General features: G+C 72.7%; 105 protein-coding genes (2 of these 105 only partly in view). 72 read left to right on the forward strand and 33 right to left on the reverse strand.

All coding sequences use genetic code 11. The features are described 5' to 3' along the window. Both ACIP93_RS11330 and ACIP93_RS11335 read left to right on the forward strand, forming a co-directional pair. On the forward strand, positions 1 to 468 hold the 3' portion of the coding sequence (locus ACIP93_RS11330; protein ID WP_401757552.1) for a class I SAM-dependent methyltransferase. It extends 303 nt beyond the left edge of the window; the window shows 468 of its 771 coding nt (coding positions 304-771); its start codon lies beyond the left edge, outside the window; its stop codon occupies positions 466 to 468. Between the two features lie 362 nt (positions 469 to 830). Then, a complete protein-coding gene (locus ACIP93_RS11335) occupies positions 831 to 1,226 on the forward strand; it encodes a DUF3040 domain-containing protein (RefSeq protein WP_345223753.1) in 396 nt (131 codons plus the stop codon). Between the two features lie 346 nt (positions 1,227 to 1,572). Here ACIP93_RS11335 and ACIP93_RS11340 read toward each other — a convergent pair whose 3' ends face one another. The 4 genes from ACIP93_RS11340 to ACIP93_RS11355 form a co-directional block, all read right to left on the reverse strand. Next, positions 1,573 to 3,996, reverse strand: coding sequence for a DUF3488 and DUF4129 domain-containing transglutaminase family protein (locus ACIP93_RS11340; protein WP_401757555.1), 2,424 nt, complete (start codon positions 3,994 to 3,996; stop codon positions 1,573 to 1,575). A gap of 34 nt (positions 3,997 to 4,030) precedes the next feature. Then, entirely contained in the window at positions 4,031 to 5,443 is a 1,413-nt protein-coding gene (locus ACIP93_RS11345) for a DUF58 domain-containing protein (protein ID WP_401757557.1), read from the reverse strand. Further along, a complete protein-coding gene (locus ACIP93_RS11350) occupies positions 5,443 to 6,456 on the reverse strand; it encodes a MoxR family ATPase (protein WP_345223760.1) in 1,014 nt (337 codons plus the stop codon). The genes ACIP93_RS11345 and ACIP93_RS11350 overlap by 1 nt, the downstream gene beginning before the upstream one ends. Before the next feature lie 208 nt (positions 6,457 to 6,664). After that, the gene (locus tag ACIP93_RS11355; protein WP_345223762.1) at positions 6,665 to 7,219 is read right to left on the reverse strand and encodes a carbonic anhydrase; all 555 of its coding nucleotides are present in this window, start codon (positions 7,217 to 7,219) and stop codon (positions 6,665 to 6,667) included. Positions 7,220 to 7,604: 385 nt separating this feature from the next. Between ACIP93_RS11355 and rsmH the strand changes: the two genes are divergently transcribed. The 16 genes from rsmH (at position 7,605) to ACIP93_RS11435 (ending at position 25,400) form a co-directional block, all read left to right on the forward strand. Beyond that, positions 7,605 to 8,564, forward strand: coding sequence for a 16S rRNA (cytosine(1402)-N(4))-methyltransferase RsmH (gene rsmH, locus ACIP93_RS11360; RefSeq protein WP_345223764.1), 960 nt, complete (start codon positions 7,605 to 7,607; stop codon positions 8,562 to 8,564). Then, complete coding sequence (locus tag ACIP93_RS11365; RefSeq protein ID WP_401757559.1) at positions 8,561 to 9,067, forward strand: septum formation initiator family protein; 507 nt, start codon at positions 8,561 to 8,563, stop codon at positions 9,065 to 9,067. Before rsmH ends, ACIP93_RS11365 begins: the two co-directional genes overlap by 4 nt. A 19-nt stretch (positions 9,068 to 9,086) precedes the next feature. Beyond that, a complete protein-coding gene (locus ACIP93_RS11370; RefSeq protein ID WP_345226542.1) occupies positions 9,087 to 11,024 on the forward strand; it encodes a penicillin-binding protein 2 in 1,938 nt (645 codons plus the stop codon). A gap of 54 nt (positions 11,025 to 11,078) precedes the next feature. Next, the gene (locus tag ACIP93_RS11375) at positions 11,079 to 12,785 is read left to right on the forward strand and encodes a UDP-N-acetylmuramoyl-L-alanyl-D-glutamate--2,6-diaminopimelate ligase (RefSeq protein WP_380836952.1); all 1,707 of its coding nucleotides are present in this window, start codon (positions 11,079 to 11,081) and stop codon (positions 12,783 to 12,785) included. A gap of 6 nt (positions 12,786 to 12,791) precedes the next feature. Then, complete coding sequence (gene murF / locus ACIP93_RS11380) at positions 12,792 to 14,213, forward strand: UDP-N-acetylmuramoyl-tripeptide--D-alanyl-D-alanine ligase (RefSeq protein ID WP_345223768.1); 1,422 nt, start codon at positions 12,792 to 12,794, stop codon at positions 14,211 to 14,213. Beyond that, the gene (gene mraY / locus ACIP93_RS11385) at positions 14,210 to 15,280 is read left to right on the forward strand and encodes a phospho-N-acetylmuramoyl-pentapeptide-transferase (RefSeq protein ID WP_401757562.1); all 1,071 of its coding nucleotides are present in this window, start codon (positions 14,210 to 14,212) and stop codon (positions 15,278 to 15,280) included. Before murF ends, mraY begins: the two co-directional genes overlap by 4 nt. Then, positions 15,262 to 16,689 (forward strand): UDP-N-acetylmuramoyl-L-alanine--D-glutamate ligase, encoded by a 1,428-nt coding sequence (gene murD / locus ACIP93_RS11390; protein ID WP_401757564.1) that lies wholly within the window; start codon positions 15,262 to 15,264, stop codon positions 16,687 to 16,689. Before mraY ends, murD begins: the two co-directional genes overlap by 19 nt. A 65-nt stretch (positions 16,690 to 16,754) precedes the next feature. Further along, on the forward strand, positions 16,755 to 18,071 hold the full coding sequence (ftsW, locus tag ACIP93_RS11395) for a putative lipid II flippase FtsW (RefSeq protein WP_345223777.1): 1,317 nt from the start codon (positions 16,755 to 16,757) through the stop codon (positions 18,069 to 18,071). 6 nt (positions 18,072 to 18,077) lie between these two features. Then, complete coding sequence (gene murG, locus ACIP93_RS11400) at positions 18,078 to 19,172, forward strand: undecaprenyldiphospho-muramoylpentapeptide beta-N-acetylglucosaminyltransferase (RefSeq protein ID WP_345223779.1); 1,095 nt, start codon at positions 18,078 to 18,080, stop codon at positions 19,170 to 19,172. 31 nt (positions 19,173 to 19,203) lie between these two features. After that, complete coding sequence (locus ACIP93_RS11405) at positions 19,204 to 20,037, forward strand: cell division protein FtsQ/DivIB (RefSeq protein ID WP_401757566.1); 834 nt, start codon at positions 19,204 to 19,206, stop codon at positions 20,035 to 20,037. A 276-nt stretch (positions 20,038 to 20,313) separates the two neighbouring features. Continuing rightward, on the forward strand, positions 20,314 to 21,528 hold the full coding sequence (gene ftsZ / locus ACIP93_RS11410) for a cell division protein FtsZ (protein ID WP_401757568.1): 1,215 nt from the start codon (positions 20,314 to 20,316) through the stop codon (positions 21,526 to 21,528). Positions 21,529 to 21,542: 14 nt separating this feature from the next. Beyond that, positions 21,543 to 22,283 (forward strand): peptidoglycan editing factor PgeF, encoded by a 741-nt coding sequence (gene pgeF / locus ACIP93_RS11415; protein WP_401757570.1) that lies wholly within the window; start codon positions 21,543 to 21,545, stop codon positions 22,281 to 22,283. Next, the gene (locus ACIP93_RS11420) at positions 22,283 to 23,029 is read left to right on the forward strand and encodes a YggS family pyridoxal phosphate-dependent enzyme (RefSeq protein ID WP_401757572.1); all 747 of its coding nucleotides are present in this window, start codon (positions 22,283 to 22,285) and stop codon (positions 23,027 to 23,029) included. The genes pgeF and ACIP93_RS11420 overlap by 1 nt, the downstream gene beginning before the upstream one ends. Positions 23,030 to 23,150: 121 nt before the next feature. Next, positions 23,151 to 23,762, forward strand: a complete 612-nt coding sequence (locus ACIP93_RS11425; RefSeq protein ID WP_345223790.1) for a cell division protein SepF — start codon at positions 23,151 to 23,153, stop codon at positions 23,760 to 23,762. Between the two features lie 83 nt (positions 23,763 to 23,845). Then, positions 23,846 to 24,142, forward strand: coding sequence for a YggT family protein (locus tag ACIP93_RS11430; RefSeq protein ID WP_345223792.1), 297 nt, complete (start codon positions 23,846 to 23,848; stop codon positions 24,140 to 24,142). Between the two features lie 49 nt (positions 24,143 to 24,191). Continuing rightward, positions 24,192 to 25,400 carry a DivIVA domain-containing protein gene (locus ACIP93_RS11435; RefSeq protein WP_345223795.1) on the forward strand — a complete coding sequence of 403 codons (1,209 nt, stop codon included), beginning with the start codon at positions 24,192 to 24,194 and terminating at the stop codon, positions 25,398 to 25,400. A 231-nt stretch (positions 25,401 to 25,631) separates the two neighbouring features. Here ACIP93_RS11435 and ileS read toward each other — a convergent pair whose 3' ends face one another. Next, on the reverse strand, positions 25,632 to 28,793 hold the full coding sequence (gene ileS / locus ACIP93_RS11440; protein ID WP_401757574.1) for an isoleucine--tRNA ligase: 3,162 nt from the start codon (positions 28,791 to 28,793) through the stop codon (positions 25,632 to 25,634). Positions 28,794 to 29,372: 579 nt separating this feature from the next. Here ileS and ACIP93_RS11445 point away from each other — a divergent pair. The 5 genes from ACIP93_RS11445 (at position 29,373) to ACIP93_RS11465 (ending at position 34,212) form a co-directional block, all read left to right on the forward strand. Next, positions 29,373 to 30,287, forward strand: coding sequence for a TraR/DksA family transcriptional regulator (locus ACIP93_RS11445; protein ID WP_401757576.1), 915 nt, complete (start codon positions 29,373 to 29,375; stop codon positions 30,285 to 30,287). Positions 30,288 to 30,449: 162 nt separating this feature from the next. Further along, positions 30,450 to 31,034 (forward strand): signal peptidase II, encoded by a 585-nt coding sequence (lspA, locus tag ACIP93_RS11450; protein WP_401757578.1) that lies wholly within the window; start codon positions 30,450 to 30,452, stop codon positions 31,032 to 31,034. Positions 31,035 to 31,086: 52 nt separating this feature from the next. After that, on the forward strand, positions 31,087 to 32,028 hold the full coding sequence (locus ACIP93_RS11455) for an RluA family pseudouridine synthase (protein ID WP_345223807.1): 942 nt from the start codon (positions 31,087 to 31,089) through the stop codon (positions 32,026 to 32,028). Beyond that, positions 32,025 to 32,513: a GNAT family N-acetyltransferase gene (locus ACIP93_RS11460; RefSeq protein WP_401757581.1), complete on the forward strand. Its 489-nt coding sequence runs from the start codon at positions 32,025 to 32,027 to the stop codon at positions 32,511 to 32,513. The genes ACIP93_RS11455 and ACIP93_RS11460 overlap by 4 nt, the downstream gene beginning before the upstream one ends. A 112-nt stretch (positions 32,514 to 32,625) precedes the next feature. Further along, positions 32,626 to 34,212, forward strand: coding sequence for a Na+/H+ antiporter (locus ACIP93_RS11465; protein WP_345223812.1), 1,587 nt, complete (start codon positions 32,626 to 32,628; stop codon positions 34,210 to 34,212). Between the two features lie 231 nt (positions 34,213 to 34,443). Here ACIP93_RS11465 and ACIP93_RS11470 read toward each other — a convergent pair whose 3' ends face one another. Continuing rightward, positions 34,444 to 35,679, reverse strand: a complete 1,236-nt coding sequence (locus ACIP93_RS11470; protein WP_345223817.1) for a mechanosensitive ion channel domain-containing protein — start codon at positions 35,677 to 35,679, stop codon at positions 34,444 to 34,446. 29 nt (positions 35,680 to 35,708) lie between these two features. Between ACIP93_RS11470 and ACIP93_RS11475 the strand changes: the two genes are divergently transcribed. Beyond that, positions 35,709 to 36,287 carry a dienelactone hydrolase family protein gene (locus tag ACIP93_RS11475; protein ID WP_401757583.1) on the forward strand — a complete coding sequence of 193 codons (579 nt, stop codon included), beginning with the start codon at positions 35,709 to 35,711 and terminating at the stop codon, positions 36,285 to 36,287. Between the two features lie 7 nt (positions 36,288 to 36,294). On the opposite strand, the gene ACIP93_RS11480 is transcribed toward ACIP93_RS11475, so the two are convergent. The 5 genes from ACIP93_RS11480 to ACIP93_RS11500 all read right to left on the reverse strand — a co-directional run bounded on the left by ACIP93_RS11480 (position 36,295) and on the right by ACIP93_RS11500 (position 42,776). Continuing rightward, on the reverse strand, positions 36,295 to 38,031 hold the full coding sequence (locus tag ACIP93_RS11480) for a serine/threonine-protein kinase (RefSeq protein WP_401757585.1): 1,737 nt from the start codon (positions 38,029 to 38,031) through the stop codon (positions 36,295 to 36,297). 5 nt (positions 38,032 to 38,036) lie between these two features. Then, positions 38,037 to 39,704: an alkaline phosphatase D family protein gene (locus ACIP93_RS11485; RefSeq protein ID WP_401757587.1), complete on the reverse strand. Its 1,668-nt coding sequence runs from the start codon at positions 39,702 to 39,704 to the stop codon at positions 38,037 to 38,039. Positions 39,705 to 39,824: 120 nt separating this feature from the next. Beyond that, a complete protein-coding gene (locus ACIP93_RS11490; RefSeq protein ID WP_345223824.1) occupies positions 39,825 to 40,649 on the reverse strand; it encodes a thioredoxin domain-containing protein in 825 nt (274 codons plus the stop codon). 61 nt (positions 40,650 to 40,710) lie between these two features. Further along, the gene (locus ACIP93_RS11495; protein WP_401757589.1) at positions 40,711 to 41,406 is read right to left on the reverse strand and encodes a hypothetical protein; all 696 of its coding nucleotides are present in this window, start codon (positions 41,404 to 41,406) and stop codon (positions 40,711 to 40,713) included. Positions 41,407 to 41,450: 44 nt separating this feature from the next. Beyond that, positions 41,451 to 42,776 (reverse strand): DUF2252 domain-containing protein, encoded by a 1,326-nt coding sequence (locus ACIP93_RS11500; RefSeq protein ID WP_345223826.1) that lies wholly within the window; start codon positions 42,774 to 42,776, stop codon positions 41,451 to 41,453. Positions 42,777 to 43,010: 234 nt separating this feature from the next. On the opposite strand from ACIP93_RS11500, the gene dnaE reads away from it, so the two are divergent. Beyond that, on the forward strand, positions 43,011 to 46,547 hold the full coding sequence (gene dnaE / locus ACIP93_RS11505; RefSeq protein WP_345223828.1) for a DNA polymerase III subunit alpha: 3,537 nt from the start codon (positions 43,011 to 43,013) through the stop codon (positions 46,545 to 46,547). A gap of 120 nt (positions 46,548 to 46,667) precedes the next feature. Here the strand turns inward: dnaE and ACIP93_RS11510 are convergent, their stop codons facing one another. Then, positions 46,668 to 46,829, reverse strand: coding sequence for a hypothetical protein (locus tag ACIP93_RS11510; RefSeq protein WP_345223830.1), 162 nt, complete (start codon positions 46,827 to 46,829; stop codon positions 46,668 to 46,670). Positions 46,830 to 47,106: 277 nt separating this feature from the next. Here ACIP93_RS11510 and ACIP93_RS11515 point away from each other — a divergent pair, with 277 nt between their 5' ends. The 4 genes from ACIP93_RS11515 (at position 47,107) to ACIP93_RS11530 (ending at position 51,235) form a co-directional block, all read left to right on the forward strand. Then, the gene (locus ACIP93_RS11515) at positions 47,107 to 48,396 is read left to right on the forward strand and encodes an NYN domain-containing protein (RefSeq protein WP_401757592.1); all 1,290 of its coding nucleotides are present in this window, start codon (positions 47,107 to 47,109) and stop codon (positions 48,394 to 48,396) included. Positions 48,397 to 48,611: 215 nt separating this feature from the next. After that, entirely contained in the window at positions 48,612 to 49,634 is a 1,023-nt protein-coding gene (locus ACIP93_RS11520) for an ABC transporter ATP-binding protein (RefSeq protein WP_401757594.1), read from the forward strand. Then, the gene (locus ACIP93_RS11525; RefSeq protein WP_401757596.1) at positions 49,631 to 50,473 is read left to right on the forward strand and encodes an ABC transporter permease; all 843 of its coding nucleotides are present in this window, start codon (positions 49,631 to 49,633) and stop codon (positions 50,471 to 50,473) included. Before ACIP93_RS11520 ends, ACIP93_RS11525 begins: the two co-directional genes overlap by 4 nt. A gap of 78 nt (positions 50,474 to 50,551) precedes the next feature. Then, a complete protein-coding gene (locus ACIP93_RS11530) occupies positions 50,552 to 51,235 on the forward strand; it encodes an ABC transporter permease (protein ID WP_345223834.1) in 684 nt (227 codons plus the stop codon). A gap of 189 nt (positions 51,236 to 51,424) precedes the next feature. On the opposite strand, the gene ybaK is transcribed toward ACIP93_RS11530, so the two are convergent. From ybaK to ACIP93_RS11550, 4 genes are all read right to left on the reverse strand, one after another. Further along, entirely contained in the window at positions 51,425 to 51,925 is a 501-nt protein-coding gene (ybaK, locus tag ACIP93_RS11535; RefSeq protein WP_401757599.1) for a Cys-tRNA(Pro) deacylase, read from the reverse strand. 18 nt (positions 51,926 to 51,943) lie between these two features. After that, positions 51,944 to 52,735 carry an LON peptidase substrate-binding domain-containing protein gene (locus ACIP93_RS11540; RefSeq protein WP_345223838.1) on the reverse strand — a complete coding sequence of 264 codons (792 nt, stop codon included), beginning with the start codon at positions 52,733 to 52,735 and terminating at the stop codon, positions 51,944 to 51,946. A gap of 5 nt (positions 52,736 to 52,740) precedes the next feature. After that, a complete protein-coding gene (locus tag ACIP93_RS11545; protein WP_345223840.1) occupies positions 52,741 to 53,811 on the reverse strand; it encodes a hypothetical protein in 1,071 nt (356 codons plus the stop codon). Positions 53,812 to 54,073: 262 nt separating this feature from the next. Beyond that, complete coding sequence (locus tag ACIP93_RS11550) at positions 54,074 to 55,621, reverse strand: oxidoreductase (RefSeq protein WP_345226551.1); 1,548 nt, start codon at positions 55,619 to 55,621, stop codon at positions 54,074 to 54,076. 199 nt (positions 55,622 to 55,820) lie between these two features. Here ACIP93_RS11550 and hisD point away from each other — a divergent pair, with 199 nt between their 5' ends. The 11 genes from hisD (at position 55,821) to ACIP93_RS11605 (ending at position 64,827) form a co-directional block, all read left to right on the forward strand. Next, positions 55,821 to 57,143 carry a histidinol dehydrogenase gene (gene hisD / locus ACIP93_RS11555; protein WP_401757601.1) on the forward strand — a complete coding sequence of 441 codons (1,323 nt, stop codon included), beginning with the start codon at positions 55,821 to 55,823 and terminating at the stop codon, positions 57,141 to 57,143. Continuing rightward, positions 57,122 to 58,246: a histidinol-phosphate transaminase gene (locus tag ACIP93_RS11560; protein ID WP_401757603.1), complete on the forward strand. Its 1,125-nt coding sequence runs from the start codon at positions 57,122 to 57,124 to the stop codon at positions 58,244 to 58,246. The genes hisD and ACIP93_RS11560 overlap by 22 nt, the downstream gene beginning before the upstream one ends. After that, positions 58,243 to 58,836, forward strand: a complete 594-nt coding sequence (hisB, locus tag ACIP93_RS11565; RefSeq protein WP_345223847.1) for an imidazoleglycerol-phosphate dehydratase HisB — start codon at positions 58,243 to 58,245, stop codon at positions 58,834 to 58,836. Before ACIP93_RS11560 ends, hisB begins: the two co-directional genes overlap by 4 nt. A 4-nt stretch (positions 58,837 to 58,840) precedes the next feature. Further along, entirely contained in the window at positions 58,841 to 59,008 is a 168-nt protein-coding gene (locus ACIP93_RS11570; protein WP_345223849.1) for a hypothetical protein, read from the forward strand. Then, the gene (hisH, locus tag ACIP93_RS11575) at positions 59,005 to 59,646 is read left to right on the forward strand and encodes an imidazole glycerol phosphate synthase subunit HisH (protein ID WP_345223852.1); all 642 of its coding nucleotides are present in this window, start codon (positions 59,005 to 59,007) and stop codon (positions 59,644 to 59,646) included. The genes ACIP93_RS11570 and hisH overlap by 4 nt, the downstream gene beginning before the upstream one ends. Then, positions 59,646 to 60,374, forward strand: coding sequence for a bifunctional 1-(5-phosphoribosyl)-5-((5-phosphoribosylamino)methylideneamino)imidazole-4-carboxamide isomerase/phosphoribosylanthranilate isomerase PriA (gene priA, locus ACIP93_RS11580; protein ID WP_345223854.1), 729 nt, complete (start codon positions 59,646 to 59,648; stop codon positions 60,372 to 60,374). The genes hisH and priA overlap by 1 nt, the downstream gene beginning before the upstream one ends. Next, on the forward strand, positions 60,371 to 60,772 hold the full coding sequence (locus tag ACIP93_RS11585; protein ID WP_345223857.1) for a RidA family protein: 402 nt from the start codon (positions 60,371 to 60,373) through the stop codon (positions 60,770 to 60,772). The genes priA and ACIP93_RS11585 overlap by 4 nt, the downstream gene beginning before the upstream one ends. After that, positions 60,769 to 61,524, forward strand: coding sequence for an imidazole glycerol phosphate synthase subunit HisF (gene hisF / locus ACIP93_RS11590; RefSeq protein WP_345223859.1), 756 nt, complete (start codon positions 60,769 to 60,771; stop codon positions 61,522 to 61,524). Before ACIP93_RS11585 ends, hisF begins: the two co-directional genes overlap by 4 nt. A gap of 96 nt (positions 61,525 to 61,620) precedes the next feature. After that, positions 61,621 to 62,832: a cytochrome P450 gene (locus ACIP93_RS11595; protein ID WP_345223861.1), complete on the forward strand. Its 1,212-nt coding sequence runs from the start codon at positions 61,621 to 61,623 to the stop codon at positions 62,830 to 62,832. Between the two features lie 93 nt (positions 62,833 to 62,925). Further along, a complete protein-coding gene (locus tag ACIP93_RS11600; RefSeq protein ID WP_401757607.1) occupies positions 62,926 to 63,525 on the forward strand; it encodes a winged helix-turn-helix domain-containing protein in 600 nt (199 codons plus the stop codon). A gap of 15 nt (positions 63,526 to 63,540) precedes the next feature. Continuing rightward, entirely contained in the window at positions 63,541 to 64,827 is a 1,287-nt protein-coding gene (locus ACIP93_RS11605) for an MFS transporter (RefSeq protein ID WP_401757609.1), read from the forward strand. 55 nt (positions 64,828 to 64,882) lie between these two features. On the opposite strand, the gene ACIP93_RS11610 is transcribed toward ACIP93_RS11605, so the two are convergent. Then, positions 64,883 to 65,515: a TIGR03085 family metal-binding protein gene (locus ACIP93_RS11610; RefSeq protein ID WP_345223867.1), complete on the reverse strand. Its 633-nt coding sequence runs from the start codon at positions 65,513 to 65,515 to the stop codon at positions 64,883 to 64,885. Positions 65,516 to 65,598: 83 nt separating this feature from the next. Here ACIP93_RS11610 and hisI point away from each other — a divergent pair, with 83 nt between their 5' ends. The 14 genes from hisI to ACIP93_RS11680 all read left to right on the forward strand — a co-directional run bounded on the left by hisI (position 65,599) and on the right by ACIP93_RS11680 (position 82,499). After that, positions 65,599 to 66,036: a phosphoribosyl-AMP cyclohydrolase gene (gene hisI / locus ACIP93_RS11615; protein ID WP_401757612.1), complete on the forward strand. Its 438-nt coding sequence runs from the start codon at positions 65,599 to 65,601 to the stop codon at positions 66,034 to 66,036. 11 nt (positions 66,037 to 66,047) lie between these two features. Next, positions 66,048 to 67,532, forward strand: a complete 1,485-nt coding sequence (locus tag ACIP93_RS11620; protein WP_401757614.1) for an anthranilate synthase component I — start codon at positions 66,048 to 66,050, stop codon at positions 67,530 to 67,532. Between the two features lie 72 nt (positions 67,533 to 67,604). Further along, positions 67,605 to 68,258 (forward strand): TIGR02234 family membrane protein, encoded by a 654-nt coding sequence (locus tag ACIP93_RS11625; RefSeq protein ID WP_345223875.1) that lies wholly within the window; start codon positions 67,605 to 67,607, stop codon positions 68,256 to 68,258. A 79-nt stretch (positions 68,259 to 68,337) separates the two neighbouring features. Further along, entirely contained in the window at positions 68,338 to 68,595 is a 258-nt protein-coding gene (locus ACIP93_RS11630) for an HGxxPAAW family protein (protein WP_345223877.1), read from the forward strand. Positions 68,596 to 68,738: 143 nt separating this feature from the next. Then, positions 68,739 to 69,173 carry a DUF2752 domain-containing protein gene (locus tag ACIP93_RS11635; protein ID WP_401757616.1) on the forward strand — a complete coding sequence of 145 codons (435 nt, stop codon included), beginning with the start codon at positions 68,739 to 68,741 and terminating at the stop codon, positions 69,171 to 69,173. 149 nt (positions 69,174 to 69,322) lie between these two features. Continuing rightward, a complete protein-coding gene (gene trpC, locus ACIP93_RS11640) occupies positions 69,323 to 70,132 on the forward strand; it encodes an indole-3-glycerol phosphate synthase TrpC (protein WP_345223880.1) in 810 nt (269 codons plus the stop codon). Positions 70,133 to 70,142: 10 nt separating this feature from the next. After that, the gene (gene trpM, locus ACIP93_RS11645) at positions 70,143 to 70,283 is read left to right on the forward strand and encodes a tryptophan biosynthesis modulator TrpM (RefSeq protein WP_380836942.1); all 141 of its coding nucleotides are present in this window, start codon (positions 70,143 to 70,145) and stop codon (positions 70,281 to 70,283) included. A gap of 86 nt (positions 70,284 to 70,369) precedes the next feature. Continuing rightward, entirely contained in the window at positions 70,370 to 71,653 is a 1,284-nt protein-coding gene (gene trpB, locus ACIP93_RS11650; protein WP_345223883.1) for a tryptophan synthase subunit beta, read from the forward strand. Next, a complete protein-coding gene (gene trpA / locus ACIP93_RS11655; RefSeq protein WP_401757619.1) occupies positions 71,650 to 72,474 on the forward strand; it encodes a tryptophan synthase subunit alpha in 825 nt (274 codons plus the stop codon). Before trpB ends, trpA begins: the two co-directional genes overlap by 4 nt. Positions 72,475 to 72,576: 102 nt before the next feature. After that, positions 72,577 to 73,395, forward strand: coding sequence for a thioredoxin domain-containing protein (locus ACIP93_RS11660; protein ID WP_345223887.1), 819 nt, complete (start codon positions 72,577 to 72,579; stop codon positions 73,393 to 73,395). A gap of 109 nt (positions 73,396 to 73,504) precedes the next feature. Further along, entirely contained in the window at positions 73,505 to 74,491 is a 987-nt protein-coding gene (lgt, locus tag ACIP93_RS11665) for a prolipoprotein diacylglyceryl transferase (RefSeq protein ID WP_401757621.1), read from the forward strand. 714 nt (positions 74,492 to 75,205) lie between these two features. Continuing rightward, a complete protein-coding gene (locus ACIP93_RS11670; RefSeq protein WP_345223891.1) occupies positions 75,206 to 75,937 on the forward strand; it encodes a VIT1/CCC1 transporter family protein in 732 nt (243 codons plus the stop codon). 543 nt (positions 75,938 to 76,480) lie between these two features. Further along, a complete protein-coding gene (gene gltB / locus ACIP93_RS11675; RefSeq protein WP_401757623.1) occupies positions 76,481 to 81,046 on the forward strand; it encodes a glutamate synthase large subunit in 4,566 nt (1,521 codons plus the stop codon). Beyond that, entirely contained in the window at positions 81,039 to 82,499 is a 1,461-nt protein-coding gene (locus ACIP93_RS11680; RefSeq protein WP_345223895.1) for a glutamate synthase subunit beta, read from the forward strand. Before gltB ends, ACIP93_RS11680 begins: the two co-directional genes overlap by 8 nt. 168 nt (positions 82,500 to 82,667) lie before the next feature. On the opposite strand, the gene ACIP93_RS11685 is transcribed toward ACIP93_RS11680, so the two are convergent. The 3 genes from ACIP93_RS11685 to ACIP93_RS11695 form a co-directional block, all read right to left on the reverse strand. After that, entirely contained in the window at positions 82,668 to 83,858 is a 1,191-nt protein-coding gene (locus ACIP93_RS11685) for an SLC13 family permease (RefSeq protein WP_401757626.1), read from the reverse strand. A 240-nt stretch (positions 83,859 to 84,098) separates the two neighbouring features. After that, a complete protein-coding gene (locus ACIP93_RS11690; RefSeq protein WP_401757628.1) occupies positions 84,099 to 84,833 on the reverse strand; it encodes an SDR family NAD(P)-dependent oxidoreductase in 735 nt (244 codons plus the stop codon). Continuing rightward, a complete protein-coding gene (locus ACIP93_RS11695; protein WP_401757630.1) occupies positions 84,830 to 85,954 on the reverse strand; it encodes an LLM class flavin-dependent oxidoreductase in 1,125 nt (374 codons plus the stop codon). The genes ACIP93_RS11690 and ACIP93_RS11695 overlap by 4 nt, the downstream gene beginning before the upstream one ends. Positions 85,955 to 86,134: 180 nt before the next feature. Between ACIP93_RS11695 and ACIP93_RS11700 the strand changes: the two genes are divergently transcribed. Beyond that, entirely contained in the window at positions 86,135 to 86,689 is a 555-nt protein-coding gene (locus tag ACIP93_RS11700) for a helix-turn-helix transcriptional regulator (RefSeq protein WP_401757949.1), read from the forward strand. 156 nt (positions 86,690 to 86,845) lie between these two features. Here the strand turns inward: ACIP93_RS11700 and ACIP93_RS11705 are convergent, their stop codons facing one another. Beyond that, the gene (locus tag ACIP93_RS11705; RefSeq protein ID WP_401757632.1) at positions 86,846 to 87,376 is read right to left on the reverse strand and encodes a flavin reductase family protein; all 531 of its coding nucleotides are present in this window, start codon (positions 87,374 to 87,376) and stop codon (positions 86,846 to 86,848) included. A 284-nt stretch (positions 87,377 to 87,660) separates the two neighbouring features. Here ACIP93_RS11705 and ACIP93_RS11710 point away from each other — a divergent pair, with 284 nt between their 5' ends. Both ACIP93_RS11710 and ACIP93_RS11715 read left to right on the forward strand, forming a co-directional pair. Continuing rightward, a complete protein-coding gene (locus ACIP93_RS11710; protein WP_401757634.1) occupies positions 87,661 to 88,791 on the forward strand; it encodes an acyl-CoA dehydrogenase family protein in 1,131 nt (376 codons plus the stop codon). Between the two features lie 30 nt (positions 88,792 to 88,821). Beyond that, a complete protein-coding gene (locus ACIP93_RS11715; protein ID WP_401757636.1) occupies positions 88,822 to 89,406 on the forward strand; it encodes a HutD family protein in 585 nt (194 codons plus the stop codon). Between the two features lie 135 nt (positions 89,407 to 89,541). Here the strand turns inward: ACIP93_RS11715 and ACIP93_RS11720 are convergent, their stop codons facing one another. The 4 genes from ACIP93_RS11720 to ACIP93_RS11735 form a co-directional block, all read right to left on the reverse strand. Continuing rightward, positions 89,542 to 89,760: a hypothetical protein gene (locus ACIP93_RS11720; RefSeq protein WP_345223909.1), complete on the reverse strand. Its 219-nt coding sequence runs from the start codon at positions 89,758 to 89,760 to the stop codon at positions 89,542 to 89,544. Between the two features lie 202 nt (positions 89,761 to 89,962). After that, positions 89,963 to 90,910, reverse strand: a complete 948-nt coding sequence (locus ACIP93_RS11725; protein ID WP_401757638.1) for an acyl-CoA dehydrogenase family protein — start codon at positions 90,908 to 90,910, stop codon at positions 89,963 to 89,965. After that, on the reverse strand, positions 90,910 to 92,055 hold the full coding sequence (locus ACIP93_RS11730) for an acyl-CoA dehydrogenase family protein (RefSeq protein WP_345223913.1): 1,146 nt from the start codon (positions 92,053 to 92,055) through the stop codon (positions 90,910 to 90,912). Before ACIP93_RS11730 ends, ACIP93_RS11725 begins: the two co-directional genes overlap by 1 nt. Before the next feature lies 1 nt (position 92,056). Then, the gene (locus ACIP93_RS11735; RefSeq protein ID WP_401757641.1) at positions 92,057 to 92,995 is read right to left on the reverse strand and encodes an enoyl-CoA hydratase; all 939 of its coding nucleotides are present in this window, start codon (positions 92,993 to 92,995) and stop codon (positions 92,057 to 92,059) included. A gap of 49 nt (positions 92,996 to 93,044) precedes the next feature. Here ACIP93_RS11735 and ACIP93_RS11740 point away from each other — a divergent pair, with 49 nt between their 5' ends. The 6 genes from ACIP93_RS11740 to ACIP93_RS11765 all read left to right on the forward strand — a co-directional run bounded on the left by ACIP93_RS11740 (position 93,045) and on the right by ACIP93_RS11765 (position 99,254). After that, positions 93,045 to 94,199, forward strand: coding sequence for an acyl-CoA dehydrogenase family protein (locus ACIP93_RS11740; protein WP_401757642.1), 1,155 nt, complete (start codon positions 93,045 to 93,047; stop codon positions 94,197 to 94,199). After that, positions 94,196 to 94,981 (forward strand): SDR family oxidoreductase, encoded by a 786-nt coding sequence (locus ACIP93_RS11745; RefSeq protein ID WP_401757644.1) that lies wholly within the window; start codon positions 94,196 to 94,198, stop codon positions 94,979 to 94,981. The genes ACIP93_RS11740 and ACIP93_RS11745 overlap by 4 nt, the downstream gene beginning before the upstream one ends. A gap of 21 nt (positions 94,982 to 95,002) precedes the next feature. Beyond that, complete coding sequence (locus tag ACIP93_RS11750; RefSeq protein WP_345223922.1) at positions 95,003 to 95,617, forward strand: TetR/AcrR family transcriptional regulator; 615 nt, start codon at positions 95,003 to 95,005, stop codon at positions 95,615 to 95,617. 31 nt (positions 95,618 to 95,648) lie between these two features. After that, positions 95,649 to 96,806 (forward strand): acetyl-CoA C-acetyltransferase, encoded by a 1,158-nt coding sequence (locus tag ACIP93_RS11755; protein ID WP_401757646.1) that lies wholly within the window; start codon positions 95,649 to 95,651, stop codon positions 96,804 to 96,806. A 439-nt stretch (positions 96,807 to 97,245) separates the two neighbouring features. Continuing rightward, positions 97,246 to 97,449, forward strand: a complete 204-nt coding sequence (locus ACIP93_RS11760) for a cold-shock protein (RefSeq protein WP_003969786.1) — start codon at positions 97,246 to 97,248, stop codon at positions 97,447 to 97,449. Positions 97,450 to 97,604: 155 nt separating this feature from the next. Then, on the forward strand, positions 97,605 to 99,254 hold the full coding sequence (locus tag ACIP93_RS11765; RefSeq protein WP_345223928.1) for a DEAD/DEAH box helicase: 1,650 nt from the start codon (positions 97,605 to 97,607) through the stop codon (positions 99,252 to 99,254). A gap of 524 nt (positions 99,255 to 99,778) precedes the next feature. Here the strand turns inward: ACIP93_RS11765 and ACIP93_RS11770 are convergent. From ACIP93_RS11770 to ACIP93_RS11790, 5 genes are read right to left on the reverse strand one after another with little or no spacing between them, the layout of a single operon-like run. Then, complete coding sequence (locus tag ACIP93_RS11770) at positions 99,779 to 100,780, reverse strand: tyrosine-protein phosphatase (RefSeq protein ID WP_401757648.1); 1,002 nt, start codon at positions 100,778 to 100,780, stop codon at positions 99,779 to 99,781. Positions 100,781 to 100,810: 30 nt separating this feature from the next. After that, a complete protein-coding gene (locus ACIP93_RS11775; protein WP_401757951.1) occupies positions 100,811 to 101,878 on the reverse strand; it encodes an NAD(P)H-dependent flavin oxidoreductase in 1,068 nt (355 codons plus the stop codon). Positions 101,879 to 101,898: 20 nt separating this feature from the next. Next, on the reverse strand, positions 101,899 to 102,654 hold the full coding sequence (locus tag ACIP93_RS11780) for a CoA-transferase subunit beta (protein WP_401757650.1): 756 nt from the start codon (positions 102,652 to 102,654) through the stop codon (positions 101,899 to 101,901). Then, a complete protein-coding gene (locus tag ACIP93_RS11785) occupies positions 102,651 to 103,505 on the reverse strand; it encodes a CoA transferase subunit A (protein ID WP_401757652.1) in 855 nt (284 codons plus the stop codon). The genes ACIP93_RS11780 and ACIP93_RS11785 overlap by 4 nt, the downstream gene beginning before the upstream one ends. Further along, the gene (locus ACIP93_RS11790) at positions 103,502 to 104,284 is read right to left on the reverse strand and encodes an enoyl-CoA hydratase family protein (RefSeq protein WP_401757654.1); all 783 of its coding nucleotides are present in this window, start codon (positions 104,282 to 104,284) and stop codon (positions 103,502 to 103,504) included. Before ACIP93_RS11790 ends, ACIP93_RS11785 begins: the two co-directional genes overlap by 4 nt. A gap of 68 nt (positions 104,285 to 104,352) precedes the next feature. On the opposite strand from ACIP93_RS11790, the gene ACIP93_RS11795 reads away from it, so the two are divergent. Further along, positions 104,353 to 105,129, forward strand: coding sequence for an SDR family oxidoreductase (locus ACIP93_RS11795; RefSeq protein ID WP_401757656.1), 777 nt, complete (start codon positions 104,353 to 104,355; stop codon positions 105,127 to 105,129). Between the two features lies 1 nt (position 105,130). Further along, positions 105,131 to 106,039 carry an SDR family oxidoreductase gene (locus tag ACIP93_RS11800; RefSeq protein ID WP_401757658.1) on the forward strand — a complete coding sequence of 303 codons (909 nt, stop codon included), beginning with the start codon at positions 105,131 to 105,133 and terminating at the stop codon, positions 106,037 to 106,039. Positions 106,040 to 106,315: 276 nt separating this feature from the next. Here the strand turns inward: ACIP93_RS11800 and ACIP93_RS11805 are convergent, their stop codons facing one another. Then, positions 106,316 to 106,528: a hypothetical protein gene (locus tag ACIP93_RS11805; protein ID WP_401757660.1), complete on the reverse strand. Its 213-nt coding sequence runs from the start codon at positions 106,526 to 106,528 to the stop codon at positions 106,316 to 106,318. 107 nt (positions 106,529 to 106,635) lie between these two features. Here ACIP93_RS11805 and ACIP93_RS11810 point away from each other — a divergent pair, with 107 nt between their 5' ends. The 3 genes from ACIP93_RS11810 to ACIP93_RS11820 all read left to right on the forward strand — a co-directional run bounded on the left by ACIP93_RS11810 (position 106,636) and on the right by ACIP93_RS11820 (position 108,013). Next, positions 106,636 to 107,463 (forward strand): helix-turn-helix domain-containing protein, encoded by an 828-nt coding sequence (locus ACIP93_RS11810; RefSeq protein WP_401757662.1) that lies wholly within the window; start codon positions 106,636 to 106,638, stop codon positions 107,461 to 107,463. Then, on the forward strand, positions 107,460 to 107,669 hold the full coding sequence (locus tag ACIP93_RS11815; RefSeq protein ID WP_401757663.1) for a DUF397 domain-containing protein: 210 nt from the start codon (positions 107,460 to 107,462) through the stop codon (positions 107,667 to 107,669). Before ACIP93_RS11810 ends, ACIP93_RS11815 begins: the two co-directional genes overlap by 4 nt. A 122-nt stretch (positions 107,670 to 107,791) precedes the next feature. Next, positions 107,792 to 108,013, forward strand: coding sequence for a DUF397 domain-containing protein (locus ACIP93_RS11820; RefSeq protein WP_401757665.1), 222 nt, complete (start codon positions 107,792 to 107,794; stop codon positions 108,011 to 108,013). On the opposite strand, the gene ACIP93_RS11825 is transcribed toward ACIP93_RS11820, so the two are convergent. Together ACIP93_RS11825 and ACIP93_RS11830 are read right to left on the reverse strand one after the other, a co-directional pair. Continuing rightward, positions 108,000 to 108,659 carry a hypothetical protein gene (locus tag ACIP93_RS11825; protein WP_401757667.1) on the reverse strand — a complete coding sequence of 220 codons (660 nt, stop codon included), beginning with the start codon at positions 108,657 to 108,659 and terminating at the stop codon, positions 108,000 to 108,002. The genes ACIP93_RS11820 and ACIP93_RS11825 overlap by 14 nt on opposite strands. Positions 108,660 to 108,719: 60 nt before the next feature. After that, entirely contained in the window at positions 108,720 to 109,421 is a 702-nt protein-coding gene (locus tag ACIP93_RS11830) for a DUF6585 family protein (RefSeq protein WP_401757669.1), read from the reverse strand. A gap of 162 nt (positions 109,422 to 109,583) precedes the next feature. Between ACIP93_RS11830 and ACIP93_RS11835 the strand changes: the two genes are divergently transcribed. From ACIP93_RS11835 to dmpG, 4 genes are all read left to right on the forward strand, one after another. Then, positions 109,584 to 110,594, forward strand: coding sequence for an aminoglycoside phosphotransferase family protein (locus ACIP93_RS11835; RefSeq protein ID WP_401757671.1), 1,011 nt, complete (start codon positions 109,584 to 109,586; stop codon positions 110,592 to 110,594). A gap of 184 nt (positions 110,595 to 110,778) precedes the next feature. Next, positions 110,779 to 111,567: a 2-keto-4-pentenoate hydratase gene (locus tag ACIP93_RS11840; RefSeq protein ID WP_401757673.1), complete on the forward strand. Its 789-nt coding sequence runs from the start codon at positions 110,779 to 110,781 to the stop codon at positions 111,565 to 111,567. Positions 111,568 to 111,579: 12 nt separating this feature from the next. After that, the gene (locus tag ACIP93_RS11845; RefSeq protein WP_401757675.1) at positions 111,580 to 112,521 is read left to right on the forward strand and encodes an acetaldehyde dehydrogenase (acetylating); all 942 of its coding nucleotides are present in this window, start codon (positions 111,580 to 111,582) and stop codon (positions 112,519 to 112,521) included. Continuing rightward, positions 112,518 to 113,292 carry the 5' portion of a 4-hydroxy-2-oxovalerate aldolase gene (dmpG, locus tag ACIP93_RS11850; protein ID WP_401757676.1) on the forward strand. The gene runs 308 nt beyond the window's last position, so 775 of the gene's 1,083 nt are visible here — the first part of the coding sequence; its start codon is at positions 112,518 to 112,520; its stop codon lies beyond the right edge, outside the window. The genes ACIP93_RS11845 and dmpG overlap by 4 nt, the downstream gene beginning before the upstream one ends.

Consider the following 113,292-nt stretch of genomic DNA (forward strand, 5'->3'; position numbering starts at 1 on the left):
GACGGCTACGACGCCGTCCTGTGCCACGGGGTCCTGGAGTACGTGGACGACCCCGCCGAGGGTCTGCGCAACGCCGTCGAGGCGCTCCGCCCGTCCGGCACGCTCAGCCTGCTCGCCGCGGGCAGCGGCGGCGCCGTCCTGGCCCGCGCCCTGGCCGGACACTTCAACGAGGCCCGTCAGGCGCTCACCGACCCGGCGGGCCGCTGGGGCGAGGGCGACCCGGTGCCCCGCCGCTTCACCGCCGGGCAGCTCCGCGAGCTGGCCGGCGGCGCGGGCGTCGAGGTCGCCGCCATACACGGCGTACGGGTCTTCGCCGACCTGGTCCCCGGGGTCCTGGTCGACACCGAACCCGGCGCGACGGAGGCCCTGCTGAAGCTGGAGGCCGCGGCGGCCGAGCTCGACGCCTTCCACGCCGTCGCCACCCAACTGCACGTCTTGGGCGCCAAGGCCGCCCCGCGGGACGCCTGACCAGCACGTCCGCCGGGGGGCCGCGCGGACCGCGCGCACGGCCCGGGCGCCCGTCCGGAGCAACGGGGCCCGTCCTTGCGCACATCCCCGCCACGGGGGCTGATCAGGGACGAGTCGGGGTACCAGGGAAGTACGGAGTCCGCCGCGGGCCCCCCGATCAGCGCCCGGGCCCCGTATGATCGGGGGACACCGTCGGCATGACGGGTCGGCCGTTGGGGAATGCACGCTTCAACAGCCAAGCCGGCACGGCGGCCCGGATTGGCGAATTGGCGTAGAGGGCGGGTTTCACGGGGGCGATTCCCTGCCTATTCTGAAAGGGCCGCATCCGGTCGCCCCCCGCGACCGACGAGTAGGAGGACTCCGTGCCGCTCTCGGAGCACGAGCAGCGAATGCTCGAGCAGATGGAGCGAGCGCTGTACGCCGAAGATCCCAAATTCGCGACAGCGCTTGAGGGAAGCGGGCTGCGTACGTACACCCGGCGACGGGTCTACCAGGCGGTCGCAGGCTTTCTGGTGGGTATCGCGCTCCTCATGGCCGGCATGGTCGCCCAGATGATCTGGGTGAGCGTGGTCGGTTTCCTTGTCATGCTCGGTTGTGCCGTACTCGCGGTCACCGGATGGCGCAAGGCGCCCAAACCGGGTGAACAGCCCGTTCCGGGAATGGCGCCCGCGGGCCGTCAGTCCCGGCAGCGCCGCTCGGTCATGAACCGCATAGAACAACGCTGGCAGCGCCGCCGCGACGAGCAGCAGGGCAGCTAGCGGGACCCCGCGCCGCACGGGACCGACGACATGTACGGGTGAGGGGCGGACACCTTCGGGTGCCCGCCCCTCACCCGTCCGCACCCACGGGCCACGCCTTCACCCGTTCACCGCGTACACCGCCCGGGCCGCCCGCCACCTCAGCCGTTCACGGCATGCGCCGCCCGGGCCGCCCGCCGCCCCACCCGTTCACCGCGTACGCACCGCCCGGGCCGCTCACCGCCCCAGCCGTCCACGGCATGCGCCGCCCGGGCCGCGTACACCTGCCTCAGTCGCGCCCCGGCCGTGCCCCGCCCCCGCCCGGCGGGGTCCGTGCCGGAATCCGGCCCCGCCGGCCGTCCCGCGCTCAGCCCCGCAGGCGGGCCGTCCGCCGCACCGCCGCCGACCACCGGTCCAGGCGCCCGTCGCCCCGCCACCGGGCCGCCAGGGCGTTCCAGCGCGCGGACAGCGCCCACACCACCCGCACGGTCGAACGCGGCAGCAGCAGCGCCCGCAGCCGGGCCCGCCGGCCCGCCCGCTCCCGCAGCCCCTCCCGCACCCGGTGCACGTCGTCCACCAGACCGCTGCTCGCCCGCGGCACGGGCGCGTACAGCACCTGCTCCACCGCACCCGCCGCCCGGTGCACCGCCTCCGCCGCCGGGCCCTCCAGCGACCCCAGCCGGACGATCCGGGCCGCCGTCCTGCGCGGCGTCTGCGACTCGTCCGGGGCCGTCCCGAAGTCCCAGGCCGAGTCGACGATCTCCCGCCAGGCAGCGAGCGTGCGCGCCGCCGCGTCCGCCGGGGTGCGGCCGCCCGAGCGCAGCCGTCCGACCCGCACCCGGGTCCGCCACAGCAACGGCAGCAGCAGGAGGAACACCAGGGCCAGTACGCCCAGCGCGACCCCCACGACGGTGCCGACCGGCACGCCCGGGTCGGTCGGCGGAGCCGCGCCCGCCTGTGCGCCGCCGCCGCAGTCGCCCAGCCGCCGCTCGGCCGCCGGACAGCTGTCGGACGGCCTGGGGGCCGCGCTCTGCGAGGTGCCGGCGCCGGCCGACGGCTGCGCGGGGCTGCTCGTGTCGTCGGACGGGGTGTCCCGCACCGTGTACTGCGGGGCGGTGCCGCGGGTGGGCGTCGGCTCGAACCGGGTCCAGCCCGGCCCCTCGAAGTACAGCTCGGGCCACGCGTGCGCGTCCCGCAGCCCCACCGACACCTCGCCGCCCGACTTCGCCGTGCCGGGAGTGAAGCCCACCGCGACCCGGGCCGGGATGCCCAGCGTGCGCGCCATCGCCGCCATCGAGAAGGCGAAGTGGATGCAGAAGCCCTCCTTCTGCTTCAGGAAGCGCGTGATGGCCTCCGCCCCGCTGCCCGACTGCACCTGCGTGTCATACGTGAAGCCGCCCTCGGAGGCGAACCAGTTCTGCAGCGCGACCGCGCGCTCGTAGTCGTTCGCCGCGCCCCGGGTGACCTGGAGGGCGGTCTGCCCGACCGAGGCGGGCAGCGCCCCGGGGACCCGCGTGTACTCCTTGCGCAGGGCGGCCGGGGGCGCGGGCGCGTTGGCGAGCTGCTCCTTGGTCGGCTGCACAGCCAGGCTCCGTACCTTGTACGACACCCCGCCCGTGGTCTGCCCCCGGTCGCCCACCAGGGTCCGGCCCTCCGGCTCGTACCGCCAGCGTCCGCCGATCTCGACCTTCGTCGCCACCAGCGGCAGCGGCAGCCAGTTCTGGGTGTACGACTGCGAGGCCGAGATGTTGGTGTTGATCTCCGCCGTGGGCACGTCGGCGCCCAGGCCCTGGGGCCTGGGCAGCGGGTCCGGCACGTCCTGGATCTTGCGCTCGGACGACCTCCACTGCGTGCCGTCGAACTGGTCGAGGGCGACGATCCGCAGGTACATGTCCTGCGTCTGCTGCGCCGTCGTGCGGTAGCGCAGCACCTCCCGGTCGGTCGGCTGGTTCAGGCTCTCCTGGAGGGAGACCAGCGGGTTCACCGCGGAGATGGTGCCGCCGCCGCCCGCCCCGCCGCCGCCCGGGCCCCGCCCGCCGAGCAGGCCGCCGTCGAGGGCCGGCAGCAGCGCGGGGATCACCAGCGCGATGCCGAGGGTGAGCGCGCCGATCCGGCGGCCGGTGCGCACCGGGGCCAGCGGCGTACCGCTGCCCGACTCCAGCCCGCCCGCGCTCCTGCGCCGCTCGCCGCCTCCCGCGCCGCCGAACACCCGGCCCCACTGCGCCAGCCGGTCCCGGCTCTCCGCCAGCAGAAGCAGCAGATAGCCCGACGCGGCCAGCAGGAACCACAGCCAGCTCGCCCCGCCGCCGGTCAGCCCGGCGGCCACCGAGTACAGCGCGAGCAGCGGCAGCCCCGCCGGGGCCGCGCTGCGGAACGTCACCGCGAGGGCGTCGACGGCCAGCCCTATCAGCAGCACCCCGCCGACCAGCATCAGCCGGATGCCCTCGTTGGTCGGCGCCGGAATGGCGTACCGGTTGACGTCGGCGAGGCCCGTGTTCAGCAGCCGCCCGAACTCCGCGACCGCGTCGGGGCCCGGCAGGACCCCGAGCACCGCCTTGTCGGCCACGAAGAACAGCGTCACCAGCAGCATCGACGCCACCAGTTGCACCGCCACCGTCAGCGTCCTGGCCAGCGGCACCCGCCGGGCCAGCGCGCCCACGCCCGCCTGCACGGCCACCAGCAGCGCCGCTTCCAGGAACCAGCCCGCGTCCGTGACCAGCGGAATCAACGCACCGGACGCCATCAGCGTGGCGGCCAGCGCGCACAGCGTCATCCGCCCGCGCCCGCTCACCGCCGCCCCCCGCGGGCCCTTGCCCGGTCCCCGTTCATGACCAGCCCCCCGAGATCCCCGACATCCCCGATGTTCCCGTCTTCATGCTCTTGCTCTGCGCCGCGCCCGCGCGCTGCGCGTCGGCCTGCTGCCACAGCGTCTCCAAGGGCGTGCCCGGCGCGACCGCGACCGCCGTCCACCCCGCCTCGCGCAGCAGCCGCAGCCGGTCCTCCGCCTGCTCCCGCAGCGCCGCCGCCCGGTCCGGCTCGGCGGTCCACACCGCGGAGTCCGTGACGAAGGCGACCGCCCCGCCGGCGCGCCGGCGCATCTGGGCGGCGATCGCCGCCTGTTCGTCGTCCAGATCGCCGAAGAAGGCGATCAGCAGCCCGTCGCTGCCGCCGCGCAGCACTTCGTACGAAGGCGACAGGCCGCCGCCCCCGTCGAGGCCGGAGTGCCCCACGACCGCGAGGGTGTCCATCATCAGCCCGGCCGAGTCCGCCGACTCCTGCGTGGAACCGGCGAATCCGCCCGACCCCTCGCCCGGCACACACGTGCCGGTGTCGGTCAACAGCCTCACCGAGAAACCCCGTTCGAGCATGTGCACCAGCACCGAGGCGGCCCCCGACACCGCCCACTCGAAGGCCGAGTCGGGCCCCGCCCCGGCGTACGCGCCGCGCCGGGTGTCGAGCAGCACCGTGCAGCGGGCCCGCTGCGGCTGCTCCTCGCGGCGCACCATCAGCTCGCCGTGGCGCGCGGTGGAGCGCCAGTGCACCCGGCGCAGGTCGTCGCCGTGCCGGTAGCCGCGCGGAATGATGTCGTCCTCGCCGGCCAGCGCGAGCGACCGCAGCCGCCCGTCGCCGTACCCGTTGGCCTCGCCCGTCAGCCGCACCGCGGGCAGCGCCTCCACGCGCGGGACCACCGTCAGGGTGTCGTGCGCGCTGAACGACCGGCTCAGCTCGCACATCCCGAACGGATCGGTCAGCCGGAGCTGGAGCGGCCCCAGCGGATACCGTCCGCGCAGGTCGGAGCGCACCCGGTAGGACACCTCGCGTCGGCCGCCCGCCTCCACCTTGTCCAGGACGAAGCGGGGCCGGGGCCCGAGCACGTACGGCACCCGGTCCTGGAGCATGAGCAGCCCGGTCGGCAGCCGCGAGACGTTCTCCATCCGCAGGTGCACCCGCGCCTCGGACCCGGCGGGCACCCGGGCGGGCGTCAGCCGGCGGCTGCCCGCGACCCGGTAGCGGGTGCGGTAGAGCACGACCACGCACAGCAGCGGCAGCACGGCCAGCAGCACGCCCACCCGCAGCAGGTCGCCCTGCCCGAGCACGAAAGCGCAGACGGCGGCGGCCACCCCGGCGGCCAGGAACGACCGGCCGCGCGTGGTCAGCCCGGACAGCGCCGCCCGGCCGCCGCTCCTCTCCAGGGCGCCCTGCTCCCCGGGCTCGGCCTCCGGGACCCGGCCGGACATCACAGCGACCGGAGGCCGGGCGCGCCGTACGGCGGTGCGGGGGCGCCGGAACCGGTCGGCACGGGGACGCGCTGGAGGATGTCCAGCACCACCTGTTCGGCGGTGCGCCGGTTCAGCTGGGCCTGCGCGGTCGGCAGCAGCCGGTGCGCGAGCACGGCGGCGGCCAGCGCCTGCACGTCGTCGGGCAGCGCGTAGTCCCGGCCGCTGAGCGCGGCGGAGGCCTTGGCGGCCCGCAGCAGGTGCAGGGTGGCCCGCGGGGAGGCGCCCAGGCGCAGGTCGGGATGGGTGCGGGTGGCGCCGACCAGGTCGACCGCGTAGCGCCGTACCGCCTCCGCGACGTGCACCGTGCGCACCGCGTCGATCAGCTTGACCACGTCGTGGGCGTGCGCCACCGGCTGGAGGTCGTCCAGCGGCGAGACGCCGCCGTGCACGTCCAGCATCTGCAGCTCCGCCTCGGGGGAGGGGTAGCCGATGGAGACCCGGGCCATGAAGCGGTCGCGCTGGGCCTCGGGGAGGGGGTAGGTGCCCTCCATCTCGACCGGGTTCTGCGTCGCCACCACCATGAACGGGTTCGGCAGCTCGTACGTCTGCCCGTCGATGGTGACCTGCCGCTCCTCCATGGACTCCAGGAGCGCGGACTGCGTCTTGGGCGAGGCGCGGTTGATCTCGTCGCCGATGACGATCTGCGCGAAGATCGCACCCGGCTTGAACTCGAAGTCGCGCCGCTGCTGGTCGTAGATCGACACACCCGTGATGTCCGAGGGCAGCAGGTCCGGCGTGAACTGGATCCGGCGCACCGAGCAGTCGATGGATCTCGCCAGCGCCTTGGCGAGCATGGTCTTGCCCACGCCCGGCACGTCCTCGATGAGCAGGTGCCCCTCGGCGAGGAGCACGGTCAGCGAGAGCCGTACGACCTCCGGCTTGCCCTCGATCACAGCCTCCACCGACCTGCGCACCTGCTCCGCTGTGGTGGTCAGATCTGTGAGGCTCGCTCGATCGTCATAGGTCGTCACCCGGCCCTCCTCGGCCCTTACGGGCCGGCGTCACGACGACGCGAACGGCCCACCCCGAAAACACGGACACCGCGGTCGCGCCGGAAGGGGCCCGACCGGGTGTCTCGTACGCATTCTTGTTGCCGTTACCGCTTCGTGTCACTCGCCTGTGGACAAGTGTGTGCGAAATGCCGGAGTCGGGGCTTTTCTGCACGGGTTCCGGGCAGGCTCAGGCGGGATCGATCTCCCGCAGCAGGCCCGTGGTCACGTCGAAGACGAAACCGCGCACACTGCCCGTGTGCAGCAGGAACGGCGAGGTCCGCACGCGCTGCATCGACTGCCGTACGTCCTGGTCCACGTCGCGGAAGGCCTCGACCGCCCAGGACGGGCGCTGGCCGACCTCGTCCTCGATCTCGTGCCGGAAGTCCTCGGTGAGGGACTCCAGGCCGCAGTTCGTGTGGTGGATCAGGATGACGCTCCGGGTGCCCAGCGCCCGCTGGCTGATGGTCAGCGAGCGGATCACGTCGTCGGTGACCACGCCGCCCGCGTTGCGGATGGTGTGGCAGTCGCCGAGCGAGAGGCCGAGCGCGTCGTGCAGGTCGAGCCGGGCGTCCATGCAGGCGACCACGGCGACCTTCAGGACGGGGCGGGCGTCCATGCCCGGGTCGCTGAAACCGGAGGCGTACTCCTGGTTGGCCTTGACGAGGCGGTCGATGACCGTCGGGTCGGTGTCCGGGCCCTGGGCGGCCGCGGAACCCTCGGGAAGAGATGCGGAAGTCGACATGGCTATGACGGTAATGGCCGACGCGGGCCGGGACCCGCCGGGGGAGGGGAAAAGGAGGTCAATGCGTCCCGTTGTGAGCTAACCCACAAGGCCCCCCGGGGGCGGTCCGTCCTTCCCTCGTACGAGTGAAACGGCGGCCGGAGGGACTGTCGCGGGCACGCCGCACGGCCCGTCGCCCGTTGATTGACCGTGCGGGCCGGTGGACTAAAGTGACGCGTTGTACGAAATCCAGTGAGTTCCCCGCGCGCGGCAGTTACGTACGGCCCGGCCTCCGCCCGCTCGTCGGCCGGACGCCCTCCACCGGGCCCGGCTCCCCTTCCCGAGCGGGTGGGGACCGGGCCGTACGTACACCTGCACGCCGCGCGCTGTTGTTCTGAGAGGGCGCATGAGCCAGACCCGACACGTCCCGGTGATGCTCCAGCGGTGCCTGGACATGTTGGCCCCGGCCATCTCCGAGCCCGGCGCGGTCGTCGTCGACTGCACCCTCGGGCTCGGCGGCCACAGCGAAGCCCTCCTCACCCAGTTCCCGGGTGTGCGCCTGATCGGCCTCGACCGGGACAAGGAGGCCCTGCGCCTCTCCGGCGAGCGCCTGGCCCCCTTCGGCGAGCGCGCCACCCTGGTGCACGCGGTCTACGACGAGCTGCCCGAGGTCCTGGCGGGGCTCGGCGTCCCGCGCGTCCAGGGCGTCCTGTTCGACCTGGGCGTCTCCTCCATGCAGCTCGACGAGGCCGACCGGGGCTTCGCGTACGCCCAGGACGCGCCGCTCGACATGCGCATGGACCAGTCGGCCGGGGTCAGCGCCGCCGAGGTCCTCAACACCTACGCGCCCGGCGAGCTGGTCCGCATCCTGCGCCAGTACGGCGAGGAGAAGCAGGCCAAGCGGATCGTCTCGGCGATCGTGCGCGAGCGCGCGAAGGAGCCCTTCAGCAACAGCGCCCGCCTGGTCGAGCTGATCCGCGACGCCCTTCCGCAGGCCGCCAAGCGCACCGGCGGCAACCCCGCCAAGCGCACCTTCCAGGCGCTGCGCATCGAGGTCAACGGCGAGCTGGACAGCGTGGAGGCCGCCATCCCGGCCGCCGTGCGGGCCGTCTCGGTCGGCGGCCGCGTCGTCGTCATGTCGTACCAGTCGCTGGAGGACCGCATCGTCAAGCAGGTCTTCGCGGCGGGCGCGGCCAACACCGCCCCGCCGGGCCTGCCCGTGGTCCCCGAGCGCTACCAGCCGCGCCTGAAGCTGCTCACCCGCGGCGCGGAGCTGCCCACCGAGGAAGAGGTCGCCGAGAACCGCAGGGCGGCCCCCGCCCGGCTGCGCGGCGCCCAGCGCATCCGGGAGGAAGAAGCCGAGTGACCAAAGCGGCCAAGCAGGTACGGGGGAGAGCGGCGCGGCTCTCCGAACTGATGCCGTCGGGCCCCGCCCAGGCGGCCCGCACTCCCTTCGTGCTGCTGGTCGTGGTGCTGCTCGGCGGCGGACTGATCTGCCTGCTGATGCTGAACTCGGCGCTGAACGAGGGCTCGTTCCGGCTGAACGACCTCAAGAAGCAGACCACCGAGCTCACCGACGAGGAGCAGGCCCTCCAGCACGACGTCGACGACCGCTCCGCCCCCGGCGCCCTGGAGCGCCGGGCCCGCGAGCTCGGCATGGTCCCGGGCGGCTCCCCGGTCTTCCTCGACCCCGACGGCACGGTCCGCGGCACTCCGAGCCGGGCCCCCGAGCCCGAACCCGCCCTGGAGCCGGTGCGCCCGCAGCACGCTCCCGCAGTCCCTCCCGGGAGCGCGGACCGGACCCCGCCCCCGGCCCCGCCCGCCTCCGGGCCGCAGACGCAGCCGCCCCCGACGACCCCCGGCAGGTGACGCAGTGCCCCCGAAGGCCGTGCCCCCGAACGACGGACCGCGCCGCCGGGTCCCGGCCCCCGGCCGGCCGCCCGCGCGCAGGCCCGCCCCCGCCCGCCGCCCCGCCGCGAAGGCCAAGACCCTCCGGCTGGGCAGTCCCAAGCCCCGGCTCCGGCTGGTCGGCCTCGGTCTGACGCTGGTGATGCTGGCCTTCGTCGTACGCCTGTTCCAGGTGCAGGCCGTCGACGCGGCGACGTACACCGACAAGGCGGAACGCCAGCGGCAGGCGCGGCACACCCTCACCGCCGAGCGCGGCGAGATCACCGACCGCAGCGGCATCGCGCTCGCCGCCAGCGTCGACGCGCACGACATCACCGCCGACCCGCACCTCTTCACCCCCGGGGAGGCCAAGGTCCCCGACGCGCCACAGCAGGCCGCCGCGATCCTCGCGCCGATCCTCGGCAAGGCCCCCGCCGACCTGGCGAAGAAACTCGCCACTCCCAAGTCGCGCTACGTCGTGCTGGCCCGCCGGCAGACCCCGCAGGTCTGGAAGCAGATCAAGGACCTCAAGAGCGTGTACGGCGACAAGGCCGCCGCCGCCAACCTGCGCAGGCCGAACTCCGCCGCCAACCTCCTCGGCGGCATCCTCCAGGAGCCCAGCAGCACCCGCGTCTACCCCAACGGCGACCTCGCCGCCGGAATACTGGGTTACGTCAACGCCGCCGGCCGCGGCGCGGGCGGCCTGGAGGTCAAGCTCGACAAGGAGCTCGCCGGCCAGGACGGCGAGGTCACCTTCGCCCAGGCGGGCGGGCGCCGGGTGCCCACCGCCGGGGCCAACGAGACCCCCGCGGTGCCCGGCTCCGACATGGAGCTCACCATCGACCGCGACATCCAGTGGGCCGCGCAGAACGCCATCGAACAACAGGTCAGGAAGTCCAAGGCGGACCGCGGTTACGTCATCGTCCAGGACACCCGCACCGGCGAGGTCCTCGCCATGGCCAACGCCCCCGGCTTCGACCCCAACGACCTCTCCCAGGCGAACGCCGCCGCCATGGGCAACGCCGCCCTCCAGGACGCGTACGAGCCCGGCTCCACCTCGAAGATCATGTCCCTGGCGGCCGTGCTGGAGGAGAAGGTGGCCCACCCGGGCACCCATGTCGTCGTCCCCAACCGGCTCAAGCGCGGCGACCGCCTCTTCAAGGACGACATCGACCACCCCACCTGGTACCTCACCCTCAACGGGGTCCTCGCCAAGTCCTCCAACATCGGCACCATCCTGGCCACCGGCGAACTCGGCGACACCCAGGCCGAGGCCAACAAGGTGCTGCACTCCTACCTGACCAAGTTCGGCATCGGCCGGCGCAGCGGCCTCGACTTCCCCGGCGAGACACCCGGCATCCTGGCCCCGCCGGAGAAGTGGTCCACCTCGCAGCAGTACACGATCCCCTTCGGCCAGGGCCTGTCGGTCAACGCCCTCCAGGCCGCCTCCGTCTACTCCACCATCGCCAACGGCGGGGTGCGGATCGAGCCCACCCTCGTACGGGGGAGCAAGGGCCCGGACGGTCGCTTCACGCCCGCTCCCGCCCCGCCGAAGACCCGGGTCGTCAGCGAGCGGACCGCCACCACCCTGGCCAAGATGCTGGAGTCCGTCGTCGACGACGAGGAGGGCACCGGCACCAAGGCGCGCATCCCCGGCTACCGGGTCGGCGGCAAGACCGGCACGTCCAACCGGGTGGACCCGGAGACCGGCCGGTACAAGGGCTACACGGCCTCCTTCGCCGGGTTCGCGCCCGCCGACGCACCCCGCATCACCGTCTACTGCGCCATCCAGAACCCCACCACCGGCAGCTACTTCGGCGGCCAGATCTGCGGACCCGTCTACAAGCAGGTCATGGAGTTCGCCCTGAAGACCCGCCAGGTCGCCCCCACCGGCGGCAAGCCGGCCCGGCTCCCGGTCTCCTTCGAACCCGGCCGGTGACACACCCGGGCGGACGGCGGAGCGGCATCCCGAGTACCGAAGTGGAAACCCTCAGTGACAACGCTCACCAACGACCACCGAAAACGGGTTGCGGAACCCCCCTGCTTTCGCCCGCAGCCCGGTCCGGCGGGTACGCTCACCGCCGTGCCACACGCTGATCAGTCCCAAACCACCCAGAAGGACGCCCCGGTGAACTACCCCGGAGCGCCCAGGCCGGACCGGGTCCGCCCGACGACCCTCGGGGAGCTGGCCGAACGGCTGGGCATCGAGTCCCCAGGACCTGGAGAGACCACAGGAATCACGCACGACTCCCGCGCGGTGCGCCCCGGCGACGTCTACGCCGCCCTCCCCGGAGCCCGCCTGCACGGCGCGGACTTCGTCGCCCAGGCCGCCGAACTGGGCGCCGCCGCCGTCCTCACCGACCCGACGGGCGCCGAACGCGCCGCCGCGACCGGGCTGCCCGTCCTCGCCGTGGAGAACCCGCGCGCCCACATGGGCCAGCTCGCCGCCGACATCTACGGAAACCCCGGCCGCGACCTGCTCCAGATCGGCATCACCGGGACCTCCGGCAAGACCACCACCGCCTACCTCGTGGAGGGCGGCCTCAAGCAGGCCGGCGACCTCCCCGGGCTCATCGGCACGGTCGAGATGCGCATCGGCGACGAGCGCGTCAAGTCGGAGCGGACCACCCCCGAGGCCACCGACCTCCAGGCCCTGTTCGCGGTGATGCGCGAACGCGGCGTGCGGTCGGTCGCCATGGAGGTCTCCAGCCACGCCCTGGTGCTCGGCCGGGTCGACGCCTGCGTCTTCGACGTGGCCGTCTTCAACAACCTGAGCCCGGAGCACATGGAGTTCCACTCCGACATGGAGGACTACTTCCAGGCGAAGGCGCAGCTCTTCACCCCGAAGCGGTCCAGGCTGGGCGTCCTCAACTTCGACGACGAGTACGGCCGCCGCCTGGTCACCGAGGCCACCGTCCCGGTGATCACGTTCTCCGCCGAGGGCCATCCGGACGCCGACTGGCGCGCCGAGAAGGTGGACGTGGGCCCGCAGTCCAGCACCTTCACGGTGGTGGGCCCGAACGGCGAGCACGTGCACGCCACCGCGCCGCTGCCCGGCCCCTTCAACGTCGCCAACACCCTCGCCGCGATCGTCACCCTGGCCGCTGCCGGGTACGACCCGCAGACCGCCGCCGACGGCATCGCCGCCGTCCCCGGCGTCCCGGGCCGCCTGGAACGCGTCGACGCCGGACAGGACTTCCTCGCCGTCGTCGACTACGCGCACAAGACGGACGCCGTCGAGTCGGTCCTGCGCGCCCTGCGCAAGGTCACCGAGGGGCAGTTGCACATCGTGCTCGGCTGCGGCGGCGACCGCGACACGCACAAGCGCGGCCCGATGGGCGCCGCCGCCGCACGGCTCGCCGACACCGCCGTGCTGACCAGCGACAACCCCCGCTCCGAGGACCCCCTCGCGATCCTGGCGACCATGCTCGCCGGCGCCGCCGAGGTGCCCGCCCACGAGCGCGGCGACGTCGCCGTGTTCGAGGACCGGGCCGCCGCCATCGCCGAGGCCGTCGCCCGCGCGCGGAGCGGCGACACCGTCCTCGTCGCGGGCAAGGGCCACGAACAGGGCCAGGACATCAACGGCGTGGTCCGTCCCTTCGACGACCGCACCGTGCTGCGTGCGGCGGTCGAGCGCCGCCTGAAGGACACGCGCCCGCAGGACACGCGCCCGCAGGACACGGAAGACAAGAGGGGCTGACCGGAAATGATCCCCCTTACCCTCGCCGAGATCGCCGCGCTCGTGGGCGGACAGACCCACGACATACCGGACACCGGCGTCACGGTCACCGGCCCGGTCGTCATCGACTCCCGCAAGGTCGGCCCCGGCAGCCTGTTCGCCGCGTACGCCGGCGCGCGCGTCGACGGCCACGATTTCGCGGCGCGCGCGCACGAGGCGGGCGCGGCGGCCGTGCTGGCCACCCGGCCCGTCGGCGTGCCCGCCATCGTCGTGCCGGACGTGACCGAGGCGCTCAGCGCGCTCGCCCGCAGCGTCGTCTCCCGGCTGGGCGCCGACGTCGTCGCGCTCACCGGGTCCGCGGGCAAGACGTCCACCAAGGACCTCATCGCCCAGCTCCTGGAGCGCAAGGCGCCCACGGTCTACACCGAGGGCAGCCTCAACAACGAGATCGGCCTGCCGCTCACCGCGCTGCGCACCGTCGAGGACACCCGGCACCTGGTCCTGGAGATGGGCGCCCGGGGCATCGGCCACATCCGCCACCTCACCGAACTGGTCCCGCCGCGCATCGGCCTCGTCCTGAACGTCGGCAGCGCGCACGTCGGCGAGTTCGGCAGCCGCGAGAACATCGCGCTGGCCAAGGGCGAGATGGTCGAGTCCCTCCCGGCCGACGGCGTCGCCGTGCTCAACGCGGACGACCAGTTCGTACGGGAGATGGCATCGCGCACCAGGGCCCGCGTCCTGTACTTCGGCGAGGCCGAGAACGCCGACGTACGCGCCACCGACGTGCACCTCACCGAGGACGGCCGGCCCGTCTTCACGCTCCACACACCCTCCGGGTGCAGTGACGTGACCATGCGGCTGTACGGTGAGCACCACGTGTCGAACGCGCTCGCCGCGGCCGCCGTCGCCCATGAGCTGGGTCTGTCCGTCGACGAGATCGCCGTGGCGCTCTCCGAGGCGGGTACCCTCTCCCGCTGGCGCATGGAGGTCACCGAGCGGCCCGACGGCGTGACGGTTGTCAACGACGCCTACAACGCGAACCCCGAATCCATGCGAGCCGCCCTGCGCGCGCTCGCGTCCATGGGCAAGGCCTCACAGGCACGGGGGGGACGCACGTGGGCGGTGCTCGGACACATGGCCGAGCTCGGTGACACCTCACTCGTCGAGCACGACGCGGTCGGACGGCTGGCCGTCCGGCTCAACGTCAGCAGGCTGGTGGCAGTCGGGGGCCGGGAAGCGTCCTGGCTGCAACTGGGCGCCTATAACGAGGGTTCGTGGGGTGAGGAGTCGGTGCACGTGTCCGACACGCAGGCGGCGATCGACCTGTTGCGCAAGGAACTGCGCCCGGGGGACGTCGTGCTGGTGAAGGCATCCAGGTCGGTCGGCCTCGAAGCGGTCGCCCAGGCACTGCTGACGCCCGCCACCGAGGGTGAGGTCGCCGGCGCATGAGCCAGATCCTCTTCGCGGGGGCCATCGGCCTCTTCCTGACGCTCATCGGCACCCCGCTGCTGATCAAGCTGCTCGCCCGCAAGGGCTACGGCCAGTTCATCCGTGACGACGGCCCCCGCGGCCACCACGGCAAGCGCGGCACCCCGACCATGGGCGGCATCGCCTTCATCCTGGCCACGCTCGTCGCGTACGCCCTGACGAAGGTGCTCACCGGCAGCCCGCCCTCCGTCTCCGGTGTGCTGGTGCTGTTCCTGATGGCGGGCATGGGCCTCGTCGGCTTCCTCGACGACTACATCAAGATCGTCAAGCAGCGCTCGCTGGGTCTGCGGGCCAAGGCGAAGATGCTCGGGCAGTTGATCGTCGGCATCGCCTTCGCGGTGCTCTCGCTCAACTTCTCCGACAGCCGCGGCCAGACCCCGGCCTCCGACAAGCTGTCGTTCGTCACCGACTTCGGCTGGTCCATCACCCCGGTGCTGTTCGTGGTGTGGGCGCTGTTCATGATCCTCGCGATGTCGAACGGCGTGAACCTCACCGACGGCCTCGACGGACTCGCCACCGGCGCCTCCGTGATGGTCTTCGGCGCGTACACCTTCATCGGCCTGTGGCAGTTCCAGGAGGCCTGCGCCAACGCCACCAGCCTCACCAATCCCAACGCCTGCTTCGAGGTCCGCGACCCGCTCGACCTCGCGGTCGTCGCCTCCGCCCTGATGGGCTCCTGCTTCGGCTTCCTGTGGTGGAACACCTCGCCCGCCAAGATCTTCATGGGCGACACCGGCTCGCTGGCCCTCGGCGGCGCGCTCGCGGGCCTCGCCATCTGCTCGCGCACCGAGCTGCTGCTCGCCATCCTCGGCGGCCTCTTCGTACTGATCACCATGTCGGTGGTCATCCAGGTCGGCTCGTTCAAGATGACCGGCAAGCGGGTCTTCCGGATGGCACCGCTCCAGCACCACTTCGAACTCAAGGGGTGGTCCGAAGTCCTCGTCGTGGTCCGCTTCTGGATCATCCAGGGCATGTGCGTGATCGTCGGACTCGGTCTCTTCTACGCAGGATGGGCAGCCGGAAAGTGACCAGCTGGCAGGACAAGAACATCACCGTGGCCGGTCTCGGCGTGAGCGGCCTCAGCGCCGCCCGCGCCCTGGCCGGCCTCGGCGCCCGCATCACCGTCGTGGACGGCGGCGACAGCGCCACGCACCGGGCCCGCGCAGCGGAGCTCGAAAGCGAAGGCATCGCCGTACGGCTCGGGGACGCGGACACCCTCCCGGACCGCACCGAACTGGTCGTCACCTCGCCCGGCTGGAAGCCCTCCAGCCCCCTGTTCCAGGCGGCGGCCGAGGCGGGCGTCGACGTCGTCGGCGACGTCGAGATCGCCTGGCGGCTGCGTGGCCCGGACGCTCCCCCCTGGCTCGCGATCACCGGCACCAACGGCAAGACCACCACCACCCGGATGCTCGCGTCGATCCTGACCGCGGCGGGCAGGCGCACCGCCGCCGTGGGCAACATCGGTACCCCGATCGTCGACGTGGTCCTCCAGGGCGCCGCCTATGACGTCCTCGCCGTCGAGCTCTCCTCGTACCAGCTCCACTGGGCCCCCTCCCTGCGCGCCCACTCCGCCGCCGTCCTCAACCTGGCCCCCGACCACCTCGACTGGCACGGCTCCATGGACGCCTACGCCGCCGACAAGGGCCGCGTCTACGAGGGCAACACCGTCGCCTGCGTCTACAACGCCGCCGACCCCGCCACCGAGGACCTGGTCCGCGCGGCCGACGTCGAGGAGGGCTGCCGCGCCATCGGCTTCACCCTCGGCACCCCGGGGCCCTCCCAGCTCGGCATCGTCGACGGCATCCTGGTCGACCGCGCCTTCGTGGCCAACCGGCAGAAGAACGCCCAGGAGCTGGCCGAGGTCTCCGACGTGACCCCCGCCGCCCCGCACAACCTCGCCAACGCCCTCGCGGCCGCCGCGCTGGCCCGTGCGTACGGCGTGGAGCCCGCGGCGGTACGGGACGGCCTGCGCGCCTTCCGCCCCGACGCACACCGCATCGAGCACGTCGCGGAGGTCGGGGGCGTCACGTACGTCGACGACTCCAAGGCCACCAACACGCACGCCGCCGAGGCCTCGCTGGCGGCCTACGAGTCCGTCGTGTGGATCGCGGGCGGCCTCGCCAAGGGCGCCACCTTCGACGACCTGGTGAAGAAGTCCGCGCAGCACCTGCGTGGCGTCGTGCTGATCGGCGCCGACCGTGCTCTCATCCGCGAAGCCCTCGCGCGACACGCGCCCGAGGTGCCGGTGGTCGACCTCGACCGCACCGACACTGGGGCGATGGAGGCGGCGGTCCGCGAGGCGGCTGCGCTCGCCTCGGCGGGGGACACGGTGCTCATGGCCCCGGCCTGCGCGTCGATGGACATGTTCGCCGACTACACCCGGCGCGGCGAGGCCTTCGCCGCCGCCGTGCGCGAACTGGCCGACGGCCGGGCCTGACACCGCCCGCGGCCACCGCACCCCCGGCTTCATCGGCGCACGAGTTGTTGGAGGGGACCACCGAGATGCCGGTCACGGCCAGAAGAACACCCGGAGCCCGCTCCGCCGCCCCGCGCGGCGCGGCGGCCCCGGGGCGCCCGCGCGGCCTCGACGGGCCCCGCAGGCTGTACGAGCAGCTCCGCCGGGCCTGGGACCGGCCGCTGACGGCCTATTACGTCATCCTCGGCAGTGCCCTGCTGATCACCGGCCTCGGCCTGGTGATGGTCTACTCCGCGTCGATGATCCAGGCCCTCCGCTTCGACCTGCCCGGCTCGTACTTCTTCCGCAAGCAGCTCCTCGCGGCGGCCATCGGCGGCGTCCTGCTCCTCGTCGCCACCCGGATGCCCGTCAAGCTGCACCGGGCGCTCTCCTACCCGCTGCTCGCCGGCACGGTCTTCCTGATGGCCCTGGTCCAGGTCCCCGGGATAGGGCACGCGGTCAACGGCAACCAGAACTGGATCTCCGTCGGCGGCCCCTTCCAGCTCCAGCCCAGCGAGTTCGGCAAGCTGGCGCTGATCCTGTGGGGCGCGGACCTGCTGGCCCGCAAGCAGGACAAGCACCTACTCGCCCAGTGGAAGCACATGCTGGTGCCGCTGGTCCCGGTCGCCTTCATGCTGCTCGGGCTGATCATGCTCGGCGGCGACATGGGCACCGCGATCATCCTCACCGCGATCCTCTTCGGCCTGCTCTGGCTGGCCGGGGCCCCGACCCGGCTGTTCGCGGGCGTGCTCGCCTTCGCCGGGTTCCTCGGCTTCGTCCTCGTCAAGACCAGCTCCAACCGGATGGCCCGGCTGGACTGCGTACTGAGCACCGAGATGGGCCCGCAGGGGGAGTGCCAGCAGGCGGTGCACGGAATCTACGCGCTCGCGTCCGGCGGCTGGTTCGGATCGGGACTCGGTGCGAGCGTGGAAAAATGGGGTCAACTCCCGGAACCCCACAACGACTTCATCTTCGCCATCACAGGTGAGGAACTCGGTCTGGCGGGCACGCTGTCGGTACTCGCCCTGTTCGCGGCCCTAGGCTATGCGGGTATCCGCGTGGCCGGACGCACGGAGGACCCCTTCGTGAGGTACGCCGCGGGAGGCGTGACGACCTGGATCATGGCGCAGGCCACGATCAACATCGGTGCGGTGCTCGGCCTGTTGCCGATCGCCGGTGTCCCGCTCCCGCTGTTCTCGTACGGGGGCTCGGCGCTGCTGCCGACCATGTTCGCCGTAGGGTTGCTGATCGCCTTCGCGCGTCAGGACCCGGCGGCACGGGCCGCACTGGCCATGAGGCGGCCCGGGACGAGATGGAAAACGATGAGACGGCGCGTCACCAGGCGTCCGTCCGGAGAGCGGTGAATTTCGGTGCATGTCGTACTCGCCGGTGGGGGGACCGCCGGCCACATCGAGCCCGCGCTCGCCCTCGCGGACGCCCTGCGCAGGCAGGACCCCACCGTGGGGATCACGGCCCTCGGCACGGAACGCGGCCTGGAGACCAGACTCGTTCCGGAACGCGGTTACGAACTCGGGCTGATCCCCGCGGTTCCGCTGCCCCGCAAGCCCACCCCCGAGCTGATCACCGTCCCCGGACGGCTGCGCGGCACCATCAAGGCCGCCGAGCAGATCCTGGAGCGCACCAAGGCCGACTGCGTGGTCGGCTTCGGCGGTTACGTGGCGCTGCCCGGCTACCTCGCGGCCAAGCGCCTCGGGGTGCCGATCATCGTGCACGAGGCCAACGCCCGGCCGGGCCTGGCCAACAAGATCGGCTCCCGGTACGCGGCCGCCGTCGCGGTCTCCACGCCCGACAGCAAGCTGCGCGGCGCCCGCTACATCGGCATCCCGCTGCGCCGCACCATCGCGACCCTCGACCGCGGGGCCGTGCGCCCCGAGGCGCGGGCCGCGTTCGGGCTCGACCCGAACCTGCCGACGCTGCTGGTCTCCGGCGGCTCGCAGGGCGCCCGCCGGCTCAACGAGGTGGTCCAGCAGGCCGCTCCGTACCTCCAGCGGGCCGGAATCCAGATCCTGCACGCGGTCGGCCCGAAGAACGAACTGCCGCGCGTGGACAACATGCCCGGAATGCCGCCCTACATCCCGGTACCGTACGTGGACCGGATGGACCTGGCGTACGCCGCGGCCGACATGATGCTCTGCCGCGCCGGCGCCATGACGGTGGCCGAACTCTCCGCCGTCGGGCTTCCGGCCGCCTACGTCCCGCTGCCCATCGGCAACGGCGAACAGCGGCTCAACGCCCAGCCGGTGGTCAACGCGGGCGGCGGCCTGCTGGTCGACGACGCGGCGCTCACCCCCGAGTGGGTGCAGGGCAACGTTCTGCCGGTGCTCGCCGATCCGCACCGGCTGTACGAGATGTCCCGCGCGGCCGCCGAGTTCGGCCGCCGGGACGCCGACGAGCTGCTCGTCGGCATGGTCTACCAGGCGATCGCCGCACGCAGGGCCGGCTGACCGGCCCCCGGACGAGGAGGACGACGGGCACGTGGCCGGACCCAGCACCCGCGAACGCGGCGGCAGAGCGCAGACGGATCCGGTCACGCCCCGGGCGCCCCGCGAGGGACGCCCGGGCGGGCGGCTGAAGCTGCTGCGGCGGCTGCGGATTCCGGTGAGCCGGCCGGTCGTCCTCCTCCTCGCCGCCGCCGTCCTGCTCTCCGGCGGCATCGTCTGGGCGCTGTACGGCTCCACCTGGCTGCGCGTCGAACAGGTCCGGGCCACCGGGACCCGGGTGCTCAGCCCCCAGCAGGTGCTGGACGCGGCGGCCGTGCCCACCGGCATCCCGATGATCTCCGTGGACACCGGTGCCACGGAGGACCGGCTGCGCAGGAAACTGCCCCGAATCGACACGATCGACGTGGTCCGGTCGTGGCCGCACGGAATCGGGCTGAAAGTGACGGAGCGCAAACCGGTTCTGCTTCTGGCGGAAGGCCCTGCCGCCGCGCGCACCTTCACCGAAGTGGACAGGAACGGTGTGCGGTTCGCCACGGTGACAAAGCCGACAGCCGGGGTACCGCGCCTGGAGATGGCGGCCGGCCGCTCCCCGAGCCTGCGCCGGTTCGGCCAACAGAGGCTGCTGGCCGAGGCGGTGCGGGTCGCCGGGGGGCTGCCGCCCGTCGTGGCCCGTAACCTGACGGTGGTGAAGGTGACGTCGTACGACTCGATCACACTGGAACTGGGGCGTGACCGCAGCGTTTTCTGGGGCAGTGGTGAGAGTGGCGAGGTCAAGTCCCGGGCCCTTCTCGCCCTGATGAAGGCGTCCCCCGACGCGAAGCACTTCGATGTGAGCGCCCCCACCGCGCCTGCCGCATCGGGAAGTTGACGGCTCTTCGGGCCGGTCAGCCCCCTGGTTGGTCAGCGATCCGGGTGATCACATAGGGTGAAAAGAAAAACGGGAGGTTCGGCGTGTTCGTTGAACGCGCACCACTTGTCGACTTAGTGTCCTGTCCGGAAGAGTCCAAGGGACAGGCACACTGGTAACCCTAAACTTCAGCGTTAGGGTTCGGGTCGGCATTCGAACCGCCCCAAATTCGGCATCAGTCGTCGCGGCGCGGCAAACTCCGTGGCGGCACGTAAATCGAGGCGAGAGGCCTTCGACGTGGCAGCACCGCAGAACTACCTCGCAGTCATCAAGGTCATCGGTGTCGGCGGCGGTGGTGTCAATGCCATCAACCGGATGATCGAGGTCGGTCTGAAGGGCGTCGAGTTCATCGCCATCAACACCGACGCGCAAGCGCTGTTGATGAGCGACGCCGACGTCAAGCTGGACGTCGGCCGTGAACTCACCCGAGGACTTGGCGCAGGCGCCAACCCCGACGTCGGCCGCAAGGCGGCCGAGGACCACCGCGAGGAGATCGAGGAGGTCCTCAAGGGGGCCGACATGGTCTTCGTGACGGCAGGCGAAGGCGGCGGCACCGGAACCGGTGGCGCACCCGTCGTCGCCAACATCGCCCGCTCGCTGGGCGCCCTGACGATCGGCGTGGTCACCCGCCCGTTCACCTTCGAGGGTCGCCGTCGGGCGAACCAGGCGGAGGACGGCATCGCCCAGCTCCGCGAAGAGGTCGACACCCTCATCGTCATCCCCAACGACCGGCTCCTGTCGATCTCCGACCGCCAGGTCTCGGTCCTGGACGCCTTCAAGTCGGCCGACCAGGTCCTGCTCTCGGGTGTCCAGGGCATCACCGACCTGATCACCACCCCGGGCCTGATCAACCTCGACTTCGCCGACGTCAAGTCGGTCATGTCCGAGGCCGGTTCGGCGCTCATGGGCATCGGCTCGGCGCGCGGCGACGACCGCGCGGTGGCGGCGGCCGAGATGGCGATCTCCTCGCCGCTCCTGGAAGCCTCCATCGACGGCGCCCGTGGTGTGCTGCTCTCCATCTCCGGCGGCTCCGACCTCGGTCTCTTCGAGATCAACGAGGCCGCGCAACTGGTCAGCGAGGCCGCCCACCCCGAGGCGAACATCATCTTCGGCGCCGTCATCGACGACGCCCTGGGCGACGAGGTGCGGGTCACCGTCATCGCCGCCGGATTCGACGGCGGCCAGCCGCCGGCCCGGCGCGAGAACGTCCTGGGCGCCGGGGCGCAGAAGCGCGAGGAGAGCGCGCCGCCGACGCGTCCCGCGCCGGAGCCGACCCGGCCGACCGGCATCGGCTCCGTGCCGGTGCGCGAGGAGGCCCCGGCCCCGGTCGAGGTGCCCGCGCCGGTCAGCGAGGTCCCCGTGCAGACGAGTCCCCCCCACGTCCCGCCGGCCCGCCCGTCCTACGCGGACGCCTCGGCCGAGGAGCTGGACGTACCGGACTTCCTGAAGTGATCCGGACCGTCTAGGTGATACAGCGGTACGACGACGAGAACGGCGCGCACTTCGCCTTCACCGACCGGTGGGGCGGGGTGAGCGCCGTTCCGTACGAGCAGCTCAACCTGGGCGGGGCGGTCGGCGACGACCCCGAGGCCGTACGGGCCAACCGCACGCTGGCGGCCGGGTCCCTGGGGCTCGACCCGGCGCGGGTGGTCTGGATGAACCAGGTGCACGGGCGGGACGTCGCCGTGGTCGAGGGGCCCTGGGCCCCGGACGCGGACATCCCCTCGGTGGACGCCCTGGTGACCGCCCGTCGGGGCCTCGCCCTCGCGGTGCTCACCGCGGACTGCGTCCCCGTCCTGCTGGCCGACCCCGTCGCCGGGGTGGCCGGGGCGGCGCACGCCGGACGCCCCGGAATGCTGGCGGGGGTGGTTCCCGCGGCGGTGGAGGCGATGGTCGCGCTGGGTGCCGAGCCCTCCCGGATGCACGCGTGGACCGGGCCGGCCGTGTGCGGCACCTGCTACGAAGTGCCCGAGCGGATGCGGGCGGAGGCCGCCGCGACCGAACCGGCCTGCTGGGCCGAGACCGGCTGGGGCACCCCGGCGGTCGACGTCGGCGCCGGAGTGCACGCCCAACTGGCGGCGCTCGGGGTGCGCGAGCGGTCGCGGTCGCCGGTGTGCACGCGGGAGTCGGCCGATCACTTCTCTTACCGCAGGGACCGCACCACGGGGCGGCTCGCCGGATATGTCTGGTTGGACGGGCAGGACTGATGGACCGTACGGAAGACACCGCCGCGCTCGCGGCGCGCAAGGACGAACTCGCCGCGAACCTGGCACGAGTGGAGGAACGTATCTCCTCCGCTTGTGCGTCTGTCGGGCGCGCCCGTGAAGAAGTGACCCTGATCGTGGTCACCAAGACCTACCCGGCGAGCGACGTGCGGCTGCTGGCCGGGCTGGGGGTGCGCCATGTCGCCGAGAACCGCGACCAGGACGCCGCCCCCAAGGCCGCGGCATCCGCTGACCTGCCGCTGACCTGGCACTTCGTCGGGCAGTTGCAGACCAACAAGGTGCGCTCGGTGGTCGGTTACGCGGACGTGGTGCAGTCCGTGGACCGGCTGAAGCTGGTCGGCTCGCTGTCGTCCGCGGCGGTACGGGCCGGGCGCGAGGTCGGCTGTCTGCTCCAGGTGGCGCTGGACGCGGAAGTGGGCGCGAGGGGGGAGCGGGGCGGCGTCTCACCGGACGGCGTCGAGGAGCTGGCGGCCGCGGTGGCGGCCGCGCCCGGACTCCGGCTCGACGGCCTGATGACGGTCGCTCCCCTCGCCGGTGCGTACGCGGGCCGCCAACGGGCGGCTTTCGACCGGCTGGTGGAAATCTCGACCCGCCTGCGCACGGCACATCCGGCTGCCACCATGGTGTCCGCGGGCATGAGCGCGGACCTCGACGAGGCGGTGGCCGCCGGGGCGACACATGTGCGCGTCGGCACTGCGGTACTCGGTGCGCGCCCTCGCCTCGGGTAACGTCGCGAAGCAGTCGGACCACAGCAGAAAATATGGTCATCCCCACTATCCGGGGCAGGCCCAGTGGATCGCCGGCACTTGGTGACGAGGCCGATCCACCACAGAGCGGAGGACTCAGGAAATGGCCGGCGCGATGCGCAAGATGGCGGTCTACCTCGGCCTCGTGGAGGACGATGGATACGACGGCCGGGGCTTCGACCCCGACGACGACTTCGAACCCGAGCCGGAGCCGGAGCGCGACCACCGTCGCCACCAGCCCCCGCACCAGGTGGAACGGGAACGGGAGGAACCGGTGCGAGCGGTACAGCCGCCGGCCCCCCGCGAGCCCGTTCAGCTTCCGGCGGAAAGCACACGACCTGCACGAATCGCCCCCGTGGCGTCCATCACACCTGAACGTCCGAGCCTGGAGAAGAACGCACCGGTGATCATGCCCAAGGTCGTGTCCGAGCGGGAGCCGTACCGCATCACCACGTTGCACCCCCGGACCTACAACGAGGCCCGTACCATCGGGGAACACTTCCGCGAGGGCACTCCGGTGATCATGAATCTCACGGAGATGGACGACACCGACGCAAAGCGACTTGTCGACTTTGCCGCAGGTCTTGTCTTCGGTCTGCATGGCAGCATTGAGCGAGTGACGCAGAAGGTCTTCCTGTTGTCGCCTGCTAACGTCGATGTCACGGCGGAGGACAAGGCCCGTATCGCAGAGGGCGGTTTCTTCAACCAGAGCTGACAGAGCCGAGAGCAGGACCACCGGGAACAACCGGCCACCGGGGCCGGACCGAGGCGTGAGCCAGGGGAGAGGGAAGCACGGGAATGGGCATCGCACTGGACGTGATCTACATCGCGTTGATGTGTTTCCTCGTCGTGCTGATCTTCCGGCTCGTCATGGACTACGTCTTCCAGTTTGCCCGTTCGTGGCAACCCGGCAAGGCGATGGTGGTCGTTCTGGAGGCCACCTACACTGTCACCGATCCACCGCTCAAGCTTCTGCGGCGGTTCATTCCGCCGCTGCGTCTCGGGGGCGTGGCACTCGACCTGTCCTTCTTCGTTCTGATGATCATCGTCTACATCCTGATCAGCATTGTTAACAGCTTTGCGAGCAGGGTGTGAGCGATACGGTCCTGCCGACTGCCGACGACTACGTAGAGGTGAAGAAGAGATGCCGCTGACCCCCGAGGACGTGCGGAACAAGCAGTTCACGACCGTCCGCCTCCGAGAAGGCTATGACGAGGACGAGGTTGACGCCTTCCTCGACGAGGTCGAGTCCGAACTGACCCGCCTGCTCCGTGAAAACGAGGACCTGCGCGCCAAGCTGGCCGCGGCGACCCGTGCGGCAGCGCAGAACCAGCAGCAGCAGGGCATGCGCAAGCCGGAACCGCAGGACAACCGCCCCGGTGGCCCGGGCGCACCCGTCCCCGCGGCCATATCCGGACCGCCTCAGCAGCAGCAGCAACCCCCGCAGCAGCAGCAGATGCAGCAGCAGGGCGGCCAGCTCCAGCTCCCCGCGGGCCCCGGCGGGCAGCAGCAGGGCCCCGGTCCGATGCAGGGCCAGCACGGCCCCGGCCCGATGGGCCAGGGTCCCGGTCCGATGCAGGGCCAGCACGGTCCCGGCCCGATGGGCCAGAACCCCATGCAGCAGCAGGGCGGCCCCATGGGCCAGCCGCAGGGCATGGGCCAGGGCCCGATGGGCGGCCCCATGGGCCAGCCCCCGATGCAGCAGCAGCCGCCGATGCCGCAGCCCGGTGGCGACAGCGCCGCCCGGGTGCTCTCGCTCGCGCAGCAGACCGCCGACCAGGCGATCGCGGAGGCCCGTTCCGAGGCCAACAAGATCGTCGGCGAGGCCCGTTCGCGCGCCGAGGGCCTGGAGCGGGACGCCCGTGCCAAGGCCGACGCGCTGGAGCGGGACGCGCAGGAGAAGCACCGCGTCGCGATGGGCTCGCTGGAGTCCGCCCGCGCCACGCTGGAGCGCAAGGTCGAGGACCTGCGCGGCTTCGAGCGCGAGTACCGCACGCGTCTGAAGTCCTACCTGGAGTCCCAGCTCCGTCAGCTGGAGACCCAGGCCGACGACTCGCTCGCTCCGCCGCGGACCCCGGCGACGGCCTCGCTGCCGCCGGCTCCGCAGATGAGCAGCTCGATGGCTCCGGCCGGGGCGTCCTCCATGGGCCACTCCATGGGCGGCAACCCGTCGATGGGCGCTCCGTCCCCCATGGGCGGCCAGTCGAACGGTGCTCCGTCCTACGGCGGTCAGCAGCAGATGGCTCCGGCCATGACGCAGCCGATGGCACCGGTGCGGCCGCAGGGCCAGCCGCCGATGCAGCAGGCGCCGTCGCCGATGCGGGGCTTCCTGATCGACGAGGACGACAACTGAGGCCGGAGTTGCGCGTGATGAACGCGTAGCCGTCGGCAGGCTGAGGGGCGGGCCCCGGGACCTTGATGGTCCTGGGGCCCGCCCCTTTGGCATGGGCGGTACGGAGGCGGGGCAGGCCCGCCGGACGGCGCGGCCGGCGCCGGGGCGGGCAAGGGGGCTGGGGACAAAGGGAAAGGGGGGCGGGCCGGGAGCGTGTGCTTCCGGCCCGCCCCCCTCGGGGCGCCGTGCGGATCAGACCTTGCGGAGGTGGAAGGTCAGGGCGAGCGGCTCGTCCGTGAACGCGGAGCCGTAGGAGGAGTCGGGGGAGCCCTCCGCGTAGTCCGTGGCGAGGACCTCGTCGGCGATGAGCGGGGCGTGGTGGGCCAGCGCCTCCGCCGTCTCCGGCGAGGTGGACGTCCAGCGGACGGCGATGCGGTCGGCCACGTCCAGCCCCGAGTTCTTGCGGGCCTCCTGGATCAGCCGGATCGCGTCACGGGCGAGGCCCGCGCGCCGCAGCTCCGGAGTGATCTCCAGGTCCAGGGCGACGGTCGCACCGGAGTCGGAGGCCACCGACCAGCCCTCGCGGGGGGTTTCGGTGATGATGACCTCTTCGGGGGTGAGCAGAATCGTCTCGCCGTTCACCTCCAGCGGGGCCTCGCCGTCGCGCAGGGCGAGGGAGAGCGCGGCGGCGTCGGCGGCGGCGACCGCCTTGGCCACGTCCTGCACGCCCTTGCCGAACCGCTTGCCCAGGGCCCGGAAGTTGGCCTTGGCGGTGGTGTCGACCAGCGAACCGCCGCCCCGCTCATCTGTGGGGTCGGCGGAGAGGGAGGCGAGGGAGCTGACGTTCAGCTCCTCGGTGATCTGCGCCTGGAGTTCGGGGGAGAGCCCCGAGAAACCGGAAGCCGCCACCAGGGCGCGGGACAGCGGCTGGCGGGTCTTGACGCCCGACTCGGCGCGCGTGGCCCGGCCCAGCTCGACCAGCCGGCGTACCAGCGCCATCTGCGTGGAGAGCGTCGGGTCGATGGCGGCGAGGTCGGCCTTCGGCCAGGAGGAGAGGTGGACGGACTCCGGGGCGTCCGGGGTCACCGGCACGACCATGTCCTGCCAGACCCGCTCGGTGATGAAGGGGGTCAGCGGGGCCATGAGCCGCGTGACGGTCTCCACGACCTCGTGCAGCGTGCGCAGCGCGGCCTTGTCGCCCTGCCAGAAGCGGCGCCGCGAGCGGCGGACGTACCAGTTGGACAGGTCGTCCACGAAGGCCGACAGGAGCTTGCCCGCGCGCTGGGTGTCGTACGACTCCATGGCCTGCGTGACCTGGTCGACCAGCGCGTTCAGCTCGGACAGGAGCCAGCGGTCGAGGACCGTGCGCTCGGCGGGGGCCGGGTCGGCGGCGCTGGGCGCCCAGGCGGACGTACGGGCGTACAGGGCCTGGAAGGCGACCGTGTTCCAGTACGTCAGGAGCGTCTTGCGGACGACTTCCTGGATGGTGCCGTGGCCGACCCGGCGGGCCGCCCACGGGGAGCCGCCGGCCGCCATGAACCACCGCACGGCGTCCGCGCCGTGCTGGTCCATCAGCGGGATGGGCTGGAGGATGTTGCCCAGGTGCTTGGACATCTTGCGGCCGTCTTCGGCGAGGATGTGGCCGAGGCAGACGACGTTCTCATAACTCGACTTGTCGAAGACCAGCGTGCCGATCGCCATCAGCGTGTAGAACCAGCCGCGCGTCTGGTCGATGGCCTCGGAGATGAACTGCGCCGGGTAGCGCTTCTCGAAGATCTCCTTGTTCTTGTACGGGTAGCCCCACTGCGCGAACGGCATGGAGCCCGAGTCGTACCAGGCGTCGATGACCTCGGGCACGCGGGTGGCCGTCAGGGCGCAACCCTCGTGCGTGCAGGGGAAGGTGACGTCGTCGATGTACGGGCGGTGCGGGTCCAGGGCGGACTGGTCCCGGCCGGACAGCTCGGAGAGTTCGGCGCGGGAGCCGACGCAGGTGAGGTGGTCGTCCTCGCAGCGCCAGATGGGCAGCGGGGTGCCCCAGTAGCGGTTGCGGGACAGGGCCCAGTCGATGTTGTTGTTCAGCCAGTCGCCGAAGCGGCCGTGCTTGACGGTGTCCGGGTACCAGTTGGTCTTCTCGTTCTCTTCGAGGAGACGGTCCTTGACGGCGGTGGTGCGGACGTACCAGGACGGCTGCGCGTAGTAGAGGAGAGCCGTGTGGCAGCGCCAGCAGTGCGGGTAGCTGTGCTCGTACGGCACGTGGCGGAAGAGCAGGCCGCGGGCGGCCAGGTCCTCGGTGAGCTTCTCGTCGGCCTTCTTGAAGAAGACGCCGCCGACGAACGGGACGTCCTCCTCGAAGGTGCCGTCGGGGCGGACCGGGTTCACGACCGGCAGTCCGTACGCCTTGCAGACCAGGAGGTCGTCGGCGCCGAAGGCGGGGGACTGGTGGACGAGGCCGGTGCCGTCCTCGGTGGTGACGTAGTCGGCGTTGACGATGTAGTGGGCCTCGGAGGGGAACTCGACCAGGTCGAAGGGGCGCTGGTAGGTCCAGCGCTCCATCTCGGCGCCGGTGAAGGACTCGCCGGTCGTCGTCCAGCCCTCGCCGAGGGCCTTCTCGAGCAGCGGCTCGGCGACGACGAGCTTCTCCTCGCCGTCGGTGGCGACGACGTAACGGACGCTCGGGTGCGCGGCGACGGCCGTGTTGGAGACCAGCGTCCAGGGGGTGGTCGTCCAGACCAGCAGCGCGGCCTCGCCCGCGAGGGGGCCGCCGGTCAGGGGGAAGCGGACGAAGACCGAGGGGTCGACGACCGTCTCGTACCCCTGCGCCAGCTCGTGGTCGGAGAGGCCGGTGCCGCAGCGGGGGCACCAGGGGGCGACCCGGTAGTCCTGGGTGAGGAGGCCCTTGTTGAAGATCTCCTTCAGGGACCACCAGACGGACTCGACGTACTCGGGGTCCATCGTGCGGTACGCGTCGTCCAGGTCCACCCAGTAGCCCATGCGCCGGGTCAGCTCGGCGAAGGCGTCGGTGTGGCGGGTGACGGACTCGCGGCACTTGTCGTTGAACGCGGCGATGCCGTAGTTCTCGATGTCCTGCTTGCCGCTGAAGCCGAGTTCCTTCTCGACCGCCAGCTCGACCGGGAGGCCGTGGCAGTCCCAGCCGGCCTTGCGGCCGACGTGGTAGCCCTGCATGGTGCGGAAGCGGGGGAAGACGTCCTTGAAGACGCGGGCCTCGATGTGGTGGGCGCCGGGCATGCCGTTGGCGGTCGGCGGGCCCTCGTAGAAGACCCACTCGGGGCGGCCGTCGGACGCTTCGAGGGACTTGGTGAAGACCTTGGCCTGCTCCCAGAACTCCAGCACGGCGTGCTCGAGGGCGGGCAGGTCGACCTGCGCGGGGACCGGGTTGTACTGCGGCGGTGTCATCGGGCGCTCTTCCTCCGGCGGACTGGTGGCTTCCGTCGGAGGGACGAGAGCGATCGTGCTGCTCCCGCGGTACCACCCTCCTTGGCCCCGGACGGCGTGCGTCCGCGGCCCCCTCATTAGGGGCGCGATGCCGGGTCTACTCGCCCGCCGTTCGTGCGCGGGATTTCTTCCGGCGGCTCCGGGGTGATGCTTCACGCCGTGCTCGCCCCCGGGCTCTCACCGTCCCCGGGTCGCTCATCGCTGCGTGCGGCGCTACTCGGCCCCATCCATGCCTTTCGCTGGGGCCAGTGTACGGGGCGGGGTGCGGGGCGGCTCACCGGTTTCCTACGGGCAGGCGGACGGGGTCCGCGCCGGGGGCCGGGGTGACCCGAATGGGCATACAGGGGCGAACGGGCTCGGGGGCCGGTTCCCAGGGGCGATTACCCGGCGGAGAGCTGGGCACAACGGTTGCAGGTTCGTCGGGGAGCGGTGGGGGGAGGGCGAAATCGGCGGCGTGCCCCGTTGCCGCGGCGTTGGGGTCGATTTATCGTCCCAGCACGATGCGCGTGCAAGATCACAAAATGTGAAGGGGCCGCGGCCATGGTGGCTGACAAGACCCGGGGTGCCGAGAGTGCCGCGAAGAAGGCTCCGGCCCAGAAGGCGGCTGCCAAGAAGGCCTCGGCACCGGTGAAGAAGGCGGCGGCGAAGAAGGCGGCGGTGAAGAAGGCGGCGGCGAAGGAGGCCGCGGCCGAGGTGGCTGCCGCCGGGGAGCCCGGCGCTGAGGAGGCGCCCGCCAAGGAGGCGGCGCCGAAGAAGGGCACGGCGAAGAAGAGTGCGGTGAAGCAGAGCACGGCGAAGAAGAGCGCGGTGACGAAGACGGCGGCGAGGAAAGCGGCCGGGAAGAAGGCGGCGGCCGGCCCGGCCGCCGCCGACGGGCCGGAGACCGCGGAGCTGGCCGCGGTCTCCGGGAAGCAGGCCGCGTCCGCGGCCGAGGGGGCGGCGCAGGCCGCACAGACAGGAGCCGAGACGGTGGTAGCGAAGAAGAGCCCGGGCTCAGCGGCGACGGCCGGCATCAAGGCGGTGCCGCAGGCCCGCGCCACGACGGCCGTGGTGCCGGGGCAACTGGCCGTCCGGCCGGGGGAGGACCCCTGGACGCCGGACGAGATCGCCGAGGCGCGGGCCGAACTGGACGGCGAGGTCCTGCGGCTGCGGGCCGAGATCGTCTCCGCGGAGGAGGCGCTGAGCGGGCTGATGCGCGACTCCGCGGCGGACAGCGCGGGGGACGACGACGCGGACACCGGTACGAAGAACATGACCCGTGAGCACGAGATGTCCCTGGCGGCGAACGCCCGGGAGATGCTGGAGCAGACGGAACGGGCCCGCGACCGGCTGGACGCGGGGACGTACGGGGTCTGCGAGAACTGCGGGAAGCCGATCGGCAAGGCGCGGGTGCAGGCGTTTCCCCGGGCGACGTTGTGCGTCGAGTGCAAGCAGAAGCAGGAGCGCCGGTACTAGGCGGAGGCGCGCGGACGGGCCCGGACCCCCTCGGACGGGCGTCCGGCGCCCCGGGGGCGCACGGGGGAGCGCGGAAGGCGGCCCGCGGTGTCCCGAGGCAGTGGGGGGCGTACGGCTGTGCCGTAGTCTCGTGGCAATCGGGTACGAGGGCGAGGGACTGACGTGGCAGAGGCGGAACGCATCATCGGTACGCCGGACGACGAAGAGGCCGGTGTGAGCGAGGAGTCGGCCGAGGGCGGGGCCACCGTTGTCGGCCGGATCAAGCGGAAGCTGCCGATGCTCCTGGTCATCGCGCTGATCGCGTACGCGCTCGACCTCGGCAGCAAGCTCCTCGTCGTGGCGGAGCTGGAGCCCAGCGGCAGGACGATCAACGTGATCGGCGAGCTGTTGCAGTTCCGGGCGATCCGCAACCCGGGGGCCGCGTTCGGCATCGGCGAGGCGTACACGATCGTCTTCACCGTCATCGCGGCCTCGGTGATCGTGGTGATCGCCCGGCTCGCCCGCAAGCTCTACAGCACGCCGTGGGCCATCGCGCTCGGGCTGCTGCTCGGCGGTGCGCTCGGCAATCTCACCGACCGGATCTTCCGTACGCCCGGATTCCTGGAGGGGGCGGTCGTCGACTTCATCGCGCCCGCGCACTTCGCGGTGTTCAATCTGGCCGACTCCGCCGTCGTGTGCGGCGGGATCCTGATCGTGATCCTGTCGTTCAAGGGCCTGGACCCGGACGGGACCGTCCACAAGAGCTGAGGCGGGGCCCGTGCGGTAAGGGCTTGCCGGTGCGGTCCTGCATACTCGACGGGTGAGTACGATTCCCGAGATCCGCACCCTGCCCGTTCCCGATGGCCTTGAGGGCGAGCGCGTCGACGCCGCCATTTCCCGGATGTTCGGGTTCTCCCGGACCAAGGCGGCCGAGCTCGCCGCTGCCGGAAAGGTCCAGGTCGACGGCTCGGTGGTCGGGAAGTCCGAGCGCGTGCACGGCGGGGCCTGGCTGGAGGTCGAGATGCCCGCCCCCGCCTCCCCCGTCCAGATCGTCGCCGAGCCCGTCGAGGGCATGGAGATCATCCATGACGACGACGACGTGCTCGTGATCGTGAAGCCGGTCGGGGTCGCCGCGCACCCCAGCCCCGGCTGGACCGGTACGACCGTGATCGGCGGGCTGGCCGCCGCCGGGTACCGGATCTCGACCTCGGGCGCCGCCGAGCGCCAGGGCATCGTGCACCGGCTCGACGTCGGTACGTCGGGGCTGATGGCCGTCGCCAAGTCGGAGCGCGCGTACACCTCGCTCAAGCAGCAGTTCCGCGAGCGGACCGTGGACAAGCGTTACCACGCGCTGGTGCAGGGACACCCGGACCCGATGAGCGGGACGATCGACGCGCCGATCGGCCGGCACCCGAACCACGACTACAAGTGGGCCGTCGTCGCCGAGGGCAAGCCGTCGGTGACGCACTACGACCTCATCGAGGCCTTCCGCGCCGCCTCGCTGCTGGACATCAAGCTGGAGACGGGGCGCACCCACCAGATCCGGGTGCACATGTCCGCCCACCGCCACCCCTGCGTCGGCGACACGACGTACGGTGCGGACCCCACGATCGCCAAGCGGCTCGGCCTGACCCGGCAGTGGCTGCACGCCGTGCGGCTCGGGTTCACGCACCCGGGCAGCGGCGACTGGGTCGAGTTCGAGAGCGCGTACCCGGCGGACCTCCAGCACGCGCTGGATGTGATCCGGGCGGAGAGCGAGTGAGCTCCCAGGACGGGCCGCGCGTGCCGTTCGCGGTGCGGGTGGTCGAGGGGCCCGAGGACCTGGAGGCGTGCTTCGCGGTGCGCAAGGAGGTCTTCGTGGTCGAGCAGGAGGTGCCCGCGGAGCTGGAGTACGACGCGTACGACGCCACCGCGGTGCACGTCCTGGCGGTCGGCCGGGACGGCACTGCGCTGGGGACCGGACGGCTGCTGTACGGGGCGGACGCGGCCGGGAAGACCGGCGCGGGCCCCGAGGTGGGCTCGCTGGGCCGCCTCGCGGTGAGTGCGGCCGCCCGGGGGCTCGGGGTCGGGGCGGCGCTCGTGCGGGGGATCGAGGCGGCGGCGCGGGAGCTCGGGCTGACCGCGGTCGATCTGCACGCGCAGACGCAGGCGCTCGGGTTCTACGAACGGCTGGGGTACACGGCCTACGGGCCGGTGTTCCCGGACGCGGGGATCGACCACCGCGGGATGCGGCGCGCGCTGCCGTAGGGGAGCCCGCGCCGGCCGGAGGTTCTGCTGTGCCGCGCGGGGGTCGTCTGTGCCGGTTTGAGGGGTTCGTGGCACGCTGGGGGTCTTGATCGTTCACTCCGGAGGCGTACCCGTGGATCAGCTGGCCCTGTTGTTCGTGCTGCTGCTCGGGGCCGTGGTCTCCGTACCGCTGGGGGAGCGGCTGGGACTGCCCGCGCCGGTGCTGATGACGCTGGCGGGCGTCGTGCTGGCGCTGATCCCGTTCGTCCCCAATCCGGACATCCCGCCGGAGTACATCCTTCCGCTGGTGCTGCCGCCGCTGTTGTACGCCGCCGTGCAGCGGACGTCCTGGCGGCAGTTCACCGCCAACTTCCGGCCCATCCTGCTGCTGGCCGTGGCCCTGGTGTTCGTGACGACGGCGGCCGTGGCGGCCGTCGCGCACGCGGTCGTGCCGGGGCTGCCGATCGCCGCCGCCGTCGCGCTGGGGGCGCTGGTGGCGCCGCCGGACCCCGTGGCCGCCACCGCGGTGGCCGGGTCCCTGGGGCTGCCCCGGCGGCTCGTGTCGATCCTGGAGGGGGAGGGGCTGTTCAACGACGTCACGGCGATCGTGCTGTACCACGTGGCGATCGGCGCGGCGGTCAGCGGGACGTTCTCCTGGCCCGCAGCGATGGGGGAACTGGTGCTGTCGGCCGTCGTCGCCGTGGTGGTCGGGGGCGGGCTCGGCTGGGCCAGCAACAAGCTGATGGGGCTGCTGGGGGACGCGACCCTGCAGATCGGGCTGACGCTGCTGGTGCCGTTCGTCAGCTACGTGCTGGCGGAGGAGTTCATGGGGTCGGGCGTGCTGGCGGTGCTCACGTCGGCCCTGTACCTCGCGTCCCACGCGGTCGACGCGGACGACGTGCAGGGACGGCTGGCCGGGCAGACCTTCTGGCAGGTCGTGGACACGCTCGTGACGGGCGTCGCCTTCGGGCTCATCGGGCTGGAGCTGCACAGCGTCTTCGGGCTCGCCGACGGGCGGTTCGGGGAGATGCTGGGGTGGGGCGCGGTCGTGGTGGTCGTGGTGGTCGGAGTGCGGCTGCTGTGGCTGCTGCCGGCGACCTGGCTGGCGAAGCGGCTGCACAAGCGGCGGGACGTGGACGAGGACATCCCGGTGTCCTGGCGGGAAACCGTCGTCATGTGGTGGGCGGGGATGCGCGGGGTGGCGTCGGTGGCGCTGGTGCTCGCGATTCCGCTGAAGACGGAGTCGGGGGAGCCGTTCCCGGCGCGGGACGAGATCCTCTTCGTCGCGTTCTGCGTGATCATGACGACGCTGGTCTTCCAGGGGCTGACCCTGCCGTGGCTGGTGCGCAAGCTCGGGGTGCGGGCGGACTCCGACGCCGAGCGGGAGCTGGAGCACACGCTCGCGGTGCGGGCGGCGAAGGCGGCCCGGCGGCGGCTCAAGGAGATCGAGGAGGTCGAGGAGCTGCCGGAGGAGGTGTCGGAGCGGTTGCAGCGCGGGGCGTTCGACATCGGGGCGCGGATCAGCCCGGACATCGTGGATGAGGAGCGGCGGGAGGCGTACGCGTCGCGGGCGGAACGGCTGAAGGCCGTGATGCGGATTCAGCGGGAGATGATGTCGGCGGCGCGGCACGAGGTGCTGGCGGCGCGGAACGAGGCGGGGGTGGATCCGGAGGTGGTGGACCGGGTGCTGCACCAGTTGGATCTGCGCAGTATGAGGTAGGGCGGGGTACGGGGGCGGAGCCGGGGGCGCCCGGGTGTGCGGCCGGGCCGGGCGGGGGCGTTCCGGGGTGGGCCGGGAGCGGGAGGGGCCGCCCCCTTGCCCGCCCTCCCCCAAGGTCTCGGCTTCGTTCGAGCAGGGGGTGCCCCCGTCGCCCAAGGGGGCGAGGCGGGGGTGGGGCCGGTCAAGGGGGCGGGGGACTGCGTTGCCCGACGGAGCGGTGCTCTGTGGGAGTCAGCCGCGGCCTGTGTGGGGGAGGGCGGGGTCGGGGGCGGGGGCCGGGGCCGCCGTGGTGCGGCGGGCCGCCGCGCCGCGGGCGCCGGGGGCCGGGGCGTCGTCGTCGGTGCGGATGTCCGCGTTGTTGGTGTGGATCTCCTCGGGGCGCGGGGCCCGGCCGTTCGAGGAGGCGCGGGACGGCCACTGGTCGCCCGGGGGCGGGACCGCCTCCGCGGTGCTGACCTTGGGGAGGGCGTACGGGTGGTGCGCGCACAGCCAGCCGATCATCTGCTCGCGGACCGCGCAGCGCACCGTCCAGATGTCGTCGGCGTCCTTCGCGGTGACCACCACCCGTATCTCCATGGTGTTCGGGGTGGTGCCCGTCACCGCCAGGCTCCAGTCGCGGCCGTCCCAGGACGGGGTGGAGCTGAGGATCTCGCGGAGCTTGTCGCGCATCTCGGCCACCGGGGCGTGGTGGTCGAGCTGGAAGAAGACCGTGCCGGTCATCTGCGCGCCGCCGCGCGACCAGTTCTCGAAGGGCTTGCTGGTGAAGTACGAGACCGGCATGGTGATGCGGCGCTCGTCCCAGGTGCGCACGGCCAGGAAGGTCAGGGTGACCTCCTCGACCACGCCCCACTCGCCGTCCACGACCACGGTGTCGCCGAGCCGCACCATGTCGCCGAACGCGATCTGGAAACCCGCGAAGAGGTTGCCCAGGGTGGACTGCGCGGCGACACCGGCGACGATTCCGATGATTCCCGCCGAGGCAAGCACCGACTTCCCGATGGCCTGCATGTTCGGGAAGGTCATGAGCATGGCGGCGACGGCGACCACGGCCACGACGGCCGTCACGATCCGCATGATGAGGGTGACCTGGGTGCGCACGCGCCGCACCCGCGCGGCGTCCCGGGAGAGGGAGGCGTAGCGGGCGTACGACGACTCGACGACGGTGGACGCGACCCGCACGATGAGCCACGCCGTGGCCGCGATGAGGACGAGGGACAGGACCTGGCCTATGCCCGCCTCGTGCTCCTCGATGAGCTCGATCTTGGTCTGGTCGTACGCGCCGCGCAGCAGGGCGGTGAGCAGCACGACCATCAGGGGTGGCCGGCAACGGCGCAGCAGTCCCCACAGGGGGGTCTCGTGGTGTCGGGCGTCGGCCCGGCGCAGCACCACGTCGACGATCCAGCCGACGAACAAGGTGAGTACGACCGAGCCGCCCAGCACGATCAACGGACGCAGTGCGTTCTCCATGAATTCGTGACTCCGGCGCTGGTGGCAGGATGGACGGAATGGACATCATTCTTTTCCACTCCGTCTACGGTCTGCGCCCGGCCGTGCACGCCGCCGCCGAACGGTTGCGCGCTTCCGGGCACCAGGTGCACGTGCCCGACCTCTACGAAGGTCAAACGGCCGGGACCGTCGAGGAGGGCCAGGCCGTCCTGGACCGGATCGGCCGCGAGGAACTGCTGCGCCGGGCCGTGCAGGCCGCCGCCCCGCACTCCGAGAAGGGCCTGGTGTACGCCGGTTTCTCGTGGGGCGGCGCGGTCGCGCAGAACCTCGCGCTGGGCGACGAGAAGGCGCGCGGGCTGCTGCTCCTGCACGGTACGTCGGACCTCGCGGAGGGCACGACCGTCGACGAACTGCCCGTACAACTGCACATCGCCGACCCCGACCCCTTCGAGTCCGACGACTGGCTGAACGCCTGGTACCTCCAGATGCAGCGGGCCGGGGCGGACGTCGAGATCTACCGGTACGCCGGGGCCGGGCACCTCTTCACGGACGCCGGGCTGCCCGACTTCGACCAGGCCGCAGCCGAGCAGGCCTGGAAGATCGCGGTGGGCTTCCTGGCGACGCTGTAGGCACTGCTCAGTCCCGGGTGCAGCGGCCCCGCGGGCTGCTCGCGGGGGGCCGGCAGAGGTAGCCGCGGTCCGCCCGGTCGTCGCTGATCCAGCGGCCCACGCAACTGTTCGCGGTGGTGCGGCCGCGCAGGGCGCAGTACGCGAGGGCCGCCCGGCCGCTCTCGAAGGGGCCCGGCGCGTAGATCACCCGGTAACCCGGGTTCAGGGACGCGTAGTCGTCGCTCAGCAGGACCCGGGCGTCCGGCACCTGGGCCCTTGTCCGCGCCAGGCTGCGGTCCAGGCCGCGTCGGCCCGTCGAGACGGGTTCGGAGTGCAACTGCGCGACCCAGGTGCCGCCCGGCCCGGCGGGCGGCGCGCTCGGGGGCGTGGACGGCGGGGGCGGCTCGGCGGGGGTCCCGGAGGTGCTGGGCGCCGGTGCGGGCGACGGCGGGAGTGCGGCGGACGCGCCGGAGCCGGCCGAGGTGCCCGAGGGGGACGCGCCGGAGCCGGAGCTGCCCGAGGCGGCCGGTGCGCCGCTCGCCCCCAGTACCGGGGCGACCGGGTCCCGTTCCCCGCCTGCCAGCACGTACGTTCCGCCCGCCACCAGCCCCAGCGCGAGGACCGCGCCGACGACCGCCGCCACCCCGCGCCGGTTCCGGCCGGTGGTCCGGGGCCGCGTCGACGGCTCCCCGGTGTGCCCGGGCGGCAGCCGGCCCGCCCCCGGGGTCGCGGCGTCCGGGCCGGCGCCCCTCGGCACGGTCGGGTACGTGTCCGGGCCGCCCGGGGGAGGCGGCGGCACACCCGGCCCTCCTCCCGGAGGCGGCGGCACGCGCCCGTCCAGCACCGTCGGGGTCGGCCCGGCGGCGGCACCCGACCCGGCCCCGCCGCCCGACTCGACCGCGGCCAGCAGCGCGTCCAGCCGGGCCCCGTCCGGGCGCGCCGCCGGATCCCGCACCAGCACCCCGGCCAGTACGGGGCCCAGCGGCCCGGCCAGGCGGGGCGGCGGCACCGGGTCGTCCAGTACGGCGGCCAGCGTGGCCAGGGTGCTGTCCCGGCGCATCGGACTGCGGCCCTCCACGGCCACGTACAGCAGCATGCCCAGCGACCAGAGGTCGGCGGACGCGGCGTCCTCGGCGCCCCGCACCCGTTCCGGCGCGATGTACTCGGGCGAGCCGACGAACTCGCCGGTCAGGGTCAGCGGGGACGCCCCGGCGAGCGCGGCGATGCCGAAGTCGGTGAGGACGGCGGTGCCGTCGGGCCGCAGCATCACGTTCGCCGGTTTGACGTCCCGGTGGTGGATTCCGGCGGCGTGCGCGGCGCGCAGCCCGGCCAGGACGCCGCGGCCCAGCCGGGCCGCCGTGCGGAAGTCCAGCGGGCCCCGGGCCAGGTGCTCCTGGAGGCTGCGGCCCGGCAGCAGCTCCATCACCAGCCACGGGTGCGCCGCCCCGGCCGCCGCGTCGGCCGCGGGCCCCGCGCCGTCCACGATGTGATGGATGGTCACCACGTTGGGGTGGCTGATCCTGGCCAGCGCCCGCGCCTCGCGCAGCACCCGCAGCCGCAGGTGGCGCGAGGCCGTGGGGTCGGCGGCGGCCAGGGCCGGATCGGGCGGGCGGACCTCCTTGAGCGCCACCTCGCGCTCCAGTGCCAGGTCACGGGCCCGCCACACGGTGCCCATCCCGCCGCTGCCCAGCCGTTCCAGCAGTTCGAACCGGCCGTCGACGATCCGTCCCGGCCCGTCGGCCCCGTGCGCCGCGCCCCCAGTCATGCGGCTCAGCGTACGGGCTGGTGCACCCTCTCCACCGCCTGAGTTCCCGAACGGGTCCGGTAGGACCTGCGCCACGAACTGCTCGCGTCCCGGCGGGTCTTGTCGGACACCGCGTAGTAGTCCATCTGCGCGTGCTCGGGCCGCACGTCCAGGACGCCGTAGCCGTGCGAGTCCATGTCGACGTACTTCACATGGCGGTTGGCGGCCCTGACCGCGGTGCCCGCCGCGGGCGACAGGGTCTGCGGGGCGACACGCAGCATGTCGTCCAGGTTGTCGGAGGTCACCGAGGTCACCACGAACTCGACGCCCGCCGAGCCCGAGGCCGGGTAGGTGGCGGCCTTCACCGGCACGTCGTTGGCCCAGGCCATGTGGATGTCGCCGGTGAGGAAGACCGTGTTGGAGATCCCCCGGTCCTTGAGGTGGCCGATGAGCTCCTTGCGGTCGTCCGTGTAGCCGTCCCACTGGTCGGTGTTGACGGCGATGCCCTCCTTGGGCAGGCCGACGAGCTCGGCGATGGGCCCGAGGAGGTGCGCGGGCACCGAGCCGAAGGCCACCGGCGAGATCATCACCGAGGTGCCGACCAGCTTCCAGGAGGCGTCGGAGGCGGCCAGCCCCGACTTCAGCCAGTCCAACTGGGCGCGGCCGGTGATCGTGCGGTCCGGGTCGTCCACCTTGCCGCTGCCGACGGAGACCTGTTCGGTACGGAAGGACCGCAGGTCGAGCAGGTGCAGGTCGGCCAGCCTGCCCCAGCGCAGGTGGCGGTGGACGGTGCCGGCGGTGGAGGCGCGTACCGGCATCCACTCGAAGTAGGCCTGCTTGGCGGCGGCCATCCGGGCCGGCCAGTCGCCCTCGGCGCCGGGGGTGTGGTTCGTCGCGCCGCCGGGGAAGGCGTTGTCGGCGAACTCGTGGTCGTCCCAGATCGCGACGACCGGGTGCCGGTGGTGCAGGGCCTGGAGGTCGGGGTCGGTCTTGTACGTGCCGTGCCGCAGGCGGTAGTCGGCGAGGGTGACGGTCTCGTGCCGCGGCACGTGCGGGCGGACGACGTGCTTCGGCTTCGGGTAGGCGCCGGTGGCGTACTCGTAGAGGTAGTCGCCGAGGTGCAGGACCGCGTCCAGGTCCGGGCGGGCCGCGAGGTGGCGGTACGCGGAGAAGTAGCCCGCCTCCCAGTTGGCGCAGGAGACCACGCCGAAGCGCACGCCCGCGACGGCGGACTCGGTGGCCGGGGTGGTGCGGGTGCGGGCGGCGGGGGAGCGGACGTCGCCGCAGGAGAAGCGGAAGTAATAGTCGGTCGCCTGGCGCAAGCCCCTTACGTCGGCCTTGACCGTGTGGTCGGCGGCGGCACTCGCGGTCGTCGTCCCCCGGGCGACGACCCGGGCGAACGCCTGGTCCTCCGCGACCTCCCAGGCCACCGCGACGTCCGGGCCGAGACCGGAGCCGGGCGTGGCCCCGGGCGTGGGCGTGACACGGGTCCAGAGCAGGACGCCGTCGGGCAGCGGGTCGCCGGAGGCCACGCCGTGCAGGAAGGCGGGGGCGGCCGGGGCCGCGTGGGCGGCCGCCGCGGTGAGGGCGGGCGCGGCGAGCGCCGCGGCGGCCGCGGCCTTCAGGGCCGTGCGGCGGGACGGGGACCCGGAGGCGGAGGAGACGCCCGTGGCAGGAGTGAGTTGACTGGTCACGGGCGATCACATTACGGATCGGCAAGGCCTTCGGGCGGGCGAAACAGAAAGGTTTCGCCCACCCGTCGCCCACCCGCTGCCCGCCCGTCGGGCAGGCGCCGGGCGCGGTATGACGGAGCGTCAGGCCTTCAGGGCCTTCTCCAGCGCCGCCTGGAAGTCCGCCGGGGCCATCGGGGCGGCCTCGGTGCCCTCCTTGACGACGGCCTTGCCGTCCATCTTCAACGTCGGCGTGCCCTTGATGCCGCTGGCGTCGAACTTCTGCGACATCTTCAGCGCCCAGGGGTCGAAGGTGCCGGCCTTGACCGCGTCCTGGAACTTCTTGTTGCCCTTCAGGGCGGGCACCTGGTCGGCGATCTTGATCAGGTAGCTGTCGTCGCCGAACTTGTCGTCGCGCTCGTCGGGGTGGTTGGCCTGCGCGTACAGCTTGCCCTTGTACTCCAGGAAGGCCTCGCCGCTCACGTTCAGCGCGGCGCCCAGCGCGCTGGTGGCGTTCTTGGAGCCCTCGCCGCCGGCCATGTTGTCGATGAAGGTCGCGCCGACGTACTGGACCTTGTACTTGCCCGCGTCGACGTCCTTCTTGATCTGCTCGCCGTTGGCCTGCTCGAAGGCGGCGCAGCTCGGGCAGCGCGGGTCCTCGTACAGCTCCAGGGTCTTCTTGGCGTCGGCCTTGCCGATGACGACGGTGGTGCCGTCGGCGCCGGTGGTGTGGGCGGGCTTGGTGACCGAGCCGTCCTTGGCCACCTCCGCGGCGGCCTCCCAGGCCTTCGGCTTGTTGGCCTGGACGACGAAGTAGCCGACGCCGCCGGCGATCGCGAGGACGGCCACGACCGACCCGGCGACCACGAGCTGGCGCTTGGTCCTGTCCTTCTTCGCCTGCCGCTCGCGCTCCGCCTTCAGCCGCTCGCGGGCCGCTGCCTTGTTCGCCTGGTTGTTGCGTGCACTCATGATCGTTTCACTCCGTGGGTACTGACGTGCCGGGTGGGGGGTGCGCCGGGCCGGGTGCGGCTCAGGCGGCGGGGGAGAACCCGGCGGCGGGCGGGCCGCGCCGCCCCACGGAGTGCACGAGGTGCCGGGTGCGCAGCAGCGCGGCCGCCGCCTCCCGGCGGGCCGCCGGACGCGCGGGGCCCCGTACGAGGAAGAATCCCGCCACCGAGGCCACCGCGAACAGCAGCGGCCGGAACGCCAGGCAGCCGGCCGTGCGCAGCAGCCCGGCCAGCGCCGCCTCGCCGCGCCGCAGCCACAGCGCGGCCAGCAGCCCGACCGCCAGGTGCGCCCCGAGCAGCAGCCAGGGCAGCGCGGGGTCGGGCGAGGCCAGCAGGACGCTCAGGCGTTCCTTCGTGCCGGTGTGGACGAACGGGGCGCCGACCGGGGTGCCGCCGCACAGCACGTCGAGCCCGAAGGAGCGCAGCGCACCGGCGACGGGACCGCCGGACGGCCCGTAACAGACGTGCTGCCCGGTGGTGAAGAGGGTGTCCGCCGCCAGCTCCAGCGGCACCAGCAGGGCGGCGATCGGGCCGAAGCCGCGCTCCCGCCCGGCGAGCGCGTACGCGAGGCCGAACACGGCCGCGCCGAGGGCGACGACCGTGAGCGGCGGCAGCGGGACTCCGGACAGCAGCACGTGCGAACCCACGGACAGCGTCACGACGACCGCCGTGAAGAGCGCTGCCCGCAGGATGCGAAGCGGAGTCCTGGTTATGCCCATCGTGAATGAGTCTGCCACGAGCCCTCGTAAGGGCCTTCTAAGGATCAGAGACCCGTGATGCGACCGTTGCGGAACAGGTCCACGAAGATCTGGTGGTCGGCGCGGGCGCGTGCCCCGTAGCTGTGCGCGAAGTCCACCAGCAGCTCGCCGAAGCCGTCCTCGTCGGCGGCGATCGCCGCGTCGATGGCCCGCTCGGTGGAGAACGGCACCAGCGAGTGCCCACTCTCGTCGTCGGCCGCCGAGTGCATGGTGGCGGTCGCCCGGCCCAGGTCGGCGACGACGGCCGCGATCTCGGCGGGCTCGTCGATGTCCGACCAGTTCAGGTCCACCGCGTACGGCGACACCTCGGCGACGAGCTGGCCCTGCCCGTCCAGCTCGGTCCAGCCCAGCCACGGGTCGGCGTTCACCTGGAGGGCGCGCTGCGAGATGACCGTGCGGTGGCCCTCGTGCTGGAAGTACTCGCGCACGGCGGAGTCGGTGACGTGCCGGGAGACCGCCGGGGTCTGGCCCTGCTTCATGTAGATGATCACGTCGTTCTCCAGGGCGTCGCTGTTGCCCTCCAGGAGGATGTTGTACGAGGGCAGGCCGGCCGAGCCGATGCCGATGCCGCGGCGTCCGACCACGTCCTTCACGCGGTACGAGTCGGGGCGGGTCAGCGAGGACTCCGGGAGCGTCTCCAGGTAGCCGTCGAAGGCGGCCAGCACCTTGTAGCGGGTGGCGGCGTCCAGGTCGACGGCGCCGCCGCCGGAGGCGAAGCGGCGCTCGAAGTCGCGGATCTCCGTCATCGAGTCGAGGAGCGAGAACCGGGTCAGCCGCCGGGCGTCGCGCAGGGCGTCCAGCAGCGGGCCCTCGGCCGTGTCCAGGGTGAACGGCGGCACCTCGTCGTTCTTGGCGCCGGTGGCGAGCTGGTGGACGCGCTCGCGGTAGGCGGCCGCGTACACCCGGACCAGGTCGCCGATCTGCGCGTCACCGAGCGCCTTCTGGTAGCCGATGAGGGCGATCGAGGCGGCGAAGCGCTTGAGGTCCCAGAGGAAGGGGCCGACGTACGCCTCGTCGAAGTCGTTGACGTTGAAGATCAGGCGGCCCTCGGCGTCCATGTACGTGCCGAAGTTCTCCGCGTGCAGGTCGCCGTGGATCCACACCCGGCTGGTCCGCTCGTCCAGGTAGGGGCCGGCGTGCTGCTCGCGCTCCTGGTCGGCGTAGAAGAGGCCCGCCGCGCCCCGGTAGAAGGCGAAGGCGGAGGCGGCCATCTTGCGGAACTTGACCCGGAAGGCCGCCGGGTCGGCAGCGAGGAGCTGGCCGAAGGCGGTGTCGAACACGGCGAGGATCTCCTCGCCGCGCTGGGTGGCTGCTGTCTGCGGAACCGACATCGCCGGGCCTCCTGGTGCGGGCGTTCACGTGCTTGCGGGGACGGGTCGGACGGGCGCCGGGGCAACCGTCCTCCCGTCCAACGCACGACCGTACCGCTGAGTGCCCCGCGGATCGGACGGTCTGCCGAACCGCCGCACGGCGGGCCGCGGAGCCCCGGTCCTGTCAGTGCGGGGAAGTAGACTCGGCTCTCGCATCCACCGCCTGTCACCGACCCGCCGCCGGAGGCCCCCGCCGTGACCAAGCCGCCCTTTACGCACCTCCACGTCCACACCCAGTACTCGATGCTGGACGGTGCCGCGCGGCTCAAGGACATGTTCGACGCGTGCAACGAGATGGGCATGACGCACATCGCGATGTCCGACCACGGCAACCTGCACGGGGCGTACGACTTCTTCCACACGGCGCAGAAGGCGGGCGTCACGCCCATCATCGGCATCGAGGCGTACGTCGCCCCGGAGTCCCGGCGCAACAAGCGGAAGATCAAGTGGGGCCAGCCGCACCAGAAGCGCGACGACGTCTCCGGTTCCGGCGGTTACACCCACAAGACGATCTGGGCGGCGAACAGCACCGGGCTGCACAACCTCTTCAAGCTGTCCTCCGACGCGTACGCCGAGGGCTGGCTCCAGAAGTGGCCGCGCATGGACAAGGAGACCATCTCCCAGTGGTCCGAGGGGCTCATCGCCTCCACCGGCTGCCCGTCCGGCGAGCTCCAGACCCGGCTGCGGCTCGGCCAGTACGAGGAGGCCAGACAGGCCGCCTCCGACTACCAGGACATCTTCGGCAAGGACCGGTACTTCCTGGAGCTGATGGACCACGGCATCGACATCGAGCGCCGGGTCCGCGACGACCTCGTCAAGATCGGCAAGGAACTCGGCATCCCGCCGCTGGTCACCAACGACTCCCACTACACCTACGCGCACGAGGCCTCCGCGCACGACGCGCTGCTGTGCATCCAGACCGGCAAGAACCTCTCCGACCCGGACCGCTTCCGCTTCGACGGCACCGGCTACTACCTCAAGTCCACCGACGAGATGTACGCGGTGGACTCCTCGGACGCCTGGCAGGAGGGCTGCCGCAACACCCTCCTGGTCGCCGAGCAGATCGACACCACCGGGATGTTCGAGAAGCGCGACCTGATGCCGAAGTTCGACATCCCGGAGGGCTTCACCGAGGTCACCTGGTTCCAGGAGGAGGTGCGCCGCGGCATGGAGCGCCGCTACCCGGGCGGCGTCCCCGAGGACCGCCAGAAGCAGGCCGAGTACGAGATGGACACCATCATCTCGATGGGCTTCCCCGGGTACTTCCTCGTCGTCGCCGACTTCATCATGTGGGCGAAGAACCAGGGCATCGCCGTGGGCCCGGGCCGTGGTTCGGCGGCCGGTTCGATCGTGGCGTACGCCATGGGCATCACCGACCTCGACCCGATCACGCACGGCCTGATCTTCGAGCGCTTCCTGAACCCCGAGCGCATCTCCATGCCCGACGTCGACATCGACTTCGACGAGCGCAGGCGCGTCGAGGTGATCCGGTACGTGACGGAGAAGTACGGCTCGGACAAGGTCGCCATGATCGGCACCTACGGCAAGATCAAGGCGAAGAACGCCATCAAGGACTCCGCCCGCGTCCTCGGCTACCCGTACGCGATGGGCGACCGCCTCACCAAGGCCATGCCCGCCGACGTCCTCGGCAAGGGCATCGACCTCTCCGGCATCACCGACCCCAAGCACCCGCGCTACAGCGAGGCGGGCGAGATCCGGGGGATGTACGAGAACGAGCCGGACGTCAAGAAGGTCATCGACACCGCGAAGGGCGTCGAGGGCCTGGTCCGTCAGATGGGCGTGCACGCGGCCGGCGTCATCATGTCCAGCGAGCCCATCGTGGACCACGCCCCGCTGTGGACCCGGCACACCGACGGCGTCACCATCACGCAGTGGGACTACCCCCAGTGCGAGTCGCTCGGCCTGCTCAAGATGGACTTCCTGGGCCTGCGCAACCTGACCATCATGGACGACGCCGTCAAGATGGTCCGGGCCAACAAGGGCATCGACCTGGAGATGCTCTCCCTCCCGCTGGACGACCCGAAGACCTTCGAACTGCTCTGCCGCGGCGACACGCTCGGCGTCTTCCAGTTCGACGGCGGCCCCATGCGCTCCCTGCTGCGCCAGATGCAGCCCGACAACTTCGAGGACATCTCCGCCGTCTCGGCCCTGTACCGGCCGGGCCCGATGGGCATGAACTCGCACACCAACTACGCGGAGCGCAAGAACGGCCGCCAGGAGATCACGCCGATCCATCCGGAGCTCGAAGAGCCCCTGAAGGAGACGCTGGGCCTCACCTACGGCCTCATCGTGTACCAGGAGCAGGTGCAGAAGGCCGCCCAGATCATCGCCGGGTACTCGCTCGGCGAGGCCGACATCCTGCGCCGCGTGATGGGCAAGAAGAAGCCCGAGGAACTGGCCAAGAACTTCGTCCTCTTCCAGGAGGGCGCGAAGAAGAACGGCTACAGCGACCAGGCGATCCAGGCGCTGTGGGACGTGCTGGTGCCGTTCGCCGGCTACGCGTTCAACAAGGCGCACTCCTCCGCGTACGGCCTGGTCACCTACTGGACCGCCTACCTGAAGGCGAACTACCCCGCCGAGTACATGGCGGCCCTGCTCACCTCGGTGAAGGACGACAAGGACAAGTCGGCCGTCTACCTCAACGAGTGCCGCCGCATGGGCATCAAGGTGCTCCCGCCGAACGTCAACGAGTCGGAGTCCAACTTCGCCGCCCAGGGCGACGACGTGATCCTCTTCGGCCTCACCGCCATCCGCAACGTCGGCCAGAACGTCGTGGACTCGATCATCCGGATGCGCAAGGCGAAGGGGAAGTACAGCTCCTTCCCCGACTTCCTCGACAAGGTCGAGGCCGTCGTCTGCAACAAGCGCACGGTCGAGTCCCTCATCAAGGCCGGCGCCTTCGACGAGATGGGGCACACCCGCAAGGGCCTCGTCGCCCACCACGAGCCGATGATCGACAACGTGGTGCAGGTGAAGAGGAAGGAGGCCGAGGGCCAGTTCGACCTCTTCGGCGGCGGCGAGGAGGACAGCAGCGAGCCCGGCTTCGGACTCGACGTGGAGTTCTCCGACATCGAGTGGGAGAAGTCCTACCTGCTCGCGCAGGAGCGCGAGATGCTCGGGCTGTACGTCTCCGACCACCCGCTGTTCGGCCTGGAGCACGTCCTGTCCGACAAGGCGGACGCGGCCATCGCCCAGCTCATGGGCGGCGAGCACGCCGACGGCGCGGTCATCACGGTCGGCGGCATCATCTCCGGCCTCCAGCGCAAGATGACCAAGCAGGGCAACGCCTGGGCGATCGCCACGGTGGAGGACCTGGCGGGCTCCATCGAGTGCATGTTCTTCCCGGCCACCTACCAGTTGGTCTCCACGCAGCTCGTCGAGGACACGGTGGTCTTCGTCAAGGGCCGCCTCGACAAGCGCGAGGACGTGCCCCGGCTGGTCGCGATGGAGCTCCAGGTCCCGGACCTGTCGAACGCGGGCGCCAACGCCCCCGTCGTCCTGACCATCCCCACGGTCAAGGTCACCCCGCCGATGATCAGCAAGCTGGGCGACATCCTGTCCCACCACCGGGGCAACACCGAGGTGCGGATCAAGCTCCAGGGCCCGCGCAAGACGACCGTGCTGCGGCTGGACCGGCACCGGGTGACCGCGGACCCGGCGCTCTTCGGCGACCTGAAGGTCCTGCTCGGCCCGAGCTGCCTGGCCGGATAGGCGCTGTGCGTGGCCGGCCGCGGGTGCGTGGTGGCCGGCCGCGCGGCTCCCCGCGTCCCGCAAGGAAAGGCGCGCCCCCCTCATGGAGGGGGGCGCGCCTTCTTCGTATGCCAGAAGTGATCAGTTGTGGCCGAAACGCCGTTGGTGCTTGCGGGCCACGTCGGCCGGGCTGCCCTGGGCCGGGGGCTGCGCCTGTGCCTCGAAGGAGCTGCTCTTCTCGGACTGCTGCGCGGCCTTGTCCTGAGTGGTGGGCTGCTTGCGGGAGTTCTTGTTCTTGGCCATGGAATGCCTCCTGAAAGGTGTCGGTGCCAGGGCCGCGACCAGACTCACACAAGGGGACAGACCTCGCATTTTGGATCATCGCCGTACGTAACCGAAGCCATCGGGAGTAACCTCCCCGGTAACTTCGTCCGTCGCCACGCCGATGATCGAGTTCCGGCCGTTAAGCCCCGCGAGGTCGGGCAGACTCAGGTGAAACCCGCGAAGACTGCCGGTCCTTGTCCTTTGTTTTCGAGATCTCACCAGTTCTTCGAACATTTTTCGAGGTTCCAGAAAGAGGGTGGAACGCGTGGACCGCTGCGTCGTCCTGGTGGACGCCGGCTACTTGCTGGGCGCCGCCGCGAGTCTGCTGGCCGGGGAGCCGGCCCGCTCGCGCATCACCGTCGATCACGCCGCCCTCATCCAGGGCCTGCGCGAACGCGCCGAGGCCGATACGCAGCAGCCCCTGCTGCGCATCTACTGGTTCGACGGCGCGCCCGACCGCGTTCCGCAGCCCGAGCACCGGCGGCTGCGCGTCATGCCGCGGGTGACCGTGCGCCTGGGCGCCCTGACCCGCAGCGACGGCCGCTGGGCGCAGAAGGGCGTCGACGCGGCCATGCACGCCGAGCTCACCGAACTGGCCAGAAATCGCGCCTGCTCCGACATCGTGCTGGTGACCGGCGACGGCGACCTGCTGCCCGGACTGATGTCCGCCAAGGAACACGGCGTCGCCGTCCACCTGTGGGCGGTGCAGGCCGCCGACGGCGACTACAACCAGTCCGAGGACCTCGTCGCCGAGGCCGACGAACGCCGCGTCCTGGACCGGGTCTGGATCACGCGCGCGGTACGGGCCAAGGAGTACGGCGGCGGGTGCGCCCCGTCGCCGGCCCCCCGCCCCGAGATCGCCGCGATCCTCTCCGCCCCGCTGCCCGAGTCCGCGCTCGCCGCCCAGGCGGAGGCGCAGGCCCGCGCCGACGCCCGGGCCTGCGACGCCCAGGCCCCCGCCCGGGACGGCGCCCCCGCCCGCAACGGCTCCGCCGAGGCCCCCGCCGCCGCGAGCGGCCGTGCCGTACCCACGCCGAAGGACCTCGCCGGACTGCGCGGCCCCGGCAGCCAGCCCGCCCAGCCCCCCGGGCACGCCGCGCAGCCCCCGGCGACCAGCGCCACCCTGCGCTGGTCGTCCGACCGGGGATGGGTGGAGCGCCCCGGCTCCGGTCCCGCGCTCGGCGAGCCCCCCGAGACGGCGTCCCTGCCCACCCTCGCCCAGCTCACCAGCGCCGAGCAGCGCTGGGCGGACCGCGAGGAGGACATCACCACCGTCGGCGGCGACCCCTTCGAGGTCGGCCAGGTCTTCGCCCGCCGCTGGATGGAACGCCTCCCGGAGCCCGGCCACACCCAGAAGCTCTCCACCATGTACCCGCGCATCCCGCACCGCATCGACGGCGAGCTGCTGCGGTACGCGGCCCGCTTCGGCCTCCTCGCGCACAAGGACGACCAGATCGACGAGCACGACCGGTACGCGATCCGGGCGGGCTTCTGGCGCGAGATCGACGTCCGGGCCGCCGCGGAGCACGCGACGGTCGCGGACTGAGCCCCCGGGACGACGGCCACCGGCCGCCGCCCGGCCGGGGCGAACGCACCCCGACCGGTACGCCACAGGAGGGACCCGGCGGAGCGGACGCCGCCGGGGACCCCGTAAGGTCGTGGCTCGTGAGTACGGGCAGCGGCGCGCCGCGAGTGGAGTCGGCGCAGACAGCGAGCACGGCCCCGGCACCGCACGACAGGTCCCCGGGAACGTCTCCGGACGTGTCCCCCGACAGGCCCCGCGCGGGGGACCGGGACGTCGTGTGCGCGGTCGAAGGGCTGGTCAAGGTGTACGCCGCCGCACGCGCCCGGCGCGGCGCGCCCGCCGTGCCCGAGGTGCGGGCCAGCGACGGCGTCTCCCTGGCCGTGCGCCGGGGCGAGATCTTCGGCCTGCTCGGTCCCAACGGGGCGGGCAAGACCACCCTGGTGCGCCAGCTCACCGGCCTGATGCGCCCCGACGCGGGCACCGTCTCCGTACTCGGCCACGACCTGGTGCGCCACCCCGAGCGCGCCGCCCGGCTGCTGGCCTACCTCGGCCAGGAGAGCAGTGCCCTCGACGAGCTGACCGTGGCCCTGGCCGTGGAGACGACCGGCCGGCTGCGGGGGCTGTCGCTGAAGCAGGCGCGCGCCGAGCGCGACGACGTACTCGAAGAACTGGCCCTGACCCCGCTCGCGGGCAAGGCGCTCAAGAAACTCTCCGGCGGACAGCGCCGGCTGGCCTGCTTCGCGACCGTACTGGTGGGGGAGCGGCCGGTACTGGTCCTCGACGAGCCGACGACCGGGATGGACCCGGTCGCCCGGCGCGCCGTCTGGTCGGCCGTCGACCGGCGGCGCGCCGAACGCGGCGCGACGGTCCTGCTGGTCACCCACAACGTGATCGAGGCCGAGACCGTCCTGGACCGGGTGGCCGTGCTGGAACGCGGCAGGGTCATCGCCTGCGACACCCCCGCCGGGCTCAAGGCGCACGTCGCCGACGAGGTCAGGCTCGAACTGGTGTGGCGCGAGCGGGCCCCGCTGGAGGTCCCCGAGGTGGCGGCCCTGCGCGAGCTGGGCTCCGCGGTGCAGGAGTCCGGGCGGCGCTGGACGCTGCGGCTGGCGCCGGACGAGGCGCGGGCGGCGGTCGCCGCGGTCACCGGAGGCGCGGCGTTCGCCGCCCTCGACGACTTCACGCTGGCCACCCCCAGCCTGGAGGACGTGTATCTCGCGCTCGGCGGCGGGCGCAACGAAGGGCTGGTCAAGGCGTGAGCGCTGGATCCATCGAGGCAGTGGGGACGACGACGGGGTCCGCCGCCGCGCGCACGGACGCGGGGCCGGACGTCGGGCCGGACGCCGCGGACCTCGCGCCCGCCGCGCGCTTCCTGCCCTCCCTCGCTGCCGTGTACCGCTCGCAGCTCTCGCGCGCCCGGGTGGCGCGCATCCCGCTCCTGTTCGTGGCGACGTTCCAGTCCGTCGGGATCATGATCCTGATGCGGGGCGTCGTGGACGGGGGCGGGGAGGCGCGGGCGGTCGTCGCCGGGTCGAGCGTGCTGGTGGTCGCCTTCGTCGCGTTGAACCTGCTGGCGCAGTACTTCGGCCAGTTGCGGGCGAGCGGCGGGCTGGACCACTACGCGACGCTGCCGGTGCCGCCCGCCTCGGTGGTGCTGGGCGCGGCGGGCGCGTACGCCTCCTTCACGGCCCCCGGAACGCTCGTCACGGCGGGCATCGGCTGTGTGCTCTTCGGCCTGCCGATGGGGCACCTCTGGGTGCTCGCGGCGGTCGTCCCGCTGGCCGGGGCGGCGCTCGCCGGACTCGGCGCGGTCCTCGGCCTGCTCGCCCCCAAGCCCGAACTGGCCACGCTGCTGGGGCAGTTGGGGATGTCGGCGGCGCTGCTGCTGGGGGTGCTCCCGGCGGAGCGGATGCCGCTGGTGATCTCCTGGGCGCGGGACCTGCTGCCCTCCACCTACGGGGTGGAGGCCTTCGCCCGTACCTTCGACGCGCACCCGGACTGGGCGGCGGTCGGCCTCGACCTGGCGGTCTGCGCCGGGGTCGGCGTGGTGTCCCTCGCCGTGGCGACCTGGGCCTACCGGCGGGCCGCCGTCCGCTGACGCGCGCCGACGCCCGAGTGCCGGACAGGAGGGGCGTCCGGTGAGGCGCCGCCCGCAGGGGCCTGGCACGATGTCAGGGTGACTGCTCCTCTGACACCGCCTCACCAGCCTTCGCCGCACGACCCCTGGCAGACGCCCGAGGGCGCGACCGAAGCCCCGTACGCTCCGGCCGACGACGCGTCCGAGCGCTCCGCCGAACTGGCCGCGGACATCCGCAAGGGGCTGGTCGTGCTGGTGGTGACCGCGGTGGCGGGTCTGCTGCTGGGCGCGCTGTGGGCGTGGCTGGCGCCGAAGGTGCCGCTGATCTCGACCGACAAGGCCGTCTTCCTCAAGGACACCGAGGGCGAGGAGGCGGCGGGCGCGGACGGCGTCTTCGTCCTGCTGTCGCTGGGGCTGGGGCTGCTCACCGGGCTCGGCGCCTTTCTCCTCCACCGCCGGGGCGGGGTTCCGGTGGTCCTGGGCATCGCGCTCGGCGCGCTCATGGGGGCGTGGCTGGGGTGGATGGCCGGGGGCTGGTTCGGGCCGACGGCGGACGTGGTCGCGCACGCGAAGGCGGCGGGGGCCGGGGCCGTCTTCGACGCGCCGCTGAAGCTGGGGGCGAAGGGGGCGCTGCTGGCGTGGCCGTTCGCGGCGGTGCTGGTGCACTTGGGGCTGACGGCGGTGTGGGGGGTACGGGACCCGGAGCCGGAGTTCGAGTGGGGTGCGTACTACGGCGCACCGTCCCAGGCGGGGCCGGCGCCGCAGGACACCGGGTCGGCGTAGGGGCGGGGGCGGCCGCCCGAAGGGCACGCCCTAGGGGGCGCGGGGAACCGCGCGACCGGCCACGAGGCAGCCGCACATCCAACGGCTCAGCCGCCTCGCACCCGCCCGGGACAGCCACGACGCAGCCGCACATCCAACGGCCCAGCCCTCTCCCATCCGCCCGGGACAGCCGCCTCGCACCCGCCCGGCCTACGCCCGCCCGATCGGTGCGAGGACCGCCGAGGTCAGCGCCGCCAGGTCCGCGGGGGCCAGTTCGACCTCCAGCCCCCGGCGTCCCGCCGAGACGCAGATCGTGGCGTGCGCGGACGCCGACGCGTCCAGCACCGTGGGCAGCCTCCTGCGCTGGCCGAGCGGCGAGATCCCGCCCCGCACGTACCCCGTGGTGCGCTCCGCCGCCGCCGGGTCCGCCATGACGGCCTTCTTGCCGCCGACGGCCGAGGCCAGCGCCTTGAGGTCCAGGGACCCCGCCACCGGCACCACCGCGACGGTCAGTGTCCCGTCCACGTCCGCCACCAGCGTCTTGAAGACCCGGTCCGGGGTGACGCCGAGCGCCCGGGCGGCCTCCTCGCCGTACGAGGGCGCCGCCGGGTCGTGCGCGTAGGAGTGCACCGTGTACGCCGTGCCCGCCGCCGTCAGGGCCACCGTCGCGGGCGTCCCGCCCGCCTGCGCGGTCTGCTTCTTCTTCGCCACCGTAACGAGGTCCTCAGCTCAGTTGGGGCAGGTGGGGGCCCGGGTCAGGGCCTCCGCCGGAATCGACGGCAGGTGCCGGATCAGGGCCGTCTCCTGGCGCAGGATGGTCAGCTCCTCGCGCAGCCGGGTCGCCGTGTCGGGGGCCTGGAGCAGCCGCTGCCGGGTCGGCGTGTCGAGCATGGTCGCCGCCGCCACCAGGTAGGAGACCACCGACGGCTCGTCGGGCAGGTCGGCGGCCGTCGTCAGGGTCGCCTCGCGCGCCCCCGCCAGCCGCTTCTGGTACGTCCGGAACGCCCGCAGCACCCCCTCGGCGAGGGCGCCCGCCTCGTCGCCGGGGTCCTCCTCCAGCTCCTCCAGCTCGGCCACCAGGTACGGGCCGCTCGCGTCCACGGACAGCAGCCGCACCCGCCGCGTGCCCGTGGCGAGCACCTCGAAGCTGCCGTCCTCGCGCTCGCGGATGGTCGCCGCGTCGGCGATGCAGCCCACCCGGTGGAAGGCCTGGATGGGGTCGGCGCCAAAACCGGCCGCCGGGCCCTGCTCGGTCACGGCGGTCGGGTCGTCGGGCATGCCGGTCGCGGTGCGGGCGGTCTCCCGGCCGTCGCGGATCGCCACGACCGCGAAACGGCGCGCCTCGTCGTCGGCGCCGTCGGCGTCCTGGCCGGCGCCGCCGGGCCCTTCGGCGTCGGGGGACGACTTCAGCAGGTCGCGCATCATCGCGCGGTAACGCTCCTCGAACACGTTCAGCGGCAGGACGAGGCCGGGGAACAGCACCGAGTTGAGCGGGAAGAGCGGAAGGCGAGCGGTGGTCACAGCGCTCAAGCGTAATGGCCGTCGGACCTGCTGCGGCCGTGAGACCACTTCCGGGCCCCCTCGGGTCTCGTGCGGTCCGCCGCCGGCGGCGGACCGGCCCCCGCCAGCGAGCGCGCCGTGTCCCGCAGTTCGAGGAACCTGCCGAGCGGGTCCCCGGTGAGCCGGGCCCACGGAAAGGACGTGGCGTACGGCCCGATCAGCCGGAACTGCTCGACCGCCTCCGCCCACCGCTCGCGGCGGACCAGGACGTAGGCGAGGAGGTTGCGGACCTCGGCCGCCCAGGGGTCGCCCGGCGCGTACTCGGCGGACAGGGCGATCGCCAGGTCGGCCGCCTTGTCGACGCGGGCGCCCAGCCCCGCCGCGAGGGGCTGCGCGGTCCCCGTGCCCCGGTCCACCAGGAGCACGAAGGCGGCCCGCAGGGGGAGCGCCTGGATGAGGGAGCCGGGGAGCGCGTCGTCGGCGGCCTGTTCGGCGAAGTCGAAGCATTCGCGGTACGTGGAGCCCTGTGCGGCCAGGTACTTCAGGGCCGCCACATGGCACCCGTAGTGGTGGGAGGACCGGCGGATCGCCTGCCCCCACAGCGCCTCGAAGGTGTCGTGGTCGGCCTGGGTGCCGCGTGCGTGGTCCAGCGCGATGCGCCAGGGCACCGGGTCGCTGGGCGCGCCCGCGGCGGCGGCGTCGATGAGCGGGCCCGCCGGGCGCAGCCGGTCGGCCGGGGCCGGGGACTCCAGCGCCCTGCGGACCTCCAGCTCGGCCTTGACCAGCAGGGCGTCCGGGTCCCGGGGGGCGGCGAGCAGCCAGTCGGTGAGCCAGTCCTGGCGGTGCCGGGCGAACGCGGCCAGCCGCAGCGCGTACCGGTCGCGGTTCTCCCACTCGGCGCCTTCGCGGGTCGCGGCGAGCAGGGCGGCGGCGGGTGCGTGGCGGCCCTGGGCGGCGGCGACGAGGGCGGGGGCGATGCGGTCGTCGGGGGCGTCGAGCAGCAGCTCCTCGTCCGTGGCGGGCGGCCCGTCGGCCGCGTGCGGGGAGTCCCGGCGGGACCGGCGTGCGGTGCTCATCAGGGCGCGAAGGAAAGACATGGTCAGACCATTGAAAACCGCAGGTGAGCGGGGTGCCAGGGGTGGTCTGTGAAGCTTTGGTAGCGGCGCGAAGGTTGTACGGTTTTCGGTCAAGGGACGGTAAAGAAAGAGAGCGGAGACGAAGGGTGTGTGGGGGCGCGGGGGAGGCGGGGTGAACGGCTCGAAACTCCGTGCCGGTACCCATGCGCACCCGACCCGCGCCGCACCCCGGCACCCGCCCCCCGGACGCCCCCCGGCGCCCACCCCCCGGAGGCCCCCCGCCTCACCCCCGCCGCAGCAGTCGGGACGCGCCCGCCGCGACCGTCGTCGCCAGGACCCAGCCCAGCAGGATCAGCCCCGCTGCCGCCCACTGCCAGACGCCCTTGAGCAGCCAGTGGCCATCCTGGCCGAGGTTGATCACGGGCACCAGCAGGTCCAGGGCGTAGAGGGCCGCACTCCACTGCGGGTGCTCGTCGGCCTTGATGGGCTCGGGATCGTAACGCGAGAAGGCGAGCGTCCCCGCCGCCCACAGCACCGCCATCCACAGCGCCGCCCGGCCCGGCCGGTACCCGTACGCGACCGTCCAGTCCTGGAGGACGCCCCAGGCCTTTCCGGCCAGCGGCAGCGTCTCCCGCCGCCGGCGCTGCTTGGTGAGCAGCACCTCGCGCGCCTCGGAGTCCTCGCCGCTGTTGCGCTTGACGGCGGCCAGCCGCTCGTACGGCTCCGGGGCGTACTCGGGGGTCGCCGCCGTCACCCACTCCAGCCGTCTGGCCAGCGGGAAGTGCCCCACCGGGACCAGGGTCTCGTACACGAAGCCGCCCATCGAGAGCTGCCCGGGCCCCGGCCAGCTCGTCGACTTGTCGACCAGGGTGACGATCCGCGCGCCGGACAGCACCACCCTGCCCCGCTCCGGACGCTCGCCGAGGAAGCGCAGCTCGGGGGTCTGGATGCGGCGCAGCGAGACCTCCTGGTCGTTCTCCAGCGTGAAGCGCGCGTCCTGGAGGTCGACCGCGTCGCCGAACCGGCCGTCGTCCAGCCGGATGCCGCCCAGGCACTCGAAGCGCTGCACGCGCACGCCCCGGGCGGGGGTGCCGCCGATGCCGCGCCCGATGCCGTACGGGGGAGTGGCGTTGCCGTAGAGCTGCGAGGAGAGTCCGGCCGGGGTCAGGTAGAGCGAGCGCTCCACCGTGAGCTGCGGGGCGTTGAGGGCGAGCTTGCCGTACGGGTTGCTGAGCCGGCTGCCGCGCAGGCTCAGCGACACGCCGATCTTCGCGCCCCGCAGGCTGATCTCGCCGTGTGTCTCGATCAGCTCCGCCTGGAGGTCCTGGGCGACCGAGAGCCCGTCGGCGAGCAGGGACTTCCCGCGCCGGTCGCGGCCGATCACGACCTGGTTGATCAGCAGGTCGGTGCCGATCTGGGCGTCGGTGAGCCGCACCCCGTTCTCCACCCGGCAGCGCGGCAGGTGCAGGTCGCCCTCGGTGTGCAGCCGGGCCGCCTCCAGGCGCGGAACCGAGCAGCCCACCAGCCGCAGCGTGGTGAACCGGCACTCCGGCAGCAGCAGCTCGCCGTCGAAGCGGCAGCCGTTCAGCTCCACGTACGGAGCCACCGTGCCGCCCGACAGGTCCAGCGCCCCGGTGATCTGCACCCCGCGCAGCTTCAGCGCCGCCACCCGGCCGGGTCGCGCCTCGGGCCCGCTGAGCAGCAGCAGCGCGACCACCCTGGCCCGGACCGTGCGCTCGGGCCCCCAGGAGCGGGCCGCCATCGGGTCGTCGGCGAGCGGGTCGCGCACCCGCAGGTCGTAGGCGCTGCCGTTGCGGAAGGCCTGCCACATTCCCAGCTCCGCCGCGCTGAGCCAGTCGGGCGCCTCGTCGTCCCGCTGCCCCTCGGTCACTGCGCCGCCCCATCCCTCGGTTGCGTACGTAACGCAGTGCACGCTAGTGGTCACCGGTGACACACGGGACCACTGTGCCGCGTATCAGCCAGTGATACGGGCGGCCGGTGGCCGGAAGCCGTCTGCGAGAATTGGGTACGTGATCTCACGAATCGATCTGCGCGGCAAGGCCCTCCCCGAGGGCGGAGCCCTGCGCGACCTGCTGCCCCGAGCCGACTTCGACGTGACGGCCGCCCTGGAGAAGGTGCGGCCGATCTGCGAGGACGTGCATCATCGTGGCGACGCGGCGCTGGTCGAGTACGCCCAGAGGTTCGACGGGGTCACGCTGACCGAGGTCCGGGTCCCGGCGCGGGCGATCGCCGACGCGCTGGAGCAGCTCGACCCGGAGGTCAGGGCGGCCCTGGAGGAGTCCATCCGGCGGGCCAGGCTGGTGCACCGCGCACAGCGCCGCTCCACCCGCACCACCCAGGTCGTGCCCGGCGGCACGGTCACCGAGAAGTGGGTTCCCGTCGACCGGGTGGGCCTGTACGCGCCCGGCGGCCGGTCCGTCTACCCGTCGTCCGTGATCATGAACGTGGTCCCCGCGCAGGAGGCCGGCGTCCCGTCGGTCGCCCTCGCCTCCCCGGCGCAGGCCGAGTTCGGCGGCCTGCCGCACCCAACGATCCTCGCCGCGTGCGCGCTGCTGGGGATCGACGAGGTGTACGCCGCGGGCGGCGCCACCGCCGTCGCGATGTTCGCGTACGGCACCGAGTCCTGCGCGCCCGCCAACATGGTCACCGGGCCCGGCAACATCTGGGTCGCCGCGGCCAAGCGCTACTTCGCGGGCCGCATCGGCATCGACGCCGAGGCCGGGCCCACCGAGATCGCCGTCCTCGCGGACGACACCGCCGACCCGTCGCACGTCGCCGCCGACCTGATCTCGCAGGCCGAGCACGACCCGCTGGCCGCGGCCGTGCTGGTCACGGACTCCGCCGCGCTCGCGGACGCCGTCGAGCGCGAACTCGTGCCGCAGGTGGACGCCAGCAAGCACCGGACCGACCGGATCCGCCCGGCGCTCGCCGGGCGGCAGTCCGCGATCGTGCTGGTGGACTCGGTGGCGGACGGCCTCACGGTGGTCGACGCGTACGGCGCCGAGCACCTGGAGATCCAGACCGCCGACGCCGCCGCCGTCGCCGACCGGGTCCGCAACGCGGGCGCGGTCTTCGTCGGCGCGTACGCCCCGGTCTCCCTCGGCGACTACTGCGCGGGCTCCAACCACGTCCTGCCCACCGGCGGCTGCGCCTGCCACTCCTCGGGCCTGTCCGTCCAGTCCTTCCTGCGCGGCATCCACGTCGTGGACTACTCCCGCGAGGCCCTCGCCGACGTCGCCCACCACGTGGTGACGCTCGCCGAGGCGGAGGACCTGCCCGCGCACGGCGCGGCGATCAAGGCGAGGTTCGGATGGAAGGTGCCCGGCAAGTGACCGGTATCGACGACCTCCCCATCCGCGAGGAGCTGAAGGGCAAGACCCCCTACGGCGCCCCCCAGCTCGACGTCCCCGTCCGGCTGAACACCAACGAGAACCCGTACCCGCTCCCCGAGGAGCTGGTCGACCGCATCGCCGAGCGCGTCCGCGAGGCCGCCCGCACCCTCAACCGCTACCCCGACCGGGACGCGGTCGAGCTGCGGACGGAGCTGGCCGCGTACCTGACGAAGACCGCCGGGCACCCGGTCGCCGTCGAGAACCTCTGGGCGGCCAACGGCTCCAACGAGATCCTCCAGCAGCTCCTGCAGACCTTCGGCGGTCCGGGCCGCACCGCCATGGGTTTCGAGCCCTCGTACTCCATGCACGCGCTCATCTCGCGCGGCACGGGCACCGGCTGGATCCCGGGCCCCCGCAACGAGGACTTCACCATCGACGTCGAGGCGGCGCAGCAGGCCATCGCCGAGCACCGGCCCGACGTGGTGTTCATCACCAGCCCCAACAACCCCACCGGCACCGCCGTCGAGGCCGACACCGTCCTCGCGCTGTACGAAGCCGCCCAGGCCGCCAAGCCGTCCCTGGTCGTCGTCGACGAGGCGTACGGCGAATTCAGCCACCGCGCCTCCCTGCTGCCGCTGATCGAGGGCCGCCCCCACCTGGTGCTCTCGCGCACCATGTCCAAGGCCTTCGGCGCGGCGGGGCTGCGGCTCGGCTACCTCGCCGCCGATCCGGCCGTGGTGGACGCGGTCCAGCTCGTACGGCTGCCGTACCACCTGTCCTCCGTGACCCAGGCCACCGCGCTCGCCGCGCTGGAGCACACCGATACCCTGCTCGGGTACGTCGAGGCGCTGAAGGCCGAGCGCGACCGCCTGGTCGCCGAACTGCGGGCCATCGGCCACGAGGCCACCGAATCGGACGCCAACTTCGTCCAGTTCGGCCGCTTCGACGACGCGCACGCCGTGTGGCAGCAGATCCTCGACCGGGGCGTCCTGGTCCGGGACAACGGCGTACCCGGCTGGCTGCGGGTCACGGCAGGCACCCCCGACGAGAACGACGCGTTCCTGGAAGCGGTACGCGACCTGAAGAAGGAGCGAGACGCATGAGCCGCATCGGACGTGTCGAGCGGACCACCAAGGAGACCTCGGTCGTCGTCGAGATCGACCTCGACGGCACCGGCAAGGTCGACGTCGCCACCGGGGTCGGTTTCTACGACCACATGCTCGACCAGCTCGGCCGCCACGGCCTCTTCGACCTCACCGTCAAGACCGACGGCGACCTGCACATTGACACCCACCACACCATCGAGGACACCGCCCTCGCGCTCGGCGCCGCCTTCCGGCAGGCCCTCGGCGACAAGGTCGGCATCTACCGCTTCGGCAACTGCACCGTGCCGCTGGACGAGTCCCTCGCCCAGGTCACCGTCGACCTCTCCGGCCGCCCCTACCTCGTGCACACCGAGCCCGAGAACATGGCGCCGATGATCGGTTCGTACGACACGACCATGACCCGGCACATCTTCGAGTCCTTCGTCGCGCAGGCCCAGGTCGCCCTGCACATCCACGTGCCGTACGGACGCAACGCCCACCACATCGTGGAGTGCCAGTTCAAGGCCCTGGCGCGGGCACTGCGCTACGCCGCCGAGCGCGACCCGCGGGCCGCCGGCATCCTCCCGTCGACCAAGGGTGCGCTGTAACCCCATGAACGGCCTCTCCACCATCCTCATCGTCGTCGGGCTCTTCCTGCTCGGCGGCATGTACTCCTTCTCCAAGCAGAAGATGCCCAAGGGCGTGATCGTGCTGCTCGGACTGGCCTCCGCGATGTGCCTGGTCGCGGGCGTCCTGCGAATTCAGGGACTCTGGGAATGACGAACACGAAGAAGGTCGTCGTCTTCGACTACGGCTTCGGCAACGTCCGCTCCGCCGAGCGGGCGCTCGCCCGGGTCGGCGCGGACGTCGAGATCACCCGCGACTACGACACCGCGATGAACGCGGACGGGCTGCTGGTGCCCGGCGTCGGCGCGTTCTCCGCCTGCATGGAGGGACTGCGCGCGGCGCGCGGCGACTGGATCGTCGGCCGCCGGCTGTCCGGCGGCCGCCCGGTCATGGGCATCTGCGTCGGCATGCAGATCCTCTTCGCGCGCGGCATCGAGCACGGCGTCGAGAGCGAGGGCCTGGACGAGTGGCCCGGCGAGGTCGCGCCGCTCAAGGCCGACGTCGTGCCGCACATGGGCTGGAACACCGTCGAGGCCGCCGAGGGCTCGGAGCTGTTCGCCGGTCTGGACGCCGACGAGCGCTTCTACTTCGTGCACTCCTACGCCGTCCACGACTGGTCGCTGGAAGTCACCAACCCCCTCATCCGGGCCCCGCGCGTCAGTTGGGCCACGCACGGCGAGCCCTTCGTGGCGGCCGTCGAGAACGGGGCGCTCATGGCCACCCAGTTCCACCCCGAGAAGTCCGGCGACGCCGGAGCCCAGCTGCTCACCAACTGGATCGGAACCCTCTGATGCCCCCCAAGCTTGAGCTTCTTCCCGCCGTCGACGTCCGCGACGGCCAGGCCGTGCGCCTGGTGCACGGCGAGTCCGGCTCCGAGACCTCGTACGGCTCCCCGCTGGAGGCGGCCCTCGCCTGGCAGAAGTCCGGGGCCGAGTGGCTGCACCTGGTCGACCTGGACGCCGCCTTCGGCACCGGCGACAACCGCGCGGTCATCGCCGAGGTCGCCGCCGCCATGGACATCAAGGTCGAGCTGTCCGGCGGCATCCGCGACGACGCGTCCCTGGCGGCGGCCCTCGCCACCGGCTGCAGGCGCGTCAACCTCGGCACCGCCGCCCTGGAGACCCCCGAGTGGGTCGCCAAGGTCATCTCCGAGTACGGCGACAAGATCGCGGTCGGCCTGGACGTCCGCGGCACCACCCTGCGCGGCCGCGGCTGGACCCGGGACGGCGGCGACCTCTACGAGACGCTGGCCCGGCTCGACGCCGAGGGCTGCGCGCGCTACGTCGTCACCGACATCGCCAAGGACGGCACCCTCCAGGGCCCCAACCTGGAACTCCTGAAGAACGTCTGCGCCGCCACCGACAAGCCCGTCGTGGCCTCCGGCGGCGTCTCCTCGCTGGACGACCTGCGGGCCCTCGCCTCCCTGGTGCCCGACGGAGTCGAGGGCGCGATCGTCGGCAAGGCGCTGTACGCGAAGGCGTTCACGCTGGAAGAGGCGCTGGAGGCGGTCTCCCGATGAGCTCCCCCGACGTGCGCCGCGTCCGGACCGGCGCCCCCTGGGAGGAGCAGTTCGGCTACGCCCGGGCCGTCGAACTGCCCAACGGCCTCGTCCTGGTGGCCGGCTGTACGTCCGTGGTGGACGGCGTCATCGACGCGGGCACCCCGTTCGAGCAGACCATGACCGCCTTCGGCGTCGCCGAGCAGGCCCTCGGACAGCTCGGCCTGACCCGCGCCGACATCGTCCGCACCCGCATGTACCTCACGCACGCGCGGGACGTCGAGGAGGTGGGCCGCGCCCACAAGGAGCTCTTCGACACGATCCGCCCGGCCGCGACCATGCTGATCGTCAACGGTTTCGTCGACCCCTCGCTGGTCGTCGAGGTCGAGGTGGAGGCGTACCGGGGAGGGGCCGCATGAGCGTCTCCGTACGGGTCATCCCCTGCCTGGACGTGGACAACGGGCGCGTCGTCAAGGGCGTCAACTTCCAGAACCTGCGGGACGCCGGCGATCCCGTCGAGATGGCCAAGCTGTACGACGCCGAGGGCGCCGACGAGCTGACCTTCCTGGACATCACCGCCTCGTCGGGCGACCGCGAGACGACCTACGACGTGGTGCGGCGCACCGCCGAGCAGGTCTTCATCCCGCTGACCGTCGGCGGCGGCGTGCGCACCGCCGACGACGTGGACCGGCTGCTGCGGGCCGGGGCCGACAAGGTGGGCGTGAACACCGCGGCCATCGCCCGTCCCGACCTGATCCGCGAGATCGCGGAGCGCTTCGGCCGTCAGGTGCTGGTGCTGTCGGTGGACGCTCGGCGCACCGCGTCCGGCTCCTTCGAGGTGACCACCCACGGCGGCCGCCGCTCCGCGGGCATCGACGCCGTCGAGTGGGCGCACCGGGCGGCGGAGCTGGGCGCGGGCGAGATCCTGCTCAACTCGATGGACGCCGACGGCACCAAGGACGGCTACGACACCGAGATGATCACGGCCGTACGGGCACACGTCACCGTCCCCGTCATCGCCAGCGGCGGCGCGGGCCGGCTGGAGCACTTCGCCCCGGCCGTCGACGCCGGTGCGGACGCGGTCCTCGCGGCCTCCGTCTTCCACTTCGGGGACCTGAAGATCCGTGAGGTCAAGACGGCCCTCAGCGGCGCGGGCCACCCGGTGCGCTGACCCGGACACCGGGCAACTGACGTGAAACCGGCTGTGGTGGAAGATCGGCACTGACTAGCGTTCCCCCTCGGAGAGACCATCCGAGGGGGAACAGCCATGTCCGCTTCCACACCCGCCGTCGAACTGCTGGAGCTCAGCCCCGACTTCGTCGCCGATCCCCACCCCGGCTACGCCGCCCTGCGCGCCCGGGGACCGGTGCACCGCGTGCTGACCCCCGACGGGGACGACCTGTGGCTGGTCGTCGGCCACGAGGCGTGCCGGGCGGCCTTCGTCGACCCCCGGTTCAGCCGGGACTGGCGCACCCACGGCCACCTCGCGCCGGAGCTGCCCGCCTACGCGCACGGGCCGGGCAACGCGCACGTCCTGCTCAGCGACCCGCCGGACCACACCCGGATGCGCCGGCTGGTGGCCCGCGAGTTCACGCCACGCCGCATCGAGGCCCTCGCGCCCCGCGTGCGGCAGCTCACCGACGAACTGCTGGACGCGATGGAGGCGGGCGGCGCGCGCACCGCCGACGTCATCGACGCGCTCGCCTTCCCGCTGCCGATGACCGTCATCTGCGACCTGCTCGGGGTGCCCGACCTGGACCGCGACTCCTTCCGCGGCTGGTCCAACGAGACCGTCTCGCCCAGCAGTCCCGAGGCCGAGCGGGCCGCGTACGCCGCCGTCATGCCGTACCTCACCGAACTCATCGAGGCCAAGCGCGGGCAGCCCGGCGAGGACCTGCTGAGCGCGCTCATCCACACTGCGGACGAGGACGGCGACCGGCTCAGCCAGGACGAACTCCTCTCCATGGCCTTCCTGCTGATCGTCGCGGGCCACGAGACGACCGTGAACCTGATCGGCAACGGCCTGCGCGCCCTCTTCCGCCACCCGGACCAACTGGCCCTGCTGCGCGGCGACCTGGACGGCCTGATGGGCGGCGCCGTCGAGGAGATCCTGCGCTACGACGGGCCGGTCGAGAGCTCGACCCCGCGCATCGCCCGCGAGGACGTGGAGTTCGCCGGGGCGCGCATTCCGGCGGGCTCGACGGTGCTGATCGTGATGGCCGACGCGGACCGCGACGGGACGCGCTTCGAGGACCCCTCCCGCTTCGACATCCGGCGCGACGCCCGCGGGCACCTCGCCTTCGGGCACGGCATCCACTTCTGCATCGGCGCGCCGCTCGCCCGGCTGGAGGGCCGCATCGCCCTCCGCGGGCTCCTGGAACGCTTCCCGGACCTCGCCGCCGACGGCCCGCCGGACGCCGGGCCATGGATTCCCGGAATGCTCATCCGGGGCGTACGAAAGCTGCGAGTTCGCTGGTAAAGCGTCAATTCGGCGCACCGCAAGGGAAGTTGCAGCCGGAAAGTTCCGCAAAGAACATTGCGCAACTTTCCTTTCCTTCCTTACTGTGCCCAGATGGCCCCGGCACCCGAACAAACGCCCGATCCTCGGCGCATCACGGACCTCGACGCCCTCAAGGTGTTCACCCACCCGCTGCGCATCGAGCTGTACCGGGCCCTGTTCACCGGGGGTGCGGCCACCGCGTCCCGCCTCGCCGGCCAGCTCGGCGAGGCGGTCTCGCTGGTCAGCTACCACCTGCGGAAGCTGGCCGCGCACGGCTTCATCGTGGAGGCCCCGGAGCTGGCCGGCGACGCCCGGGAGCGCTGGTGGCGGGTCGAGCGCGGATTCACCTTCCGCAACTCCGACTTCGGTGACTCGCCGCAGAGCGTGGCCGTCGTCGGCCAGGTCACCCGGCAGCTCCTGCGCGCCCGGCAGGAGCGGTACGACACCTACCTCGACGGCAGTGCGAGCTGGGGCGCCCAGTGGGTGGACGCCGCCTTCAACTGGGAGTACATGCCCCGGCTGACCGCCGCCGAGCTCCAGCAACTGTCCGAGGAACTGCGGGAATTGATCATCACCTACCGGGAGCGCGGACGGGCCGCCGAGGCGGCGGGTGGCACGGAGGGGCGCGAGCAGGTCTCCGTCCAGATGTTCGGCTTTCCGTTCCGTCCCTGAGAGGGCTCAACAGCGATGACTGAATCACGTGTGGAACCGGTGGAGGACGGGACGGAGGGCCCCGGCCCGGCGGGCGGACCCGCCTACCGCGACGGCAACGTGCTGCGCTGGCTCACCGCGTACGCCGCCTCCCTCGTCGGCGACAGCGTCTACTTCCTCGCCCTCGGCTGGGCGGCCGCGCAGGCGGGCGGGCCCGCCGAGGTCGGCATGATCATGGCCACCGGGGCGATACCCCGGGCGGTCCTGATGCTCGGCGGCGGAGTGATCGCCGACCGGCTCGGCCCGCGCGCGGTCGTCATCGGCGCGGACGCGGTGCGCTGCGCGGTGATCGTCGGCATCGCGGTGCTGCTGATGGCCACCGGCCCCGCCGTGTGGGTGCTGGTGGTCGTCGCGCTCGTCTTCGGCGCGGTGGACGCCCTGTTCCTGCCGGCGGTGGGAGCGCTGCCGCCGCGCATCACGGGCGCCGACCAGCTCGTCCGGGTCCAGGGCATGAAGGCCCTCACCAACCGCTTCGGCGGGATCGTCGGCGCGCCGGTCGCGGGGCTCGCGATGGGGCTCGGCGGGCCCGCGGCGGCGTTCGCGGTGGCGGGCGCGCTGTTCGCGGTGTCGCTGGTGCTGCTGGTGGCGGTACGGGTGGCGCCGCTGCCGGAGGCGCCGGGCGAGGCCGCTCCCGAGGGGGCGGCCGCGAAGCGGAACGTCTGGGGAGACCTCACCGAGGGACTCGGCTACCTGCGCCGGCACAAGCTGGTCGGGCCGCTCGTCGCCTCCAACATCCTCTTCGAGCTGGGCGGCATCCCGGTCATCAACGTCGGCATGGTGCTGCTCTGCTCGGACCGGGGCTGGGGCGCGGCCGGGATCGCCTGGATCGTGGGCGCGTTCAGCGTGGGCGCGGCGTGCAGCGCCCTGACGCTGACGCTGGTGAAGCGGGTGGCCAGGGCGGGACGGGTGCGGCTGGTCGCGCTCGCGGCGGGCTCGGCGCTGGTGGCGGTGCTCGGGTCGGCACCGACACTGGCGGTGGCGGTGGCGGTGACGGTCCCGATGGGGCTGCTGGTCGGCATGAGCGGGGGGCTGACCGCGGGACTGGTCCAGGTGAACACGGCGCCCGCCTTCCTGGGCCGCGTCACGTCCGTGAAGTCGCTGGTCAGCCTCGGCGTGGCACCGCTGATGTACCCGGTGGTGGGGGCCGCGACGGGAGTGTGGTCGATCCCGGCGGTCTTCGCGGGGTGCGCGGTGCTGTGCGGGCTGGGGGCGGTGGCGGGGATCTGGTCCCCCGAGGTCCGGGGCGCGGAACTGCCCCACTGAGGCCCCCTCCGGCACCGGAGGGGGCCTCCCCGTACCCGTCGCGGGGACGGGACCCTCAGAGGCCGAGCTTGGCTTCGGTGAGGCGCAGCACGGCGTCCTTGTCGCCGTCGAGCTCGACCGAGGCCCGCTCCTGGCGGCCGAAGACGAACAGGAGCAGCTCGCCGGGCTCGCCGGTGACCGTGACGACCGGCGTGCCCCGGTGGGCGACCGCCGTCCGGCCGTCGGGACGGCGCAGCACCAGCCCGACGGGGGACTTCCGCCCCAGGACCCGGGCCATCTTCTCCACCCGCGTCCACAGCGCGTCCGCGAACACCGGATCGAGCACCCGGGGCGTCCACTGCGCCTGCGCCCGCCGCACGTCCTCGGCGTGGACGTAGAACTCCACCGTGTTCGCCGCCTCGTCCACCTGCTTCAGCGCGTACGGGGAGCGCTTCGGCGGTCCCGTGCGGATGAGCCGCACCAGCTCCTCGTACGGCTTCGCGGCGAACTCCGCCTGGACGCGCTCCAGGCGGTTGCGCAGGGCGGGGACCAGCAGCCCGGCCGCCGCGTCCGAGCGGCGTTCGCGGACCACCACATGGGCGGCGAGGTCGCGGGCGCTCCAGCCCTCGCAGAGGGTCGGCGCGTCGGGGCCCGCGGCCTCCAACAGGTCGGCGAGAAGAAGCCGTTCACGCTTGGCATGGGTCGACATGTCGGCCAGCGTACGGCGACCGGGGGGCGTCCGCACAGTGGACGTCGGGCCGGACCCCGTGCCGCGAGCGGCACAATTGCCCCATGAGTACGCCCGCACCCCAGCCCCGCCCCGACCGCGCCCCCGCCGCCGCCTCCGGCAGCACCCCCGGCAGCGGCCTCGACCCCGCCGTCGCCGCCCGCCTCAAGCGCACCCCCGACGGACTGGTCCCCGCCGTGGCCCAGCAGTACGACACCGGCGAGGTGCTGATGCTCGGCTGGATGGACGACGAGGCCCTGCACCGCACGCTGACCACCGGCCGGTGCACCTACTGGTCGCGCAGCCGCCGGGAGTACTGGGTCAAGGGCGACACCTCGGGCCACGTCCAGCACGTGAGGTCGGTCGCGCTGGACTGCGACGGCGACACCCTGCTGGTCAAGGTCGACCAGACCGGCGCCGCCTGCCACACCGGCGCCCGCACCTGCTTCGACGCCGATGTGCTCCTCGCCGCCGACGTGCCCGCCGGCACCGACGGCAAGTAGGGTCAGCGGCCATGGATCTGGAGACCTTCCGCAAGCTGGCGGCCGACCGCCGCGTCATCCCCGTCAGCCGCACCCTCCTCGCGGACGGCGACACCCCCGTCGGGCTCTACCGCAAACTCGCCGCCGAACGCCCCGGCACCTTCCTCCTGGAGTCCGCCGAGAACGGCCGGTCCTGGTCCCGCTACTCCTTCGTCGGCGTCCGCAGCGCCGCCACCCTCACCGCGCGCGACGGCCGCGCCCACTGGATCGGGACGCCCCCCGTCGGCGTGCCGACGGACGGAGACCCGCTCGAAGCGCTGCGGGCGACGGTCGAGACCCTGCACACCCCCCGCGACCTGGCCGCCGACCTGCCGCCGTTCACCGGGGGCATGGTCGGCTACCTCGGGTACGACATCGTGCGCCGCCTGGAGAGGATCGGCAAGCACGGCGCGGACGAGCTCGGACTCCCCGAACTGACCATGCTCCTCACCTCGGACCTCGCGGTGCTCGACCACCGCTACGGCACCGTCCGGCTGATCGCCAACGCGATCAACCACAACGACCTCGACACCGGGGTCGACGAGGCGTACGCGGACGCCGTCGCCCGCCTGGACGCCATGGAGGCCGACCTCTCCCGGGCCGTCCCGACCGACCCCGCCGTGCTGCCGCCCTCCGAGGTCCCGGTGTACACGGAGAAGTGGGGCGGCGCGGCCTACCGGGCGGCCGTCGAGGACGTCAAGGAGCGCATCAGGGCGGGCGAGGCCTTCCAGGTCGTCCCGTCGCAGCGGTTCGAGACGCCGTGCACCGCCACCGCCCTGGACGTCTACCGGGTGCTGCGCGCGACCAATCCGTCGCCGTACATGTACCTCTTCCGCTTCGACGGCTTCGACGTGGTCGGGTCCAGCCCCGAGGCGCTGGTGAAGGTCGCGGACGGGCAGGCCATGGTGCACCCCATCGCCGGGACCCGGCACCGCGGCGCCACCCCGCGGGAGGACCAGGCGCTGGCCGACGAACTGCTGGCCGACCCCAAGGAGCGGGCCGAGCACCTGATGCTCGTCGACCTCGGACGCAACGACCTGGGGCGGGTCTGCGAACCCGGCTCGGTCGAGGTCGTCGACTTCATGTCGATCGAGCGGTACTCGCACGTCATGCACATCGTCTCGACCGTCACCGGGCGGGTCGCGCGGGGACGCAGCGCCTTCGACGTGCTGACCGCCTGCTTCCCCGCCGGCACGCTGTCCGGGGCCCCGAAGCCGCGCGCCCTGCAGATCATCGAGGAGCTGGAGCCGACCCGGCGCGGGCTGTACGGGGGGTGCGTCGGCTATCTCGACTTCGCCGGCGACTCCGACACCGCGATCGCCATCCGTACCGCCCTGCTGCGGGACGGCACGGCGTACGTGCAGGCCGGAGCCGGTGTCGTCGCCGACTCCGACCCCGCGGCCGAGGACCAGGAGTGCCGCAACAAGGCCGCTGCGGTCCTGCGGGCCGTGCACACGGCCAACCGCCTCGGCCGCTGAGGAACCCCCGCCCCGGCGGCTGAGGAACCTCCGCCTCGGTCGGCGCGGGAGGGGTGAGGGATAGTGGGGGGTGTGACCGCCGCACCCCCCGCCCCCCAGACCTCCTCCGCCGCCCGTGGCACGGGCCGCCGAAGCCTCGCCGCGGCCCTGCTGCTCGGGGCCCTCGGCTCCACCGTCGTCCTCATCGCCTCCGGCCAGACCTGGCGGTCGGGCACCGCCACCGTCGCCGGCATCGGCGCCAAGACCCTGGAGGCCGACGGCCAGGCCGTCACCGGTGTGCCCGCCGCCCTCGCCATCGTCGCCCTGGCCGCCCTGGTCGCGGTCTTCGCGGTGCGCCGCGCGGGACGCGTCCTCGTGTCGGCGCTGCTGGCCCTGAGCGGGGCGGGAGCCGTCGCGGCCTCGCTGCTGGGGGCCGGGGACCGCGCGGCTCTGGACGAGCAGGCGGCCAAGCTGTCGGGCGACGCGGCCGCCACGGTGAGCGGACTCACCCAAACGGGCTGGCCGTACGTCACCGCTTTCGGGGGACTGCTGATCCTCGCCGCCGGGCTGCTCGCGCTGCGGTTCGGGGGGAAGTGGCCGGGCATGGGCGGCCGGTACGAGCGGGAGGGCGGCCCGCGCGGCCGGACGGCCGCCCGCCGCCCGGCGGACCCCGAGCGCCCCGAGGAGCTGTGGAAGGCGCTCGACCGGGGCGAGGACCCCACCGCCGCGCCGACGCGCGAAGGGTGACCCGACGTCACGCGCGGTGTCCGGGTGGGGAACAATGAGCCCCGAGCATTCCAGCGGAAGACACAACAAGGAGCACCTCATGGCGGGCGTTAGCCGCGGACACCACGGACGTACCCCGGCCGCCTGGACCGGCGTACTGATCGCCTTCATCGGCATCTGCGTCTCCAGCGCGTACACGGTGATGGCCCAGCCGGCGGGCTTCTGGGCCGGCATCGGCATCTCCGTGGTCGGCGGCCTGGTCGGACTCGGCATGCGGATGGCGGGCCTCGGCATGCCGAAGGAGCCGTCGGCCCTGGTCGAGGCGCGGACGGCGGCGGGACGGGCCCAGCTTCGGTAGCTCCGCCGGGCGGTACGACGTGAGAGGCGCGGGCCCGGTTCTCCGGACCCGCGCCTTCGCGCGTCCGGGGTCCGGGTGCACGGAGGCACTGAAACGACGCAGCGGTGCGTGCGTTCCGGGGGAGGGGAGGGGAGAATCGCGGAGTGGACGCCTTCCCGTCAGCCCCCGCCCCCGCACCGACCCCGCCGGCCAAGCGGCTCGTGGCGCCCCTGGCCACCCTCGCCGGGGTCGTCGGCGCGTTCGTGTACGTCGGGGCCGTCGATCCGAACGAGGCCGGGCACTACCCGACCTGCCCCCTGCTCGCCCTGACCGGCATCCTGTGCCCCGGCTGCGGCGGGTTGCGCAGCGCGCACGCCGTCGCGCACGGTGATCTCGTCACCGCGGCCGGGGCCAACGCCATGGCGGTGGCGGGGTACGCGGCCTTCGCCGTGCTCATGGTGGTGTGGATCACACGGGCGGTGAAGGGGAGGAGGATGGACGTCTCCCTGACGCGCGTCCAGTGGTGGGTCCTCGGGACCGTCTTCGCCGTCTTCAGCGTTGTCCGGAATCTGCCGTTCGGCTCAGCCCTCGCACCGTGAAGCCGCAGGCACCGCCCGGGCGGTGGCCGGGCGGTGCCCAGGTAGTGGGACACCCGGCAGCCGGATGCGGGGGGAGCGGCCCGGTGCGGATACCATCGCTCGTGGCCGATCCTGGCCCTCCACCACCGTCCCGGAAGGGGGCAGCTCGCGTGAGTGTGCTCGACGAGATCATCGAAGGCGTCCGCGCCGACCTCGCAGAGCGGCAGGCGCGGGTCGGCCTGGAGGAGCTCAAGGAGCGGGCTGCCAAGGCGCCTGCCGCCAAGGACGGTGTCGCGGCCCTGCGCGGCGACAGCGTCAAGGTCATCTGCGAGGTCAAGCGGTCCAGCCCGTCGAAGGGCGCCCTGGCGGCCATCGCGGACCCGGCCGGTCTCGCCGCCGACTACGAGGCGGGCGGCGCCGCCGTCATCTCCGTGCTCACCGAGCAGCGCCGCTTCGGCGGTTCGCTGGCCGACCTGGAGGCCGTACGCGCCAAGGTCGACATTCCGGTGCTGCGCAAGGACTTCATCGTCACGGCCTACCAGCTCTGGGAGGCGCGTGCGTACGGCGCCGACCTGGCGCTGCTGATCGTCGCCGCCCTGGAGCAGGACGCGCTCGTCTCGCTGATCGAGCGGGCCGAGTCCATCGGGCTCACCCCGCTGGTGGAGGTGCACGACGAGGACGAGGTCGACCGGGCCGTCGACGCCGGGGCGAAGATCATCGGCGTGAACGCGCGGAACCTGAAGACGCTCAAGGTCGACCGCGGCACGTTCGAGCGGGTCGCGCCGGAGATCCCGGACCACATCGTCAAGATCGCCGAATCGGGTGTGCGCGGGCCGCACGACCTGATCGCGTACGCCAACTCCGGCGCGGACGCGGTGCTGGTCGGGGAGTCGCTCGTCACCGGGCGCGACCCCAGGGCCGCCGTGGCGGACCTGGTCGCCGCCGGGGCGCACCCCGCGCTGCGGCACGGCCGGGGTTAGGGTTCCCGTCATGACTCCGCACGCCCGTCTCGCCCGCGGCTGCCGCCCCCGCGGCTGCCGCGCGCCCGCGCGACGGGTGCTGGGCAGGCGGGTCCGGTACCACATCGGTGCCGAGCCCGGTCAGATCAACGGCATGCGATGGCGTCGCTGAACGTCCCTCCGGGGCGTTGTGTCCAGTGACTTCCGTCTTCCCCTCGAACGCGTGCGACGCACGCGTTCCTCCTGAGGAGTTTCCGCATGCCCAGCGAGTTCTTCCTGCCCGATCCCCAGGGGCTGGTCCCCACCACCGAGGGCTACTTCGGTGACTTCGGCGGCAAGTTCATCCCCGAGGCGCTCGTCGCCGCGGTGGACGAGGTCGCCGTCGAGTACGACAAGGCCAAGGCCGACCCGGCGTTCGCGGCCGAGCTCGACGACCTGATGGTCCACTACACCGGCCGGCCCAGCTCGCTGACCGAGGTGCCGCGCTTCGCGGAGCACGCGGGCGGGGCCCGGATCTTCCTCAAGCGGGAGGACCTCAACCACACCGGCTCGCACAAGATCAACAACGTGCTGGGGCAGGCCCTGCTCACCCGGCGCATGGGCAAGACCCGGGTCATCGCCGAGACCGGCGCCGGACAGCACGGCGTCGCGACCGCCACCGCCTGTGCCCTGTTCGGGCTCGACTGCACCATCTACATGGGCGAGATCGACACCGAGCGGCAGGCGCTGAACGTCGCGCGGATGCGCATGCTCGGCGCGGAGGTCGTCGCGGTCAAGTCCGGTTCGCGCACGCTCAAGGACGCCATCAACGAGGCGTTCCGCGACTGGGTCGCCAACGTGGACCGCACCCACTACCTCTTCGGCACGGTCGCCGGGCCGCACCCCTTCCCCGCCATGGTCCGGGACTTCCACCGGGTGATCGGGGTGGAGGCGCGCCGGCAGATCCTGGAGCGCGCCGGACGGCTGCCGGACGCGGCCGTGGCGTGCGTGGGCGGCGGGTCCAACGCGATCGGGCTGTTCCACGCGTTCATCCCGGACGCCGGGGTGCGCCTGGTCGGCTGCGAGCCCGCCGGGCACGGCATCGAGACCGGGGAGCACGCGGCCACCCTGAGCGCGGGCGAGCCGGGCATCCTGCACGGGTCGAGGTCGTACGTGCTCCAGGACGAGGAGGGGCAGATCACCGAGCCGTACTCCATCTCCGCCGGTCTGGACTACCCGGGCATCGGGCCCGAGCACGCGTACCTCAAGGACCTCGGGCGCGGTGAGTACCGGGCCGTCACCGACGACGCCGCGATGCAGGCGCTGCGGCTGCTGTCACGCACGGAGGGCATCATTCCGGCCATCGAGAGCGCGCACGCGCTCGCCGGGGCGCTGGAACTCGGCAAGGAGCTGGGCGAGGACGGGCTGATCCTGGTCAACCTGTCCGGGCGCGGCGACAAGGACATGGACACCGCCGCCCGCTACTTCGGGCTGTACGACACGGACGCGGCCGTCGCCGCGGACGCCGCCGCCGTCGCGGAGATCACGGAGGACGCCAAGTGAGCGGGAACGTAAAGCTGTTGAGCGACACCCTCGCCGCCGCGAAGAGCGAGGGGCGGGCCGCGCTGATCGCCTACCTCCCGGCCGGGTTCCCCACCGTGGACGGCGGCATCGAGGCGGTCAAGGCCGTCGTCGCCGGCGGCGCGGACGTCGTGGAGGTCGGACTGCCGCACAGCGACCCGGTGCTGGACGGCCCGGTCATCCAGACCGCCGACGACATCGCCCTGCGCGGCGGCGTCAAGATCGCCGACGTGCTGCGCACGGTGCGCGAGGCACACGCCGCCACCGGGGTGCCGGTGCTGGTCATGACGTACTGGAACCCCGTCGACCGGTACGGCGTCGAGCGGTTCACCGCCGAACTGGCCGAGGCGGGCGGGGCCGGGTGCATCCTGCCCGACCTGCCGGTCCAGGAGTCCGCGCTGTGGCGCGAGCACGCCGAGAAGCACGGCCTGGCCACGGTGTTCGTGGTCGCGCCGAGCAGCAGGGACGAGCGGCTGGCGACGATCACCGCCGCCGGTTCCGGATTCGTGTACGCGGCCTCGCTGATGGGGGTCACCGGAACGCGGGAGTCCGTGGGGCACGAGGCGCAGGAGCTCGTCCGGCGGGCCAGGGCGACCCGCGAGGACCTGCCGGTGTGCGTCGGGCTCGGGGTCTCGAACGCCGCGCAGGCCAAGGAGGTCGCGGCCTTCGCCGACGGAGTCATCGTCGGGTCGGCGTTCGTCAAGCGGCTGCTGGAGGCCGAGACCGCCGGGGACCGGGCGTCGGGGCTGCGGGCCGTGCGGGAGCTCGCGGGCGAGCTCGCGGCTGGCGTGCGGCGCGACTGACGTCCGTCTGTTGGCTGCGTAACTTTATGGTTCCGTAGTCCATTTGAGTGGAATCCGGGCCGGGGTGGCACATCGGTGCCGCCCCGGTTCGTTGCTGCGGGTGTGAGCGAGAAGAACTCTGAAGGCAAGCGAACCGCCCGCGAGCGGCTCATCAAGGAACGCGAAGTGCAGAAGTCGCGCGAGAAGCGGCGCCGGGTGATGGTCGTCGGCGCGGCGGTGGTCGGCGTCCTCGGCCTGGCTGCGGTGGCCGGAGTGGTCGCCGCGAACAGCGGCGGCTCGAAGGACGACGCCGACAAGGCGGGCCCGGTCGTGCCGCCGGCCGGCGTGGTGGGCGAGGCGGGGGTCGCCGTTCCGGTGGGGAAGCCCGACGCGCCGTCCGTGCTGACCGTGTACGAGGACATGCGCTGCCCGGCGTGCGGGATGTTCGAGAACAGCATGCGGGACACGGTCAACAAGCTGGAGAAGGAAGGGAAGATCCGGGCCGAGTACCACCTGGTGTCCTTCATCGACAAGGCCGTCCCGGGCAACGGCTCGAAGTTCGCCGCGAACGCGCTCGGGTGCGCGCAGGACGCGGGGAAGTTCCACGCGTACCACGACACGCTCTTCCGCAACCAGCCGCAGGAGACGGACGACGCGTTCGGCAAGAAGAGCCGCCTGCTGGAGCTGGCGGACAAGGTGCCGGGGCTGCGCGGGACCGCCTTCGACGCGTGCGTGGACAAGGGGACGCACGCGGGCTGGGTCACCAAGGTGCAGGAGGAGTTCGACAAGTCGGCCTACAAGGCGACGCCGACGGTGCTCCTGAACGGGGAGGCGATCTTCCCGCAGAAGGGCAGCGAGCAGATCTCGCCGGCGAACCTGGTGAAGTGGGTGGACCAGGCGAACAAGGGCAAGCCGCTGGGGACGAAGGCGCCGGTGCGGTAGCACGGTCCGGGCCCGGGGGCCGCCGGGCCTCCGGGCCCGGCCCCTGTTACCCAGACGTTGCCGGTCGGGTACTCCGGGCCGCGCCGGGCAGGGTAGCGTCGTCCCCGTCATGAACCTTGCCTTCATTCCCAGCCCGGCGGCCGGTGAGATCCACCTCGGACCCCTCCCGCTGCGCGGCTACGCGCTCTGCATCATCATCGGCGTCTTCGTGGCCGTCTGGTACGGCAACAAGCGCTGGATCGCCCGCGGCGGCAAGCCCGGGACGGTCGCCGACATCGCCGTCTGGGCGGTTCCCTTCGGGCTCGTCGGCGGACGGCTGTACCACGTCGTCACCGACTACCAGCTCTACTTCAGCGAAGGCAAGAACTGGGTCAACGCCTTCAAGATCTGGGAGGGCGGCCTCGGCATCTGGGGCGCCGTGGCGCTCGGCGCCGTCGGCGCCTGGATCGGCTGCCGCAGGCGGGGCATCCCGCTGCCGGCCTGGGCCGACGCGATGGCCCCCGCGCTCGTCATCGCGCAGGCTATCGGGCGCTGGGGCAACTGGTTCAACCAGGAGCTGTACGGGCGGGCGACCGACCTGCCCTGGGCGCTGAAGATCACCAAGGGCGAGGAGCCGGGGCTCTACCACCCGACCTTCCTGTACGAGTCGCTGTGGTGCCTCGGTGTCGCCGCCGTGATCGTCTGGGCCGACCGCCGGTTCAAGCTCGGGCACGGGCGGGTCTTCGCGCTGTACGTCGCCCTGTACTGCGCCGGGCGCGGCTGGATCGAGTACATGCGCATCGACGACGCCCACCACATCCTGGGCCTGCGCCTCAACGTCTGGACGGCGATCGTCATCTTCGTCCTGGCCGTCGTCTACTTCGTGCTGTCGTCGCGGCTGCGTCCGGGCCGCGAGGAGATCGTGGAGCCGGAGCGGGCGGGGGCGGCCGAGGACGCGGGCGCCGCGGACGCGGCGGACGCCGGGGAGGCCGAGGGCGGCACGGTGCCGGCCGCGGCCGAGAAGGACGACGTGAAGGCCGGGTCCGGTGCGACCGCGGCTCCGGTCAAGACCGACCTCACGAAGGCCGAGGCGGGGGAGTCGGGCAAGAAGGGCTGACGCGGCGCGTCGCACGTGGCCAAGGGCCGCCGGGACCACAGGGTCCCCGGCGGCCCTTTCCCATGCCCCCGGCCGGCGGGGGCCCGTCGCGTGACGCTGTGCGCGGTGCCCCGTCCAGGGGCGCGAGGAACTGCGCGAGCGACCACGACGCTCCTGCACGGAACCCGTGCACCTGGCTGCGCGGCGAGCGCTTTAGGGAAAGGGGCGGGTCCGGGGCCTCTCCTACGTGAGCAGAACGGGGCTGACGCGTCCGGCGCGGGGGCTGAGCTCACGGCCCTTGCGGAGGAGCTTGTCCGGCACAGGCGCTCACGCAAGGGGCGGCACCCGGGTGGGCCGGGAGCGGGAGGGGCCGCCCCCTTGCCCGCCCTCCCCCAAGCTCTCGGCTTCGCTCGAGCAGGGGGTACCCCCCTCGCCCCCTTGGGGCGGCCCCGTCGCCCAAGGGGGCGGGGGGTGGGTAGGGGGAGGGCGGCCCCGCCCAAGAGGACGAGGGGTGAAGGCGGGACGGCTGTGGGGCACAAAGGGACGGGGGCAGAAGGGGGCGGGAAGGGAGGTGGAGTGAGGGAAGGCTTGCCTTGGGAAGTGGGGGTTGGGGGGCTCTCAAGGGAGGTAAGTACGGCCTTCCTTGCTGGCGGAGCCTTCGAATCGTGCGTACTTTCGATCACGTCGGGGCGCCCCCCGGCCGCAGAAAAACACCGGGGTACGGGGAGAACGACCGTGGCGATCATTGAGACCGAAGCGACACTGCACGAGGCCCACCGCGACAACCACACCCACCGGGACGTGAACGGCGGCTGGCTGCGGCCCGCGGTGTTCGGCGCGATGGACGGCCTGGTGTCCAACCTGGCGCTGATGACCGGTGTGGCCGGCGGCGCCGTGTCCCAGCAGACCGTCGTGATCACCGGCCTCGCGGGCCTCGCCGCCGGCGCGTTCTCCATGGCGGCCGGCGAGTACACCTCCGTCGCCTCGCAGCGCGAACTCGTACAGGCCGAACTCGACGTCGAGCGCGAGGAGCTGAGGCGGCACCCCGCGGACGAGGAGCGCGAACTGGCCGCGCTGTACGTCTCGCGGGGCGTGGAGCCGGAGCTGGCCCGGGAGGTGGCGCGGCAGTTGTCGGTGGACCCCGAGCAGGCGCTGGAGATCCACGCCCGGGAGGAGCTGGGGATCGACCCCGACGACCTGCCCTCGCCGCTGGTGGCCGCCGTGTCGTCGTTCGGGGCGTTCGCGCTGGGCGCGCTGCTGCCCGTACTGCCGTACCTGCTGGGGGCCGCCTCGCTGTGGCCCGCGGTGCTGCTGGCGCTGGTGGGGCTGTTCGGGTGCGGAGCCGTGGTGGCGCGGGTGACCGCGCGGACCTGGTGGTTCAGCGGGCTGCGGCAACTCGCGCTCGGCGGTGCCGCGGCCGCGGTGACGTACGGCCTCGGGACGCTCTTCGGTATCGCCGTCGGGTAGGTGCCAGGGGCGCTGGAGGAGACGTACGTGACCGTGCGGTCGGTCAGGGGCAGCGGTGTCGAGCTGCCGGCGGCCGGGGTGACCGTACCAACGGCCGGGGTGCCGCGCGGCCGGCCCGCCGTCGCGGGCAGCCCCGCCGGGGGCTTCCCCGGCGGGGCGAAGGCGTCCGGGCCGCCGGGCGGAGGGATGCGGGTCCTCGCGCAGGTGTGACGAACGCCCCGGTGCGGATCGGCGACAGTCCCGTAAGCTATTGGCTATATGCACGGTGTCGCATAAGTAGCCGTTACTCATCGGTTTCGTCCAGTTGACCGACGGGCATGAGCCGTAAGCGCCGAAGGCAATGATGCCTCCCGCGCCACGGTCCGGAGTGCGGCACCTTGTCCCCAGTCGCACCGCATCCACCGCTCTGCGCGGTGTCCGCATGGTGGAATGTGCCTTCCGCTTCCCGAGAAGCCAGCCATCATGTAACCTGCACGAAATTTCGCGGAGGGCCAGTGTCGTCCCTCGGTATCTGTATATGCCACGACGACGACGGGAGTGCCGATGCGTACCCACGCCTGGTCGCCCATGGACGGTCGCCCCGCCCAGCAGGGGTTGTACGACCCCCGCAACGAGCACGACGCATGCGGCGTCGGCTTTGTCGCCACCCTCACCGGTGTGGCCTCCCATGAGCTGGTCGAGCAGGCGCTGACGGTACTGCGCAACCTCGAACACCGCGGTGCCACCGGCTCCGAGCCCGACTCCGGCGACGGCGCCGGAATCCTGCTCCAGGTGCCGGACGCCTTCCTGCGCGAGGTCGTGGACTTCGCCCTTCCGGCGGCCGGGGCGTACGCGGTGGGCACTGCCTTCCTGCCCGCCGACGAGACGCTCGCCGCCGACGCCGTCTCGCAGATCGAGACGATCGCGGGCGAGGAGGGCCTCACCGTCCTCGGCTGGCGCGCGGTCCCGGTCAGCCCGGACCTGCTCGGCAACGGCGCACGCGCCACGATGCCGACCTTCCGGCAGCTCTTCGTCGCGGACGGCGGGAGCGAGGGCATCGTCCTCGACCGCAAGGCGTTCCTCCTGCGCAAGCGCGCCGAGCGCGAGGCCGGTGTCTACTTCCCGTCGCTCTCCGCGCGCACCCTCGTCTACAAGGGCATGCTCACCACCGGGCAGCTCGAACCGTTCTTCCCGGACCTCTCCGACCGCCGCTGCGCCACGGCCGTGGCGCTCGTGCACTCCCGGTTCTCCACCAACACCTTCCCGTCCTGGCCGCTGGCCCACCCGTACCGCTTCGTCGCGCACAACGGCGAGATCAACACGGTCAAGGGCAACCGGAACTGGATGAAGGCCCGCGAGTCCCAGCTCGCCTCCGACCTCTTCGGCCCCGAGAAGCTGGACCGGATCTTCCCCGTCTGCACGCCGGACGCCTCCGACTCGGCGTCCTTCGACGAGGTGCTGGAGCTGCTGCACCTGGGCGGGCGCTCGCTGCCGCACTCGGTGCTGATGATGGTCCCCGAGGCGTGGGAGAACCACGACTCCATGGACCCGGCCCGCCGCGCGTTCTACCAGTACCACGCCACGATGATGGAGCCCTGGGACGGCCCGGCCTGCGTCACCTTCACCGACGGCACCCAGGTCGGCGCGGTCCTCGACCGCAACGGCCTGCGCCCGGGGCGTTACTGGGTCACCGACGACGGCCTCGTGGTCCTCTCCTCCGAGGTCGGCGTCCTGGACATCGACCCCGCGAAGGTCGTCCGCAAGGGCCGCCTCCAGCCGGGGAAGATGTTCCTGGTCGACACCGCCGAGCGCCGGATCGTCGAGGACGACGAGATCAAGGCCGGACTCGCCGCCGAGCACCCGTACGAGCAGTGGCTCGAAACCGGGGAGATCGAGCTCGAAGACCTCCCCGAGCGCGAGCACATCGTGCACACCCACGCCTCGGTGACGCGCCGTCAGCAGACCTTCGGCTACACCGAGGAGGAGCTGCGGGTCATCCTCGCCCCCATGGCCCGCACGGGCGGCGAACCGCTCGGCTCCATGGGCACGGACTCCCCGATCGCGGCCCTGTCCGAGCGCCCCCGGCTGCTCTTCGACTACTTCACCCAGCTCTTCGCCCAGGTCACCAACCCGCCGCTGGACGCGATCAGGGAGGAGCTCGTCACCTCGCTGCGCTCCTCGCTGGGCCCGCAGGGCAACCTCCTGGAGCCGAGCGCCGCCTCGTGCCGTTCCGTCACCCTGCCCTTCCCGGTGATCGACAACGACGAGCTGGCCAAGCTCATCCACATCAACGCCGACGGCGACATGCCGGGCATGAAGGCCGCGACGCTCTCCGGCCTCTACCGGGTGAGCGGCGGCGGCGACGCCCTCGCGGCCCGCATCGAGGAGATCTGCACCGAGGTCGACGCCGCCATCGAGGCGGGCGCGCGCCTGATCGTGCTCTCCGACCGGCACTCCGACGCCGAGCACGCGCCGATGCCCTCGCTGCTGCTCACCTCCGCCGTCCACCACCACCTCATCGCGACCAAGCAGCGCACCCAGGTGGGCCTGCTGGTCGAGGCCGGCGACGTCCGCGAGGTGCACCACGTCGCGCTGCTCATCGGTTACGGAGCGGCCGCCGTCAACCCGTACCTCGCGATGGAGTCCGTCGAGGACCTGGTCCGCGCGGGCACCTTTATCGAGACGGACGACCCCGAGCAGGCCATCCGCAACCTCATCCACGCCCTCGGCAAGGGCGTCCTGAAGGTCATGTCCAAGATGGGCATCTCCACCGTCGCCTCCTACCGGGGCGCGCAGGTCTTCGAGGCCGTCGGCCTGGACGAGGGCTTCGTCGCGCGGTACTTCAACGGCACCCCCACCAAGATCGGCGGCGCGGACCTGGACGTGATCGCCCAGGAGGTCGCCGCCCGGCACGCCAAGGCGTACCCGGCCTCCGGCATCGCCGCCTCGCACCGCCGCCTGGAGATCGGCGGCGAGTACCAGTGGCGCCGCGAGGGCGAGCCGCACCTGTTCGACCCGGAGACGGTCTTCCGCCTCCAGCACGCCACCCGCAACCGGCGCTACGACATCTTCAAGCAGTACACGGACCGGGTGAACGAGCAGTCCGAGCGGCTGATGACGCTGCGCGGCCTCTTCGGCTTCGCCGGCGACCGCCCCTCGATCCCGCTGGACGAGGTCGAGCCCGCCTCCGAGATCGTCAAGCGCTTCTCCACGGGCGCCATGTCGTACGGCTCCATCTCGCAGGAGGCGCACGAGACCCTCGCCGTCGCCATGAACCAGCTCGGCGGCAAGTCCAACACCGGTGAGGGCGGCGAGGACCCGGAGCGCCTGTACGACCCGGCGCGTCGCTCCGCCATCAAGCAGGTCGCCTCCGGCCGCTTCGGCGTGACCAGCGAGTACCTGGTCAACGCGGACGACATCCAGATCAAGATGGCGCAGGGCGCCAAGCCCGGCGAGGGCGGCCAGCTCCCGGGCCACAAGGTCTACCCGTGGGTCGCGAAGACCCGGCACTCCACGCCGGGCGTGGGCCTGATCTCGCCGCCGCCGCACCACGACATCTACTCCATCGAGGACCTCGCCCAGCTCATCCACGACCTGAAGAACGCCAACCCGGCCGCCCGCATCCACGTGAAGCTGGTCTCCGAGGTCGGCGTCGGCACGGTCGCGGCGGGCGTCTCCAAGGCGCACGCGGACGTCGTCCTGATCTCCGGGCACGACGGCGGCACCGGCGCCTCCCCGCTGACCTCCCTGAAGCACGCGGGCGGCCCCTGGGAGCTGGGCCTCGCCGAGACCCAGCAGACGCTGCTGCTCAACGGGCTGCGCGACCGCATCGTCGTGCAGACCGACGGCCAGCTCAAGACCGGCCGCGACGTCGTCATCGCCGCGCTGCTGGGCGCCGAGGAGTTCGGTTTCGCGACCGCGCCGCTCGTCGTCTCCGGCTGCGTCATGATGCGCGTCTGCCACCTGGACACCTGTCCGGTCGGCATCGCCACCCAGAACCCGGTGCTGCGCGAGCGCTTCTCCGGCAAGGCCGAGTACATCGTCAACTTCTTCCAGTACATCGCGGAGGAGGTCCGCGAGCTGCTGGCCGAGCTGGGCTTCCGCACCCTCGAAGAGGCCGTCGGCCACGCCGAACTGCTGGACACCTCGCGGGCGGTACGGCACTGGAAGGCGCAGGGCCTGGACCTCGCGCCCCTGTTCCACGTGCCCGCGCTGCCCGAGGGCGCGGTCCGCCACCAGGTCACCGTCCAGGACCACGCCCTGGAGAAGGCCCTCGACAACCAGCTCATCAAGCTGGCCGCCGACGCCCTGGGCGCCGACACCGCCGAGGCCGCCCAGCCGGTCCGCGCGCAGATCGCCATCCGCAACATCAACCGCACCGTCGGCACGATGCTGGGCCACGAGGTGACGAAGAAGTTCGGCGGGGCGGGCCTGCCCGACGACACCATCGACATCACCTTCACCGGCTCCGCAGGCCAGTCCTTCGGCGCCTTCGTCCCCAGCGGCATCACCCTGCGCCTGGAGGGCGACGCCAACGACTACGTCGGCAAGGGCCTGTCCGGCGGCCGGATCGTCGTCCGCCCGGACCGGGGCGCCGACCACCTCGCCGAGTACTCCACCATCGCCGGCAACACCATCGGCTACGGCGCGACCGGCGGCGAGCTGTTCCTGCGCGGCCGCACCGGCGAACGCTTCTGCGTGCGCAACTCCGGCGCCACCGTCGTCTCGGAGGGCGTGGGCGACCACGGCTGCGAGTACATGACCGGCGGCCACGCGGTCGTCCTCGGCGAGACCGGACGCAACTTCGCGGCCGGCATGTCCGGCGGCGTCGCGTACGTCATCGACCTCGACCGGGACAACGTCAACGCGGGCAACCTGGGCGCGATCGAGCCCCTGTCCACCTCCGACCAGCAGTGGCTGCACGACGTGGTGCGCCGCCACCAGGAGGAGACCGGCTCGACCGTCGCCGCGAAGCTGCTGGCCGACTGGCCCGCCGCCGCGGCCCGCTTCAGCAAGATCATTCCTTCCACGTACAAGGCCGTGCTCGCCGCCAAGGACGCCGCTGAGCAGGCCGGTCTCTCCGAGCAGGAGACCACCGAGAAGATGATGGAGGCGGCGACCAATGGCTGACCCCAAGGGCTTTCTGACCACCGGGCGCGAAGTCGCCAGGACCCGCCCCGTCGAGGACCGGGTGAAGGACTGGAACGAGGTCTACGTTCCCAAGTCCCTCCTGCCGATCATCAGCAAGCAGGCCGGCCGCTGCATGGACTGCGGCATCCCGTTCTGCCACAACGGCTGCCCGCTCGGGAACCTCATCCCCGAGTGGAACGACTACGCCTACCGCGAGGACTGGAGCGCCGCCTCCGAGCGCCTGCACGCCACGAACAACTTCCCCGAGTTCACCGGCCGCCTGTGCCCGGCGCCCTGCGAGTCGGCGTGCGTGCTCGGCATCAACCAGCCCGCCGTCACCATCAAGAACGTCGAAGTCACCATCATCGACAAGGCCTGGGACAGCGGCGACGTCACCCCGCAGCCCCCGGAGCGACTGTCCGGCAAGACGGTCGCCGTCATCGGCTCGGGCCCCGCCGGACTGGCCGCCGCCCAGCAGCTCACCCGGGCCGGCCACACGGTCGCCGTGTACGAGCGCGCCGACCGCATCGGCGGTCTGCTGCGCTACGGCATCCCCGAGTTCAAGATGGAGAAGTCGCACATCAACCGCCGCATCGAGCAGATGCGGGCGGAGGGCACCAAGTTCCGCACCGAGGTCGAGATCGGCCGCGACATCGACGCGGCGAAGCTGCGCCGCCGCTACGACGCGGTCGTCGTCGCGGCCGGCGCGACGGTCTCCCGCGACCTGCCGGTCCCGGGCCGCGACCTCAAGGGCATCCACTTCGCCATGGAGTACCTCCCCCTCGCCAACAAGGTGCAGGAGGGCGACCTGACGGTGGCCCCGATCACCGCCGAGGGCAAGCACGTCGTGGTCATCGGCGGCGGCGACACGGGCGCGGACTGCGTGGGCACCGCCCACCGCCAGGGCGCGGCCTCCGTCACCCAGCTCGAAATCATGCCGAAGCCGGGCGAGGAGCGCGGCGCCCACCAGCCCTGGCCGACCTTCCCCATGCTCTACAAGGTCACCTCCGCGCACGAGGAGGGCGGCGAGCGGGTCTACTCCGTCTCCACCACCCACTTCGAGGGCGACGAGAACGGCAACGTCCAGTCCCTGCACCTGATCGAGGTCGAGTTCAAGGACGGCAAGCTGGAGCAGAAGGCGGGCACCGAGCGCGTCATCCCCGCCCAACTGGTCACCCTCGCCATGGGCTTCACCGGCACCGACCAGTCCAACGGCCTGGTCGAGCAGTTCGGCCTCGCCCTGGACGAGCGGGGCAACATCGCCCGCGACGCCGACTACGCCACCAACGTCGACGGCGTCTTCGTCGCCGGCGACGCGGGCCGCGGCCAGTCGCTCATCGTCTGGGCCATCGCCGAGGGCCGCTCGGCCGCCCGCGGCGTGGACCGCTACCTGACGGGCGTCAGCGCCCTCCCGGCCCCGGTGCGGCCGACCGACCGGGCGCTCACCGTCTGACCCCGGGCCACCGTGCGCCACCGGCTGGTCCTGGCGTACGGTGTCCTGAGCACCTACCCCACATTCGTCCCGCCCAGCGTCGTGCGGAACTGAACGCGGCGCCCTCCCCGACTCGTCCCCGACCGGACACCTGGGGCGGGCGCCGCGGCGCTTTTCGCGGCCCGTGGGTCAGGTCGTGGCCGCCAGTGCCAGGGTCGAGGCCAGTGTCGCCGTCACCGCCAGCACGCAGCCCGTGCCGAGGAAGCGCCCGAGTGCGATCCGTGTTCCGTGCCACCGGCAGCGTTCGAACCACAGGAGGGTGGCGAGGGACGCCCACGGGGTGATGACCGGGCCGACGTTGACGCCGACCAGCAGGGCGAGGAGCTGGTGGGGGTTGCCGGACGGGACGGCGGCTTCCCCGGCGACGTACGCGGGGAGGTTGTTGAGGACGTTCGAGACGCCCGCGCCGACGCCCGCCGAGCGCAGCATGCCGAGCAGGCCGTCGTCCGTGCCGAGTGCGGCGGACAGCAGGGTGTGCAGGCCGTGGGAGTTGACGGTCTCCACGACCAGGAACATGCCGGGGACCAGGATCAGGAGCCGGTAGGGGATGAGCGACCACTTCAGCTCGGCGCGCGCGCGGACCGCGAAGACCGCGACGACGACCAGGGCGGCCGCCCCCGACGCCATCCACAACTCCACGTCCGCCACCAGGATGGCCAGCAGGAAGCCCGCGCACGCCGCCGCGCACACCCGGAACAGGACCGGATCGGCCGGTACCGGCGTCGTCGGCGGCTCGTAGCGGTCCGCGCCCCGCCTGCCGCGCCGCCAGTAGAAGCCCCACAAGCACGCCGTGGTCACCGCGATGGACGCCAGCTGCGCGGCCCACAGGGTCGCGGCCAGGCCCGAGGGGGAGAGCGCGATGCGCTCGGCGGCCAGCAGGTTGGTGAGGTTGGAGGCCGGGAGGAGGAGGCTCGCGGTGTTCGCGAGCCATACGGTCGTCATCGCCATGGGCAGCGCGGCGATGCCCACCCGGGTGGCGAGCGCCAGCATGACGGGCGTGAGGAGGACCGCCGTCGTGTCCAGGTTCAGGGCGATCGTGGTGACCGAGGCGAAGGCCACGCACAGGCCGAAGAGCGCCGGGTAGTTGCCGCGTGCCGTGCGTGCCACCCAGGAGGCGATCACGTCGAAGACGCCCGCCCTGCCGGTCAGCTCGCCCAGCACGATGACGGTGGCCAAGAAGGGGAGCAGGGGGCCGATGCGCTCCATGACGTCGCCCGCGGGGCCCGCCGGCAGCAGCCCCGTCGCCACGGCGAGCAGCCCGAGCGCGAGCAGCCCGAGGGCCACCCAGTCCAGAGGATGAAGACGTCGGATGAGGTGCACCGGGACAAGGTTACGGGCCGGCCGCGGGCCCGCGACGTCCACCGGATCGAGGTGGCCGGACGTGCCGGGGCGCACCCGATCGGCGTGACGGCGGAGCCCGGCAGGCGCGCGGCCGTCGGGCCCAGCCGGTCACCGGGCTCCGTCGTGCGGGCCGACGACCCCGACCGCGTCGGCCGGGCGAACGCGCGGCCGTCGGGCTCCGCCGCTCGTCGCACCGGTCCGCCGCCACCGCCGGCACGGTCAGCCGGCCGTGGCGCCGCCGTCCACCGTGAACTCCGTGCCCGTCACGTACGAGGAGGCGTCCGACACCAGGAACCGCACCAGCTCCCCGACCTCCTCCGGGCGGCCCGTCCGGCCCAGCGGCAGGTGCGACCAGTCCTTGCCGGAGGTGGCCGCGATCATCGGGGTGTCGATCGCGCCCGGGTGCACCGAGTTGACCCGGATGCCGTACGCCGCCAGGTCCAGCGCGGAGGAACGCGTCAGCCCGCGCAGGCCGAACTTCGTCGAGCCGTACGCCGCGTGGCCCCGGATGCCCACCAGCCCCGCCGTCGAGGAGATGTTGACGATCGACCCGCCCCCGGCCTCCTTGAGCGCGGGCACCACCGCCTGGATGCCGAGGAAGGGGCCCAGGAGATTGACCCGCAGCAGCGCCTCGAAGTTCTCCCGGGTCTCCGTCTCCACGGACGCGGTGCGCCACAGCGCGGCGTTGTTCACCAGCGCGTCGATCCGGCCGAAGGCGTCCAGCGCGGCCCGGGTCACCTCCGCCCAGCTCGCCGCTTCCGACACGTCGTGCCGTACGAAGAGACCCCGCCCGGCGAGGGACCGCACGACCTCCCGGCCCTCGTCCGCACGGATGTCGGTGACCACCACGCGCGCCCCGGACCCGGCGAACAGCCGGGCCTCCGCCGCGCCCTGGCCGCGGCCCGCGCCGGTGACGACGACGACCTTGCCCTCCAGGCTGATGCCGCCGCTCACGCGCTCTCCGCCTTCCTGAAGTGGGGAATGACCGTCTCGCCCCAGTGGCGGATGGTCTCCATGCAGGCCTCCTGCGGCACCGTGCCCATCTGGATCAGGCACATCACCTCGTCCACGCCGATCGCGCGGAGCCGCTCCACGTACGCGATCGCGGTCCGCGGGTCGCCGTACGCGTGCTCGGTGTTGAAGGTGCCGGTGTCGACCGGGCGGGCCGGGACGTCCGCCTCGTGCAGTCTGGCGACGAGCTCGTCGCGGCTCCTGGCCAGGGCGGCGACGTGGTCCTCGTCCTCGAACCGGCCGGTGGGGGCGGGACCGTTGCCGTACCAGTGCGCGATGGACTCGGCGAAGAAGCGCTGGCCGCGGGTGCCCAGGCGCAGGGCGCGCTCCGCGTCGTCCAGCACGATCGTGGGGCAGAGCGCGGAGAAGTGGTCGTTGACCTCGCTGGAGACGAAGCGCTCGCCGGTGCGGGCCGCGATGGCCTCGTCGTACGCCGTGCGCATCGCGCGCACGTCGTCGGCGCCCGCGAAGCCCATCACCAGGGCCCCGACGCCGAGTTCGGCGGCCAGCCGGAGGGAGTCGTGCCGGGAGCAGGCCAGGAACAGGGGCGGATGCGGGCCCTGGACGGGGCGCGGGAGGACCGCGCCGGGGCCGATGTCCAGGGTGCCGTGCCACTCCAGCTCGTCCTTGCGCCACGCCGCCGAGACGATCCGCAGGGCCTCCTCCACCTGCGGATGCGTGTCCTCGGGCCGCACCCCGAACATCCGCATCTCCTGCCGGGTGGCCCCGCGCCCCGCTCCGATGTCCACCCGCCCGCCGGAGAGCACGTCCAGCATCGCGGCCCGCTCCGCGACGCGCACCGGGTGCTGGTAGCCGAAGGGCATCGTGACGACGCCGTGGCCGATCCGGATCCGCTCGGTCCGGGCGGCGACCCAGGTCAGGAAGATCTCCGAGGCGCTCATGTGCGCGTACTGGGTGAGGGAGTGGTGCTCCACGGCCCAGACGCGGTCGAAGCCCATCTCCTCGGCGAACACGGCCTGTTCGACGCAGTCGTGGATGACCTGGCGTTCGCGCTCGGGAGTCGGATCGGCGAGCTGCGCCTCGAAGATCATCGAGAACTTCATGCGGGGTCCTCTCCTTGTTATGCCTAAGAGAAATACTTCTAGCAGTCATACCGGAGCGGGGGAAGGGCTGTGCCCGGGTCCGCCCGTAGACTGCCGAACGTGGCGAAGAAGGAAGCAGCAGCGGGCGCGGCGGACACGGGCGGGCACGGCGGCGGTGCGGGCGACGGGGAGCTTCCCGCGCTGCCCGCGACCAGTTGGGCGGTGCTCGGACTGCTCTCCTTCGGTGAGGAGCTGTCCGGGTACGACCTGAAGAAGTGGTCGGACTGGTCGCTCCGCTTCTTCTACTGGAGCCCCTCCTTCAGCCAGATCTACAGCGAGCTGAAGCGGCTGGAGAAGGCCGGTTACGCGACCTCGCGGCTGGTCGCGCAGGAGACCGGCTCCCGCGACAAACGGGTCTACCGGATCACCGGCGAAGGGCTGGCCGCGGTCCGCCGGTGGGCCCGCGAGGCCCCCGTGGACCCGCCGGTCCTCAAGCACGGCCCCATGCTGCGCCTGTGGCTGGGCCACCTGCTGGAGCCCGACCAGATGCGCGACATCCTCGCCCGGCACCGGGAGTTCGCGGAGAAGATGCGCCGCCGCGCGCTCGCGGACGTGGAGGGCGCGAAGGGCGAGGCGGCCTGGGCCTACCCGACCCTGACCCTGAAGTGGGCCGAACGCCACTACGCCGCGGAACGCGACCTGGCGGACGCGATGCTCGCCGACATCGAGGAACTGGAGCGCGGCACCGGCGGCTGAGCCCGGCGCCGGGGGCGCGGGAAACGGCGCGGCCGGCCACCACGGCGCCGCACGGCCGCGACGACCGGTCCCGCCCTCGCGGGCCCCGCCCCGCCCGGGCCCGTCCGGCCCCTGCCCGGACCCGTCCGCCCCCCCCGTCCAGCCCCCCGCCCCGCCTCACCGCCGCACCCGGCCGTACCCCCGCCGGAAGAAGACCAGCGGTTCGCCCTCCCGGCGCACGTCCAGTCCCGTGACCCGCCCCAGCGCGATCGCGTGGTCGCCCCCGTCCAGCACCGCCTCCAGCGCGCACTCGACCGTCGCCAGCGCCCCCGCGACCAGCGGCGCCCCCGACGCCCCCGGCGTCCAGTCGACCCCCGCGAACCTGTCCGCGCCCGGCATCGCGAAGCGCCGGCACACCTCCTGCTGGTCGTGGCCCAGGATGTTCACCGCGAAGCGCCCGGCCGCCCTGATCCTCGGCCAGGTCGTGGACGTGCGCGCCGGGCAGAAGCAGATCAGCGGCGGGTCGAGCGAGACCGAGGAGAACGACTGCACGGCCATGCCCACCGGGCTGCCGTCCGGCTCCAGCGCGGTGATCAGGACGACCCCGGTGCAGAAGGAGCTCATCGCGGTGCGCATGTCGACGCCCCCCGCGGGCCGGTGCGGGGGCGCGGGGGAGCCGGGATCGGCGGGAGCGAGGGCCGTGGTCATGGGAGGAGTCCTCTCGTGGGGTGCGGGTCCGCGGAGTGTTCCGAGTTTGTTCCTACTAGATATATGCCTAACAGAAACACCTGTGATTGGATACCCGCCATGTCCCCCCGTCAAGCGGTCGCGCGGAACGGATCGCGGCGGCCCGGACGCCGGTCCGGCCGCGGAATCCGGGCGGATCCGTGGTGCCGGGAGGCTGGCCGCCCACGGCGGACGTGGGCATCCTTGGTCCCCCCGCAGACCTGCCCGTCACCGACCGGAACCCAGGAGTAGGGAGCCCCACCCGCATGAACGCGCGCACCCCCGCCACCCGCCCCGCAGGCACCCTGAACCCCACCGAGGAGCAGGAGGAGCTGAGGGCGGCCGTACGGTCCGTCCTCGCCCGGCACGAGGGCCCCGCGGCCTGGCGGCCCCTGGTCCGCGACATCGGCGTCGCCGCCCTCGCGACGCCCGAGGAGTACGGCGGCCTCGGCTGCCCGGGGCGCATGGAGGTGCACGTCGTCATGGAGGAGCTGGGCCGCGCCCTGAGCCCCGTCCCCTACCTCGGCTCCGCCGTCCTCGCGGCCGAGGCCCTGATCGCCTCCGGCAACGACGACGTGTGCGCCCGGCTGCTGCCGCCCCTCGCCGACGGCGCGTCCGTCGCCGCGCTCGCCTGGGCGGAGGCCGGGGCGGAACAGCCGCGCGGCACCTGGGAGGCCGCCGGCCTGACGACGTACGCCGAGGAGAGCACGACCAGCGGCGACTGGCTGCTCACGGGCACCAAGGAGTACGTCCCGGCCGCCGACGCCCCCGACGTGCTGCTGGCCCTCGCGCGCACCCCGGCGGGCCTCGCCCTCTTCGAAGTCCCGGACCCGGCGGGCTGCTTCGTCCCCCTCCCCGCCATGGACCGCACCCGCCCGCTCGCCCGGATCGTCCTGGACGCCGCCCCGGCCCGCCTGGTCAGCACGGACGGCGCCCGCGTCCTCGCCCGGGTCCGGGACCTGGCGATCACCGCGCTCGCCGCCGAGCAGGTCGGGGCCGCCGGCCGGGCGCTGGAGATCACCGTCCGGTACGCCAAGGAACGCGTCCAGTTCGGCCGCCCCATCGGCTCCTTCCAGGCCGTCAAGCACCGCATCGCCGACGCGCACGTCCTCCTGGAGGCCGCCCGCTCCCTGGCGCTCGCCGCCGCGGGCTCGGGGGCCGCCCCCGGCCCCGCCGCGGCCGCGAAGGCCGCGTGCTCGGAGGCGTACCAGCAGATCGCCGGGGAGATGATCCAGCTCCACGGCGGCATCGGCATCACCTGGGAACACCCCGCCCACGACTTCTTCAAGCGCGCCCACGGCACGGCCCACTTCCTCGGCTCCCCGGACACCCACCGCCGCCGCCTGGCGAAGCTGCTGGGTTTCACCCCCGGGCCGCGGGCGGAGGCGCTCGCCTGAGGCGCGGGCCGGGCACGTAACCTCGGGCGGATGAAGTTCTCGCGCGCGGCGGACCGCACCCCCGTCCCCTGGAAGAACGGCGGCGGCGTCACCCGCGAGATCGCCGCGTGGCCGCCGGGAGCCACCGGGGACTTCGGGTGGCGGGTCAGCCTCGCTGAGGTGGCGGCGGACGGCCCGTTCTCCGCCTTCCCCGGCGTGGAACGGGTCCTGACCATGGTCGAGGGCGAGGGCATGGACCTCGCGCTGGAGGGGATCGGACCGCGCCGGGTGGACGCCCGCTTCGTCCCGGTGCGCTTTCCGGGCGACGTGCCCACCGGCTGCCGGCTGCTCGGCGGGCCGGTCGTGAACCTCAACGTCATGCACCGCAGGGGGCCCGCGTACGGGGCGGAGGTCGAGGTCGTGCAGGGCGATGTGACGATCGGCCCCCCGCTGTCCGGCGGCACGGTCATCGCGCTGCCGCTCGGCCCCGGGGCCGTGCTGCCGCGCCGGGCGAGCACCCCCCTGGAGCCGTACGACGCCCTGCTGTTCACCCACTCGGACCCCGGTCCGTGCGACCCCCGGGACCGGCTCCGGACGACCGGCCGCACGGCGGTCATCACGCTGCGCCACCCCTGAGGGCGCCCATGACGAAAGTGCCCGCGCCCCCGGACGGAAGGGGGAGCGGGCACTTTCGGGTACGTACTGCGCGGGACGACGCCGGGACCGACGGCCGACGGCTGACGACCGACGGGCCGCCCGCTGCGGGACCGACTACCGCGCGGCCCCCGGGACGCCGCCGGTCGCGGTCTGGGCGGTGTCGGCGGCGTTGCCGGTGACGGTGCCGGTGGCCGTCTCGGTCACCTCGTCGAGCAGCGCGCCCGAGACGGGGAGCTGCGAAAGCTGGTCCGCGGGCTCCGCCGCGTGCGCGCCCGGAGCGGGGGAGACCAGGGCGGCGACGAACCCGGCGGCGAGGGAGGCGGCTGCGGCCATGCTTCGTTTCTTCATACCGTTACCAACGTGCGGGAGCCCGATGGGTCACGCACGTGCCGGAGTTCCGCGCCTGACCAGGCGGAACGCGCGGCCCGCCGGATCGGCGCAGCCCTGGGCGAGTGCCCCCGCCGACGCGGGCGCCCCCAGCGGGCACCCACGGCTGCCCCGGCGCCGGGACCGGGAACCGGCGACGGAGGGGCGCTCAGCCCGCCAGCACCCTGGCCCGGCACGTCGCCGGGGCGCCCCACGCGTCCCGCAGGGGGCGGGCCTTGCGGAGCCAGAGGGAGAGGTCCAGCTCCTGGGTGTAACCCACCGCCCCGTGCAGTTGGAGGGCCGTGCGGGCCGCCGCGCAGGCGGCCTCGCCCGTGGCCGCCTTCGCCCCCGCGACCTCCGCCCCGGACCTGCTCAGCGCCGCCCCGTACAGGAGCGGCCGGGCGAACTCCAGCCCGATCAACGTGTCCGCCAGCCGGTGCTTCACCGCCTGGAAGGCCCCGATCGGCGTCCCGAACTGCGTCCGCTGCTTCACGTACGCCACCGTCCGCGCCAGCAGCGCGTCCCCGACCCCGAGCGCCTGGGCGGCGGTCAGCAGCCTCGCCAACTCCCGTGCCGCGCCCGCCGCTCCGGCCGTGACGGGCAGCGCGTCGCCCGACCCCCGCACCGCGTACAGCCGGCGCGCCGCGTCCGCCGACACCCGCAGGTCCCCCCGCGCGGAGCCCGCCCGAGGCCGGGGCCCCAGCACGAACACCGCGTCCGCCGCGTCCGCGTCCAGCGCGTACCCGCCCTCCTCGGCCAGCGTCACCAGCGCGTCCCCGGCGGCGATCCTCGGCAGCCACTCCTTCGCCAGGTCCGGCGAACCGCCCAGCAGCACCGCCGCCGCAGCGGTCTCGACGTACGGGCCGGGGGCCGCGTGCCGCCCCAACTGGACGAAGGCGACGACGAGTTCCACCGGCAGCAGCCCGGCCCCCTCGTACGTCTCGGGGACGGCCAGCGCGAAGACCCCGGCCTCCGCGACCCGGCGCCACACCTCCAGGCCCGGCCCGTGCTCGCCGTTCTCCCACGCCCGCACCGCCCCCGGCGGGTCGGCGGCGGTCAGCATCGCGTCGAGCGAGCGGGCGAAGTCGGCCTGCTCGCGGGTCAGCAGGAAGCGCATCAGCGGCGTCCCTTCGGCAGGCCGAGCAGGCGCTCGGCGATGATGTCGCGCTGGATCTCGTTCGTACCGGCGTAGATGGGCCCGGCGAGCGCGAAGACGTGTCCCTCGGCCCATTCCCCCTCCGCCAGCTCGCCGTCCGCACCGAGCAGGTCGAGCGCGGTCTCGTGCAGGGCGATGTCGTACTCGGACCAGAAGACCTTGTTCAGGCTGGACTCCGCGCCGATGGTCTCCCCGGCGGCGAAGCGCGACGCGTTCGCCCAGGTGAAGAGCTGGTAGGCGCGCGCCCCGATCAGCGCGTCCGCGACCCGGTCGCGCGTCGCGGTGTCCGCCGGGTCGCCGAGCGCGCGCCAGTCGGCGGCGAGGCGGCCGGCGGCGGCCAGGAACCGCCCGGGGGAGCGCAGCATCAGCCCGCGCTCGTTGCCGGTGGTCGACATGGCGATCCGCCAGCCCTGCCCGGGCTCGCCGATCACGTCCTCGTCCGGGACGAAGACGTCGTCGAGGAAGAGCTCCGCGAAGGCGGGCCTGCCGTCCAGGCGGCCGATCGGCCGGACGGTGACGCCCGGCGCGCGCAGGTCGAACATCAGATACGTCAGCCCCCGGTGCGGCCGGTCCGCGTCCGGGTCGGTGCGGAAGATGCCGAAGGCCCGGTCGGCGAAGGCGGCCCGCGAGGACCACGTCTTCTGCCCCGAGAGCAGCCAGCCCCCCGCCGTGCGGACGGCGGTCGAGCGCAGCGAGGCCAGGTCCGACCCCGCCTCCGGCTCCGACCAGGCCTGCGCCCAGACGACCTCGCCCGTCGCCATCGGCGGCAGCACCCGCGCCCGCTGCTCCCGCGTGGCGTGGTCGAAGAGGGTGGGGGCGAGGAGGTTGATGCCGTTCTGCGAGACCCGGCCCGGCGCGCCCGCCGCGAAGTACTCCTCCTCGAAGATCAGCCACCCGAAGACGTCCACCCCCCGGCCCCCGTACTCCTCGGGCCACGACACGACCGACCAGCGGTCCGCCGCCAGCCGCGCCTCCCACGCGCGGTGGGCGGCGAAGCCCTCCTCGGTTTCGAGGGAGGGCAGGGGCTCGGCGGGCACGTTGGCGGCCAGCCAGGCGCGCGCCTCGGCCCGGAAGGCGTCCTGCCCGGCGCTGAAGTCGAGGTCCACGTCAGTTCCCCGGCCGCTTCGGGGAGCCCTGGCCGGCCTGCTTCATCGCCGCGACGTCCATGCCGCCCAGCGCGTCCTTCGCCGTCTCCGCGTTGTGCGCGTGGGCGAGGTGGTGCAGGCCGAAGACGGAGTCCATGCCGGTGTGCAGGCCCTGGAGGTCCTCGGCCTGGTTGACGGCGCGCTTGGCGAGGGCGAGCCCGAACCTCGGCATCCCGGCGATCCGTTCCGCCAACTCGCTCGTACGGTCGGCCAGTTCGGCCCGTTCCACGACCCGGTTGACCATCCCGACCTGGTACGCCCGGCGCGCGCTCATCCGCTCGCCGGTGAACAGGAACTCCTTGGCGACGCGCGGCGGCATCACCCACGGGTGCGCGAAGTACTCGACACCCGGAATCCCCATCCGCACCACCGGATCGGCGAAGAAGGCGTCGTCCGACGCCACGATGAGGTCGCACACCCACGCGAGCATCAGCCCGCCCGCCACGCACGCCCCCTGTACCGACGCCACCACCGGCTTCGGCAGCTCGCGCCAGCGCCGGCACATCCCGAGGTAGACCTCCGACTCGCGGGCGAACCGGCTCTCGGCGCCCGCCTTGTCCGAGTGGTCCCACCACAGGCCCGCCCTCCGCTCGAAGGGCAGGTGGGCGTCGCGCTCGGGGGTGCCGATGTCGTGACCGGCGCAGAAGTGGTCGCCGGAGCCGGCCAGCACGATCACCTTGACCTCGTCGTCCGCCGCGGCCCGGTAGAGGGCGGCGTCCAGGGCGTAGGTCATCGCGGAGTTCTGGGCGTTGCGGTACCGCGGGCGGTTGAGGGTCACGTACGCGACCGGTCCGCGCCGCTCGTACAGAACGGGCCCGGCGGCCGTGCCGGAGGCGGCGGGCGCGTCGGGTGCGTCGGACGCGGCGGGCGTACCGGACGTGTCGGGCGTCTCGGCTGTCATGGCAGAACCATCCTTCCCTAACAAGTGTTTGGTAGGTTAACGTACGGCCATGAGCAGCGTCGAGGAGTTCCGCACCGAGATCCGGGACTGGCTACGGGAGCAACTCGGCGGGGAGTTCGCCGGGTTGAAGGGCCGGGGCGGACCGGGCCGGGAGCACGAGGCCTTCGCCGAGCGCCTGGCCTGGGAGCGCCACATGGCCGCCCACGGCTGGACCTGCGTCGGCTGGCCGAGGGAGCACGGCGGCCGGGGCGCGAGCATCGAGGAGCAGATCGCCTTCCACGAGGAGTACGCCCTCGCCGACGCCCCCGCCCGCGTCAACCACATCGGCGAGCAGCTCCTCGGCCCGACCCTCATCGCGTACGGCACCGAGGAGCAGCAGGCCCGCTTCCTGCCGCCGATCGTCGCGGTCCAGGAGCTGTGGTGCCAGGGCTACAGCGAGCCCGACGCGGGCTCCGACCTCGCCAACGTCCGCACCCGGGCCGAGCTGGACCCGGGCGGCGGCACCTGGCGGGTGAACGGCCAGAAGATCTGGACCTCCCTCGCCCACGAGTCCCAGTGGTGCTTCGTCGTCGCCCGCACCGCACCGGGCTCCCGCCGCCACGCGGGCCTCTCCTACCTCCTGGTCCCCATGGACCAGCCGGGCGTCGAGGTCCGCCCCATCGTCCAGCTCACCGGCACCTCCGAGTTCAACGAGGTCTTCTTCGACGACGCCCGCACCGACGCCGCCCACGTGGTCGGCGCGGTCGGCGACGGCTGGCGGATCGCGATGGCCACCCTCGGTTTCGAACGCGGCGTCTCCACCCTCGGCCAGCAGGTCGGCTTCGCACGGGAGCTGGCGGCCCTGGTGGAACTGGCCCGGCACACCGGGGCCCTCGCCGACCCGCTGGTCCAGGACCGTCTCGTCCGCGCCTGGACCGGCCTGGAGGCGATGCGCGCACACGCCAGACGCGGCGACGTCTCGCCCTCCGTGGCCAAGAACCACTGGGCCCGCTGGCACCGCGACCTCGGCGAACTCGCCATGGACGTACGCGGCGCGGCCGCACTGCTGGCCGTGCCGGACGCGCGGCAGCCGTACGAACTCGACGACTGGCAGCGCCTCTTCCTCTTCGCCCGCGCCGACACCATCTACGCCGGCTCCGACGAGATCCAGCGCAACATCATCGCCGAGCGGGAGCTCGGACTTCCCAAGGAGGTACGGGCATGAGCAGGGCTCCCGCGTACGTGAAGGGGCACGGGCTGCTCGACGGCCGCGGCGCGGTCGTCACCGCCGCCGCCGGCGCCGGGATCGGCGGGGCGACCGCGCGCCGCTTCCTGGAGGAGGGCGCCCGCGTCGTCATCGGCGACGCGCACGCCCGGCGGCTGAAGGAGACCCACGAGGCACTGGCCGAGGAGTTCGGGGCCGAACGGGTCGCGTCGCTGCCCTGCGACGTGACGGACGAGGAGCAGGTGGGCGCCCTCCTCGCCCGCGCCGAACAGGCCCACGGCGGACTCGACGTCGTCGTGAACAACGCCGGGCTGGGCGGCACCGCGAACCTGGTCGACATGACCGACGACCAGTGGTCGAAGGTCCTGGACGTGACCCTGACCGGCACCTTCCGCTGCACCCGCGCCGCCCTGCGCTCCTTCAGGTCGGCGGGCCGCGGCGGCGTGATCGTCAACAACGCCTCCGTCGTCGGCTGGCGCGCCCAGGCCGGACAGGCCCACTACGCCGCCGCGAAGGCCGGCGTCATGGCGCTCACCCGGTGCGCGGCGGTCGAGGCGGCGGAGTTCGGCGTACGCGTCAACGCGGTCTCCCCGAGCCTGGCGATGCACCCGCACCTGGTGAAGGTGACGACACCGGAACTGCTGACGGAGCTGACCTCGAAGGAGGCCTTCGGCCGGTACGCCGAACCCTGGGAGGTCGCCAACGTCATCGTCTTCCTGGCCAGCGGCTACTCCTCGTACATGACGGGGGAGACCGTCTCGGTCAGCAGCCAGCATGCGTGAGCGCCGGACGACAATGGGCGGGTGCCTACCAAGAAGAAGCCCCAGGTGACCGCGTCGCCCGAGCGCCGCCGTGAACTCCTCGACACCGCGGCCGAAGTGTTCGCCGCGCAGGGGTACAACGCCACCACCGTCCGCAAGATCGCCGATGCCGCCGGGATGCTCGCCGGCAGCCTCTACTACCACTTCGATTCCAAGGAATCGATGCTCGACGAGATCCTCTCGACCTTCCTCACCGAACTGTGGGAGGGGTACGACACCGTGCTCGCCTCCTCCCTCGGCCCCCGGGAGACCATCGAGGCCCTCGTCACCGAGTCCTTCCGGGAGATCGACCGGCACCGCGCCGCCGTCGCCATCTACCAGAAGGAGTCCCGCCACCTCTCCGCCCAGCCCCGCTTCCACTACCTCGCCGACTCGCAGGCCAAGTTCGAGAAGGCGTGGCTGGGGACGCTGGAGCGCGGAGTGGCCGACGGAGTCTTCCGGGACGACCTCGACGTCCGCCTCACCTACCGCTTCGTGCGCGACACGGTGTGGGTGGCGGCGTCCTGGTACCGGCCCGGCGGACAGCACAGCCCCGAGGAGATCGCCCGCCAGTACCTGTCGATGGTGCTGGACGGGATCGCCGTACGCACCGCGTAACTCCCCCACCTCTCGTGAAACTGGAGTCGTCATGGCCGAGGCCTACATCGTCGAAGCGGTACGCACCCCGGTCGGCCGGCGCAAGGGCGGCCTCGGCGCCGTCCACCCGGCGGACCTGGGCGCGCACGTCCTGAAGGCCCTGGTCGAGCGGTCCGGCGTGGACCCCGGCCTGGTCGAGGACGTCGTCTTCGGCTGCCTGGACACGGTCGGCCCCCAGGCGGGCGACGTCGCCCGTACGTCGTGGCTCGCGGCCGGGCTCCCGGAGGAGGTGCCGGGCGTGACCGTCGACCGCCAGTGCGGCTCCTCCCAGCAGGCGGTGCACTTCGCGGCGCAGGGCGTCCTGTCGGGCACGCAGGACCTGGTGGTCGCGGGCGGCACCCAGAACATGACGCAGATCCCGATCGCCTTCGCCTCCCGCCAGGCGGCCGAGCCGCTGGGCCTGACGGAGGGCCCCTACCGGGGCTCCGAGGGGTGGCGCGCCCGGTACGGCGACGCTCCGGTGAACCAGTTCCACGGAGCCCAGCTCATCGCCGACAAGTGGGGGATCTCGCGCCGCGACATGGAGGAGTTCGCCCTGCGCTCGCACCAGCGGGCACTGCGCGCCGTCGACGAGGGCCGCTTCGAGCGGGAGATCGTGGCGTACGGGGACGTGGCGGCCGACGAGGGGCCGCGCCGCGACACCTCCCTGGAGAAGATGGCGGCCCTCCGGCCGGTGATGGAGGGCGGCACGATCACCGCCGCGTGCTCCTCGCAGGTCTCCGACGGGGCGGCGGCGATGCTGATCGCCTCCGAGCGGGCGGTACGGGAGTACGGACTGACGCCGCGTGCCCGGATCCACCATCTGTCGGTGCGGGGCGAGGACCCGATCCGGATGCTGTCGGCGCCGATCCCGGCGACGGCGTACGCGCTGAAGAAGACCGGGATGCGCATCCAGGACATCGACCTGGTCGAGATCAACGAGGCGTTCGCGCCGGTGGCCCTGGCGTGGCTGCAGGAGACCGGCGCGGACCCGGAGCGGGTCAACGTGAACGGCGGCGCGATCGCCCTCGGCCACCCGCTGGGCGCCACCGGGGTGAAGCTGATGACGACGCTGCTGCACGAGCTGGAGCGGACGGGCGGGCGGTACGGCCTCCAGACCATGTGCGAGGGCGGCGGCCAGGCGAACGTGACGATCATCGAGCGCGTGTAGGGCGGCGGTCGCCGAGGGCCTGTACGCGGCCGGGCACAGCGCCGTCGGCGTGTGCTCGCACGCGTACGCGAGCGGACTGCCGATCGCGGACGCCGTGTACGCAGGCAGGGGGGGGTGGGGGAGACGCAGCGAGGCGGGCTAGGGCAGACGCAGGCAGGCGAGTGAGGGAGGACGCAGCGAGGCGGGCAGGTGAACACAGGCCGTGCGGCGCCTGACCGGGCGCGTTCCACCGCGCGCCTGGTGCGGGAGCGTGCTACGGTAGAGGAGTTGCAGTTTTGGTACCCATGAACTTTATGTGCGCCTGACGAGAACTTCGGCAGGCGCACATTTGTTTTTCCGGTCATTGCCGGTTTCCGGCTCTCCGGATGGGGTCATTGCGGCGACGAGGAATTCGTGAAGTGCGGATTTCCGGCTCTGCCCCTGTTTTAGGAGATACAAAATGGCTACTGGCACCGTGAAGTGGTTCAACTCGGAAAAGGGCTTCGGCTTCATTGAGCAGGACGGCGGCGGCGCCGACGTCTTCGCCCACTACTCCAACATCGCCACCTCGGGCTTCCGCGAGCTCCAGGAGGGCCAGAAGGTTTCCTTCGACGTCACGCAGGGCCAGAAGGGCCCGCAGGCGGAGAACATCGTCCCGGCCTAGTCTGCCCGGACGCGCGAAGCCTCCAGCCGGGGCCCGCACCGTGAAGGTGCGGGCCCCGGCTTGCGTTGTGTTCGCGCAACTCGCGGAACACGGTCGCATTCCGCGACCGGCTTCCACCCCTCTCGGGGTGTCCCCAGGAAGAAGGCAATTACTGCATGACCCGTTTCGAACGATCCTCCTCCGAGCGCACCGGCCGTCCGGCGCGCAACCGACCGTCGAGTGCCGCCCCGTCCCGGGGCCGCGGCAAGGCTTCGACGAAGAATTCCGGCAAGGGCCCCGCCCGCCGGTCCACGCCGCCCCAGGGTGAATTCGCACTGCCGGAGTCCCTCACCCCCGCGCTGCCGTCGGTCGAGACTTTCGAAGCGCTGGACATGCCCGCCGCACTCCTCAAGACGCTCGCCGCGCAGGGGGTGACGGAGCCGTTCCCGATCCAGGGGGCGACCCTCCCGAACTCGCTCGCCGGCCGGGACATCCTGGGCCGCGGCCGTACGGGCTCCGGCAAGACGCTGGCCTTCGGCCTGGCGCTGCTCGCCCGCACGGCAGGCCGTCGCGCCGAGCCGCACGCGCCGCTCGCGCTGGTCCTCGTACCGACGCGGGAGCTGGCGCAGCAGGTCACGGACGCGCTCACGCCGTACGCGACCTCCGTCAACCTCCGGCTGACCACGGTCGTCGGCGGTATGTCGATCACCAAGCAGTCGAACGCGCTGCGCCGTGGCGCGGAGGTCCTGGTCGCCACCCCCGGCCGGCTGAAGGACCTCATCGAGCGCGGCGACGCCCGCCTCGACCAGGTCGCCATCACCGTCCTCGACGAGGCCGACCAGATGGCCGACATGGGCTTCATGCCGCAGGTCGTGGCGCTGCTCAAGCAGGTCGAGCCGGGCGGCCAGCGCATGCTCTTCTCGGCCACGCTCGACAAGAACATCGACAAGCTCGTCAAGATGTTCCTGACCGACCCGGTCGTGCACTCGGTCGACCCGTCGGCCGGTGCGGTCACGACGATGGACCACCACGTCCTGTACGTCATGGACGAGACCGAGAAGAAGGCCGTCGCGGCACGGATCGCCGCCCGCGAGGGCCGCGTGATCATGTTCGTGGACACCAAGCGCGCCGCCGACCGCTTCGCCAAGCGGCTGCTCTCCGCGGGCGTCTACGCGGCGGCCCTGCACGGCGGCCGTTCCCAGCCGCAGCGCAACCGCACGCTGGACCAGTTCAAGAACGGCAAGGTCACCGCGCTGGTGGCGACCAACGTGGCGGCCCGCGGCATCCACGTCGACGACCTCGACCTGGTCGTCAACGTCGACCCGCCGACCGACCACAAGGACTACCTGCACCGCGGTGGCCGCACGGCCCGCGCGGGCGAGTCCGGCGTCGTCGTCACGCTCGTCCTCCCCGAGGAGAAGCGTGAGATGACCCGGCTGATGAGTGACGCGGGCATCACGCCGCGCACCGCGCGGGTGAAGTCCACGGACGAGGAGCTGGCGACCATCACGGGCGCCCGCGAGCCGTCGGGCGTCGCGGTGGTCGTCGAGGTGCCGGTGCCCGTCCAGCAGCAGCCGGCGAAGCGCCGCCCCTCCTCCTCGTCCTCTTCCTCCGCGGACGGCCGCAGCCGCACGCGGGGTCGCCGGGGCGGCTCGGGTGCTTCGTCCGGTACGGCGTCGGGCGGGCGTCCGTCGCGCCCGGCACGCGGCGCGGCGCCGGCCGGGGGCCAGTCCCGTTCCGGCGGGGGCCGTACGGGTGCGGGCCAGGGCCAGTCGGGCGGCCAGCGCCGCACCGGCGGCAACCAGGGCCGCCGCCCGGCGGCCTGACCCCGCGCGGCACGGGAACCTGCGCGCCCATCCCCGCGCCCCTTCAGGGGCGCGGGGAACTGCGCGACCAGCCACGACGCTCCTGCACATTTCCCACCGGGCGGTACGCCCCGTCCAGGGGCGCGGGGAACTGCGCGCTCAGCCACGACGCATCCGCAGTGAACCCTGGGCAGCCGCGCGGCGAGCGCTTTAGGGAAAGGGGCGGGTCCGGGGCCTCTCTGCCCGAGCCGGGCGGGGCTGCCTGCCCGGTACCGGGGCTGAGCTCACGGCCTTGGCGGAGGAGCGTGCCCGGCACAGGCGCTCACGCAGGGGGGCGGCACCCGGGTGGGCCGGGAGCGGGAGGGGCCGCCCCCTTGCCCGCCCGTCCCGCCCCCTTGGGGCGGCCCCGTCGCCCAAGGAGGCGGGGGTGGCAGGGCGGCTGCGTCGCCGAAGGGGACGGGAGCGGGGGCGGCTGCGGAGCCCGAGGGGGCGGAGGCGGCTGCGGTACGCAAGGAGGCCGGTGTTGCCTCTCGCCCCCCCGGGGGTCACGTGGTGAGGTGGGATTGGAGGTCGCGCAGAGTCCTGCGGTCCAGGCCCAGGCCCCTCGTCAGGTACCCGTACAGGGAGCCGTATCGCCCACGCACCTCCGCCAGCGCCGTGTCCAGATACTCCGACCGCACCTCCTGCAACGGAATCAGCAGATCCGGATTCTGCATCATCCCCGCCTGCTCCAACCCCTCCCGCACCCTCCTGTCCGCCGCCGCCCTGATCGCGTTCGACGCCAAGTAGTCCTGCCGGGCCGTCCGCTCCGGGACGCCGAGCGCCCGCAGCAGCACGTACGTCGTCCAGCCCGTGCGGTCCTTGCCCGAGGTGCAGTGGAAGAGCACGGCGGACCGCGGGGAACTGCGGGCGAGGTCCCGGAAGGTCTTCGCGAACTGCGCCGTGTTCGCCGGATCGCTGATCAGCGTCCGGTACACCTTCTTCATCAGGTCGGACCCCTTGGACCCGCCCAGCGCCGCCTCCTGCCGCGCCGGGTCCCTGGAGGCGATGGCCGCCGTCATCTGCCCGTACAGCCCGCTGTCATTGACCGGCCGGGCGGTGGCGTCGAGCCCCGCCGGAAGCCGGTCCGGGCCGTCGGACCGGACCTCCACCGGCACCCGGTAGTCGATCACCGTGCCGAGCCGCAACCCGGCCAGGGTCGTGAGGTCCGGATCGGTGAGCCTGCCGAGCGCGTCGGCCCGGTAGACGAGTCCGTACCGGACCCGGTCCCCGCCGTGCGTGCGGTACCCGCCCACGTCGCGGACGTTGACCGCGCCCTGGAGCGGAATCTGCCGGATCGTGTTCGCGTGGTCGTGCCGGGAGGGGGACACGGTGCCGTGCGCCGGGGCCGGTGCGAGGGCCGCGGCGGGCGTCGCGCCGAGGACGAACGCGCCCGCGGCCGCGCCCACGGCCAGCCGTACCCGATTGCGGAGCGGACGGACCGGATGGACCGGACGGGTCGAACGGGCCGAGCGAATCGAGCGGATCGAACGGATCGAGCGGCTCATGCGGTCAACTCCTGTGCGGGAAAGGAGGATTCACCCTGGTGTCGGCAGGGTGCGGAACGCGTACAGCTCTTCGAGCGCGGCTTCGGCCTCGGCCATGACACGTGCCACTAGCTCCGCGCAGCTCGGCAGGTCCTCGATCAGGCCCGCCACCTGCCCCGACGCCATGACGCCGAGGTCGGTGCGGCCGTCGACCATCGAGGCCTTCAGCAGCATGGGGGTGTTGGCGGCCAGCAGGACCTGGCTCCAGGACAGGCTCCTGCCGTGCTTCATGGCGAGCCCGTCACGGACCATCCGCGGCCAGCTCAGCCCGGAGACCTTCCGGAAGGACGCCGCGCGCACCACTGCCTGCGCCAGCGCCCGCACCCGCCCGGACCGCTCCAGGGCCGTCACCAGCTCCGAGCGGAGCATCCGGTGCGGCATTCCGTCGACGGCCGTCGTGACGGTGACGTCCTTCACCGTCGCCGCCAGGTACTTCGCCTTCACCGCGTCCGGCACGGTGGAGTCCGAGGTGAGCAGGAAGCGGGTGCCCATGGCGACCCCGGCCGCCCCGTACGCCAGCGCGGCCACCAGCCCCCGCCCGTCGTGGAAGCCGCCCGCCGCGACCACCGGGATGTCCACGGCGTCCACCACCTGCGGCAGCAGTACGGTCGTCGCGACGTCGCCGGTGTGGCCGCCGCCCTCCCCGCCCTGCACGATCACGGCGTCCGCGCCCCACGCGGCCACCTTCTCCGCGTGCCGCTTGGCCCCGACGGAGGGGACGACGACGACCCCGGCGTCCTTCAGCTCGGCGATCAGCTCGCGCGAGGGGGCGAGCGCGAAGGACGCGACCTTCACGCCCTCCTCGACGATGATCCGCACCCGCTCCCGGGCGTCCCCGGCGTCCGCCCGCAGATTGACCCCGAAGGGCGCGTCCGTGCGGGACTTCACCTCCCGCACGGCGGCCCGCAGTTGCTCCACCGTCATGGTCGCGGAGGCGAGGACGCCGAGCGCGCCGGCGTTCGCGGTCGCCGAGACCAGGCGCGGTCCCGCCACCCACCCCATGCCGGTCTGCACGAGGGGGTGCCGGACGCCGACGAGCCGGGTGAACGCGGTCCCCAGCACGGGGGTTCCGGAGCCGCTCATACGGGCTTCACCTCACGGTCGCGGGTGTTCTGCGGGTCGACCACCTCGCGGATCAGCCGCAGTTCCTCGGCGGTCGGTTCGCGGGTGTACGGCACGTCGTCGGCCATCGCGAGGGCGAAACCGGTGGCCTCCCGGACCTGCGCCACGCTCACGCCCGGATGCAGCGAGGCGAGCCGCATCGAGCGGTCGGGGGTCTCGAAGTCGAAGACGCCGAGGTCGCTGACCACGCGCGGCAGCCGGTGGTAGCGGGTCGCGGAAGGACCGGCCGCCTCGGCGCTGTCGTGGCCGACCCCGCAGATCATGTCGACCTTCTCGACGAAGACCCGCGTCGAGTGCTTCGGCACCCAGTAACTGGTCGGGTTGTTCAGGGTGTTGGCCGGTGCGCCGCGCACGCCCAGCAGTTGCCGCGCGGGCCGCTCCCAGTCGCCGATGCAGGAGATGTTCTGGTTGCCGAACCGGTCGAGCTGGCTGGCCCCCATCATCACGTGCCGCCGGCCGCCGGTGACCATGGTCAGGTGGTGGCGGTACGGCAGCCAGCCCTCCGGCGTCCCGTCCAGGCCGACGATCATGGCCTCGCCGTCGGTGAGGAGCAGGTCGGGGGCGAAGGTGCGCTTGGCGAGGCGGGCACCGATGCCGGGGATCAGGCCCATCGGGCTGGCCAGCACCTCGCCGTTGTCGCGCCACGCCTCGGCGCAGGCGATCACGCAGTACTCGGCGCGCGAGACGGTGTCCGTGGGGGTCGGGGTGCTCACTTCGACTGCTCCTCGTGCCAGGCCTGGACCGCTGTCCGGTACGCCGACTCGTCCGCGCCGGACAGGAAGCGCTCGGCGAACTCGGGCCAGGGGGTGGTGGCGTACAGCTTCTGGAAGGCCTCGTCGCGTCCGTAGTCGGGGACGCAGGAGGTGAAGTGCGCGCCGTTCGGGGTCTCGACCACGCCGGTCACGGAGGTCCGCTTCAGCAGCAGCGACTGCGGGGCGGCCTCCTTCGTCAGCTCGGCGGTGTCGACGATCCGCTCGCAGGAGACGTACGCCGCGTCGGCGGCCTCGCAGAAGAGGTCGTCGAAGTAGGGGTCGGGGCCCAGGTACTGGCCGTTGCCGAGCCGGTCCGCGCGGTTCATGTGGACCAGGGCGGCGTCCAGGCGCAGGGCGGGCATCGCGACGAAGGTCTCCCCGTCGTCGTACGGCGAGGTGACCGTGCGGAGCTGGGGGTTGACCCGCATCACGTCCGAGCCGATGCCGGCCCGCACGGGCAGGAAGGGCAGCCGGTTCGCGGCGGCGTGCAGCCCCCACATGAACATCGCCTCGTCGACCTCGGTGAGTTCGAACGCCCCCTCCTGGCGGGCGGTGCGGAAGTGCGGCTCCAGGGCGATGGAGTCGAGCGTCGCGAACGCCGCCACCAGCCTGCGAATGCGCCCGGCGGCCGCGAGGAGGCCGACGTCGGGTCCGCCGTACGAGACGACGGTCAGGTCGGTGAGGTCGCTGCGCAGGACGGCGCGGACCAGGGCCATCGGTTTGCGGCGCGAGCCCCAGCCGCCGATGCCGATCGTCATGCCGCTGCGCAGGCGGGAGACGACCTCGTCGGGGGTCATCGTCTTGTCGGTCACGTGCTCTTCTCCTTGCCGAATTCGTTCCGTACGCGGTCGGCGGTGCCGCTGAGGTTGGCCTCGAAGGTGAAGCCCTGCTCGAAGCGGTAGCTGCGGCGGACGTCGACGGGGTCGATGCCGTTGATGGCGGCCTTGGCGAGGCGGATCAGGTGGCCGTCCTTGCGGGCGATCTCGCACGCCAACTCCAGCGCCGCGTCATGGAGTTCACCGCGCGGTACGACCTTCCACACCGACCCGTGGTGGTGCAGTTCCCGCGCGGTGGCGGTGCGCGAGGTGTAGTACAGGGCGCGCATCAGGTGCTGCGGGACCAGCCGGGCGAGGTGGGTGGCCGCGCCGAGCGCGCCCCGGTCCAGCTCGGGCAGGCCGAAGGTGGCGTCGTCGGAGGCGACGATCGCGTCCGCGTTGCCGACGAGGCCGATCCCGCCGCCCAGGCAGAACCCGGCGACGGCCGCGACGACCGGGACCTCGCACTCGTACACGGCGGCGAAGGCCTCGGCGCAGCCGCCGTTCGCGCCGATGAGGGCCGTGTGGCCGCCGCCCGCGGCGCTCTCGCGCTGCATCTCCTTGATGTCGACGCCCGCGTTGAAGCCCCGGCTGCCGGGCGGGGCGGTGAGCACGACGCAGCGCACGCCGGGGTCGCGCCCGGCTGCTCGTACGGCGTCGGCCAGGTCGTACCAGCCCTGGACGGGCAGGGCGTTGACCGGCGGGAAGTCGACGGTGACGACGGCGACGCCGCCGTGGAGGCCGGAGGGGCCGGGGCGGGAGGTGGAGACACCCATGAATGGATCAGCTACCTTTCCACCAAACATTTGTTAGGTGCTTGTTCGTGTAGGGAAGGTAGCAGCGAATGGAACTGGACGGGAGGGTCGCCGTCGTCACAGGCGGCACCCGGGGAGTCGGCGCGGGCATCGCGCGGGCCTTCCTGGCGGCGGGGGCACGGGTCGTGGTCTGCGCGCGGCGACCGCCGGACGAGCCGGTGGAGGCGGCGGGCCGCGAGGCCGAGTTCCGGTCGGTGGACCTGCGTGCGGCGCAGGCCGTCGAAGCCTTCCTCGCGGGCGTGGTGGAGTCGTACGGACACCTGGACGTGCTGGTCAACAACGCCGGCGGCACCCCGTACCGGCTCCTCGCGGACGGCGGCCCCGAGCGGCACGCCCGCGTGATCGAGTTGAACCTCCTCGCCCCGCTGAACGCCGCACTGGCCGCGCATCCGCACCTGAAGCGGGCGCGCGGATCGATCGTGATGATCGGCAGCGTGAGCGGTACGCGCCCCTCGCCGGGGACGGCCGCGTACGGGGCCGCGAAGGCCGGGCTGGAGAACCTCACGCGGTCCATGGCCGTGGAGTGGGCCCCGGAGGTACGGGTGAACACCCTGGTCCTCGGGATGGTGCGGACCGAGCTGTCGCACCTCCACTACGGCGACGAGGACGGCCTCGCGGCGGTCGCGCGGACGATTCCGGCGGGCCGGATGGCCCGGCCGTCCGACATCGGCGACGCGGCGGTCTTCCTCGCGTCGGACCGGGCGGCGTACGTCAACGGGGCCTCGCTGCTCGTGCACGGGGGCGGCGAGCGCCCCGCCTTCCTCGATGCCGCGAATGCGAACAAGTCCGAAGCCGAAGGGAACTGACATGGGTATCGCCGAGGGACGCGTCGTGGTCGTGACCGGTGCGGGACGGGGCCTGGGCCGCGCCCACGCCCTCGCCTTCGCCGCCGAGGGGGCGAAGGTCGTCGTCAACGACCTGGGCGTGAGCGCGGACGGGGCGGGCGCCTCGCAGAGCCCCGCGGAGGAGGTCGTCGCGGAGATCCGCGCGGCGGGCGGCGGGGCGGTCGCGCACGGCGGCGACATCGCCACGACGGAGGGCGCGGCGTCGCTGGTGGCCACGGCCGTCGACGTGTTCGGCGGCCTCGACACCCTGGTCAACAACGCGGGCTTCCTGCGCGACCGGATGCTGGTCAACCTGGACGAGGACGACTGGGACGCGGTGCTGCGCGTGCACCTGAAGGGCCACTTCCTGGTGCTGAAGCACGCGGCGCAGTGGTGGCGGGCGGAGGCGAAGGCCGGACGCCGGCGGGCGGCCCGTGTCGTCAACACCAGTTCCGGCGCGGGGCTGCTGGGGAGCGTCGGGCAGGGCAACTACTCCGCCGCGAAGGCCGGGATCGTCGGCCTGACCCTGGTCGCCTCCGCCGAGATGGGCCGGTACGGGGTCCAGGTCAACGCCCTCGCCCCGGCGGCCCGTACCCGTATGACGGAGCAGACCTTCGCCGAGACGATGGCCGCCCCGGAGGTCGGAGCCTTCGACGCGATGGCCCCCGAGAACGTCTCGCCGCTGGTGGTGTGGCTGGGCTCCGATGCCTCGGCGGGCGTCACGGGCCGCGTCTTCGAGGCCGAGGCCGGCCGGATCACGGTGATGGAGGGCTGGCGTCCGGGCCCGACGGCGGACAAGGGCGCGCGGTGGACCCCGGCGGAGGCGGGGGAGGCGGCGTCGAAGCTGCTGGCGCGGGCGGAGGCTCCGATGCCGGTGTACGGGGCGCGGTAGCGGCCGCCCGCGCCCTGGGGGCGATCGCGCATTCCGAGCCGTCGGCGGGTTCCGTCACCGTGTACTCGTGGAAGGTGCGCCGGAAGCGGGTGTGCCCGGTCTCGGCGGAGTGCGTGAACTGCCAGGCGGCGACGCCCATGGGGGTTTCCCCGGTGCCGGACGCCGCCCCGCAGTCGGCGTCGTCGCCGGACACGCAGACCGCTTCGTACTCGGGCTCAGACAGCGGGTCGGGGGCGATGCGGTACGGCACGAAGCGCAGGGACTTGCGTACGGTCATCACCGGCCGCCGAACATGCGGCGCTGCCGGTTGTACTCGGCGACGCGTGCGCTCAACTCGGCGGAGATGGTGGGCTGTTCGGTGTCTTCCTCGTCCTCTTCCCCGCCCTTCGGGGCGGGGAAGGCGGCCGGCTCGTGGGGGAGGTGCAGGGTCCCCTCCGTGCCGTACTCGGCGGTCAACGCGGCGAGCCAGGCGCGGGCGGTGCTGGGCATGGGTGACTCCTCTCCGTAGTGGGTTCACTACTGGGGAGGTTCAGCGTGGCGTGTACCGGGCATGACCTCAACGTGTCGGATGCGGACGGAAAGTTGGTGTCGAGCCTTTGAACATCAAGGAGTTGAACCCGGAGAGTTCCCCGCAAGCGGCGTTCGGTGCACGTCTCCGGGCTGCGCGCCTGGAGCACAACTGGCGGCAGGAAGAATTAAGTGAGCGCACGGGCTACTCCAGTACGCACATCTCCGCCGTCGAAACTGGTCGCAAGATGCCAACCTTGCGGTTCGTGAGGTGCGTTGATTTGGCCTTCGGGACCGGGGACCACTTCGAGCGTGAGTGGCGTCAGATGCGGCACGGCAGTCTGTTGGAGGGCTTTCCGGAGTATGTGAGTCACGAGGGACGGGCGGCAGAGATCCGGCTCTACGAGGTGGGGGTCGTCCCGGGCCTGCTCCAGACGCCGGAATACGCGGCCGTCATCAACGCCGCTGCCGTCCGCCGAGGTGCGCTTACGTCGCAGCAGGCGGATGAACGGGTTTCCGTCGTGGCGGAACGGCAGAGGCTGCTCACTCGGGCTCAGCCCCCGCTCTTCTTCGCTGTGCTGGATGAGAGTTGTATTCGGCGTCCCGTCGGTGGGCGAGAGGTGATGGATGCGCAATTCGCGCGGCTGATCGAGTTCGCCGAGCTGCCGAACACGGTGCTTCAGGTCGCCCCGTTCGTCATGGGCGAGCGTCGGCCAATGAGCCTTCCGGTCACGGTGTTGACGATGCCGGACCGTTCACTCATGTCGTACGCGGAGTCGTCACAGCGAGGGCACCTTGAACGAGAAGGCACTGCCGTGTTGCCGATGCTGACGGCCTACCATCAGCTACAGGCCGAAGCGCTTTCGCAAGCGGAATCCGTGGCCATGATCGAGCAGGTACGAAAGGGCACTCCGTGACGATCGAAACTCTCCACTGGTTCAAGTCCTCCTACAGCGAAAACGGCGGCCAGTGCGTTGAGATCGCGGCCGACCTTGCCGCCTCACACGGCGTGGTCCCGGTTCGCGACTCGAAGAACCGCAACGGCTCCACCCTGGGCCTGACCGCCCACGCCTTCTCCACCTTCATCACCGGCATCAAATCGGGCGACCTCCAGGCTCGTTGAGCAACGAGACCCGCCGCCCCGCATCCGCGAGGGCGGCGGTCTCGCCCCGCCGGGCCACGGCCTCTAGCATCGGCAGTAGTCCGAAGCGTGCTCGCAGGCATGGCGTCCGGAAGGGGCCCCCGATGACCGAGGCCGTCCAAGCGCTCCACTGGCGCAAGTCCATGTACAGCAGCAATGGCGGAGACTGCGTCGAGATCGCCACCCCACCGGACGCAGTCCTCATCCGCGACTCCAAGAATCCGGACGGCCCGCGCCTGGGACTGACGACCCACACCTTCGCCGCCTTCCTCACCGGCATCAAGTCGATGCGGCAGACGCAGGGCGCGGCCGTTACGCCGGGGTGATGAGGATGCCGGGCAGGGTGCCGTTCCGCACGGCGTCCTGGTCGGCGGACACACCCGTGTAGGCGCCCACGGCGGCGAAGACGAGTTCGGGGAGGCGTGCGCCGTGCTCCTCGTAGTAGGCGACGACCTCGTCCTCAGCGGCTTCGGGCATCGACGGGTACACCGCCCCCGCGGCGTGGAGCGCCGCATCGAGGGGTGAGCCCTGGCCCGTGTCGGTGCCGAAGTCGGCCCGGTGGGCGCGGGCGCCGGGGGCGTGGATGATCAGGGCCGGCGGGTTGTACCGGTTGGCGGTCAGGCAGACGATCTCCTCGCCCTCGCAGGGGAGCATCGACGCGGCCTTGCCCTGGTAGCCGGTGGCCCAGGTCGCCATGCCCCAGTGCTCCACCACGTACGTCCACTCACCGCACGTGCCGTACACGGCGCAGTTGGGCAGAGGGGAGTGGTGCCCCAACTGCCCTGCGGGGAGCGTCAGTTCTCGGCTCGGGAGGCGCGCGGCCAGTTCGTCGAAGTCGGCGCCCAGGTTGATGAGGAACTCGTCGGTCCCCACGCCCCGGGCCAAGGTCAGCGAGATGCCGCCGGTCGTGCCGGGTGTGCCCGAAGGAGGGGTGGGGTGGAGTGCGCCCATCCACGCGATGCCGTCGCCCATGGCGCGAAGGGTATCGGCCGTGCGCGGGCGGCGGGCAGGCGGCTGCGGCTCCGGGGGCCGTTACTGGGCGGCCCCCCGCTTGAGCCGCTCCACCACGCTCAGGAAGAGGTTGAGGTTGGCGATGTCGTGCGTGCTCGCCGAGTCGCCGACCGAGCGCTTCCTGACGTCGTTGAAGTACAGCTTCGCGTCGTACGTCCAGTGGTTGGCGATCTCCGTCCACGCGGCCGTGCGCTTCCGGCCCGTCACGCCCTGCCGGTCCACCGTGAACGCCCCGAACGACACGCTTTCGCCGCGTTCGATCCGCGCCAGGACGGGCAGAAGATGCGTCTTCGTGATGCTGTCCTGGATGAAGTCGCCCCAGTCGCCCGGGTAGAGGAACGGAGGCCCCTGCACCACCTCGGCAATGCCGTGCAGCTGCTTGTCGCCCTCGCGGAAGGTGCGGCCGCCGGGGCCTATGCTGACCCCCACGCCCCTCCCGTCGATGAGGGTGTGACTGGAGTCCGTCAAGCCGCCGTTGACGGAACGCCGGTACACCAGGACGCGGGTGTCCGCCCAGTTGCGCGTGATCTCGGAGCCGGCCCGGGTGTCGCTGATGACGACCCCGCCCACGTAGAGGTAGAGGCGGCTGTCCTTCCACTTCCGGTACCGCAGGCCCCCGTACGGGACGAACGTCCAGCCCGCCCATTGCCCCAGGTCCGCGTGCGCGGCGAGGGCGGCGACGGAAGCGGTCGGCGGTTCGGTGAGATCGGGCCTCTGTGCCATGCGGTCGTGTTCCCCCTGAGATGGCGGAGGACCGGAGAGTCCTCCAACTCGTGTACGCCGAAAGGTAATTCAGCGGCCACCGGAGGCGGAACCCGTACGGGCTCCCGGGCTCCGGGTGATATCCACTGGATGCCGGACCCGCCCCGGTGGTGGGATGCCCCCATGAACGACCTCTCTCCCGCCCTCGACCTGGGCGATCACGCCGGGACCCGCACCCCCTGGGACGACCCCGACTGGCAGCGGCGGGCCCTCGGCTGGGCGGAGCGGGCCGTGGCGGACGCCGGGCTCCGGGAGGACACCGCCCGGCGGCGCGGCGTACGCCTCCGGCCCTGGTCGGTGCTCGTCCGCATGCCCCTGCGCGGCGGCGGCAACGCCTGGTTCAAGGCGAATCCGCCCGCCTCCGCCTTCGAGGCCGGGCTCGGCGAGGCGCTCGCCCGGTGGGCGCCGGAGCACGTCCTGCACCCGTACGCCGTCGACGCCGAGCGGGGCTGGGCCCTGTGGCCCGACGGGGGTCCCCTCTTCGCCGACGTGCTCGACGCGCAGCCCGAGCCGGACGCCCGCGCCTGGGAGGAACCGCTGCGCCAGTACGCCGTCATGCAGCGCGCCCTGATCCCGTACGCCGACCAGGCGGAGGCCCTGGGCGTGCCCGGCCTGCGCACCGCCGCGCTGGTGGAGACGTACGCACGCATGGTCGGCACCTGCGCGGCCCTCCCGGCGGACGAGCGGACGGACCTGCTCGCGCGGACCGGCCTGGTCGCGGACTGGTGCGCGGAGCTGGCGGACCTCGGCATCCCCGCCGCCCTCGACCACTCCGACCTGCACGAAGGGCAGGTCTTCGCCCCGGGGGCGGCCCACCCCGACCGGTACGCCTTCTTCGACTGGGGCGACGCCGTCGTCGGGCATCCCTTCGCGAGCCTCCTCGTCAACTCCCGCTTCGTCCAGGGGCGTTACGGGAGCGACGCACTGCCCCGGCTGCGCGACGCCTACCTGGAGCCGTGGAGCGGTGACGGGCACAGCGCCGCCGAGCTCCGCCGCGCGGTGAGCCTGGCCTGCCGCCTCGGCGCGGTGGGCCGGGCGGGGGCCTGGGGGCGGCTGTTCCCGGGGGCGGCGGCGGGCGACGGCACGGACGTGGCGCGCTGGCTGCGCGAGCTGTTCCGGGAGCCGCTGCTGTAGGGGAGCGGCGGAGTGGGGCGAGCCGGAAGCGCTCCCGGTCCGCCCCTTCCCGGTGGCGTGGCGCGTCCGCCCGGAAGCCCCCGCCCCCTTTCCCGGCCAGTGGGAATTCGGCCTCCCCGGCGGTGGCGGCCCCCGCTTAGCCTCGCCGCAACGCACCGCCCCACCGCCCTGGAGGACCGCTCCCATGCTCGACGACCGCCGGAGGCTGGAGGCCGCGGAGCTGCTGCGCTCCGCCGAGCACAGCCGGACGCCCGTCGCCCCCCTCGCGGGGAGCGACGCCTTTGCCGGGATCTCCACCGAGGACGCGTACGAGATCCAGCTCCTCAACATCCGGCAGCGCGTCGCCGCCGGGGCGCGGATCACCGGCCACAAGGTGGGGCTCTCGTCCTCCGTGATGCAGCAGATGATGGGCGTCGACGAGCCCGACTACGGGCACCTCCTCGACGGCATGGAACTGTCCGAGGACAAGCCCGTGCCCGTCGCCCGCTACTGCGCGCCCCGCATCGAGGTCGAGGTCGGCTTCGTGCTCGGCGACGACCTGCCGGGCGAGGGCTGCACCGTGGCGGACGTGCTCGCGGCGACCGAGCGCGTCGTACCGGCCATCGAGCTGATCGACAGCCGGATAGCGGACTGGCGGATCACCATCGCCGACACCATCGCCGACAACGCCTCGTCCGCCGGATACGTCACCGGTGACGGGCGCGACCCGCGCGAGCTGGACCTGCGCGGCATCGACGCCACCCTCCGGTGCGGGGGCGAGGTGATCACGCGGGGGCGCAGCGACGCCGTGCTCGGCGATCCCGCCGCTTCCGTCGCCTGGCTCGCCCGCACCGTCGCCCGCTTCGGAGTGCCGTTGCGCAAGGGGCACCTGGTGCTGCCGGGGTCCTGCACGCGCGCCGTCGACGTGGTCGCGGGCAGGACCTGCACCGCCGAGTTCTCCGGACTCGGCTCCGTCTCCCTCTCCTTCAGCTGAGGAACGTACGCGATGAACCAGGAAGCCCCCGCCCGTACCGGCCCCGCCGGCAGGACTCGTGCCCGGAAGGCCACCGCCGCCATCGTCGGCTCCGGCAACATCGGCACCGACCTGCTCCACAAGCTCCAGCGCTCCGCGCACATCGAGCCGCGCTGGATGATCGGCGTCGACCCGGCGAGCGAAGGTCTCGCGCGGGCGCGGAAGCTGGGCGTCGAGGCCAGTCACGAAGGGGTCGACTGGCTGCTCTCCCGGGACGAGAGGCCGGACCTCGTCTTCGAGGCGACCAGCGCGTACGTCCACCGGGCCAACGCCCCGCGCTACCGCGAACTCGGCATCAGGGCCGTCGACCTGACCCCCGCCGCCGTCGGCCCCGCCGTGGTCCCGCCCGCGAACCTCACCGCCCACCTCGACCAGGACAACGTCAACATGATCACCTGCGGGGGACAGGCCACCATCCCCATGGTGTACGCCGTCTCGCGGGTCGTGCCGGTCGCGTACGCGGAGATCGTCGCCTCGGTCGCCTCCGTGTCCGCCGGGCCCGGGACCAGGGCGAACATCGACGAGTTCACCCGGACCACCGCGCGCGGCATCGAGGAGATCGGCGGCGCGGGGCGGGGCAAGGCGATCATCGTCCTCAACCCCGCCGACCCACCGGTCGTCATGCGCGACACCGTCTTCTGCGCCGTCCCCGAGGACGCCGACCGCGAGGCGATCGTCGCCTCCGTGAAGCAGGTCGCCGAGGACGTCACGACGTACGTGCCCGGCTACCGGCTGCGCACCGAGCCGCAGTTCGACGAGCCGTCCGCGATGAACGGAGGCATGGCCCGCGTCGCGATCTTCCTGGAGGTCGAGGGCGCCGGCGACTTCCTGCCGCCGTACGCCGGGAACCTCGACATCATGACCGCCGCCGCGACCAAGGTCGGCGAGGAGTTCGCGAAGGGGATGCGGGCATGACCGGCAGGACGTACACCGCGAGCACGACCGGCACCTACTCCGCCGCCCTCGACGTCCGCATCACCGACTCCTCCCTGCGCGACGGCTCGCACGCCAAGCGCCACCAGTTCACGGGCGAGGACGTACGGAACGTCGTCGGGGCCCTGGACGGGGCCGGGGTGCCCGTCATCGAGGTCACCCACGGCGACGGGCTCGGGGGGTCGTCCTTCAACTACGGCTTCTCCAGGACGCCCGAGCAGGAGTTCATCAAGATCGCCGTCGACACGGCGCGACGGGCGAAGATCGCCTTCCTGATGCTGCCGGGGCTCGGCGTCAAGGACGACATCCGGGCGGCCCACGGCAACGGCGGCAGCGTCTGCCGGATCGCCACGCACTGCACCGAGGCCGACATCTCCGTCCAGCACTTCGGGCTGGCCCGGGAGATGGGCCTGGAGACCGTCGGCTTCCTGATGATGGCCCACTCCACCACGCCGGAGAACCTCGCCCGGCAGGCGCGGATCATGGCGGACGCCGGCTGCCAGTGCGTGTACGTCGTCGACTCGGCCGGCGCGATGGTCATGGACGACGTGACCGACCGGGTGGCGGCGCTGGTCGCGGAGCTGGGCGGCGACGCCCAGGTCGGCTTCCACGGGCACGAGAACCTGGGGCTCGGGGTCGGGAACTCGGTCGCCGCCGTGCGCGCCGGCGCCCTCCAGATCGACGGCTCGACCCGGCGGCTGGGGGCTGGGGCCGGAAACACCCCCGTCGAGGCCTTCGCGGCCGTCTGCCAGA

The sequence above is a fragment of the Streptomyces sp. NPDC088745 genome, from assembly GCF_044751045.1.
Lineage (GTDB): Bacteria > Actinomycetota > Actinomycetes > Streptomycetales > Streptomycetaceae > Streptomyces > Streptomyces cremeus.

Coding starts and splice junctions, on each gene's coding strand:
- ACIP93_RS11345 (WP_401757557.1), bottom strand. CDS start 5,443: ATGTCCGGCCGGGTCCCGGAGGCCGAGCCCGGGGAGCAGGGCGCCCTG.
- ACIP93_RS11355 (WP_345223762.1), bottom strand. CDS start 7,219: ATGTCGACTTCCGCATCTCTTCCCGAGGGTTCCGCGGCCGCCCAGGGC.
- rsmH (WP_345223764.1), top strand. CDS start 7,605: ATGAGCCAGACCCGACACGTCCCGGTGATGCTCCAGCGGTGCCTGGAC.
- murF (WP_345223768.1), top strand. CDS start 12,792: ATGATCCCCCTTACCCTCGCCGAGATCGCCGCGCTCGTGGGCGGACAG.
- mraY (WP_401757562.1), top strand. CDS start 14,210: ATGAGCCAGATCCTCTTCGCGGGGGCCATCGGCCTCTTCCTGACGCTC.
- murD (WP_401757564.1), top strand. CDS start 15,262: ATGGGCAGCCGGAAAGTGACCAGCTGGCAGGACAAGAACATCACCGTG.
- ftsW (WP_345223777.1), top strand. CDS start 16,755: ATGCCGGTCACGGCCAGAAGAACACCCGGAGCCCGCTCCGCCGCCCCG.
- ACIP93_RS11420 (WP_401757572.1), top strand. CDS start 22,283: ATGGACCGTACGGAAGACACCGCCGCGCTCGCGGCGCGCAAGGACGAA.
- ACIP93_RS11425 (WP_345223790.1), top strand. CDS start 23,151: ATGGCCGGCGCGATGCGCAAGATGGCGGTCTACCTCGGCCTCGTGGAG.
- ACIP93_RS11430 (WP_345223792.1), top strand. CDS start 23,846: ATGGGCATCGCACTGGACGTGATCTACATCGCGTTGATGTGTTTCCTC.
- ACIP93_RS11435 (WP_345223795.1), top strand. CDS start 24,192: ATGCCGCTGACCCCCGAGGACGTGCGGAACAAGCAGTTCACGACCGTC.
- ileS (WP_401757574.1), bottom strand. CDS start 28,793: ATGACACCGCCGCAGTACAACCCGGTCCCCGCGCAGGTCGACCTGCCC.
- ACIP93_RS11445 (WP_401757576.1), top strand. CDS start 29,373: ATGGTGGCTGACAAGACCCGGGGTGCCGAGAGTGCCGCGAAGAAGGCT.
- ACIP93_RS11470 (WP_345223817.1), bottom strand. CDS start 35,679: ATGGAGAACGCACTGCGTCCGTTGATCGTGCTGGGCGGCTCGGTCGTA.
- ACIP93_RS11475 (WP_401757583.1), top strand. CDS start 35,709: ATGGACGGAATGGACATCATTCTTTTCCACTCCGTCTACGGTCTGCGC.
- ACIP93_RS11480 (WP_401757585.1), bottom strand. CDS start 38,031: ATGACTGGGGGCGCGGCGCACGGGGCCGACGGGCCGGGACGGATCGTC.
- ACIP93_RS11490 (WP_345223824.1), bottom strand. CDS start 40,649: ATGAGTGCACGCAACAACCAGGCGAACAAGGCAGCGGCCCGCGAGCGG.
- ACIP93_RS11495 (WP_401757589.1), bottom strand. CDS start 41,406: ATGGGCATAACCAGGACTCCGCTTCGCATCCTGCGGGCAGCGCTCTTC.
- ACIP93_RS11500 (WP_345223826.1), bottom strand. CDS start 42,776: ATGTCGGTTCCGCAGACAGCAGCCACCCAGCGCGGCGAGGAGATCCTC.
- ACIP93_RS11510 (WP_345223830.1), bottom strand. CDS start 46,829: ATGGCCAAGAACAAGAACTCCCGCAAGCAGCCCACCACTCAGGACAAG.
- ACIP93_RS11545 (WP_345223840.1), bottom strand. CDS start 53,811: ATGTCTTTCCTTCGCGCCCTGATGAGCACCGCACGCCGGTCCCGCCGG.
- ACIP93_RS11550 (WP_345226551.1), bottom strand. CDS start 55,621: ATGTGGCAGGCCTTCCGCAACGGCAGCGCCTACGACCTGCGGGTGCGC.
- ACIP93_RS11560 (WP_401757603.1), top strand. CDS start 57,122: ATGGAAGGTGCCCGGCAAGTGACCGGTATCGACGACCTCCCCATCCGC.
- hisB (WP_345223847.1), top strand. CDS start 58,243: ATGAGCCGCATCGGACGTGTCGAGCGGACCACCAAGGAGACCTCGGTC.
- ACIP93_RS11570 (WP_345223849.1), top strand. CDS start 58,841: ATGAACGGCCTCTCCACCATCCTCATCGTCGTCGGGCTCTTCCTGCTC.
- hisH (WP_345223852.1), top strand. CDS start 59,005: ATGACGAACACGAAGAAGGTCGTCGTCTTCGACTACGGCTTCGGCAAC.
- priA (WP_345223854.1), top strand. CDS start 59,646: ATGCCCCCCAAGCTTGAGCTTCTTCCCGCCGTCGACGTCCGCGACGGC.
- ACIP93_RS11585 (WP_345223857.1), top strand. CDS start 60,371: ATGAGCTCCCCCGACGTGCGCCGCGTCCGGACCGGCGCCCCCTGGGAG.
- hisF (WP_345223859.1), top strand. CDS start 60,769: ATGAGCGTCTCCGTACGGGTCATCCCCTGCCTGGACGTGGACAACGGG.
- ACIP93_RS11595 (WP_345223861.1), top strand. CDS start 61,621: ATGTCCGCTTCCACACCCGCCGTCGAACTGCTGGAGCTCAGCCCCGAC.
- ACIP93_RS11600 (WP_401757607.1), top strand. CDS start 62,926: ATGGCCCCGGCACCCGAACAAACGCCCGATCCTCGGCGCATCACGGAC.
- ACIP93_RS11605 (WP_401757609.1), top strand. CDS start 63,541: ATGACTGAATCACGTGTGGAACCGGTGGAGGACGGGACGGAGGGCCCC.
- ACIP93_RS11610 (WP_345223867.1), bottom strand. CDS start 65,515: ATGTCGACCCATGCCAAGCGTGAACGGCTTCTTCTCGCCGACCTGTTG.
- hisI (WP_401757612.1), top strand. CDS start 65,599: ATGAGTACGCCCGCACCCCAGCCCCGCCCCGACCGCGCCCCCGCCGCC.
- ACIP93_RS11620 (WP_401757614.1), top strand. CDS start 66,048: ATGGATCTGGAGACCTTCCGCAAGCTGGCGGCCGACCGCCGCGTCATC.
- ACIP93_RS11630 (WP_345223877.1), top strand. CDS start 68,338: ATGGCGGGCGTTAGCCGCGGACACCACGGACGTACCCCGGCCGCCTGG.
- trpM (WP_380836942.1), top strand. CDS start 70,143: ATGACTCCGCACGCCCGTCTCGCCCGCGGCTGCCGCCCCCGCGGCTGC.
- trpB (WP_345223883.1), top strand. CDS start 70,370: ATGCCCAGCGAGTTCTTCCTGCCCGATCCCCAGGGGCTGGTCCCCACC.
- lgt (WP_401757621.1), top strand. CDS start 73,505: ATGAACCTTGCCTTCATTCCCAGCCCGGCGGCCGGTGAGATCCACCTC.
- gltB (WP_401757623.1), top strand. CDS start 76,481: ATGCGTACCCACGCCTGGTCGCCCATGGACGGTCGCCCCGCCCAGCAG.
- ACIP93_RS11680 (WP_345223895.1), top strand. CDS start 81,039: ATGGCTGACCCCAAGGGCTTTCTGACCACCGGGCGCGAAGTCGCCAGG.
- ACIP93_RS11695 (WP_401757630.1), bottom strand. CDS start 85,954: ATGAAGTTCTCGATGATCTTCGAGGCGCAGCTCGCCGATCCGACTCCC.
- ACIP93_RS11705 (WP_401757632.1), bottom strand. CDS start 87,376: ATGACCACGGCCCTCGCTCCCGCCGATCCCGGCTCCCCCGCGCCCCCG.
- ACIP93_RS11710 (WP_401757634.1), top strand. CDS start 87,661: ATGAACGCGCGCACCCCCGCCACCCGCCCCGCAGGCACCCTGAACCCC.
- ACIP93_RS11715 (WP_401757636.1), top strand. CDS start 88,822: ATGAAGTTCTCGCGCGCGGCGGACCGCACCCCCGTCCCCTGGAAGAAC.
- ACIP93_RS11720 (WP_345223909.1), bottom strand. CDS start 89,760: ATGGCCGCAGCCGCCTCCCTCGCCGCCGGGTTCGTCGCCGCCCTGGTC.
- ACIP93_RS11725 (WP_401757638.1), bottom strand. CDS start 90,910: ATGCGCTTCCTGCTGACCCGCGAGCAGGCCGACTTCGCCCGCTCGCTC.
- ACIP93_RS11735 (WP_401757641.1), bottom strand. CDS start 92,995: ATGACAGCCGAGACGCCCGACACGTCCGGTACGCCCGCCGCGTCCGAC.
- ACIP93_RS11740 (WP_401757642.1), top strand. CDS start 93,045: ATGAGCAGCGTCGAGGAGTTCCGCACCGAGATCCGGGACTGGCTACGG.
- ACIP93_RS11745 (WP_401757644.1), top strand. CDS start 94,196: ATGAGCAGGGCTCCCGCGTACGTGAAGGGGCACGGGCTGCTCGACGGC.
- ACIP93_RS11755 (WP_401757646.1), top strand. CDS start 95,649: ATGGCCGAGGCCTACATCGTCGAAGCGGTACGCACCCCGGTCGGCCGG.
- ACIP93_RS11760 (WP_003969786.1), top strand. CDS start 97,246: ATGGCTACTGGCACCGTGAAGTGGTTCAACTCGGAAAAGGGCTTCGGC.
- ACIP93_RS11765 (WP_345223928.1), top strand. CDS start 97,605: ATGACCCGTTTCGAACGATCCTCCTCCGAGCGCACCGGCCGTCCGGCG.
- ACIP93_RS11770 (WP_401757648.1), bottom strand. CDS start 100,780: ATGAGCCGCTCGATCCGTTCGATCCGCTCGATTCGCTCGGCCCGTTCG.
- ACIP93_RS11790 (WP_401757654.1), bottom strand. CDS start 104,284: ATGGGTGTCTCCACCTCCCGCCCCGGCCCCTCCGGCCTCCACGGCGGC.
- ACIP93_RS11795 (WP_401757656.1), top strand. CDS start 104,353: ATGGAACTGGACGGGAGGGTCGCCGTCGTCACAGGCGGCACCCGGGGA.
- ACIP93_RS11800 (WP_401757658.1), top strand. CDS start 105,131: ATGGGTATCGCCGAGGGACGCGTCGTGGTCGTGACCGGTGCGGGACGG.
- ACIP93_RS11805 (WP_401757660.1), bottom strand. CDS start 106,528: ATGCCCAGCACCGCCCGCGCCTGGCTCGCCGCGTTGACCGCCGAGTAC.
- ACIP93_RS11820 (WP_401757665.1), top strand. CDS start 107,792: ATGACCGAGGCCGTCCAAGCGCTCCACTGGCGCAAGTCCATGTACAGC.
- ACIP93_RS11825 (WP_401757667.1), bottom strand. CDS start 108,659: ATGGGCGACGGCATCGCGTGGATGGGCGCACTCCACCCCACCCCTCCT.
- ACIP93_RS11830 (WP_401757669.1), bottom strand. CDS start 109,421: ATGGCACAGAGGCCCGATCTCACCGAACCGCCGACCGCTTCCGTCGCC.
- ACIP93_RS11835 (WP_401757671.1), top strand. CDS start 109,584: ATGAACGACCTCTCTCCCGCCCTCGACCTGGGCGATCACGCCGGGACC.
- ACIP93_RS11840 (WP_401757673.1), top strand. CDS start 110,779: ATGCTCGACGACCGCCGGAGGCTGGAGGCCGCGGAGCTGCTGCGCTCC.
- ACIP93_RS11845 (WP_401757675.1), top strand. CDS start 111,580: ATGAACCAGGAAGCCCCCGCCCGTACCGGCCCCGCCGGCAGGACTCGT.